This window comes from Microbacterium sp. 2RAF4, assembly GCF_052115285.1.
Lineage (GTDB): Bacteria > Actinomycetota > Actinomycetes > Actinomycetales > Microbacteriaceae > Microbacterium > Microbacterium oxydans.
Genome location: NZ_JBFRGI010000002.1, coordinates 1,568,725 through 1,682,488, shown reverse-complemented (window position 1 = coordinate 1,682,488; position 113,764 = coordinate 1,568,725). Strand labels below are relative to the sequence as shown.

107 protein-coding genes, 3 tRNA genes and 1 pseudogene (2 of these 111 running past the window's edge) are annotated in these 113,764 nt (G+C 67.5%); 56 read left to right on the top strand and 55 right to left on the bottom strand.

Annotated features, from left to right (window positions below):
- The 5 genes from AB4070_RS12570 to AB4070_RS12550 form a co-directional block, all read left to right on the top strand.
- Positions 1-517, top strand: partial view of a TetR/AcrR family transcriptional regulator gene (locus tag AB4070_RS12570; protein WP_441980375.1) — the 3' portion only. Its footprint begins 134 nt before the window's first position; the window shows 517 of its 651 coding nt (coding positions 135-651); its start codon lies beyond the left edge, outside the window; the stop codon is at positions 515-517.
- A complete protein-coding gene (locus AB4070_RS12565; protein ID WP_441980374.1) occupies positions 514-1,224 on the top strand; it encodes a hypothetical protein in 711 nt (236 codons plus the stop codon). The genes AB4070_RS12570 and AB4070_RS12565 overlap by 4 nt, the downstream gene beginning before the upstream one ends.
- Positions 1,221-3,056, top strand: coding sequence for a YhgE/Pip family protein (locus AB4070_RS12560; protein ID WP_441980373.1), 1,836 nt, complete (start codon positions 1,221-1,223; stop codon positions 3,054-3,056). The genes AB4070_RS12565 and AB4070_RS12560 overlap by 4 nt, the downstream gene beginning before the upstream one ends.
- Positions 3,057-3,210: 154 nt before the next feature.
- Positions 3,211-5,874 (top strand): penicillin acylase family protein, encoded by a 2,664-nt coding sequence (locus AB4070_RS12555; RefSeq protein ID WP_441980569.1) that lies wholly within the window; start codon positions 3,211-3,213, stop codon positions 5,872-5,874.
- 56 nt (positions 5,875-5,930) lie between these two features.
- Positions 5,931-6,692 (top strand): alpha/beta fold hydrolase, encoded by a 762-nt coding sequence (locus AB4070_RS12550; protein WP_441980372.1) that lies wholly within the window; start codon positions 5,931-5,933, stop codon positions 6,690-6,692.
- Positions 6,693-6,863: 171 nt separating this feature from the next.
- Here AB4070_RS12550 and AB4070_RS12545 read toward each other — a convergent pair whose 3' ends face one another.
- The 7 genes from AB4070_RS12545 to AB4070_RS12515 all read right to left on the bottom strand — a co-directional run bounded on the left by AB4070_RS12545 (position 6,864) and on the right by AB4070_RS12515 (position 14,325).
- The gene (locus AB4070_RS12545; protein ID WP_441980371.1) at positions 6,864-7,154 is read right to left on the bottom strand and encodes a hypothetical protein; all 291 of its coding nucleotides are present in this window, start codon (positions 7,152-7,154) and stop codon (positions 6,864-6,866) included.
- Between the two features lie 816 nt (positions 7,155-7,970).
- Positions 7,971-8,360 carry a monovalent cation/H(+) antiporter subunit G gene (mnhG, locus tag AB4070_RS12540; protein ID WP_046748040.1) on the bottom strand — a complete coding sequence of 130 codons (390 nt, stop codon included), beginning with the start codon at positions 8,358-8,360 and terminating at the stop codon, positions 7,971-7,973.
- Positions 8,357-8,626 carry a monovalent cation/H+ antiporter complex subunit F gene (locus AB4070_RS12535; protein WP_021200077.1) on the bottom strand — a complete coding sequence of 90 codons (270 nt, stop codon included), beginning with the start codon at positions 8,624-8,626 and terminating at the stop codon, positions 8,357-8,359. Before AB4070_RS12535 ends, mnhG begins: the two co-directional genes overlap by 4 nt.
- Positions 8,623-9,213 carry a Na+/H+ antiporter subunit E gene (locus tag AB4070_RS12530; RefSeq protein ID WP_441980370.1) on the bottom strand — a complete coding sequence of 197 codons (591 nt, stop codon included), beginning with the start codon at positions 9,211-9,213 and terminating at the stop codon, positions 8,623-8,625. Before AB4070_RS12530 ends, AB4070_RS12535 begins: the two co-directional genes overlap by 4 nt.
- Entirely contained in the window at positions 9,213-10,763 is a 1,551-nt protein-coding gene (locus AB4070_RS12525; protein ID WP_045262651.1) for a Na+/H+ antiporter subunit D, read from the bottom strand. The genes AB4070_RS12530 and AB4070_RS12525 overlap by 1 nt, the downstream gene beginning before the upstream one ends.
- Positions 10,760-11,356: a Na(+)/H(+) antiporter subunit C gene (locus tag AB4070_RS12520; protein WP_441980369.1), complete on the bottom strand. Its 597-nt coding sequence runs from the start codon at positions 11,354-11,356 to the stop codon at positions 10,760-10,762. Before AB4070_RS12520 ends, AB4070_RS12525 begins: the two co-directional genes overlap by 4 nt.
- Complete coding sequence (locus tag AB4070_RS12515; protein ID WP_441980368.1) at positions 11,356-14,325, bottom strand: Na+/H+ antiporter subunit A; 2,970 nt, start codon at positions 14,323-14,325, stop codon at positions 11,356-11,358. Before AB4070_RS12515 ends, AB4070_RS12520 begins: the two co-directional genes overlap by 1 nt.
- Before the next feature lie 120 nt (positions 14,326-14,445).
- Between AB4070_RS12515 and AB4070_RS12510 the strand changes: the two genes are divergently transcribed.
- Positions 14,446-15,945 (top strand): hypothetical protein, encoded by a 1,500-nt coding sequence (locus tag AB4070_RS12510; protein ID WP_441980367.1) that lies wholly within the window; start codon positions 14,446-14,448, stop codon positions 15,943-15,945.
- Positions 15,946-15,964: 19 nt separating this feature from the next.
- Here the strand turns inward: AB4070_RS12510 and AB4070_RS12505 are convergent, their stop codons facing one another.
- Positions 15,965-17,026 carry a LacI family DNA-binding transcriptional regulator gene (locus AB4070_RS12505; protein WP_441980366.1) on the bottom strand — a complete coding sequence of 354 codons (1,062 nt, stop codon included), beginning with the start codon at positions 17,024-17,026 and terminating at the stop codon, positions 15,965-15,967.
- Between the two features lie 60 nt (positions 17,027-17,086).
- Here AB4070_RS12505 and AB4070_RS12500 point away from each other — a divergent pair, with 60 nt between their 5' ends.
- The gene (locus AB4070_RS12500) at positions 17,087-18,325 is read left to right on the top strand and encodes an MFS transporter (protein WP_441980365.1); all 1,239 of its coding nucleotides are present in this window, start codon (positions 17,087-17,089) and stop codon (positions 18,323-18,325) included.
- A gap of 3 nt (positions 18,326-18,328) precedes the next feature.
- On the opposite strand, the gene AB4070_RS12495 is transcribed toward AB4070_RS12500, so the two are convergent.
- Both AB4070_RS12495 and AB4070_RS12490 read right to left on the bottom strand, forming a co-directional pair.
- Positions 18,329-18,976: a response regulator transcription factor gene (locus AB4070_RS12495; RefSeq protein ID WP_441980364.1), complete on the bottom strand. Its 648-nt coding sequence runs from the start codon at positions 18,974-18,976 to the stop codon at positions 18,329-18,331.
- Positions 18,973-20,169 carry a sensor histidine kinase gene (locus AB4070_RS12490; RefSeq protein WP_441980363.1) on the bottom strand — a complete coding sequence of 399 codons (1,197 nt, stop codon included), beginning with the start codon at positions 20,167-20,169 and terminating at the stop codon, positions 18,973-18,975. The genes AB4070_RS12495 and AB4070_RS12490 overlap by 4 nt, the downstream gene beginning before the upstream one ends.
- 116 nt (positions 20,170-20,285) lie before the next feature.
- On the opposite strand from AB4070_RS12490, the gene AB4070_RS12485 reads away from it, so the two are divergent.
- A complete protein-coding gene (locus tag AB4070_RS12485; protein WP_441980362.1) occupies positions 20,286-21,164 on the top strand; it encodes a GAP family protein in 879 nt (292 codons plus the stop codon).
- 56 nt (positions 21,165-21,220) lie between these two features.
- Positions 21,221-21,916: an endonuclease NucS gene (nucS, locus tag AB4070_RS12480; RefSeq protein WP_045262658.1), complete on the top strand. Its 696-nt coding sequence runs from the start codon at positions 21,221-21,223 to the stop codon at positions 21,914-21,916.
- A 10-nt stretch (positions 21,917-21,926) separates the two neighbouring features.
- Here the strand turns inward: nucS and AB4070_RS12475 are convergent, their stop codons facing one another.
- On the bottom strand, positions 21,927-22,295 hold the full coding sequence (locus AB4070_RS12475; RefSeq protein WP_441980361.1) for a response regulator: 369 nt from the start codon (positions 22,293-22,295) through the stop codon (positions 21,927-21,929).
- A 143-nt stretch (positions 22,296-22,438) separates the two neighbouring features.
- Here AB4070_RS12475 and AB4070_RS12470 point away from each other — a divergent pair, with 143 nt between their 5' ends.
- Complete coding sequence (locus AB4070_RS12470) at positions 22,439-23,104, top strand: HAD hydrolase-like protein (protein WP_282848667.1); 666 nt, start codon at positions 22,439-22,441, stop codon at positions 23,102-23,104.
- 125 nt (positions 23,105-23,229) lie between these two features.
- Here the strand turns inward: AB4070_RS12470 and AB4070_RS12465 are convergent, their stop codons facing one another.
- Positions 23,230-23,436, bottom strand: a complete 207-nt coding sequence (locus AB4070_RS12465) for a cold-shock protein (protein WP_017203899.1) — start codon at positions 23,434-23,436, stop codon at positions 23,230-23,232.
- Between the two features lie 645 nt (positions 23,437-24,081).
- Here AB4070_RS12465 and AB4070_RS12460 point away from each other — a divergent pair.
- Together AB4070_RS12460 and AB4070_RS12455 are read left to right on the top strand one after the other, a co-directional pair.
- Entirely contained in the window at positions 24,082-24,906 is an 825-nt protein-coding gene (locus AB4070_RS12460; protein WP_441980360.1) for a shikimate 5-dehydrogenase, read from the top strand.
- A gap of 25 nt (positions 24,907-24,931) precedes the next feature.
- Positions 24,932-25,639, top strand: a complete 708-nt coding sequence (locus tag AB4070_RS12455) for an aspartate/glutamate racemase family protein (RefSeq protein WP_441980359.1) — start codon at positions 24,932-24,934, stop codon at positions 25,637-25,639.
- A 6-nt stretch (positions 25,640-25,645) separates the two neighbouring features.
- On the opposite strand, the gene AB4070_RS12450 is transcribed toward AB4070_RS12455, so the two are convergent.
- Positions 25,646-26,083: an SRPBCC family protein gene (locus AB4070_RS12450; RefSeq protein WP_441980358.1), complete on the bottom strand. Its 438-nt coding sequence runs from the start codon at positions 26,081-26,083 to the stop codon at positions 25,646-25,648.
- Positions 26,084-26,243: 160 nt separating this feature from the next.
- On the opposite strand from AB4070_RS12450, the gene AB4070_RS12445 reads away from it, so the two are divergent.
- Positions 26,244-27,572 carry a cytochrome P450 gene (locus tag AB4070_RS12445; protein ID WP_441980357.1) on the top strand — a complete coding sequence of 443 codons (1,329 nt, stop codon included), beginning with the start codon at positions 26,244-26,246 and terminating at the stop codon, positions 27,570-27,572.
- Positions 27,573-27,676: 104 nt separating this feature from the next.
- A complete protein-coding gene (locus AB4070_RS12440) occupies positions 27,677-28,861 on the top strand; it encodes a zinc-dependent alcohol dehydrogenase (RefSeq protein ID WP_441980356.1) in 1,185 nt (394 codons plus the stop codon).
- A 69-nt stretch (positions 28,862-28,930) separates the two neighbouring features.
- Here the strand turns inward: AB4070_RS12440 and AB4070_RS12435 are convergent, their stop codons facing one another.
- A complete protein-coding gene (locus AB4070_RS12435; RefSeq protein ID WP_441980355.1) occupies positions 28,931-29,233 on the bottom strand; it encodes a hypothetical protein in 303 nt (100 codons plus the stop codon).
- On the bottom strand, positions 29,230-29,400 hold the full coding sequence (locus tag AB4070_RS12430) for a hypothetical protein (protein ID WP_441980354.1): 171 nt from the start codon (positions 29,398-29,400) through the stop codon (positions 29,230-29,232). Before AB4070_RS12430 ends, AB4070_RS12435 begins: the two co-directional genes overlap by 4 nt.
- Positions 29,401-29,875: 475 nt before the next feature.
- Between AB4070_RS12430 and AB4070_RS12425 the strand changes: the two genes are divergently transcribed.
- Positions 29,876-31,090, top strand: a complete 1,215-nt coding sequence (locus AB4070_RS12425; RefSeq protein WP_441980353.1) for a calcium:proton antiporter — start codon at positions 29,876-29,878, stop codon at positions 31,088-31,090.
- Positions 31,091-31,111: 21 nt separating this feature from the next.
- Here the strand turns inward: AB4070_RS12425 and AB4070_RS12420 are convergent, their stop codons facing one another.
- A complete protein-coding gene (locus AB4070_RS12420) occupies positions 31,112-32,956 on the bottom strand; it encodes an MOSC domain-containing protein (RefSeq protein ID WP_441980352.1) in 1,845 nt (614 codons plus the stop codon).
- 202 nt (positions 32,957-33,158) lie between these two features.
- Here AB4070_RS12420 and gap point away from each other — a divergent pair, with 202 nt between their 5' ends.
- On the top strand, positions 33,159-34,190 hold the full coding sequence (gene gap / locus AB4070_RS12415; protein ID WP_441980351.1) for a type I glyceraldehyde-3-phosphate dehydrogenase: 1,032 nt from the start codon (positions 33,159-33,161) through the stop codon (positions 34,188-34,190).
- A gap of 131 nt (positions 34,191-34,321) precedes the next feature.
- On the top strand, positions 34,322-34,504 hold the full coding sequence (locus tag AB4070_RS12410; protein WP_441980350.1) for a hypothetical protein: 183 nt from the start codon (positions 34,322-34,324) through the stop codon (positions 34,502-34,504).
- A 10-nt stretch (positions 34,505-34,514) separates the two neighbouring features.
- Here the strand turns inward: AB4070_RS12410 and AB4070_RS12405 are convergent, their stop codons facing one another.
- A complete protein-coding gene (locus AB4070_RS12405) occupies positions 34,515-40,493 on the bottom strand; it encodes a DUF5979 domain-containing protein (protein WP_441980349.1) in 5,979 nt (1,992 codons plus the stop codon).
- A 236-nt stretch (positions 40,494-40,729) separates the two neighbouring features.
- Between AB4070_RS12405 and AB4070_RS12400 the strand changes: the two genes are divergently transcribed.
- From AB4070_RS12400 to AB4070_RS12385, 4 genes are all read left to right on the top strand, one after another.
- Positions 40,730-41,227, top strand: coding sequence for a MarR family winged helix-turn-helix transcriptional regulator (locus tag AB4070_RS12400; RefSeq protein ID WP_441980348.1), 498 nt, complete (start codon positions 40,730-40,732; stop codon positions 41,225-41,227).
- Complete coding sequence (locus AB4070_RS12395) at positions 41,224-42,027, top strand: SDR family oxidoreductase (protein ID WP_441980347.1); 804 nt, start codon at positions 41,224-41,226, stop codon at positions 42,025-42,027. Before AB4070_RS12400 ends, AB4070_RS12395 begins: the two co-directional genes overlap by 4 nt.
- A 303-nt stretch (positions 42,028-42,330) precedes the next feature.
- Positions 42,331-42,597 (top strand): hypothetical protein, encoded by a 267-nt coding sequence (locus AB4070_RS12390; RefSeq protein WP_441980346.1) that lies wholly within the window; start codon positions 42,331-42,333, stop codon positions 42,595-42,597.
- On the top strand, positions 42,594-42,896 hold the full coding sequence (locus AB4070_RS12385) for a hypothetical protein (protein WP_441980345.1): 303 nt from the start codon (positions 42,594-42,596) through the stop codon (positions 42,894-42,896). The genes AB4070_RS12390 and AB4070_RS12385 overlap by 4 nt, the downstream gene beginning before the upstream one ends.
- 17 nt (positions 42,897-42,913) lie before the next feature.
- Here AB4070_RS12385 and AB4070_RS12380 read toward each other — a convergent pair whose 3' ends face one another.
- A complete protein-coding gene (locus AB4070_RS12380; protein WP_441980344.1) occupies positions 42,914-43,552 on the bottom strand; it encodes a hypothetical protein in 639 nt (212 codons plus the stop codon).
- Between the two features lie 145 nt (positions 43,553-43,697).
- Here AB4070_RS12380 and AB4070_RS12375 point away from each other — a divergent pair, with 145 nt between their 5' ends.
- Positions 43,698-44,666 (top strand): GNAT family N-acetyltransferase, encoded by a 969-nt coding sequence (locus AB4070_RS12375; RefSeq protein WP_441980343.1) that lies wholly within the window; start codon positions 43,698-43,700, stop codon positions 44,664-44,666.
- Between the two features lie 431 nt (positions 44,667-45,097).
- Here the strand turns inward: AB4070_RS12375 and uriT are convergent, their stop codons facing one another.
- Positions 45,098-46,513 (bottom strand): uridine transporter UriT, encoded by a 1,416-nt coding sequence (gene uriT, locus AB4070_RS12370; RefSeq protein WP_441980342.1) that lies wholly within the window; start codon positions 46,511-46,513, stop codon positions 45,098-45,100.
- A gap of 102 nt (positions 46,514-46,615) precedes the next feature.
- Here uriT and AB4070_RS12365 point away from each other — a divergent pair, with 102 nt between their 5' ends.
- On the top strand, positions 46,616-47,671 hold the full coding sequence (locus AB4070_RS12365; RefSeq protein WP_441980341.1) for a LacI family DNA-binding transcriptional regulator: 1,056 nt from the start codon (positions 46,616-46,618) through the stop codon (positions 47,669-47,671).
- A 3-nt stretch (positions 47,672-47,674) separates the two neighbouring features.
- Here the strand turns inward: AB4070_RS12365 and AB4070_RS12360 are convergent, their stop codons facing one another.
- Positions 47,675-48,607, bottom strand: coding sequence for a nucleoside hydrolase (locus tag AB4070_RS12360; RefSeq protein ID WP_441980340.1), 933 nt, complete (start codon positions 48,605-48,607; stop codon positions 47,675-47,677).
- 113 nt (positions 48,608-48,720) lie between these two features.
- Here AB4070_RS12360 and AB4070_RS12355 point away from each other — a divergent pair, with 113 nt between their 5' ends.
- Positions 48,721-49,569 carry a ribokinase gene (locus AB4070_RS12355; RefSeq protein ID WP_441980339.1) on the top strand — a complete coding sequence of 283 codons (849 nt, stop codon included), beginning with the start codon at positions 48,721-48,723 and terminating at the stop codon, positions 49,567-49,569.
- A 136-nt stretch (positions 49,570-49,705) separates the two neighbouring features.
- Here the strand turns inward: AB4070_RS12355 and AB4070_RS12350 are convergent.
- Positions 49,706-49,788: transfer RNA gene (locus tag AB4070_RS12350), tRNA-Leu, on the bottom strand.
- Between the two features lie 145 nt (positions 49,789-49,933).
- Here AB4070_RS12350 and AB4070_RS12345 point away from each other — a divergent pair.
- The 7 genes from AB4070_RS12345 to pknB are packed head-to-tail and all read left to right on the top strand — an operon-like array spanning position 49,934 to position 58,791.
- A complete protein-coding gene (locus AB4070_RS12345) occupies positions 49,934-50,659 on the top strand; it encodes an FhaA domain-containing protein (RefSeq protein WP_441980338.1) in 726 nt (241 codons plus the stop codon).
- Positions 50,656-51,174, top strand: coding sequence for an FHA domain-containing protein FhaB/FipA (locus tag AB4070_RS12340; protein ID WP_046747993.1), 519 nt, complete (start codon positions 50,656-50,658; stop codon positions 51,172-51,174). Before AB4070_RS12345 ends, AB4070_RS12340 begins: the two co-directional genes overlap by 4 nt.
- A gap of 7 nt (positions 51,175-51,181) precedes the next feature.
- Positions 51,182-52,483, top strand: coding sequence for a PP2C family protein-serine/threonine phosphatase (locus AB4070_RS12335; protein ID WP_441980337.1), 1,302 nt, complete (start codon positions 51,182-51,184; stop codon positions 52,481-52,483).
- On the top strand, positions 52,480-53,865 hold the full coding sequence (locus tag AB4070_RS12330; protein ID WP_282847745.1) for an FtsW/RodA/SpoVE family cell cycle protein: 1,386 nt from the start codon (positions 52,480-52,482) through the stop codon (positions 53,863-53,865). The genes AB4070_RS12335 and AB4070_RS12330 overlap by 4 nt, the downstream gene beginning before the upstream one ends.
- 1 nt (position 53,866) lies before the next feature.
- A complete protein-coding gene (locus AB4070_RS12325; RefSeq protein ID WP_441980336.1) occupies positions 53,867-55,321 on the top strand; it encodes a peptidoglycan D,D-transpeptidase FtsI family protein in 1,455 nt (484 codons plus the stop codon).
- On the top strand, positions 55,318-57,057 hold the full coding sequence (locus AB4070_RS12320) for a protein kinase domain-containing protein (RefSeq protein ID WP_441980335.1): 1,740 nt from the start codon (positions 55,318-55,320) through the stop codon (positions 57,055-57,057). The genes AB4070_RS12325 and AB4070_RS12320 overlap by 4 nt, the downstream gene beginning before the upstream one ends.
- Before the next feature lie 45 nt (positions 57,058-57,102).
- The gene (gene pknB, locus AB4070_RS12315; protein ID WP_441980334.1) at positions 57,103-58,791 is read left to right on the top strand and encodes a Stk1 family PASTA domain-containing Ser/Thr kinase; all 1,689 of its coding nucleotides are present in this window, start codon (positions 57,103-57,105) and stop codon (positions 58,789-58,791) included.
- 30 nt (positions 58,792-58,821) lie between these two features.
- Here pknB and AB4070_RS12310 read toward each other — a convergent pair whose 3' ends face one another.
- From AB4070_RS12310 to AB4070_RS12300, 3 genes are read right to left on the bottom strand one after another with little or no spacing between them, the layout of a single operon-like run.
- The gene (locus AB4070_RS12310) at positions 58,822-59,454 is read right to left on the bottom strand and encodes an anthranilate synthase component II (RefSeq protein ID WP_441980333.1); all 633 of its coding nucleotides are present in this window, start codon (positions 59,452-59,454) and stop codon (positions 58,822-58,824) included.
- A complete protein-coding gene (locus AB4070_RS12305) occupies positions 59,451-59,606 on the bottom strand; it encodes a hypothetical protein (protein ID WP_441980332.1) in 156 nt (51 codons plus the stop codon). The genes AB4070_RS12310 and AB4070_RS12305 overlap by 4 nt, the downstream gene beginning before the upstream one ends.
- Before the next feature lie 28 nt (positions 59,607-59,634).
- On the bottom strand, positions 59,635-60,429 hold the full coding sequence (locus AB4070_RS12300; protein WP_441980331.1) for a class E sortase: 795 nt from the start codon (positions 60,427-60,429) through the stop codon (positions 59,635-59,637).
- Between the two features lie 103 nt (positions 60,430-60,532).
- On the opposite strand from AB4070_RS12300, the gene AB4070_RS12295 reads away from it, so the two are divergent.
- Positions 60,533-60,772, top strand: coding sequence for a cell division protein CrgA (locus AB4070_RS12295; RefSeq protein ID WP_045263578.1), 240 nt, complete (start codon positions 60,533-60,535; stop codon positions 60,770-60,772).
- A 283-nt stretch (positions 60,773-61,055) separates the two neighbouring features.
- Here AB4070_RS12295 and AB4070_RS12290 read toward each other — a convergent pair whose 3' ends face one another.
- A complete protein-coding gene (locus AB4070_RS12290) occupies positions 61,056-61,946 on the bottom strand; it encodes a rhomboid family intramembrane serine protease (protein ID WP_441980330.1) in 891 nt (296 codons plus the stop codon).
- A 21-nt stretch (positions 61,947-61,967) separates the two neighbouring features.
- On the bottom strand, positions 61,968-62,525 hold the full coding sequence (locus AB4070_RS12285; protein WP_441980329.1) for a peptidylprolyl isomerase: 558 nt from the start codon (positions 62,523-62,525) through the stop codon (positions 61,968-61,970).
- Between the two features lie 147 nt (positions 62,526-62,672).
- On the opposite strand from AB4070_RS12285, the gene AB4070_RS12280 reads away from it, so the two are divergent.
- Together AB4070_RS12280 and AB4070_RS12275 are read left to right on the top strand one after the other, a co-directional pair.
- Positions 62,673-63,179: a hypothetical protein gene (locus AB4070_RS12280; protein ID WP_046747982.1), complete on the top strand. Its 507-nt coding sequence runs from the start codon at positions 62,673-62,675 to the stop codon at positions 63,177-63,179.
- Between the two features lie 56 nt (positions 63,180-63,235).
- The gene (locus AB4070_RS12275) at positions 63,236-63,691 is read left to right on the top strand and encodes an aminoacyl-tRNA deacylase (RefSeq protein WP_441980568.1); all 456 of its coding nucleotides are present in this window, start codon (positions 63,236-63,238) and stop codon (positions 63,689-63,691) included.
- Between the two features lie 22 nt (positions 63,692-63,713).
- Here the strand turns inward: AB4070_RS12275 and AB4070_RS12270 are convergent, their stop codons facing one another.
- Positions 63,714-64,136, bottom strand: a complete 423-nt coding sequence (locus tag AB4070_RS12270) for an NUDIX hydrolase (protein ID WP_441980328.1) — start codon at positions 64,134-64,136, stop codon at positions 63,714-63,716.
- A gap of 159 nt (positions 64,137-64,295) precedes the next feature.
- Here AB4070_RS12270 and AB4070_RS12265 point away from each other — a divergent pair, with 159 nt between their 5' ends.
- From AB4070_RS12265 to AB4070_RS12250, 4 genes are all read left to right on the top strand, one after another.
- On the top strand, positions 64,296-64,742 hold the full coding sequence (locus AB4070_RS12265) for a hypothetical protein (RefSeq protein ID WP_441980327.1): 447 nt from the start codon (positions 64,296-64,298) through the stop codon (positions 64,740-64,742).
- Between the two features lie 45 nt (positions 64,743-64,787).
- The gene (locus tag AB4070_RS12260; protein WP_441980326.1) at positions 64,788-65,912 is read left to right on the top strand and encodes a M24 family metallopeptidase; all 1,125 of its coding nucleotides are present in this window, start codon (positions 64,788-64,790) and stop codon (positions 65,910-65,912) included.
- A gap of 103 nt (positions 65,913-66,015) precedes the next feature.
- Positions 66,016-66,300: an HNH endonuclease gene (locus AB4070_RS12255; protein ID WP_307723489.1), complete on the top strand. Its 285-nt coding sequence runs from the start codon at positions 66,016-66,018 to the stop codon at positions 66,298-66,300.
- A gap of 31 nt (positions 66,301-66,331) precedes the next feature.
- Positions 66,332-66,778: a GNAT family N-acetyltransferase gene (locus AB4070_RS12250; protein ID WP_441980325.1), complete on the top strand. Its 447-nt coding sequence runs from the start codon at positions 66,332-66,334 to the stop codon at positions 66,776-66,778.
- 55 nt (positions 66,779-66,833) lie between these two features.
- Here AB4070_RS12250 and AB4070_RS12245 read toward each other — a convergent pair.
- From AB4070_RS12245 to AB4070_RS12225, 5 genes are all read right to left on the bottom strand, one after another.
- Positions 66,834-66,906: transfer RNA gene (locus tag AB4070_RS12245), tRNA-Ala, on the bottom strand.
- A 25-nt stretch (positions 66,907-66,931) separates the two neighbouring features.
- Positions 66,932-67,005: transfer RNA gene (locus AB4070_RS12240), tRNA-Ile, on the bottom strand.
- Positions 67,006-67,089: 84 nt separating this feature from the next.
- Positions 67,090-68,007: a hypothetical protein gene (locus tag AB4070_RS12235; RefSeq protein ID WP_441980324.1), complete on the bottom strand. Its 918-nt coding sequence runs from the start codon at positions 68,005-68,007 to the stop codon at positions 67,090-67,092.
- On the bottom strand, positions 68,004-68,693 hold the full coding sequence (locus AB4070_RS12230; RefSeq protein ID WP_441980323.1) for a LuxR C-terminal-related transcriptional regulator: 690 nt from the start codon (positions 68,691-68,693) through the stop codon (positions 68,004-68,006). Before AB4070_RS12230 ends, AB4070_RS12235 begins: the two co-directional genes overlap by 4 nt.
- Entirely contained in the window at positions 68,681-69,949 is a 1,269-nt protein-coding gene (locus AB4070_RS12225; protein ID WP_441980322.1) for a histidine kinase, read from the bottom strand. Before AB4070_RS12225 ends, AB4070_RS12230 begins: the two co-directional genes overlap by 13 nt.
- Positions 69,950-70,076: 127 nt before the next feature.
- Between AB4070_RS12225 and AB4070_RS12220 the strand changes: the two genes are divergently transcribed.
- The gene (locus AB4070_RS12220) at positions 70,077-70,787 is read left to right on the top strand and encodes a VIT1/CCC1 transporter family protein (protein WP_441980321.1); all 711 of its coding nucleotides are present in this window, start codon (positions 70,077-70,079) and stop codon (positions 70,785-70,787) included.
- Between the two features lie 70 nt (positions 70,788-70,857).
- Here the strand turns inward: AB4070_RS12220 and AB4070_RS12215 are convergent, their stop codons facing one another.
- The 7 genes from AB4070_RS12215 to dnaA all read right to left on the bottom strand — a co-directional run bounded on the left by AB4070_RS12215 (position 70,858) and on the right by dnaA (position 80,896).
- Positions 70,858-71,262 carry a DUF3566 domain-containing protein gene (locus AB4070_RS12215; protein WP_017829919.1) on the bottom strand — a complete coding sequence of 135 codons (405 nt, stop codon included), beginning with the start codon at positions 71,260-71,262 and terminating at the stop codon, positions 70,858-70,860.
- A complete protein-coding gene (gene gyrA, locus AB4070_RS12210; protein ID WP_441980320.1) occupies positions 71,259-73,814 on the bottom strand; it encodes a DNA gyrase subunit A in 2,556 nt (851 codons plus the stop codon). The genes AB4070_RS12215 and gyrA overlap by 4 nt, the downstream gene beginning before the upstream one ends.
- Before the next feature lie 43 nt (positions 73,815-73,857).
- On the bottom strand, positions 73,858-75,948 hold the full coding sequence (gene gyrB / locus AB4070_RS12205; RefSeq protein WP_082108635.1) for a DNA topoisomerase (ATP-hydrolyzing) subunit B: 2,091 nt from the start codon (positions 75,946-75,948) through the stop codon (positions 73,858-73,860).
- A 118-nt stretch (positions 75,949-76,066) separates the two neighbouring features.
- On the bottom strand, positions 76,067-76,585 hold the full coding sequence (locus AB4070_RS12200) for a DUF721 domain-containing protein (protein WP_378876457.1): 519 nt from the start codon (positions 76,583-76,585) through the stop codon (positions 76,067-76,069).
- On the bottom strand, positions 76,578-77,768 hold the full coding sequence (recF, locus tag AB4070_RS12195; RefSeq protein WP_441980319.1) for a DNA replication/repair protein RecF: 1,191 nt from the start codon (positions 77,766-77,768) through the stop codon (positions 76,578-76,580). The genes AB4070_RS12200 and recF overlap by 8 nt, the downstream gene beginning before the upstream one ends.
- Before the next feature lie 95 nt (positions 77,769-77,863).
- The gene (gene dnaN / locus AB4070_RS12190) at positions 77,864-79,006 is read right to left on the bottom strand and encodes a DNA polymerase III subunit beta (RefSeq protein ID WP_046747969.1); all 1,143 of its coding nucleotides are present in this window, start codon (positions 79,004-79,006) and stop codon (positions 77,864-77,866) included.
- A gap of 495 nt (positions 79,007-79,501) precedes the next feature.
- Positions 79,502-80,896, bottom strand: coding sequence for a chromosomal replication initiator protein DnaA (gene dnaA, locus AB4070_RS12185; RefSeq protein WP_046747968.1), 1,395 nt, complete (start codon positions 80,894-80,896; stop codon positions 79,502-79,504).
- A 316-nt stretch (positions 80,897-81,212) separates the two neighbouring features.
- On the opposite strand from dnaA, the gene rpmH reads away from it, so the two are divergent.
- The 11 genes and pseudogenes from rpmH (at position 81,213) to AB4070_RS12130 (ending at position 90,139) form a co-directional block, all read left to right on the top strand.
- Complete coding sequence (rpmH, locus tag AB4070_RS12180) at positions 81,213-81,350, top strand: 50S ribosomal protein L34 (protein WP_013584598.1); 138 nt, start codon at positions 81,213-81,215, stop codon at positions 81,348-81,350.
- 6 nt (positions 81,351-81,356) lie between these two features.
- Complete coding sequence (gene rnpA / locus AB4070_RS12175) at positions 81,357-81,713, top strand: ribonuclease P protein component (protein WP_082108634.1); 357 nt, start codon at positions 81,357-81,359, stop codon at positions 81,711-81,713.
- Positions 81,710-82,060: a membrane protein insertion efficiency factor YidD gene (gene yidD / locus AB4070_RS12170; protein ID WP_046747966.1), complete on the top strand. Its 351-nt coding sequence runs from the start codon at positions 81,710-81,712 to the stop codon at positions 82,058-82,060. Before rnpA ends, yidD begins: the two co-directional genes overlap by 4 nt.
- A gap of 3 nt (positions 82,061-82,063) precedes the next feature.
- Entirely contained in the window at positions 82,064-83,134 is a 1,071-nt protein-coding gene (yidC, locus tag AB4070_RS12165) for a membrane protein insertase YidC (RefSeq protein WP_058630955.1), read from the top strand.
- Complete coding sequence (locus AB4070_RS12160; protein WP_441980318.1) at positions 83,131-83,622, top strand: Jag family protein; 492 nt, start codon at positions 83,131-83,133, stop codon at positions 83,620-83,622. The genes yidC and AB4070_RS12160 overlap by 4 nt, the downstream gene beginning before the upstream one ends.
- Positions 83,540-84,282: pseudogene (gene rsmG / locus AB4070_RS12155) on the top strand (16S rRNA (guanine(527)-N(7))-methyltransferase RsmG). The gene AB4070_RS12160 and the pseudogene rsmG overlap by 83 nt, the downstream one beginning before the upstream one ends.
- 1,624 nt (positions 84,283-85,906) lie before the next feature.
- Positions 85,907-86,782 carry a ParA family protein gene (locus AB4070_RS12150; protein WP_441980317.1) on the top strand — a complete coding sequence of 292 codons (876 nt, stop codon included), beginning with the start codon at positions 85,907-85,909 and terminating at the stop codon, positions 86,780-86,782.
- Positions 86,782-87,753, top strand: a complete 972-nt coding sequence (locus tag AB4070_RS12145; RefSeq protein WP_441980316.1) for a ParB/RepB/Spo0J family partition protein — start codon at positions 86,782-86,784, stop codon at positions 87,751-87,753. Before AB4070_RS12150 ends, AB4070_RS12145 begins: the two co-directional genes overlap by 1 nt.
- A gap of 60 nt (positions 87,754-87,813) precedes the next feature.
- The gene (locus tag AB4070_RS12140) at positions 87,814-89,262 is read left to right on the top strand and encodes a sugar porter family MFS transporter (RefSeq protein WP_441980315.1); all 1,449 of its coding nucleotides are present in this window, start codon (positions 87,814-87,816) and stop codon (positions 89,260-89,262) included.
- 9 nt (positions 89,263-89,271) lie between these two features.
- On the top strand, positions 89,272-89,607 hold the full coding sequence (locus tag AB4070_RS12135; RefSeq protein WP_046747959.1) for a hypothetical protein: 336 nt from the start codon (positions 89,272-89,274) through the stop codon (positions 89,605-89,607).
- Position 89,608: 1 nt separating this feature from the next.
- Positions 89,609-90,139 carry a GrpB family protein gene (locus AB4070_RS12130; protein WP_441980314.1) on the top strand — a complete coding sequence of 177 codons (531 nt, stop codon included), beginning with the start codon at positions 89,609-89,611 and terminating at the stop codon, positions 90,137-90,139.
- A gap of 86 nt (positions 90,140-90,225) precedes the next feature.
- Here the strand turns inward: AB4070_RS12130 and trxA are convergent, their stop codons facing one another.
- From trxA to AB4070_RS12110, 4 genes are all read right to left on the bottom strand, one after another.
- Positions 90,226-90,549, bottom strand: a complete 324-nt coding sequence (trxA, locus tag AB4070_RS12125) for a thioredoxin (RefSeq protein ID WP_021201395.1) — start codon at positions 90,547-90,549, stop codon at positions 90,226-90,228.
- A 65-nt stretch (positions 90,550-90,614) separates the two neighbouring features.
- Positions 90,615-91,595, bottom strand: coding sequence for a thioredoxin-disulfide reductase (gene trxB / locus AB4070_RS12120; protein ID WP_046747958.1), 981 nt, complete (start codon positions 91,593-91,595; stop codon positions 90,615-90,617).
- A gap of 119 nt (positions 91,596-91,714) precedes the next feature.
- Positions 91,715-93,331 (bottom strand): murein biosynthesis integral membrane protein MurJ, encoded by a 1,617-nt coding sequence (gene murJ, locus AB4070_RS12115; protein WP_441980313.1) that lies wholly within the window; start codon positions 93,329-93,331, stop codon positions 91,715-91,717.
- Positions 93,324-95,546, bottom strand: coding sequence for a DUF6049 family protein (locus tag AB4070_RS12110; RefSeq protein WP_441980312.1), 2,223 nt, complete (start codon positions 95,544-95,546; stop codon positions 93,324-93,326). Before AB4070_RS12110 ends, murJ begins: the two co-directional genes overlap by 8 nt.
- A 97-nt stretch (positions 95,547-95,643) precedes the next feature.
- Here AB4070_RS12110 and AB4070_RS12105 point away from each other — a divergent pair, with 97 nt between their 5' ends.
- The 5 genes from AB4070_RS12105 (at position 95,644) to AB4070_RS12085 (ending at position 101,484) form a co-directional block, all read left to right on the top strand.
- Complete coding sequence (locus AB4070_RS12105; protein ID WP_441980311.1) at positions 95,644-97,155, top strand: class I SAM-dependent methyltransferase; 1,512 nt, start codon at positions 95,644-95,646, stop codon at positions 97,153-97,155.
- A gap of 28 nt (positions 97,156-97,183) precedes the next feature.
- The gene (locus AB4070_RS12100) at positions 97,184-98,239 is read left to right on the top strand and encodes an LLM class flavin-dependent oxidoreductase (RefSeq protein ID WP_441980310.1); all 1,056 of its coding nucleotides are present in this window, start codon (positions 97,184-97,186) and stop codon (positions 98,237-98,239) included.
- A gap of 139 nt (positions 98,240-98,378) precedes the next feature.
- Positions 98,379-99,029 carry a dihydrofolate reductase family protein gene (locus AB4070_RS12095; protein ID WP_441980309.1) on the top strand — a complete coding sequence of 217 codons (651 nt, stop codon included), beginning with the start codon at positions 98,379-98,381 and terminating at the stop codon, positions 99,027-99,029.
- 35 nt (positions 99,030-99,064) lie between these two features.
- Positions 99,065-99,487, top strand: coding sequence for a GNAT family acetyltransferase (locus AB4070_RS12090; protein ID WP_441980308.1), 423 nt, complete (start codon positions 99,065-99,067; stop codon positions 99,485-99,487).
- 50 nt (positions 99,488-99,537) lie between these two features.
- Positions 99,538-101,484 carry an MSCRAMM family protein gene (locus tag AB4070_RS12085; protein WP_441980307.1) on the top strand — a complete coding sequence of 649 codons (1,947 nt, stop codon included), beginning with the start codon at positions 99,538-99,540 and terminating at the stop codon, positions 101,482-101,484.
- A 389-nt stretch (positions 101,485-101,873) separates the two neighbouring features.
- Here AB4070_RS12085 and AB4070_RS12080 read toward each other — a convergent pair whose 3' ends face one another.
- Positions 101,874-102,338 (bottom strand): hypothetical protein, encoded by a 465-nt coding sequence (locus AB4070_RS12080; protein WP_441980306.1) that lies wholly within the window; start codon positions 102,336-102,338, stop codon positions 101,874-101,876.
- 5 nt (positions 102,339-102,343) lie between these two features.
- Positions 102,344-102,754 carry a hypothetical protein gene (locus AB4070_RS12075; RefSeq protein WP_441980305.1) on the bottom strand — a complete coding sequence of 137 codons (411 nt, stop codon included), beginning with the start codon at positions 102,752-102,754 and terminating at the stop codon, positions 102,344-102,346.
- A 396-nt stretch (positions 102,755-103,150) separates the two neighbouring features.
- On the opposite strand from AB4070_RS12075, the gene AB4070_RS12070 reads away from it, so the two are divergent.
- Positions 103,151-103,285: a hypothetical protein gene (locus AB4070_RS12070; protein WP_441980304.1), complete on the top strand. Its 135-nt coding sequence runs from the start codon at positions 103,151-103,153 to the stop codon at positions 103,283-103,285.
- Positions 103,286-103,305: 20 nt separating this feature from the next.
- Here AB4070_RS12070 and AB4070_RS12065 read toward each other — a convergent pair whose 3' ends face one another.
- From AB4070_RS12065 to AB4070_RS12020, 10 genes are all read right to left on the bottom strand, one after another.
- Positions 103,306-105,072, bottom strand: coding sequence for an alkaline phosphatase family protein (locus tag AB4070_RS12065; protein ID WP_441980303.1), 1,767 nt, complete (start codon positions 105,070-105,072; stop codon positions 103,306-103,308).
- A gap of 41 nt (positions 105,073-105,113) precedes the next feature.
- Positions 105,114-106,157, bottom strand: coding sequence for an ABC transporter ATP-binding protein (locus tag AB4070_RS12060; protein ID WP_441980302.1), 1,044 nt, complete (start codon positions 106,155-106,157; stop codon positions 105,114-105,116).
- Complete coding sequence (locus AB4070_RS12055; RefSeq protein ID WP_282847710.1) at positions 106,157-106,957, bottom strand: ABC transporter permease; 801 nt, start codon at positions 106,955-106,957, stop codon at positions 106,157-106,159. The genes AB4070_RS12060 and AB4070_RS12055 overlap by 1 nt, the downstream gene beginning before the upstream one ends.
- Before the next feature lie 2 nt (positions 106,958-106,959).
- Positions 106,960-107,787 carry an ABC transporter permease gene (locus AB4070_RS12050; protein WP_046748493.1) on the bottom strand — a complete coding sequence of 276 codons (828 nt, stop codon included), beginning with the start codon at positions 107,785-107,787 and terminating at the stop codon, positions 106,960-106,962.
- On the bottom strand, positions 107,784-108,866 hold the full coding sequence (locus AB4070_RS12045; RefSeq protein ID WP_441980301.1) for an extracellular solute-binding protein: 1,083 nt from the start codon (positions 108,864-108,866) through the stop codon (positions 107,784-107,786). Before AB4070_RS12045 ends, AB4070_RS12050 begins: the two co-directional genes overlap by 4 nt.
- Before the next feature lie 42 nt (positions 108,867-108,908).
- Positions 108,909-109,379 carry a DUF3830 family protein gene (locus AB4070_RS12040; protein WP_017829890.1) on the bottom strand — a complete coding sequence of 157 codons (471 nt, stop codon included), beginning with the start codon at positions 109,377-109,379 and terminating at the stop codon, positions 108,909-108,911.
- Entirely contained in the window at positions 109,376-110,134 is a 759-nt protein-coding gene (locus tag AB4070_RS12035) for a gamma-glutamyl-gamma-aminobutyrate hydrolase family protein (RefSeq protein WP_441980300.1), read from the bottom strand. Before AB4070_RS12035 ends, AB4070_RS12040 begins: the two co-directional genes overlap by 4 nt.
- On the bottom strand, positions 110,131-111,621 hold the full coding sequence (locus AB4070_RS12030; protein WP_441980299.1) for an aldehyde dehydrogenase family protein: 1,491 nt from the start codon (positions 111,619-111,621) through the stop codon (positions 110,131-110,133). The genes AB4070_RS12035 and AB4070_RS12030 overlap by 4 nt, the downstream gene beginning before the upstream one ends.
- A 115-nt stretch (positions 111,622-111,736) precedes the next feature.
- Positions 111,737-112,762, bottom strand: a complete 1,026-nt coding sequence (locus tag AB4070_RS12025) for an Lrp/AsnC family transcriptional regulator (RefSeq protein WP_441980298.1) — start codon at positions 112,760-112,762, stop codon at positions 111,737-111,739.
- A 246-nt stretch (positions 112,763-113,008) separates the two neighbouring features.
- Positions 113,009-113,764, bottom strand: the 3' end of a protein-coding gene (locus tag AB4070_RS12020; RefSeq protein ID WP_441980297.1) for a fibronectin type III domain-containing protein. It continues 1,827 nt past the right edge of the window; the window shows 756 of its 2,583 coding nt (coding positions 1,828-2,583); the start codon falls outside the window, past its right edge — the gene reads right to left on this strand; the stop codon is at positions 113,009-113,011.

The following is a 113,764-nucleotide window of genomic DNA, read 5'->3' as shown; positions in this document are numbered from 1 at the left end:
CACCCTCTACGGACACTTCGAGGACCGTGACGCCCTCATCCGAGAGCTCATCTCCAGCGGCACTCAGCGGTTCAACGCCATCGCCACCTCGATCGACGACACCGACGCCCGTCTCGCCCTCGCCCGTCTCGCCGCTCTGCTCTGGCACGAGGCCGCGCACGTGCAGGTGGCAGCGGCGCTCGCTCTCGATGAGGCACACGTCGAGCACACGGCGGCCGCGCTGGCCCCGTTGCGCCGCACGGTGTCGGCACTCGTGCGGCGCGGACAGGACGACGGCAGCTTCCGCACGGATCTCGCCGCCCCCACGCTCGCGCGGCTCATCGAGGAGATGGCCCGCACCGTGATCTCGCGCACGGACGCGACCAGCACGGGCGCCGCCGACGTCGCCGTGCGGACGGTGTTGAGCATCGCCGGTCTCTCCTGGCGCGAAGCCGACGAGCTGCTCGCCTCGCACCCCGACATCGCCGCGGCCGCTGCTCCCACCGACTCCCCCCTCGATCCGGAGGGCCGCGCATGAAGATCTCCCTGCGCGATGTGAGCAAGGGCCGCAACGGCCAGGCGCTGCCCACCATGTCGCTCGAGTTCCACACCGGAGCGGTGCGTTTCGCGATCGCCGAGACCGAACAGCGACCGACCGTGCTCGGCTTGATCGCGAGCGGCCGCATGCGTCCGGAATCCGGGCGCGTGAGCATCGACGACGCGGTCGACGCGAAGTCTCTGCGTCGACGCGTGGCGCTGGTCGACGCTCCGGATGTCAGCGACCCTCATCCCGACGTCGCCCTGGTCGGCGTCGTCGAGGAGGAGCTCATGTTCGCGGGCCTCGGCGCCACTCCGCTCCACGCGCGACGCTGGCTCGCTCGTCTGGGGTACACCGAGCTCGCCGCTGCGCCCATCGGCACGATCGATCCGGCGGCACGCGTGCGCATCCTGTGCGAGCTTGCCGTGCTCCGCTCCGGCGTCGAGGGCATCGTGCTCGTGTCGCCCGACCGTCACGGCGGCAGCCCCGATGGATGGTGGCGCATCGCGACGGAGTTCGCCGACCGCGGCTACGCGATGCTCGTGATCGTCGGCGGATCCGCCGCCGTGGCCCTGGAGCGGATGCACGAGTTCGACGCGATCAACGCCTCCGGACCGGTCGAGCCTCTCGTGTCGGACGAACCGGTGGACGAGGCCGTCGCCGACATCGCGGACACCCCTGCACGCGAGAACGGAGGCACGCGATGAAGGTTCCCGCCATGATCGCCGCCGAGCTCCGACGACTGACAGCGAGCAGGATGGGCATCATCGCCCTGGTCGCGCTGATCTGCGTGCCGATCCTGTACGGCGGTCTGTACCTCTGGGCGAACCAGGACCCGTACGCCAAGTTCCCCGAGGTTCCCGTCGCCCTCGTGGTGGACGACGAGGGCGCGCCCGCACCCACGACCGGCACGGAGCCCGCGACGGGCGAGACCGTCAACTACGGCGAAGACGTGGCGGAGAACCTGATCAAGGGCAACGCGTTCGACTGGCAGCTGATGTCTGCCGACGAAGCCTCGGACGCACTGCGCCACGGCACGGTCGACTTCACGGTGACGATTCCGAGCGACTTCTCCTCGGCCCTCACTTCGGCGGCGGGGACCGAACCGCACCAGGCGCGCATCGATCTCGAGACCAACGACGCGAACAACTACCTCGCGTCGTCGATGGGCACGCAGGCGGTCGAGAAGATCCGCAGCTCGGTGGCCGAGATGGTGGGCAGCCAGGCCGCAGAGCGCCTGCTCACGGGCCTGAGCGACGTGCGCGACAAACTCATCACGGCGACGGACGGCGCCACCAGGCTCGCCGATGGCGCCGGCACGGCGGCCACCGGGAGCACGACTCTGGCGGAGGGCACCGCGAAGCTGGCCGACGGCACGGCGCAGCTCGCGACCGGGGCACGGAGCCTTGCGAGCGGAGCCCAGCAGGTGAGCGCGGGCAACCGACAGCTCGCCGACGTCGCCGACCGCGCGGGGTCAGCGGTGCAACAGGCCGCGAACGCCTTGCCGCAGGTGCGCTCCGACATCGCGAACGCGCTCGCGCAGCAGGGCCTCACCTCCGAAGAGATCGATCAGGTGCTCGCCCGGCTCGATCCGCTGGGCGCGCGTCTACAGGAGGGGAACACGCAGGTGCAGGCCGCGGTCGGCAAGGTCGACCAGCTCGCGGCCGGCGCCGCGTCCCTCGCCACAGGTGCGAACGAGCTCGCCTCCGGTGCCGGCACGGTCGCCACCGGCGCCTCCGCCGCGAACGACGGCGCGACGCAGCTACGCGACGGACTGGCTACGCTCGCCTCCGGCACGGCCGAACTGCGCGACGGGCTCGCCCAGGGCGTGGACGCCATCCCCGCCTCGACACCCGATCTGCGCTCCCGTCAGGCCGACACGATCGCCGATCCCGTGAAGGTGTCCAGCGACAAGGTCGCCTCCGCGGAGGACTACGGCGCCGGTCTCGCTCCCTTCTTCGCCGCACTGTCGGCCTGGATCGGCATCTACGCGCTGTTCCTGATCGTCAAGCCGATCTCACGGCGGGCCATCACGGCCCTCCATTCCCCCGTCCGCATCACGCTCGCCGGCTGGCTGACCCCTGCGATGCTCGGCGCGGTGCAGATGCTCGGGCTCATGGGCATCCTCGCCATCACGCTCGGGTTCACCTTCGACCACCCGCTCGGAACCCTCGGGGTGATGATCTTCGCGTCAGCCACCTTCACGGCGATCATCCTCGCGTTGAACGTGTGGCTCGGCTCGGTCGGACAGTTCCTCGGGCTGGTGCTCATGGTGCTGCAACTCGTCACGGCCGGTGGGACCTTCCCCTGGCAGACGCTGCCGGCACCCCTCGCCGCCCTTCATCATGTGCTGCCGCTGGGATATGTGGTCGATGCGATGCGCCAGCTGATGTACGGCGGCGACTACGCGCGGGCCGGGTGGGATCTGGCAGTGCTCGGAGTCTGGCTCGTCGGCGCGCTGCTGCTCGCGATGATCGGGGTGACCCGGATGACGCACCGCCGCACGCTGCGCGACCTGCAGCCGAGCCTGATCGGCTGAGCCGTGCGGTGCTCGTCACAGGCGGGTGCTCGCCGCGGAACACCTCGCGGCGAGCGCCGAGGTGGATATGATGCGAAGGCGCGACCCTGACACGCGCACTGGGGCTCGGTGGGACTGAGTTCCACCTGTCTACCCGAAAGAGTTCTCGACGATGATGACCGATTCGCAGGAGTCCGCCGCACCCTCACGCCCCTCGCTGGGTGTCCGCATCGGACGCGTCGCGTTCCTCGTGGTGGCCGCGATCGTCGTGGTGGCCGTGGCTGCGGCGTTCTTCGTGACCTGGACGATCCAGCGCTCCTTCCCGCAGACGGACGGATCCATCGAGCTCGACGGCCTCCAGGCCGAGGTCACCGTGCAGCGCGACGACCGCGGCATCCCGACGATCACCGCCGACTCCACGGACGACCTGTTCTACGCCCAGGGCTTCGTGCACGCGCAGGACCGCTTCTTCGAGATGGACTTCCGCCGCCACGTGACGTCCGGACGGGTCGCCGAGATGTTCGGGGAGTCGCAGGCGGGAACCGATGCCTTCCTCCGCACGCTCGGCTGGCGCAAGGTCGCCGAGGCCGAGGTCGAGGCCATGGACGACACCACCCGGGGCTACTACGAGGCCTACGCGGAGGGGGTCAACGCCTACCTTGCCTCGCGCTCGGGTGCCGACCTCTCGCTCGAGTACGCCGTGATCGGACTGCAGAACCCCGACTACGCTCCCGAGCCCTGGGAGCCCGCCGATTCGGTGGCCTGGCTCAAGGCCATGGCCTGGGATCTCCGCGGCAACATCGAGAACGAGACCGAGCGATCGCTCCTCGCCGCCGAGCTGAGCACCGCTGCCGACGGCGCCGCCCCGGGGGCCGCGACCACCTCCGACATGCTGGCGAAGCTCTACCCCGACTACCCGTTCGATGAGAACCCCGTGATCGTCCCGAAGATCTCGACCGTTCCGGCGCTCGGCACGGGAGCGGAACCGGCAGCCTTCACCCCCGGCGAGACCGAGGGCGAGGTCCAGCAGGCGTCCACCACCATCGACTGGGAGGAGACCTCCAACGTCATCGAGGCCGCGAGCGTGCTGGTCGGCGACGTGGGCGAGGGCATCGGCTCGAACTCGTGGGTCGTCTCGGGAAACCTCACCGAGACGGGGATGCCGCTGCTCGCGAACGACCCGCACCTCGGAGCCTCCCTCCCCTCGGTCTGGTACCAGGTGCAGCTGAAGTGCTCGACCGTGGACGAGGAGTGCCCGTTCGATGTGGGCGGCTTCTCGTTCTCCGGGCTGCCCGGCATCGTGATCGGCCACAACCAGAAGGTCGCGTGGGGGTTCACGAACCTCACCACCGACGTCACCGACCTCTACGTCGAGCGGGTCGAGGGCGACCAGTACTGGCGAGACGGAGCCCTGGTGCCGCTGGAGGAGAGCACCGAGACGATCAAGGTCGCCGGCGGCGACGACATCGATCTGACCATCCGCTCCACTGTGCACGGCCCGATCATCTCCGGACTCACGGACGACTTCACTGAGGTCGCCGATGACCCCGAACCCGCGCTCGGCACCGAGGCCTCCGCGCCGACCGCTCCCGCCCCCGGGTCGGAGGACGCCGAGTACGCCGTGAGCCTGCGGTGGACCGCGCTCGATCCAGGGACGGCTGCGACGGCGATCTTCGCGCTCTCCACCGCGCAGGACTTCGACGACTTCCGATACGCTGCCTCGCTCTTCGACGTGCCGGCGCAGAACCTCATCTATGCCGACACTGAAGGCAACATCGGCTATCAGGCCCCCGGACGCCTTCCCATCCGCGGTGCCGGAGACGGATGGATGCCCCAGCCGGGATGGGACAGCAGCTACGACTGGACGGGTTTCATCCCGTTCGAGGAGCTGCCGGTGTCGTACAACCCGAACTCGGGGTACATCGTCACCGCGAACAACGCGATCGTGACGGACGACTACGCCTACTTCCTCTCCCGCGACTGGGACTACGGCTACCGGGCGGCGCGGATCGCCCACCTCATCGAGCGGCGGGCAGCCGTCGCCCCGCTGACCGCCGATGACATGCGCGACATCCAGATGGACAACGAGATGTGGATCGGCACGCAGCTGGCGACCGCCATGGCCGAGGTCGACGTCTCCGGGGCGGGCCCGTCCGATGCCGTTGACCTCTTGGAAGCCTGGGACGGTCAGAACAGCGCATCGTCGGCGGCCGCCGCCTATGCGAACGTGCTCTGGTCGAACCTGGTGCAGAACATCTTCGCCGAGCGCGAGCAGCCTCTCCCGATCGATGGTCAGGGGCGCCTGTTCACGGTCGTCTCCGCCATGCTGACCGATCCATCCGACCCGCTCTGGACCAACGAGCAGATCGACGTCGACGGGATGGAGCAGATGCTCGCGCTGTCGGCGGAGGAAGCCTACGACGAGCTCGCAGCCCTGCAGGGGACCACGATCTCGCGATGGAACTGGGGTGACCTGCACGCGATCACACTCACCAGCGACACGCTCGGCTCGTCGGGGATCGCCCCGATCGAAGCGCTGTTCAATCGTGGGCCGTTCCCCGCGAGCGGAGGAGCGTCCGTCGTGAACGCGACCGGATGGGAGCTCGGCGTCTCGTATGCGACGACGACGGTGCCGTCGATGCGGATGGTGGTCGATCTCTCCGACTTCGACGCCTCGACCTGGAACCACCTCACCGGCTCCTCCGGACACGCGTTCCACGAGCACTACACCGATCAGACCGCCGACTGGGCGGCAGGTGCCCAGAAGCCCTGGGCGTACTCGACGAAGGCGGTGAAGGCCGCAGCCGTCGACACCCTGGTGCTCCGCCCGGCCGACTGAACGCGACGGTCGGGGCATCCGAGCACTGCCCCAGGATGCTCGGCTAGCGTGGATGGGTGCCAACCAGCTACCTCGCCCCCAAGGGCACCCCCGTCACGCTCCTGGAGTTCGAGCACGGAGGTGCGACCCTCATCGCCGAGACGTTCGGCGATGGGCCGCACACGTACCTGCTCCTGCACGGTATCGGCATGGGCCGCAGCGTCTACCTCGACATCGTGCAGCGTCTCGATGGACGGGTCATCGCGGTCGATCTGCCGGGCTTCGGGGAGGCGCCAGAGCCCACGCGCACCCTGACGATGGAGCGGCACGCCGACCTGATCGCGGCCTACCTCCAGCACGTCGACTCGGGCCCCGTCGTCGTGATCGGTCACTCGATGGGCAGCCAGATCGCTGCCGAGCTCGCCGCACGCCATCCGTCCCTCGTCGAAGGAGTGGTACTCGCCGGTCCCACCGTGAACAAGGCGGCACGGAACATCGGAGCTCAGGCCCGCTACCTGCTGACCGACCTCATCGGCGAACGACCCCTGGTCATCTGGCGTGGAGCCCGCGAGTACCTCCGTGGCGGACCCCACCTCTTCCGCAAGATGCGCGCCACGATCGTGCACGAGCCGGAGGACGCCTTCGTGCGCATCGAGTGCCCGGTGCTGGTGCTGCGCGGAGAGAGCGACCCGCTGGCACCGATGAGCTGGTGCCGCGAGATCATCGACGCCATCCCCGGAGCCGACCTCGAGGTCATCCCCGACCACGGTCACGGCACCCTCATCAGCGACTCCGAGCCCGCGGCACGCCTGATCCACGAGTTCGCCGCCCGCATCTGACGCCAGCGGGCCCTCCGTCGACCTGACCGCCCGTCGCCCCCTACGGCGTCGTGAGGACCGCGTCGTGAGGACCGCGTCGTGAACAACTCCGCAAGTACTCCGCGCGAAAGCTCTCCTGCCCCTGTTTCGGCAGAGTTCTCACCCGATCTTGAGGAGTTGATCACACCTCCGTCAACGAAACCGCGGCCCCAGCGCATGGATGACCGCGGCGACGGTCTGACGAACGGTCGAATCCGCACGGAGAATGTCAGCCGCCAGAGGACGAATCGTGACGAAACCCTGGACCACGGCGGCCATGTCCCGACGCCGATCGTCGACCTGCTTCGCCCATCCTTCGTGGAACTCCCTGCTGTCGCACTCGATGATGAGCCAGCCTTCCACCAGGAAGTCCACGCGCCCGACGCCCTCGATGAACACCTGGGTCTCGAAAGCGACGCCGAGTGCGCGCAAGATGAGTCTCATGAACGTCTCCGGCCCGGATGCCGCCGATGGATCGGACAGTGCCAGGAGCGGACGGAACCGCGCTGGGAGTCCGTCGAAGATTGCTGTCACCTCGTTCCTTGTCATCAGTCCGTGGTGCAGCACGCTGTCGAGCGTGGCGACGGCCGCTCGCGGGGTCTGACAGCGGACCGCCTGCGACACCGCATCAGCCAGCGGCACGAGATGCTCGGGACACGGTCCACGAGTCCACGACCGCCAGTGGAGCGTCGTCCTCTTCGATCGAGGAGCCCGGATCCGCGACGACCCGGGGGGTACATGCACGTGCAATCGATCGTGGACATGGACGAACACTCCGACGAGTGCCAGAAGCGAGACGCACGACAGACGCCCGCCGATCCGGACGGCTTCGGCAATGTCTGGGTCAACCGGGTCCGCGGCGTATCGGTCCCGTCGCAACCGTCGTAGCCGCCCATCGTCGACGGACCGGGCGATCTCTCGCCAAGACATCCCCGAGGCGACGAGGTCAGCGCGCGAGAAGACGGTCTCGACGAACAGCTCCGCGGCGCGGTCGCGCACGTTCGTGGATTTCATCCGAGACAGTCTGCGGTGTCGACCGCGACGCATACGCCCTGATCAGGGAACGGTGGGCGTTTCTGCGTCAGCCACCGATGGGGAGGAACAGTCGTGACTCGGTGCGAGTCACGACAGACGTGAACAACTCCTCAACAGTGGCACCGGATCCACGCCTGAACGGCAGGATCGTGCACATGCGCGCCAGAATTGCGGAGTTGTTCACCGCCGGCGGGGCCAGCCGGCGAGGTCAGCCTGCCGGCAACGTCAGCCGGCGGCGGGAGGGGTCTGCTTCGACTCGGCGAGTTCGTCGACGACGAGACCGCGCTGCTCGATCGTGCCGTTGCGGTAGGCCTGCCGTCCGACCATGTGCGCCGAGAGCGGGGCGGTCGCGAACTGCATCAGCACCACCGGAGCGACCAGCACGAATCCGAGCAGGATGCCGCCGATCGAGCGCTGCGACAGCGCGATGGCGATGCAGATGAGGAGCAGACCGAGAACCTGCGGCTTGGTCGCCGCGTGCAGTCGCGAAGGCACATCGCGGAAGTGCAGCAGCCCGACCGCCGCCGACAGGCACAGCACGGCGCCGAGCAGGATGAGCACGAGCACCGCCACGTCGATGACGGCGTCGGGGATCATGAGACCGAACACGTTCATGGTGTCGTGTTGTCCCTTCTCGCGACGAAGCGGGCGACGGCGATCGACCCGAACACCCCGATGGCCGCGATGATCAGGAGCACCGGGATGTTCCGGGTGTGACCGTTGATCGCCATCTCGGCACCGATCACGCACATCACCTCGGTGAGGAGCACGTCGGAGGCCACTGCCCTGTCGAGGATCGACGGCCCGCGCACGATCCGGATCAGGGCGAGCACGGCGGCGATGCCGAACACCACCATGATCAGCAGCAGGAGGATGTTCATCGGGCACCGCCCTTCGTCAGTCCGAGGCCGGCACGCTCGTCGGCCTTGAGGGCACGATACTGAGCGGGGTCTCCGAGCGCACGCACGACCCGCTGCTCCCAGCGCAGCACGCCCTCACGCTGCTTCTCCACGTCGTCGAGGTTCCGGACGCCGATCACGTGCAGGTACAGGATCCGACGGTCCCGGTCGGTCTCCACGACCAGCGATCCGGGGATCAGCGACGACACGACGGCGACGTGCGTCATCACGAGGTCGTCCGCGTAGCGCAGCGGCACCGCGATGATGGCCGTGCCCGGCTGACGACGGAAGTCGAAGACCTGCACCGTGACCGAGAGCGCGCCGCTCAGCACGGCGAACAGGAACTGCACCACGAAGAGAGCCGCGTACCAGAGGTTGATCCGGCCGGAGAGCGCGACGGTCGGCAGGCGGAAGACGCGGGTGACGAAGATCGCGACCACGAGTCCGCTGAGGAACGACAGCACGGTGAACTGCGCCCACAGCAGCATCCACAGCACGACCAGCCACGCGAGGAACGGCAGCTGCACGCGGATGTCGCGCCAGAGGTGACGCCGGGTGTCACGCGCCATCAGCCCACCTCGTCTTCCAGCTGCACGAGGCTGACGGGCTGCAGCAGCCCGGCGCCGATGCGGTCGCAGAGGGCGTACAGGGGGCCGGCGAACACCGTCAGAGCGAGGGTGACGGCGACCATGCCTCCGGTCGCGAGGGTCATGATCTTGGGGATGCGGCGACGCTCCTGCTGCTCGTCTGCCGCGGGGGCGTTGCCCAGGTAGGAGATGCGGCCCTCGGTCTCGGTGGAGTCCTCCTCCTCGCGCCAGAAGGCGAGGTTCCAGGCGCGCATCAGCGCGTACAGCGTCAGCAGCGAGGTGATGATGCCACCGAAGATCAGCACGATCATGATCGGAGTTCCGACGGATGCCGCAGCTTCGAACAGCGCGAACTTGCCGATGAACCCCGAGAAGGGTGGCAGGCCGCCGAGGTTGATCGCGGGAACGAAATACAGCACAGCGATGACGGGGGCGACCTTCAGCAGTCCCTTGACCCGCAGGATCGACGTGCTTCCCGCTCGGCGTTCCACGAGCCCGACAGCCAGGAACAGCGTGGTCTGCACGACGATATGGTGCACGATGTAGTACACCGTGGCGCCGATGGCAGCGGGTGTCGCTATCGCGAGACCGAAGATCATGTAGCCCACGTGGCTGACCAGCGTGAACGACAGGATTCGTTTCAGCTCCGCCTGCGCCACCGCGCCGAGCACTCCGACGATCATGGTCGCGAGCGCGATGATCAGCAGCAGGGTGTCGATGCTGTTCGACGCGAAGAGCTGCGTCTCCGTGCGGATGAGCGCATACACGCCGACCTTCGTCAGCAAGCCGGCGAACACCGCGGTGACCGGGGCCGGCGCGGTCGGGTACGAGTCGGGCAGCCAGAACGACACCGGGAAGATGGCGGCCTTGATGCCGAAGGCCACGACGAGCATCAGGTGCAGCACCAGCTGCGTCTCCTGGGGGAGCTCCGACATCCGCTCGGCGATCTGGGCCATGTTGACCGTGCCGAGCGCGCCGTAGATCATGGCGATCGAGGCCAGGAACAGGATCGACGAGACCAGCGAGACGACGATGTAGACCGCGCCGGTGCGGATACGGGACTCGGTGCTGCCGAGCGTGATCAGCACGTAGGAGGCGACGAGCAGGATCTCGAATCCGACGTACAGGTTGAACAGGTCGCCGGCGATGAACGCGTTGAAGATACCGGCCGCGAGGATCAGGTACGACGGGTTGAAGATCGAGATCGGGGTCTCGTCGGTGCCGTCCGCTGCACCTTGACCGATGGAGAACAACAGCACCGCGAGCAGCACGATGCTGGAGATGAGCACCAGGAGCGCGGCGAGCCGGTCGACGTAGAGCACGATGCCGAACGGCACGGGCCACCCGCCGACCGACACCGCGAGCGGAGCACCCGAATCGACGACGACCAGGAGCACGGCGGCGATGATCGAGACGGCGGCGAGGGTCGCGACGGTGACGACGACCTGGAGGCGCGCATTCCTGCCGAACACGAGGGTGACGGCGGCGCCGAGCAGTGGCAGTGCGACGAGGAGGGGGACGAGGGCGGTCATGGCCTGCCCTCCTCGTTCTCGTCGTGGTCATCGGGTTCGTCGGGGCGCGGTTCTCGGCCCTCGTCCGCGACGGAGGGTTCGCTCCCCCACCCGGTCGGAGCGTCGTACGGCGCATCGTCGTGGATGGAGGGGTGATCCCGCATGTGCAGCACCGTGATCGGCGCGGTCTGCACACCGACGAAGTCCGTGGTCGCCTCGTCATCGTCGGTCTCGGACTCGTCATCCATGAGGTCTTCATCGGCATCCGTGCGCTCGCGCAGCGCGATGTCGGCCTCGTCGTCCTCGACCGTGTCGGCCTGTCCGAGCTGCCAGGAGCGATAGATCAGGGCGAGGAGGAAGGCCGAGACCGCGAACGTGATCACGATGGCCGTGAGGGTGAGCGCCTGAGGGAGGGGGTCGCTCATCTCGCCCTCCGTGCCGAAGAACGGGGCGTTGCCCGGCACGCCCATCACGATCAGGAGCAGCAGGTTCGTGGCGTTGCCCAGCAGCAGGAAGCCGATCAGCACGCGGGTCAGGCTGCGCTCCAGCATCGCGTACACACCGCACGCGAAGAGGATGGCCATGATGACGATCAGGGTGAGGGAGACGTCCATCAGCTGCTCCTCCCGCCCCGCGAGAGGAATCCTTCAGGACCGGGCGTGGTGCGCAGGGCGGCCTGACGGTCGACCTCGGCCCCGAGGCTGCGGAGCACGTCGAGCACGAGTCCGATCACGACGAGGTAGACGCCCACGTCGAAGATCGTCGACGTGACGAACTCCATGTGTCCGATGAGCGGGATCTCCCACTCCCAGAACGTGCTGGTCAGGGGTGCGAGGCCGAAGAAGAGCGGTACGACGGCGGTGCCCACGGCGAGGATGAGGCCGGTGCCGAGGAGGCGTCCGGCATCGGTGGGGGCGGCGGCTCCCAGCTCCCAGCGACCGCCGGCGATGTAGCGCATCACCAGCGCCATGCCCGCGACGAGACCGCCGGCGAACCCGCCACCCGGCAGGTTGTGCCCGGAGAACAGCAGGAAGATCGACACCACGATGATCGTGTGGAACAGGATGCGGACGATCACCTCGAGCAGGATCGACCTATTCTCGGGCTTCATCTTCTGGCCGCCTACGAGCCATGCTCGTGGGCTGCTCTCGTTCTCGGACGTCTGGAACCGGATGCCCTCGGTCGTCTCGACGAGGGGGCGGCTGCGCGCGGCCTTGCGCGTGGCTCGCGGCAGGTTCTTGGTGGCGGCCAGCAGGTCGGCCCGGTGGGTGACGAACACGAGGGAGGCGACTCCGGTCGCGGCGAGCACGAGCACCGAGAGCTCGCCCATCGTGTCCCAGCCGCGCAGGTCGACGAGCGCCACGTTGACGACGTTCTTGCCGTGGCCGATCTCGTACGCGAGCTTCGGGAACGCCTCAGAGATCGGGTCGGCGACGCGGGACTGGGTCGCGACGACCGCGACGAAGGCCATGGTCACGCCGACGCCGATGGCCAGCAGCGCGCGCGGGATGCGCCCGACCGAGGCGTTGTGCTCGCCCATGCGCGCGGGGAGACGACGCAGCACGAGGGCGAAGGTGACCATCGTGACCGTCTCGACCAGGATCTGCGTGAGCGCGAGGTCGGGGGCGCCGCTCGTCGCGAAGAGCACGACCATTCCGAGGCCCGTGACCGAGACCAGCACCACGCCGGTGTACCGCTTGCGCGCACGGACAGCGAAGATGCCGGCGATCGCCATGATCGGCGCGACGGCGATCTGCGCCGGGGTGTGCCAGAGGGACAGGTTGTACCGATCGATGTCGCTCGCGATCAGCGCCGTGACCTCGGCGGCGACGAACACCACGAAGATGGTGCCGACGTACACGGGCAGCGAGCCGCGCTGGGTGAGGGTCGTGCTGAGAACCGAGAGGCGGTCGACGCCGCGCATGACGAAGTAGTACACGTCGGCCGCGGTGAAGCGCAGGATGCGGGCCTTGCGGTCCCAGGCGGTCCTGCGGGTGAGCAGGAACAGCCCGATGCCCAACAGGATCGACAGGATCGAGATGCCCAGCGCCGGTTCGAAGCCGTGCCAGAGCGCCAGGTGGCCAGGGCCCTCGACGGCCTCACCGGCGTGATCGAGGCCCGGGGTCGCCGTGAGGGCGTATCCCTGCAGCGCGGTGTCCAGGGCGGGAGCACCGATGCCCGTGGCGAGCGTGACCCCCGCGAGGATGATCGGCGCTGACAGGAAACCCACCGGCGGATCGGGCCATGCGGTGTCGGGCAGCTGCTGGCCCTGGTCGTCGCGCTTCTTCCAGAACGCACCCCAGAGGAAGCGCACGCCATATGCCGCAGTCAGCATGGAACCGAGGACGATCCCGATCAGGGCGACGAGACCCCACGGTGAGCCGCCCTGCGCGTCGTCGAGGAGCGCGGTGAGCGTCGATTCCTTGGCGACGAAGCCGATGGTCGGGGCGATCCCCGCCATGGAGGCGACGGAGATGAATGCCGCTGTGGCCATGACGGGGGCCTGCCGGCCGACGCCGGAGAGCTCGTTGATGTCACGGGTCGACAGTTGGCGGTCGATCACACCGACGATGAGGAACAGCGCCGACTTGAAGAGGGCGTGGCCGATGACCAGGGCGAGACCGGCGAGGGCGGTCGCCTGCGTGCCGTAGCCGACGACGATCGCGAAGAAGCCGAGCTGACTCACGGTGCCGAAGGCGAGGATGCGCTTGAGGTCGGTCTCCCGAAGCGCCTGGATTCCGCCGAGCAGCATCGTGACGAGGCCGAGCGTGATGACGATCGGCCGCCATGTCGTGCTGAACGCGAAGATCGGGGCGAAGCGGGCGATCAGGTAGATGCCGGCTTTCACCATCGCGGCCGCGTGCAGGTACGCGCTCACCGGTGTGGGCGCCGCCATGGCACCCGGAAGCCAGAAGTGGAAGGGGAACAGCGCCGACTTGCTGATGGCCCCGATCAGGAGCATCACGATCGCGGCGTCGATGAGCGGCCCGCTGGGCGCGAGCTCGAGGATCTCGCGGATGCTCGAGGTACCCGTGTCGACGACGAGCAGCACGACGCCGACGAACATCACGAGACCGCCGAGTGTCGTCACGAGTAGCGCCTGCAGTGCTGCACGACGGCTGGCAGCGCGCCGACGGTAATGGCCGATGAGGAGGTAGGAGAGGATGCTCGTGACTTCCCAGAACATGACGAGCATCACGAGGTCGTCGGTGAGGACGAGTCCGTACATAGCCCCTGCGAAGCCGAGCAGGACACCGGCGAACTGCCCGACCCCCGCGGAGTCCTCGTAGAAGTACCAGCGGCAGTAGAGGAGCACGAGAGCGCCGACGCCGGTGACGATCAGCGTGAGCACCCAGCCGAGCACGTCCATGTTCATGGAGAGGTTGAGCCCGAGCTGCGGGATCCACTCGACGGATTCGAACGGGACGGGACCGTCGAGCACCTGCGGCGTCATGACGAGCGCCTGCACGAAGGCGGCGGCCGGAACGAGGGCGGCGATGGCGAAGGCCTGAGCTCCGAGCCAGCGCACCAGAACGGGCATCAGCAGCGACCCGAGGAGGAACACAGCGAGGAGCATCAGCATATACGCGGCTCCCTCAGGGCTCGTCGGCCATTTCGGCGCAGGCGGGCGGGTGTCAGACCAGTTTACCGGCGCGAGAGGTTCCTGCGGTCCACAGTTGCACGATCGTGCGAGAGTTGGCCCATGCGGCGGGTCTGGGTGCGAGAGCTCGCGGGCTGGTCGGGAGCACTGGTCGTGGCGGTGATCACCGTCGCTCAGGTGGCTTCATCCGCCCGCGCGGAGCTGCTGTTCCGCGACGGAGATTCCCTGGTCGTGGGGATGTTCGCGCAGTCGCTGCTCTCCGGCGGACCTCTTGACTGGGCGATGTCGAGCGTGCTGTTCCTGCCCGAGTCCGCGGTGTTCACCGCGTTGGACGCCGCGCTCCGGCTCGATGTGAACGGACTGCTCACGGTGAATGCCGTGGTCAACATGCTGGCCCTCTACGGTGCACTCCGCGTTGCCGTGGGGCGTCGGCGGGACGGGACAGCCCCCGTCGCATGCGCGCTGCTAGGGCTGGGCACCTTCGCGATCCTCGCCATGACCGATCTCTCGGGGTCCCGAGACGCCCTGGAGCTGGCCTCGCTGCTGCTGACGACCACGTATTACGCCGCCTCCGTGGTCGCCGTCGTCCTTGCTGTGGGACTGGTCCGTCGTGTTCTGGACCGCGGCGCGGGCGGTATCGGCGCACTGATCGCACTCGGGGCGACTGCCACCGTATCGACGCTCTCCAATCCCCTCTTCGCCGCCTGGGCCACTGTTCCGCTCTCGCTGCTCCTCCTCGTGATGCTGCTTCGCGCGGCACCACGCATCCGCACTGCGACGATCCTCGTCGTGCTGGTCATCGGGACCGCCCTGGGTTTCCTCGGACGCATTCCGTTTCGAGCATGGATCTCCAACACCGGAGCCGGCTACATCCAGCCCGAACTCTGGAGGGAGTCTGCGGGCTACTACGGGGGCCTTCTCCTCGACCGCCTTGCGACACCCGCGGGGATCTTCGGCGTCGTGATCGTCGTGGCCCTGGTCGGCTGGGCGATCGTGAACACGGTGCGCGTCGAAGACACCGGCTCCCGCTTCGTCGCCACGGTCGCATGGGCGATGCCCGCTCTCGTCCTGGTCGGGGCCATCGCGCTCGGCACCCACGCCGCCCGTTACCTGCAGCCGCTCGCGTTCGCACCCGTGCTCGTGATCGTGGCCGCTCCTCATATCCCGCGGATGCCCGAGCGGGTGCCCCGCGCCCTCACGGCCACCGCCGCCGCGCTCCTGCTCGTCGGCGGAGTGCTGAGCGTGCCTCGGCTCGTCGCAGCGAGCACGACGCCCGACCCCGATCTCACCTGCGTGACCGACTGGGTCGATGCGTCGGATCGCATCGGCGCCGGACAGTTCTGGACCGTGCGCCTGCCGAAGCTGCATGCCGACGACCCCCGCCAGCTCGTGCAGGTCGATCATGAGCTCAACGCGTACGCGTGGTTGGTGAACCGCGAGGACTTCGATGTCGATGGAGTCTCGTTCCTCGTCGAGGACTCCCAGACCGTCGCGTGGCAGCTCTCCACACCGGCGATCCCCGACGATGTCGTCGAGTGCGGGCGGTACCGCATCCTCGACTTCGGTAACCGCGTTCTGCCGCTCGGCCCGCAGCACAGCTGAGCACGCGGCGAGGCTGCCGCTAGCGCGGAACAGGGCCCGTCGTCGTGCCGGCTCGGAACACGCAGGTGAGGTGCTGCGTCGTCCCTGGTTCTCCGCGCAGCATGCGGGCGACCTGCTCCCCCGCGGCGCGTCCCTTCTCCACCGCGGGCTGCACGCTGGTCGTGAGCGTGAGATCGCCGAGTCCGTCGACCTCGATGCCGTCGAAGCCCGCGACGGACAGATCTTCGGGTACGCGGAGACCGAGCTCCTCGGCTGCGCGGATGACGCCGACCGCGAGCAGATCGCTCTGCGCGAGCACGGCCGTCGGTCGCGCGGCAGGGTCGGTCAGGAGCATGCGGCCGACCAGCACGCCCTCATCGATGAAGCTGCCGGACGCCGAGATCGCCGGCGCGTCAGGGAACACCCGGCGCATCCCCTCGAGGCGATGCACGGAGACATCGACGGTCGCTTTCTCGACACGTTCGGGCGTGACCAGCGCACGCTCGCGCTCGCTGTCGAGCGAGAGGGTGACCAGCGCCACGTCCCGGTGCCCGAGGTCGTAGACATGCTGGGCGACGTCGGCAGAGGCTGCGACGTTGTCGAGGGTGATGCGCGGGATGCCCTCTCCGGCGTCGCCTTCGATGACGACCACGGGCAGTCCCCGGCCGACGACCACTTCGAGCGAGGTCTTCGTGCGCCCGGAACAGCCGATGAGCACGAAGGCGTCGACGGGGGCGTTGGTGATGGCTGCACCCTCCTCCCCCGGCTCGTCACGCATGAGGAGGATGCCGGCGCTCAGGTCGGCGAGCCCGTCGGTGAGGCCGTCCATCATGGCGGTCGTCACGGGGTCGAGGAATGCTGCACGCAGATGCCCTTCGAGCACCACGGCCACGATGCCGCTGCGCCCGCGTCGCAGCGAGGCCGCACGAGGGTCCGGCCCCGCATAGCCGAGATCGGCTGCGGCGGCGAGGACGCGTTCCCTCGTCGCGGCGGCCACGTTCGCCTTGCCGCTGAAGACGACGGATGCGGTGGAGGTCGCCACGCCCGCCTCACGTGCGACGTCGGCGATCGTGGGCCGACGCGGCGTCTCCTGGCTGCTCATACTTCGAGGATAGCTCCCCGCGCTTCCCTACGGTCGAATCGATTCGATAAGCTGTCCGGCATGGAAACAGCCCTCTCTCGTTCGCAGTTCGTGCGCTGGCGCGCGGCGATCTTCGCCATCTTCCTCGCGAGCGGCCTCTCGATCGCGACCTGGGCGTCGCGCGTGCCCGGGATCAAGGAGGCGCTGGGACTCGACAACGCGCAGGTCGGGCTGATCCTGCTCGGCATGGGCATCTCGTCCATCCTCGGTATCTCGACGGGTCCCGCGGTGATGGCACGTCTCGGCGCCCGGCGCGGGATGCTCCTCACGATGCTGACGTTCGCGCTCGGCATCGTATTGGTCGGCCTGGGCGCGAACGTGTTCGGTTCCGTCCCCGTCGTCATCGTGGGCATGGTGCTGTTCGGCTTCGGCAACGGGTCGGTCGACGTGATGATGAACGTCGAGGCGACCGCGATCGAACAGCAGATGGGCAGGACGATCCTGCCGGTCTTCCACGCCTTCTTCAGCTTCGGCACCGTCATCGGTGCGGGAATCGGCGCTCTCGCCGCGCAGCTCGCCCTCGACGTCGCGACCCATGCCGCGATCATGGGTGCCCTGATCGCCGTGATCGCGATCGTCTGCTTCTTCCAGGTCCCGGTGCGCGAGGCCGCCCTCGATCCTGCGGCGCATGAGAAGCCCGCGTTCCGCGTCCGCATGCACACCGCGCTGGAAGCGTGGCGCGAGCCGCGCACCTACCTGATCGGCGTGGTCATGCTCGGCATGTCCTTCGCCGAGGGCGGCGCCAACGACTGGATCGCCCTGGGCACCGAGCAGGGTCACGGGTTCGCCGAGGGCACCGGAGCCGTATCCCTGGCCGTGTTCTCGGTCGGCATGACCGTCGTGCGCCTGTTCGGCGGTCCCCTCGTGGATCGCTTCGGCCGCGTCCTGGTCCTGCGCATCCTCGCTGTCACTGCCGCGTCGGGCATCCTGCTGTTCATCCTCGCCCCCACCTTCCCGCTCGTGCTGGTCGGAGCCGCGCTGTGGGGAATCGGCGCATCGCTCGGCTTCCCGCTGGGCATGTCGGCGGCGGCAGACGACCCGGCCAAGGCCGCGGCCAGGGTGAGCGCGGCCGCCACGATCGGCTACATCGCCTTCCTCGGCGGCCCGCCGGTGCTCGGAATCATCAGCGAGCACATCGGTCTGCTCAACACGCTGTTCATCCTGGTCGCGCTGGTCGTGATGTCCGGGTTGTTCTCGGGTGCTGCACGTCCGCTCCGCGACGACGAGAAGAGCTCGGTCACGACGGTCGCACAGCGATGAGCGTCAGTCGTCGCGGCCGCGCACGAGCGCGGCCGCGTGCGACCGACTGCGTGCGCCGAGCTTGGTGAGCACGTTCGAGACGTGCGTCTTGACCGTGGGGACCGAGATGCGCAGTCGCGCGGCGAGCTGGGCGTTCGACCACCCCTGCAGGATCCCGTCGAGCACATCCTGCTCCCTGGCCGTCAGCTCGACCATCCCCTCGCGGCGCCTGACCGGTGCCGGCATGGCGGCGCTCTCGGCGACGGCGGCGAGCGCTCGGCGCGTCACCCGCGGATCGAGCGCACCTTCGCCGGCCGCGATCGCCCGCACCGCCCCGCCGAGCGTGGGAGCGTCCACCGTCTTGAGGAGGAAGCCGACGGCGCCTGCGCGGATCGCCCCGAACACCAGGTCGTCCTCGTCGAAGCTCGTGAGGACCAGCACGTCGCTCAAGTGGCGCTCGACGATCTCCGCCGTCGCCGATATCCCGTCGCGTCCCGGCATCCGCAGATCCATCAGGACCACGTCGGGACGCAGCGCCGCGGCGTTGCGGACGGCGACATCGCCGTCCGCCGCTTCCCCGACCACCGTGATCCCCTGCGCCTCGAGCATGATGCGCAGCCCCGCCCTGATCGCGCCGTGGTCGTCCGCCAGCAGCACCGTCGGCTCGCTCATGCCGCTGCCTCCGTCGGGATGCGACCTTCCACCGACCATCCGCCGGCGACCGGCCCGGCAGTGAAGGCGCCCCCCAGCGCGGCGACCCGTTCCCTGAGCATCTGCAACCCCCAGCCCTCATCCGCGGACGTGGACGCCCTGCTCGGCGAACCGCCCCTGGAACGTACCTCGACCCGCACTTCGGGACCGCTTCTGCGGATGATGACATCGACCTCGGCGCCGCTGGCGTGACGGATGCAGTTGTTCAGCGCCTCCCGCACGATGCGGATGACGGCCTGCTCGAGCGCGGAACCGACATCGTCCACGTGATCGGCGACGAGTCGCACCGTGAGTCCCGCGCGTTCCGCCTCCTGCACGATCCCCTCGAGGTCCCCCCACCGCGGCGAGGACGCGGGGCTCCCCTCACCGCGCCGGAGCACGGAGATCATCGATCGCAGCGCCGCATGGGCATCGAGACCCGCATCGCGCACGGCCTGCAGGGCCTCGCGGTCCTGCGGATGATCGGGCGGGGTCGACAGGGCGGCCTCCGCGCGGATCGCCATCGCCATCACATGACCGGCCACCACGTCGTGCAGTTCCCTCGCCATGGTCTCGCGCTCCCGTTGCACCGCCTCCACTCGGTCCCGCTCGGCGACCGCGGCGGCGTGCTCCGCTCGCTGACGGTGCAGCTCCGCGAGCTCGTGCGCTTGGGAGACCGCCACGGCCCACCAGTAGTCGGTGCCGAAGATCGCTCCGAACTGCACTCCGATGAGGAACGCGACCGGGAACGACACATCGGTGAGCAGCCAGGCGCAGAGGAAGAGGGTGACGGTCGCCGCCCCCAGCAGCACCAACAGCATCCTTCGCCCGCGGGAATCCGCCAGGAAAGCGGCCGTCCACAGCACATCCAGGAGCACCACGAGGGTCCCGAGGCCGCCCACGGTGAGCAGGTCCGCGACGAACAGCAGGGAGACCAGCACGAGCACGGTCACGGGCATGCGCCGTTTGAAGAGGGCGAGCGCACAGGCGGGAAGAGCGAGCACAAGCGCCCACCACGGGGACGGGGGCTCCTGCAGGAGCGAGAACGGCCCCCAGATACCCCGGAATCCGAAGGCCGCCATCACCACGGCGAAGATCGCCATACCCAGCGGGTCCGCCCACCAACGGTGCCGACGGTACCAGGCGCCGAATCCGCCTTCGACCTGCTCGTGCATGCCCTCATGCAACCACGCCGGCCGCCGCCGCGCATCCGACGAAGGGATGAGTGGTTCTGCGAGGACGGTACTTTCGCCCGATCCGGTATCTGCGGAGCGTCCGTGAACGTGGAGGCATGGAACTCTTCGGCGGACTGCCGCTCCCCCTGTCGCTCGCGCTCCTGGCGCTGATCGACGGGCTGAGCGTCGGCACACTCCTCATCCCGGTCTTCCTCCTGCTGCATCCGGGGCGGGTGCGCGCTGGACGGATCCTGCTGTATCTGGGGACCATCGCCGCGTTCTATCTGGTCGTCGGCCTCCTGTTCCTGTGGGGTCTGGTGAACCTCGTCGACGTCGCGTCCGACTTCCTCGCGTCGCCCGCGGGACTGATCGTCCGACTCCTCGTCGGAGCAGCACTCCTCATCACAGCGTTCGTGATGCCGACCGGTGGCAAGAATGACGAGAGCGCGCCGGCGCCCGCACCGCAGACGGCATCCGCACCTCCCATCCCGTTTCGGGGAGGGACGCCGAGCGCGCAGGATGCGAACGGCTCGCGGATGGCTCCACCGGATGCCGCATCCGCGATCGCGACCGATCCTGCTCCTCGTCCCGGACGCATCACGCGGTGGCGGGAGCGACTCCTCGACCCGCGCACCCGTGGCACCGCCGTGATGGCCGTCGCCATCGCCGCCGGGCTCGTCGAGATCGCCACCATGCTGCCCTACATCGTCGCGATGACCATGCTCGCGGAAGCCGGGATCGACACGCCGCTGCGGGTGCTCTCGCTCGCGGGATACTGTGCGCTGATGATCCTCCCCGCGGTCGTGCTTCTCGTGCTGCGGATGGTGGCCGCTCCGCTCGTGCAACGGCCGCTCGAACGCTTCGCCGCCTGGATGGAACGCACCGGGGCGGAGAACACCGCCTGGATCATCGGCATCATCGGGTTCCTCATCGCCCGCTCCGCCGCCACCGAACTCGGCCTCTTCGAGGCGATCGGTTCGTTCCTCGACCGGTGACCGGCACGCCCTCCGTGTGCGACCACGCAGCGCTCCCGACGAAGTAGGCTCGACGGGTGCGTCTCGTCATCGCCCGCTGCTCGGTCGACTACACCGGTCGGCTCAATGCCCATCTTCCGCTCGCCACGCGTCTGCTCGTGCACAAGGGCGATGGGAGTCTGCTCGTGCACTCCGACGGCGGCAGCTACAAGCCGCTGAACTGGATGAGTCCCCCGTGTTCTCTCTCGAACGAGACTCCGGGCGAGGAAGAGGCGAGCGCCGGCGTCGTCGAGGTCTGGCGGGTCACCCACAAGAAGACCGGTGACGCGTTGCGTGTGCAGATCTACGAGATCATCCACGACACCTCGCACGAGTTGGGGATCGATCCCGGGCTGCAGAAGGACGGCGTGGAGGCGGACCTTCAGCGACTTCTCGCGGAGCAGGTCGAGCGCATCTCCGAGGGTGCGACCCTCGTGCGCCGCGAGTACCCGACGGCGATCGGACCGGTCGACCTGCTGGTACGCGATGCCGACGGTGCGGCGATCGCTGTCGAGATCAAGCGCCGCGGCGACATCGACGGCGTGGAGCAGCTGACCCGCTACCTCGAGCTGCTCGGCCGCGATCCGCACCTCTCCCCCGTGCAGGGTGTCTTCGCCGCCCAGGAGATCAAGCCTCAGGCGCGAGTGCTCGCGGAAGATCGGGGCATCCGCTGTCTGGTGCTCGACTACGACGACATGAAGGGCATCGAGTCGGGCATCCCCCGCCTGTTCTGAGCAGACGGCCTCAACGGACGGGGATGAGCCGCGGCGTCGGCCCCTCCAGACGCGCGATCGCGATCTTCACGTCGAAGATCTCCTGCTCGATGCGATCGAATCGCGCGTCGACACCCGCGAACCGTGCGTCGAACTTCGCGTCCTGCGCGTCGAACCGCGCGTCGACACCCGCGAACCGTGCGTCGAACTTCGCGTCCTGTGCGTCGAACCGCGCGTCGAACCGCGCGTCCTGCGCCGCGAACCGGGCATCGAGCCGGGCGTCCTGCGCCGCGAACCGCGCATCCATCCGGTTGATCGTCCAGCCGAATCCGCCGATGATCGCCACCAGCAGCGTCGCGGCCGTGGCCAACATCGTGATGATCTCCACCGACACGTACATACCCCCATTCTCACTCGCACATCCGCCGTTGTCACGACCTTATATGGGGACATAGAGTGCTCACATGAGACGTGAGTAAGTCCTGTTCGTGCACACCTGTGCAGGAAAGGCGACCCTCCTCTTCCGGGCCATAGGGTGGAGGGGTGCCTCACTCCCCTTACTCCTGCGTGCTGTGGGACGTCGACGGCACCATCGTCGACGCGTCCGTCGGCATCCTTCGCCGGCTCGACATCGCGCTCACGCACTTCGGCCACCCCGCGCCCACGCGCGAGCAGCTGGTGCACTGGATCGGTCCGCCCATGTTCCAGTCGTTCCAGGACCAGGCGGGAATGACCCCGGAGCAGTCCGCCGAGGCGGTGGCCTTCTATCGCACGCTCGGAAAGGCCGACGGCTACACGACCGATGTCGCGACCTACCCTGGCATCGTCGAGCTCATCAACGAGCTGCACGCCGCCGGGGTGCCGCAGGCGACCGCCAGCTCGAAGCCCGAGAACCAGGTCGATGCCCTCGTCGATCACTTCGGACTGCGCCCCGCGTTCCTGACGACGGTCGGCGCGACACCGGACGAGTCGACCCTCGCCTCGAAGACCGACATCGTCGCCGAGGCGCTTCGTCGGCTGCGCGCGCTCGGCGCCGATACATCGCGGCCGGTACTTGTCGGCGACCGCCATCATGACGTGGAAGGTGGCAACGCCAACGACGTCCCCGTCATCTTCGTCGAGTGGGGCTTCAGTGACAGGCACGAAGGCGATGACGCAGCGTTCCGAGCTGCTTCGGTCGCAGAATTGCGCGCGCTGCTGCTGAGCTGATCCTGCGTCCTACCGCTGACGGGGACCGGCCGAAGCAGCGGTCACGGCCCCAGAAAGCACAGAACTCCCCGCCGGATGACGCATCGGGGACGCGATCCGGTGGGGAGTTCGGTGTCTCGCCCGTCTTAGACGGGGCGGATGTTCTCTGCCTGCAGGCCCTTCGGACCCTGCGCCACATCGAACTCGACTCGCTGGTTCTCTTCGAGAGACCGGTAGCCGGATGACTGGATGGCGGAGTAGTGCGCGAAGACGTCAGCGCCTCCGTCGTCAGGGGAGATGAAGCCGAAGCCCTTCTCCGAGTTGAACCACTTGACCGTGCCCTGGGTGCTCATGTACTGCCTGTTCTGCTGATGAAGAAGCCGACGCAGGGATGCCCCGACATCGCTAACGCTAGTGGAGGAGGCCCCGAGCGGAATAGCCGCTGCAAGAAGGTAATCCAAATGTTGCACGAGCGGCATCCGCCCGTCATGAGTCGCATCGCGACCCGCACGGCGCCTGGGGCGCCCGGAAAATGGTGTGGCCCTCACCGCGGGGGGAGCGATGAGGGCCGAAGACGACCGGAGGGTGCGTCAGGAACAGCTTAGCTCCTTTTCGACGCTCTTGTCCCCCTTTTGGGGGACAAATCTGAACTTCGGTGCGACACTGGACGATAGCGGCCCCCTCGAGTAGCCCATTGGGGACTGAACTACTCGAGAGGGCCCAATCGCATGCACGGATCGTCTGCCCCTGGGGAGGGCCGCCGTCTCCTGGGGAGAGACGGAGACGATCAATCCCCGTGTGCATGCACCTTCACCATAGGGGAGGATGCGCGATGTCGCCACGGACTGTCGTCCACGCGATATCGGAGAAGGTCGGGGTACTGATCCCGCAGGGATCGCAGGTTTCGGGCGGAGACGGGACGCACAGCACGGAGGCACCTCCGTCGTCCTCTCTCCCCCGAATCCGCGGGCGCCGTCGCTCGCGAGTAGCCTGATGCGGTGACTCTGCTCAACAAGGACATGACGCTGTGCATCTCGCTCTCCGCACGGCCCAGCAACAACGGCACGCGCTTCCACAACCGCCTCTATGAGGCGCTCGGGCTCAACTGGATCTACAAGGCGTTCGCCCCCACCGATCTCGCCCAGGCCATCGCGGGCGTCCGCGGGCTCGGGATCCGCGGCTGCGCCGTCTCTATGCCCTACAAGGAAGACGTCATCGCCCTGGTCGACCGGATGGATCCCTCGGCGAGCGCGATCGACTCGGTCAACACCATCGTCAACGACGACGGTGTGCTCACCGCCCACAACACCGACTACTCGGCGATCGCGCAGCTCATCGAACGCGAGCACCTGGATCCTGCGAGCTCGGTGCTGTTGCGTGGGTCGGGCGGCATGGCCAAGGCGACCGCGGCAGCATTCCGGGACGCCGGCTTCTCGCGCGTGACCATCGTCGCCAGGAACGAGGAGAGGGGACGTGCGCTGGCGGACCTGTACGGGTTCGACTGGTCGCCGGAGATCGGCGAGGCCACGGCGGACGTGCTGGTCAACGTGACCCCGATCGGTATGGCCGGTGGCGCGGAGGAGCACGTGCTCGCGTTCTCCGAGGCGACGATCGCCACCGCGTCCGTGGTCTTCGATGTGGTCGCGCTTCCCGCCGAGACTCCGCTGATCGCCGCGGCTCGCGCGGCGGGGAAGACCCTGATCACAGGAGCAGAGGTCGCGACGCTGCAGGCGCTGGAGCAGTTCGTGCTCTACACCGGCATCCGACCGTCCGCCGAGCAGGTGCGCGATGCCGAGGAGTTCATGCGCGCAGGGAACGCCTGACGGCGAAGAGGGGAGTGGTGCGTCGATGAAGACGATCGGTGTCCTGGGCGGGATGAGCTGGGAGTCGTCGCTGGAGTGGTACCGGCTGGCGAACGAAAGGGTGCGCGCGCAGCGCGGTGGCCATCACTCGGCACGCATCCTCCTGGACTCGCTCGACTTCGCGGAGATCGAGGCGATGCAGGCGCGCGGCGACTGGGAGGCCGCCGCTGATCTGCTCGCGTCGCGCGCCGCGGCGCTGGAGGGTGCCGGTGCGGAGCTTCTCGTGCTCGCGACCAACACGATGCACCTGGTCGCCGACCGCATCCGCGCGGCAGTCGGGATCCCGTTCCTGCACATCGCCGATCCCGCAGGCGAGGCGATCACCGCTGCGGGTCTGCAGACCGTCGGGCTTCTCGGCACGGCGTTCACGATGGAGCAGCCGTTCTACGCGGAACGGCTCGCGCTGCACGGAGTCCGCACACTCATCCCCGGCGTGGAGGATCGCGCCCTGGTGCACGCCGTCATCTACGACGAGCTCGTGCACGGTGTCATCCGCGACGAGTCCCGTCGACGCTACACGGAGGTGATCGAGAGCCTGGTGGCCGACGGCGCAGAGGGGATCATCCTCGGCTGCACCGAGATCGAGCTGCTCATCTCGTCCGGCGACGCACCGGTGCCCGTGTTCCCGACGACGGCGCTGCACGTGGATGCCGCGGTCGCGCTTGCCCTCGCCGGAGAGTCCGCGCCCGACTGAGCGGACTCAGTCGGCGTGCCCCTCCGCGAGGTAGGACAGGCGGTGGAGCGTCTCGGCATTGCGCCAACGCAGGATCGGGGCGGTCAGGAACTGCGGGATCAGCGCCGCGGGCCCTGCGACGGGCTCCTCATCGATACGCACCTGACATCCGGTGGGGGTCGTGCGTGCCCGCAGCGTGACCGTCGCCTCGCCCATGGGCCAGCCGCGCGCCCTGAGCACGATCCGCCGCGGCGGATCCCACTCGCGCACCTCGGTCGTGTCGTCGAGCAGCGCCGGCCAGACCCCGACGGAGTGATGCAACTGCGCACCCACCGCCGGCCACGTCCCGTCGACATCGCGCATGCGGGAAGCGCCGACCACCCACGCGGGGTACAGCCAGCCGTTCGCGAGAACGCGGAACACGTCATCCGTCGTGCACCCCAGGTCACGGGTGTTCGTCGCCATGTCTCCTCCTTGCAGCGCCGTCTGCTCCTGCGGGATCATTCTGCGCGGGATCCGGGCGCCAGGGGAGCCGCTTGACATCGCGGATCCGACGGAGATAGCACACTCCGATCCGGAGCGCTCCCCCCTGGAGTCATCACGCGCCGCCTGGCACGGTCGGAGCATGTTCCAGAGACTGAGCTCACGCGTGGTGCAGGCCGTCACTGCGGTCGTCCACGACGATTCGCCCTCGCTCCTCACCCGGGGCTACGACTTCGGCGCACGCATCTGGCGGCGTGCGGAGCCCGGTGCACGGTCGGCTCCGATGCGACTGCTCGGAGACGACGCGGTGTTCGTGCGGGGAGTCGAGGGCATCGACCTGTTCTATGACGAGGCGCGCATCGCCCGCCACGGCGCCATGCCGAAGCTCGTCCAGGAGACGCTGTTCGGGCACGGATCCGTGCACAGCCTCGACGGGGCGGCGCACCGACACCGCAAAGCGACGTTCGTCGAGGTGGCCTACGAGGATGCGCAGGTCGCGCGCCTGACGCCCTGGCTGGAGCGCGAGTGGAGAGCTGAGGAGGAGGCCTGGCTCGATGGCGGCACGCGCAGTGCGTACGACGCGGCCGTCGGGGCATTCGGTCGCGCGATCATGGGCTGGGCCGGGCTCCCGGGTACCCCGGCAGCGAAGACCCGGTGGGCGGCACGGCTTGCGCAGATCGTCGACGGCTTCGGCGTGCCCTACTCGCCCGAGTACGTGGCCGCTTTCGTGAACAGGATGTGGTCAGACCGGCACGCGGCACGCCTCGTCGCTGCCGTCCGCGCCGGCTCGCTGCGGGCCGACGAGGGCACGGCCCTGGCCGAGTGGGCTGCCCATCGCGATCAGGACGGCTCGTTGCTTCCTGCCCGACTCGCCGGCATCGAGCTGCAGAACAGTATCCGCCCGATGATCGCCGCGGCGCGTTTCGTGGCCTTCGCGGCCAAGGAACTGCACGACAGGCCCGAATGGCGCGAGCGGATCGCCGCCGAGACCGTCGAACGGAATGCGCTGGTGAACGGGCCGCTGGCTGTGATGTTCGCGCAGGAGGTGCGGCGCACCGCGCTGTTCGTGCCCATGCTGCCCGGGCGCGCGATCGTCGACATCGAGATCGGCGATGTGCGGGTGCCGGCCGGCGGGCGCGTGGTGCTGGACATCCTCGGCACCGACACCGACGAACGATCGTGGGCCCACCCGCATCGTTTCGCACCCGAGCGCTTCACCGACGTCGAAGATCACGAGTCGATCCGCACCTTCATCCCGCAGGGTGGGTCAGACGTCCCCACAGGGCACCGCTGCCCCGGCGAGAAGCTCGTGATCGCCGGGCTCTCGGCGGCGATCGCCGTGCTGAGCGATCCGCGTCTCGACATCCTCGACACCGGACTCGAGGTGAATCGGCGACGACTGCCGACCAGACCCGCATCGGGTGGTGCGGTGCGCAAGAGCGGATCGACCCGCGGCTGTCCGTTCCACTGAGACGCGCGTCCGCACGTCGATCGGCAACTGTCAACCCGGTGGCCGGTCCTTGCGGGAACGAGGAGCGTGGAGCGGACGACGAAGACCGATGATCGGAGGACATCATGAAGGCATTGACCTGGCAGGGCAAGCGCACGGTGACGGTGGAGGAGGTTCCCGATCCGGTCATCCAGCAGCCGGAGGATGCGATCATCCGGGTCACGTCCTCGGCGATCTGCGGTTCCGACCTGCATCTGTACGAGCTGCTCGGTCCGTTCCTCGATCGCGGCGACATCCTCGGCCACGAGCCGATGGGAGTGGTCGTCGAGGTGGGTGCGGACGTGAAGACCCTCGCCGTGGGAGACCGCGTCGTCATCCCGTTCAACATCGCATGCGGAGAGTGCTACCTGTGCCGACGCGGCTTCCAGTCGCAGTGCGAGACCACCCAGGTGCGCGAGTACGGCAGCGGAGCCGCCCTCTTCGGGTACACGAAGCTGTACGGGCAGGTCCCCGGCGGACAGGCGGAGTACCTGCGGGTGCCCCTCGCCGACTACAACCACATCCCCATCGCGAGCGACCTGCCCGATGAGCGTTACCTGTTCCTCAGCGACATCCTTCCCACCGCGTGGCAGGGAGTGGAGTATGCACAGGTGCCGGACGACGGAACCCTCGTGGTGATGGGGCTCGGCCCGGTCGGGCAGTTCGTCTCCCGCATCGGACGGCACCGTGGGCACCGGGTGCTCGCCGTCGATCCGGTGCCGGAGCGCCGGGCCATGGCGGAGCGCCACGGCATCGAGACGTTCGACCTCACCGACACGATCGTGGATGAGCTGCGGGACCTGACCGACGGTCGCGGTGCCGATTCGGTGGTGGACGCCGTGGGACTCGAGGCGCACGGCAACGCGGGCGTGGAGTTCGTGCAGAAGGCGGTGGGCGTACTCCCGGACCCGGCCGCGCGACAGCTGCTCGACAAGGCGGGTGTCGATCGTCTGGCCGCCGTCTACGCCTCCATCGACACCGTCCGCCGCGGAGGGACCGTATCGCTGAGCGGGGTGTACGCGGGCGACGCCGACATCATGCCGATGAAGACACTGTTCGACAAGCAGATCACCCTGCGTATGGGGCAGTGCAACGTGAAGAACTGGGTCGATGAGCTGCTGCCCCTGGTCGAGGACATCGCCGACCCGCTCGGCGTGATGGACCTCACCACGCACAGTGCGCCCCTCGACGACGCACCTGAGCTTTACCGCACCTTCCAGAAGAAGGAAGACGGTTGCATCAAGGTGGTGCTGCGCCCATCGACGGTGTGACGCGAGCCTGACAGGCGCGATTGTCAGACGAGGCAGTCAGGCGAGGCAGTCAGGCGAAGGACGGAGACCTCAGGCGCGGCGGCCGGGGTCTCCGTCTTCGCGAGTCGCCTCATCGACATCGGGCCGACGGGTGCCGATACCCGGGTCGTCGTTGTGCGTCGACTCGTCAGGCACCGACGAGCGGGATCCGGGCTCGACCCCGACCGCCGACGCGGCACCGGAGTCGGCACCCGCTCCTCCAGCCGGCACGTCTCCCGAGTGCGCTGGCCGGTCGCCCCCTCGCTCGGCGAGGTGCTCGGCGATCCGGGATTCGGCGTCGCCCTCGACCGGTGAGTCCGCTGCCTCCGGACGCGGTCCCTCGCCCCCACTCATTCGGTGCCGTCCCTGAGGTCGGCGGGAGCGTCACCGCTGTGGCCCGCGCCCTCGTCTTCCGGAGCGAGGTCGCCCTGGCCCTCTTCGCCCAGCTCCGCCTCGATAGGGTCTTCGCCCTGTGTCTCCGGCTGCTCGCCTTCGGTGGGATACACGTCGGGATTCGACATCCTGCACTCCTCTCGTCGGGAGGACCAGAGTGGAACGGAATCCGCCGGGATGCAGGACCGTTGACACCCGAGCGACGGCGGGGTAACCCGGCTCTACAGGCATAGAGGCTCGATGGCGTCTGGGTCGGTGGGCGCATCGCGCAGAACTCGGCGATGCGCCCACCGGGTCGAGTCCGCTCAGCCCTTCGCGCCCTTGCGGGGCTTGATGAACTCGGCCGGCGCATTCTTCTCGCGCTTCGCGGCTCGCTTCTCCTTGAGTGTGAGCTGCGGTGCCTTCTTGGTCTTTCCGGACATGGTGTCTCGCTTCCCCTTCAGTGGCTGGCGTAACCTCCGACCATAGTGAGAACCCGGGGGAAGTCAAATTTCCTCTTGACCGGGAAATTTTTGATAGACTGAACGCCTGAGAACAACCACGGAGGACGACCTCCGACTGTGGGACTCGACGGGGACGACCCCACCTCGAAGGAGTCCGGCGATGTCACGCACGGAACTGAAGACGTTGATCGGCCCGACGGACATCGTCCGTGTCGTCCTGGGATGGGGAGCCTTCGCCGCCCTCCTTCTCCTCCACCCGGTGCTGGCGCCTCCCGTGGCCACCCCGGTGCTCATCATCGCGCTCGCTGTCATCATCGCGGTGATCCTCGTCTGCGCGTTCGGCGTCGTGAAGCAGGCGGAAGCACTCGCGCATCGACTGGGCGACCCGTACGGCTCGCTGGTCCTGACGCTCTCGATCGTGATGATCGAGGTGATCCTGATCTCGGCCGTCATGCTCGGACCAGGTGAGCACGCGACCATCGCCCGCGACTCGGTCATGGCCGTCGCGATGATCATCCTGAACCTCGTGATCGGACTCGCCCTCCTCGTCGGCGGACTCCGCCACCGCGGCATGGCCCACAACCGCACCGGCACCTCCGCGTACCTGTCCATGCTGGTCGTTCTCGTCGCGTTCGCCTTCGGCCTCCCCGCCCTGATCGGCACGGACGGGTCCTACACGGTGGCGCAGGAGATCCCGATCATCGTGCTCACCCTCGCGCTCTACGCGTTCTTCCTCTATCGGCAGATGGGCGCGCAGGCAGGCGACTTCACCGAGGTCGACCCACGCCTGCTGCAGAGTCCGCAACGCCAGGAGCAGACCGAGCAACGCCAGGAGCAGACCGAGCAACGCCAGGAGCAGACCGAGCAACGCCAGGAGACGACAGAGAAGCATGGCGGGATCCGTGAGGTTCTCGCCGAGCATCGCACGGAGATCCTCGTCCGGCTGGCACTGCTGGTGGTCACCGTCATCCCGATCGTGCTCCTGTCCCACGACATGGCGGCGCTGCTCGACGATGGGCTGGGCCGTCTCGGCGCTCCGGTCGCCCTCGCCGGCGTGCTCATCGCAGGCATCGTGTTCCTTCCCGAGTCGATCACCGCGGTGCGCGCCGCTCTCGGCGGAGAAGCTCAGCGCGTCAACAACCTCTGCCACGGCGCACTCGTCTCGACCGTCGGACTCACGATCCCCGCCGTGCTGATCATCGGCATGTTCACCGGCCAGACGGTCGTGCTCGCGGAATCGCCGGCGAACCTCCTGATGCTCGGCGTCACACTGCTGCTGTCGGTGACGACCTTCGCCGCGAAACGCGTGACGGCGATGCACGGCGCCGCACACCTGGTGACCTTCGCGGTCTACCTCGTGGTGCTCTTGAGCTGAGCCGGCCGGACGCCTCCGGATTCACGTTCCGGCAGGTGCGCCGTCCAGATGCAGAGGGGTCAGTGGTGCAGCGCTGCAGACGGCGATGCGCCCTGGCCCCGGCTCGCACAACGGCTCGTTGAGATACTCGAACTCGCCGTGGGTCACGGTACGCACGCAAGTACCGCACACTCCGACGCGGCATTCGCTCGGCCAATCGAGACCCGCACTCTCGGCGGCGGTCAACAGGCTTCCCGCCGCAGGCTCCCACACGAACGAGCCCGCAGCGGAATCGATGCGCAGTGGAACGTCGGCGCGAGGCACGCGCGGCGGCCCCCACTCCGAACTCGCCGGAGAGGAGAAGAGGTCGACGTGGATGCGCTCGGGAGCGAACCCCGACTGCACGAGCAGGGCGCGCATGTCGGCAGCGAACGTCGGCGGACCGCATACCGAGGCATCCGCATGGTCGAGATCCAGGTCGGCCACGATGGACGCCAAGGCCTTGGCGTCGATCAGCCCCTCGCTGGCCGTGAAACCGTCGCAGCTCTCCGGCACCGGCGTGTCGGTGACATGGAGCTGTGCCGTCGCGTCTGCGAGCTCGGCGACCGCCCTGCATGCCTCCGCCCACAACGGCAGGGACGTCGAACTGCGCGCACTGTGCACGACCCGTATGCGACCTGCTCCGCGTCGCGCGACACGCGAGCGCAGCAGAGCCATGCTGGGAGTGATACCGATTCCTCCGCTGACCAACAGGAGATCTCTCGATGCATCGTCGCCCCCGACGCCGTGGGGCCCCGAGACGAGTATCGTCTCGCCGACCTCACGGGCATCGTGCAGCATCGTCGACACCCGCCCGTCCCGCTTCACGCTGATGCGGAACCGCCCCGGTGCGGTTCCGGAGATCGTGTACGACCGCCAGTTGGGAGTCGGTGCGTCCGGAAGGTGCACCCGCACGTGGGTTCCCGGAGGTGCGGTCGTGAGCAGGCCGAGGGGGTCCGAGAGCCAGAGGCTGACGACGTCATCGGACTCGTGCTCCCTGGCCAGCACCCGGGCAGCGCGCGGCCACCCGGGCTTGCCCTCCAGAGGTGCGACGGCCCCGGGCTCCTCGCGGAGCGCGTCACCCGCACGGACGGTGCCTCCGCCGATGACCCGTGCATAGACGCCGCAGAATGCGTAACCGTAGCGGCTGGCCAGCAGCGCGGGCACATTGAGGTCGGACACCCCTTCGACCGGGCGGATAGTGGTGGCGCGACAGCGGTCGGTCGGCTGGAAGACTTCGAGCTCGACCTCCCCGACGCGGATGCGAGCTCCCACGAGCTCGAACTCCTCGAACGGGGCCAGCCCTGTGAGGTAGAGGTTGGCTCGGAAGCGGCGACGATCGACGGGAACACCGGTCTCCCTCTCCAGCTCCTCGAGGGTCGCGAGGTTGATGATCGACAGATGCGCGTCCTCCCAATCCCAGAGCCCCTCGGAGGCGGCCTCGACCAGGCGGGGCTCGCCATGATCCGCCCCGAGGGTTCGACGCAGGAGGTCGTCGATGGCAGCCGAATCGAACGCCCCGACCTCGCCGGAGAGCGAGGACCTTCGCCCTCCTCGCGCCATACCCTCCGATGTCTCGACGACCAGGGTGGGGGAGTCGGAGCCGTCCTCGACGAGGCCGAGTGAGATGCGGGCGAGGTGCTCGTGGCGGGCGAGGTGGAAGAAGTGCTCGCGAGAGAGCCATCCCGTGGCGCTCGGAGTCGAGTCGCGGCGGGCTATCGCGAATGCCCGGTCCCCGCGCAGGCCCCGACCGGGATCGAGACGAACGGGGTCGGGAGCCGGCACGCCGGAGAGTCCCTTCACCGGATAGCGCACGATGCTGTCGACGAAACCTCGGCTCCTGGCCATGAACGTCCCCTCCCATTGCTCTTCTGATCGATCATCATCATCGGCTCTCGGATCCTCCCGGCCCCTCGGTATTCCGGCATGGGATCTCGCAGCCGTCTCCGCTGTCGGGTGCACGGATCCGTGCCGACTTCTTCCGGCCGTGATATTTTTGGCATAGGCCAAAAGTCGCACCACGCCGGAACCCGGCACAGGAGGGAGCATCATGACCACGAAGATCGCCATCAACGGCTTCGGTCGCATCGGACGGAACTACTTTCGAGCCCTGCTCGCGAAGCGATCGGATGTCGAGGTGGTCGCCGTCAACGACCTCACCGACACGCGCACGCTTGCGCACCTGCTCAAGTACGACGCGGCGAACGGCACCCTGGCCGGACCCGTGAAGCATGATGAGACGCACCTGTTCGTCAACGGACAGGCGATCCGTGTGTTCTCGGAGCGCGATCCGCTCCACCTGCCCTGGGCCGAGCTCGGCGTCGACATCGTGATCGAGTCCACCGGGCTCTTCACGAAGGCCGAGCTCGCCGCGAAACACGTGAAGGCAGGAGCCCGGAAGGTGATCATCTCGGCCCCGGCCACCGGTGACGACGGAACCTTCGTGCTGGGCGTGAACGAGCACACCTACGATCCCGAACGCCACCACATCATCTCGAACGCCTCCTGCACGACGAACTGCCTCGCCCCTGTGGCCAAGGTGTTCCACGAAGCGTTCGGGATCGAGGCCGGACTGATGACGACCGTGCACGCGTACACCGCCGACCAGAATCTGCAGGACGGCCCGCACTCCGACCTGCGGCGCGCGCGGGCGGCTGGCGTCAACATCGTGCCGACCAGCACCGGGGCGGCCAAGGCGATCGGCCGCGTGATCCCGGAGTTGGAGGGCAAGCTCGACGGCTTCGCGCTGCGGGTGCCGGTGCTCACGGGATCCATCACCGACCTCACGGTCACCGCCTCCCGGCCCGTGACGGTGGATGAGGTGAAGGCCGCCTACCGCGCCGCCGCCGAAGGTCCGCTCAAGGGGATCCTCCGTTACACCGAGGAGGAGATCGTCTCCGCCGACATCGTCGCCGACCCGCACTCGTCGATCCTCGATGCCGGACTGATCCGGGTCATCGGCGATCAGGTGAAGGTCTCGGCCTGGTACGACAACGAGTGGGGCTACTCGAACCGTCTGGCAGACCTCACCGAGTACGTCGCCGAGCGGTTGCCGCTACGCGAGGACGACGCGCGTGTCTGAGTCGACCATCGACACCGCGGTGTTCACCCTCGACGTATCGGAATGGGTGAACAGCGCTCCGGTCAGCCCGGAATCACTCCGTGGACGGGTCGTGGTGGTCGCAGCGCTACGGCCTCAGAGGAACACCGTCGATGATGATCGTCGACAGGGAGGGGCGTGTGCGGCAGATCGCGTTCGGGGCCGTGGACGAGCTGGCGCTCGGGGCGTATCTGGGGCGACTCCTCGCCGAACCGACTCCCCACTCCGCCCCGTCGATCCCCGGCGGGTCGGAACGGAACGGGGAGTCCTGCGACATCGACGGTTCGTGCACCTGACGCCCAGGGCCTAGCTCACGGCACCTCGTCGACGGCGGATCAGGACCGCTCCCGCGAGGAGCAGCAGCGCCCCGATACCGGCCAGCAGCGACGCGGAGGCTCCGTCCGCCCCTGTCGTCGGGAGCCCGCCGCCACCGTCCGGTAGCGGCCCGGGGGGCACGACCGGGTCGGGGGGCAGGATCGGGTACACATTGGTGATGGATGCCGTCTGGGTTGTCGGCGGCTCCGCGCCCGCCACCGAGGGTGTCGTGATCGTCACGGTCTGACCGTCTCCGACTCGGGACTGCTCGCCGTGGGCTCCGACGTCTCCGGTCTCCGAGACCACACAGGTCGAGCCCAGTGGCAGAGCGTCGAGCCGCCCCTTCAGCTGGCTCTGGTCCGAGACGGTGACGATCCCGTCGGCGGGGAGTGCCAAGGGGATTCCCGCGACCGAGCATTCGAGTCGGAAGTCGAACGTGGTGGGCGCCCGCCCGGTGTCGCCGACCACGACCTTCTGCACCGCGAGATCACCGTCCTGCAGCAGGACCCCGGCCTGCACAGGGGCCACCGAGTACTCCCGGCCCCCGGCGTCGGTCCCCACGGCACCCATCTGGTTCCACGCGATGCCGCCCGCATCGGGAACGGCGATCGGGGCGAGGTCGGGGTACGTGGCGGACTCCGGCACGTTCTGCGTCTCGTAGTGCAGAGCCAGCACGTCGCCGGGGCCGAACGAACCGGAGGCGGTACCCGTGAAGTCGATCGTGACGCGGATGCCGGTGACGTCCTCCCACGCTCCGCCGTAGGAGTCGGCCGGAGTCCATGTGGCCGTGGTGTCGCAGAGCAGGTCGTCGAACCACGCAGAAGTGGGTCCGGTACCCACGCACGGGGAAGCGGAGGTGGTGACGTCGAGAGTGAACACCGCACCGGTGGGCAGCACATTCGCGGTGAGCGAGTCGGGAAGGAGCACCGGCGCGTAGGTGCTGTTGCGCGCTGTGCCGGTGGCGAGCAGCCGGTCCCCGATCCTCGGCAGCGGATCCACGATCGACACGGTCGGGAACCCGACGGTGCCCCCGTTCACGACGGACAGCCGCCAGTCGTCGGTCGCACCCACGGCCGTGTACGCGGCGCAGGGTGTGCGCGTGTACCCATCGGGGTCGAGCGGGCAGGCGGCGTCCGGATTGTTCAGATTGACCTGGCCATCGACCAGATCGCCGTCGATCTCTCCCTTGACGTACTTGTATGCGGCGAGCGCGCCACCGGGCGACGGTTGCACGTAGTTCGTCGTCCCGCACTGATCGGCGGCGAGATCCGGAATCGTGCCCTCGCCGTTGCCGGAGGCATTGGTGCAGGAGTCGAGGTCCTCAGCGGTGGTCACGACGAAGGTGTTGGTCGTGAACTGATCGAGAGCGAGACCGGGAGCCAGCACGAGGTTGACCGTGATCGTGAAGACCTCGCCGGGAGACATGCGGTCACCCCCCTCGGGCCAGGTGAAGGTCACGTTCTTGCCCGTGTCGTCGATCAGGGCCGACACATCGGTGGAGAGCGTTCCTCCCGCAGAGGTCTGATAGGTGGGCGGTGAGAAGTCCCAGTCGAGGTATTGCGGAAGCTGGTCGGTGAGCTGGTCGATCGTGACGAAGCCCGTTCCCGTGTTGGTGAACTGCAGCGTCCAGGGCAGGCTCGCGCCGATGGACACCACGTGACTCGTTCCCGGCTGCGACTTCACGACGTCGAGCTGGTGGGTTCCCGGGTCGATGGCGAGCTCGGCATCGCCTTGGTCTTCTGCCGCGGGGTAGAGGCCGTCGAGTCTCGCGCTCTCCGCGGTCGCCGTGTTCGGGACGGTGGCGGGCAGCACCAGGGGCGACCCGTCTCGCTGCGTGGTGAGCACCACGACGTCGAAGGAGAGCTGAGCAGTCCAGTCGTCCGGCGGCGCGTTGCGGGAGAACACGTCGCCCGCGGCGTTCCGGAACACAGCCCTCACCCCGACCACCGTCGCCGGATCGACTCCGGCGGGCAAAGCGGCCGTCGCAGCGAAGACGCCCTCCGCCCAGGTCGTCCCGACGAGGGCGTCGATGCGCACCTGATCGGCGCCGGCGGGGAGGACCACGCTCAGTGCCGGATCGGGGGCGAGGCGCACGGTGTTCCAGAAGTCGGCGTCCGCATCGGTGATCGTGACCTGCTGCGTGGCGGCCGTCGAGACGCCGTCCGTCGCATCGAGCGCCACGGTGACCGGGTTCGCCAACTCGGTCTCGAGGATCGAGTCCGGTGTGATGGTCTTCGCGAGAGTCACATCGAGGAGCGCACCGATCAACTCGACCGTGTCCCTGGCCGTGTCATTGGGCCTGGACGCCGAACCGGACGGGGTGAGCACCGGATCGTAGGACTGGGCGATCACGTCGTTGGCGACGGTGCCCGGCTCCACCAGCTGGCCGGCATCCGAGCGCTCGTACTGTCGCACGCGCGTTTCGATCTGCACACCGAGATCCTCCCCGGCACGGATGCTTCCACCGTCGGTCTCGGGGTCGATACCGTGGAAGACGACGCTGACACCGACCACGGTCGCGAGGTCGGCTTCAGCGAGCGCCGCCGCTGCCGTGACGGACATCGTGCGCGTGCTCAGGGTGCCGTCGGCGGCGCGGTCCCACAGCGTGACGGTGGATGTCGCGGGGTCGACCTGATCGGCAGGGTAGCTGAACGCGAGCGACAGGACGTCGAGCCGCTCGTAGGGGTTCGACCCCGCGTCGTAGTCGGCGCCGTCGAAGGGGTCATCCGCCCAGGCATCGGCTGCGCTCACACACTGGTCCGCCGCTCCGGGTGCGCACGGGATCGGATCGGTCACGCGCACGTACGAGGCGCGGGCCGTGCTGTCGTTCCTTGCCGCGATGTCGAACGTCACGGTCGGATAGTTCGCGGGGTCCACGTCAGCCGACTCCGGGATCGTCACGGTCGCCGGCGTGACGGTCTTGTCGACGGAGACGAGCGGCGGCTGATCGATCAGCGTGATGTTGTCGCGCTCCGTATCGCTGCCGTTCCCTGCCGCCGAGGTCCAGTCCCCGCGCAGCGTGTTCCAGACGACTCCCGGGTCGGCGTCGTTGAAGGTCTGGTCGGCGCTCACCCAGCGGTCGGCGGTTGCACTCTCATCGCGCACGACGTTGCGCAGCTCCCACGTGAGGAATGTCGGTCGGTACTGTCCGACGGCCGAGGTGGCGAGCCCGGAGCCGGGTTCCGGCCGCGTCGGGTCGGTGCTGGCAGCGCGGGCGGCGTCATCCGGACGGTAGACGAGCCGCACGCCGGTGGTTCCCGCGGTCTGCTCCGGGGTGAGGGTGTAGCCGATGAACCCGTCCGCTCCCATCCACGAACCGCCGGGCGAAGCGATGGGCGTCCACGAGCCGTCGACGAACAGCCAGACCTCGGTGATGTCGTCCCAGGCCAGCAGCGGATCGTCGGCGAGTGTGACGGGGTCGATGCTCAGGAGATCGAACGCCTGGAAGACAGTCGTCGCCGCACCGGCGGGATCGGCATCGGGTGCGGTCGCAGGGTCCGTCAGATTGAGGACGTCGATCCCCGGGGTCCCCGTCCGCCACTCGTTGCGCGTGGACACGATGGCGCCGGACTGCGCATCGACGAAGTCGACGTCGGTGGTCTTGTCGCCGGTCTCGACCCAGCGCTTCTCGGCGTCGACGCCCGAGCCTTCGCCGGTCGCCGGCGTCTGGACGCCGATCGTGTCCTGATCGGTGACCACGTCGCTGTCGATGCCGTCGGGGAGACCGTCGACCTCACCGTGGCTCTGCGCCGTGGCCTCGTTCTCGTACACGGTGGGTCGCTGCGCCGACTGCTCGTCCTCGGGATCGTCACGCGGGTCGGTGGGGCCCGATCCGTCGCGCAGGTCCGTCCGCGCCTCGAAGACGAGGTGCGGCTCGACGCTGAACCCCTGGGCGAAGCCGTCCGGGTTGTCGAACGTGAAGCGGATGCCGGTGACGTCTGCGGGCGTGTCCGGAGGTGTGAGGGCGGCTGCGAACTCTGCGCGGCTCATCTGGAACGTCTGCGCGGTCGCTCCCGTGCTCACCGTGGCGAGCGTGACCCAGGTGCCGTCCGCGCGCTGGTACTCGGCGGTCGCCGTGGTGTTCGGCGGGACCTGGGTCGGGGCGATGCCCACGAGGTCGAAGGCGTTCCAGAAGTCGTCGACCTGGTCTTCGCGCCAGGTGTCCTCGACGACGATCTGCGTCGGATCGACCTGCGCCACACCGGTAGCGGTCGTGGCGGTCAGACTCGCGACGACGCTGTTCCCCGGCTCGACCGCACCGCTCGGGCTGATCCGCTTGTCGAGCGCGACATCGATCTGCGGGAAGTAGACCGCGATGTCGGCGGAGGCGGAGTCATCCGCCGTTCCCACGTCGTTCGTGGCCGTGACGTCGATCGTGTTCGTGCGCTGATGGGTGGGCGCCTCGGTGCTCACCAACGAGAGGGAGGGGTCGATCGCGACGTCGATCGTGGCAGCCGTGTTCGCGGGGATCTCCCCGGTGAACTCGATGACGAACCCGGTGACGGTCCCCGACGGCGGGGCCGGAGACGCGGAGTCGGCGAACGGCACAGGGGCCTGGGCGACTCCGTCGATGTACCAGGTGATGGTTCCCGCTGTCGCGCCCGCGGGGTAGTCGATGCCGGACGGGAATCCGCCGAACACCATGTCCGCGTCGAAGAAGCCCAGATCCGAGATGGTGAGGCTGTCCACGGGACCGTTCGAGGTGTTGGTCGCCGTGAGCTCGGCGGTCGCCTCGCCCCCTGCCGCGAGCTCGGCGGGGGTGATCGTCTTGCCCGCGAGCACCCCGATCGTCAGCGGTCCGATCTCGTAGGGCGCGGTGGCGTCGTCGCTCGCCGTCGCTCCGCCCGGGGCGTTGACGGTCGAGGTGATGCTATTGGTGACGGAGTCGCCGGTCGCGAGCGTGCTGCCGTCGTTGCGATCCGTGGCGCGTTGACCGACGGAGAACGCCGTGGACGCGGTCGCATCGGAGCCGATCGTGCCGCCCGAGTACGTCAGCCGGATGCCCCCGACGTCTGCCGGGTCGACACCGGTGGGAAGAGCCGGAGTGGCCCCTGGCGTGCCCGCCTGCCAGCTCCATGTGCCGGATCCCTCGTCGTAGACATAGGCGTCGACCTGCACGGCTGTCGCTGCCGGAGGCAGGGTCGTCGCCCCGAATCCCTGGAAGTCGACGATGCGGAACGGGTTGTCGGACGCCAGCGTCGTCGCGCCGTCGACTGCCGTCGTCGGCTCCTGGATGACGAGCGTCTCCGCGCCGATGTTCGACTGGTTCTGCGCGCCGATCGTGATCTCCGACGTCTCGCCCGGATCGAACTGCTGGGACGCGGGCGTCCAGCTCTTGCTCGCCTCGACCCCGATGACGGTGTCGACCGTGACGACCGCATCTGCGGAGTCCGTGATCGTCGCCGGCAGGTCGCCGGGACCGTTGTCCCAGTCGGCCGATGCCGTGTTCGTGACGGTGTCGCCGTTGTACTGCCAGTCCGCGGGGAGATCGAGCGGTGCCCGGAGCACCACGCTGAGTTTGAGGGTCCCGCCCGCTTCCAGCCCGATGCCGCCATCGACCGGCTGCTGGAAGACCACGCGGACGGTGCAGTCGTCGCTGACCTCGACGGGGACGCCGTTCTCCTCGACGCACCCCGTGGTGGTCGCCGTGAGCGGCAGGTCAGAGGGCGTATAGGAGGATCCGACGAACTGGAACCCCGCGAACTCCGCCGGGAGCGTGTCGGTGAGCACGACGTTGAGACAGTCGACGTCGTCGCAGACCAGGTCGACCGTGTAGGTGAACTCATCTCCAGGGCCGAGGGTGTCCTGCGTATCCAGCCCGTCGACGCGCTTGTCGATGCGGAGCGAGGACTCGGCCGCCTGGGCTGCGAGGGGAACGACGAGGCCCGCGCCGACCAGGGCGAAGACCGCGACGAGGGAGAGGAGGAACTTCCGCAGTCGACCCTCGATGGGCTGTGACGTCGTCGACATGGTGCTCGTTTCGTGGGGAAGCCACAAGGGCAACGAAGGAGTGCAGGCCGCCGACAGGTCGATGCATCAGTGATGAGGCCGGGTCGGAGACCACGTGTTCATGTTCTGGCGAGTATAGGAGCGCGAGTCGGTACCGCTCTAGGGGACTCCTTCGTTCCTCATCCTGCCGGGGTGAGGAGCCAAGGACCGCGGGAACAAATAGTTGCCGCACGCAACTGAGCTGTTATCATGAGGTCATGGCTGTCCACGACGAGCTCGATGACATCCGTGACGCGCTGGTCCGAGTGGTCGCGGAGTGGACGCAGAGCGAGCTGCAGGTGCGGATCGCCGAGAGCGTCGACGACTCCCTCGACGCCCTCGAGGTGCGGGCCCTGTATCTGGTCGGCATGAGCGGAGGCTCCCTCGGATTCGGCCGCCTGGCCGATCGCGCAGCACTGTCGCGTCCCACCACCTCGAAGCTGGTCTCGCGCATGTCCGCTCGAGGACTCTTCGACCGGATCCGATCAGGACGCACGGTCGATGTACGACTGACGGATGCCGGCCAGGTGGCGTATGCGCGCCTCGTCGACGCCGGGCGGCAGATGGTCGGCGGAGCTCTCGCAGGGTGGTCCGTGCAGGAGATCACCCAGTTCCAGGCTCACCTCAGCCGATTCGTCGCCGCCCTCCCCGGGGCGACGCTCGCGACCATATCCCGGTCGTCCGATCCCGTCTCATCACCCCTGGAGGAAGAATGACCCGCACTTATGTCATCACCGGCGCCGCATCCGGTATCGGCGCCGCCACTGCCGAACTGCTGCGCACGCAGGGACACTCCGTCATCGGCGTCGATCTGGCCGGGGTGGAGGTCACGGGCGACCTGTCGACGCCCGCAGGCCGCCTCGCCGCCGCGGACGCGGTGATCGCGGCTGCCGACGGAGGCATCGACGCGGTCATCGCATGCGCCGGGATCTCGGCGCCCATCGCCAAGACCATGGCCATCAACTACTTCGGCGTGACCGAGTTCCTGACCGCCCTGCTGCCGAGCCTGAGCCTGGCGGACCAGCCTCGTGCCGCGGTGGTCTCCTCGATGGCGTCGTTGCAGCCCGTCTCGGCTGATCTCGTCGATGCAGCACTGAGCGGCGACGAGAACCGCGCGCTCGAGATCGGGGACCAGCTCGCCGCCACGGCGGAGGGCGGGTTCCTGAACTACTCCTCGAGCAAGCGCGCACTGTCGCGGTGGGTCCGCCGCGCGTCCGTCTCGGAGGAATGGGCCGGCGCCGGCATCCCCCTGAACGCCGTCGCACCGGGAACCGTCATCACGGCGATGACCGCCGGATTGCTCGCGAGCCCTGAGGGACTGGCGCAGGTCGACGCCGCCGTGCCGATGCCGCTGAACTACCACCAGCCCGCATCCTCGATCGCCGAGCTGCTCGTGTGGCTGACGAGCCCAGCCAACACCCATATGGCGGGCCAGACCATCTACTGCGACGGCGGAGCCGATGCCGTGCTGCGCGGCGACGACATCTGGTCCTGGAACGACGCACCGCGCCACTGATCCCTGCCAGACGAGAAGGCCCGGTCCCGTTCACGGATCGGGCCTTCTCGTCGTATCCATCACGCAGTGTCCCCCGCTTATTTTGAATGACTAAAAATAACGTGATACTGTCGGAGGGAACCGCACGGCCAGATCGTCCTTCCCTTCATCGACATCCGACAGCTCTTCGGGAAGGCACCTGGCCGCAGGACGAGCATGCCGTCCATCGGGGGCGCATCGTCCCAGGATGGCTTCGGCGTGCCCGCGCACAGGACCGAGCGCGCCCGCATCCGACGGCGCCCGGCGAGACGAGAGGAAGCACTGATGAAGGAGACCCGAGACGGCTGGAAGCCGAACCCGGTGTTCAGCTCGATGCCGCATTCGATGGGTCGAGGCTCCCGCGAAGACATCGTCTGGGAGGCTCTCGACCGGGTGAACGGCAAGCCGGCCCCCACGATGGGAACGATGCAGGCCGCGATGGGGAACGAGGCCCAGATCCGCATCGTCCATGACACGATCCGCGCCTATCTCGACGCGCACGGCCTCAACGACACCAGCGAGCTCGGTGTCCACGCCGGAGACGTCGCATGAGGGGGAGGGTCGGCAAGGCCGACCTGACGATGCGCATCCGTCCGACCGAGCTGTGCCGCACTCCGCCCCAGACACTGGACGGCGATCAGTTCATCGCCCAACTCGGCTCCGTCGGCCTCGGCAGCACGTCCTATGTGATCGGACGTCGTGACCCGCACGCCCCGGATTGGATCGTGCTCGACTACGCCACCGGAGCACACGAACGGGTGTGGAGGCAGACGGGTGAGCACACGGATGGTGTGCTCACCTACGTACTGGTCGACGACGACTCGTCGAAGGGATACGTCTCGGCTGCCTGACGATCGCTGCCTGAGGGTCATCCGCCGAAGACGACCACCGCTCCGGGCCGAGCACGCGCGGCCCGGAGCGCCACGGCGCCCAGAGCTCCGGTGGCGAGGATGCGCGTCAGGATCAGCACGTTGGAGACCATGATCATCGCGTTCTGGTCGGATACGCCACCCGACATGACGGCGACCTCCATCAGCGACCCCAGCACCACCGCGGCGAGCGCGATCGCCGGGATGGATCTCCAGGGCATCACCAGCGTGCTGCGCAGGACTCCGGCGACGATCGTCCCCGACAGCACCAGCTCCACGAGGGCGTTCACGTAGATCGGCACGGCGGAGCTGAAGTCGAACGCCGCTGTCAGCAGCAGCGGACCGATGGGCAGCCAGCCCGCGAGAAGAAAGAGGGAGACGACCGCAGCCCTCGGCAATCGCGGGGTGTCGTCACGGCGCGCAGCTCCGATCCCGGCGGCGACGAGCGCGAGGCTGAAGGCGAGGGTGGCCGCTGTCGACATCCCGACGAGAGCTTCGACATCGAGGGACCCGGGAAGACTGCGGAAGGCCGCCAGCAGAGCCGAGCCGATGAACAGCACTCCGGATGCCAGCCACCAGGGCGACCACCGCGCTGACGCGCCCTCGACCGCGATCACGGGGGAGTCAGGTCCACTCATCGCTCACCACTTCATCCTCGGGGACAGGTCCTGCACCCAGCCTCTCAGATGCCCCGGGAGCCCACGAGTCGAGCGATCGGCACAACCGCGTGGCACCCTGGATGAGGCACCGTCCGACCCCGAGCCGAGAGCGTCACGACCTTCGATGGATATCCGCATCACGCATGTCGACCCGCAGAACACCGCGCTGTTGAACCACTGGAACAGTGTGCTCCGCGACGGGTACGCGGCCGGACGCCGGAAGGTGTGGTCTCGCAGCGATGAGGCGACTCGGCGGCAGTTCCAGAACCCGCATCCGACCCGCATCTCGGTGCTGCTGCGTGCGGAGATGGACGGAGTGCCGGTGGGCGCCGCAGAGGCCCACGTGCACCCGGGAGATCCGGCCGATGTCGAGATCGCCGTTCTCGATCGCTTCCGTCGCCGTGGTGTCGCCCGCGCCCTGCTCCGCGCTGTCCGCGACGCGCTGCGCGGCACCGCCACACTCGTGCGCACCGAGACGTACTCCGAAGCGGGGGTCTCGTTCGCGCGGTCGGAGGGGCTGCGGGTCGGTATGCGCGAGAGCCGGCAGGTGGTCGACCTGCCTCTGCCCGCGGGGACCCTCGAAAGCCTGCCCGCGGCGCACCCGGACATCGAGGTGGTCTCGTGGGTCGGCGCGTGTCCGGACGAGCTGCTCGCCGACTGGGCACGGCTTCGCACGCACATGTCGGACGACGTGCCGATGGGCGAGCTCACCCGAACGGCAGCAGCTGCCGACGTCGCAGCGGTTCGCCCGAACGAGCAGCGCATGTCGGAGCAGGGGTATGCGCTCGTGCGCAGCGTCGCCCGCTTCGAGGGGAACACCGTCGGCTACACGGAGATCCTGCTCTCCCGGCCCGACCCGGCGATCGTACTGCAGGACGACACCTTCGTCGAGGAGCGGGTGCGAGGTCGCGGCATCGGCCGGGCGCTGAAGGTGGCCAATCTGCGACTGCTCATGACCCTCCCGGAGAGCTCGGCGTCACGGTTCCTGCAGACCTACACGGCGCCGACGAATGCACCGATGCTCGCCCTCAACCGATCGGTCGGCTTCACCGAGGTCGACGTCCTCACGGTTCTCGAGGGCCCCCTGGACTGACGACTCGCTCCACGTCCCGGGTCGGTTCTCCGCGTGGTCCCGGTGCCCTCGGTCAGGAGACGTGGCGTCGTCGAGGTCGGCGTCAGTTTCGGTGCCGGTGTCCGTGTCGGTGTCCGTGTGGGCGGCGAGGGATCCCGTGCTCGTGGAGGACGTCGCAGAGGGGGCGAGTGAAGCACAGGCGGCGAGCTCGAGTGCCGAGGTGCTGAGTCCGACGGCGGCGAGCGCGAGAGCGAAGCGAGGACTGGGGGTGCGTGAGGTCACGGGATGCCTTCCCTGAGGACGGGAACTTCCATCTTCGCGCCGACGACGGCGTGCGGCATCCGCCGAAGGTAGGGACGATGTCGTCCTGCAGACGGATGTTTCACGACCCACCCCTCGGAGCGACCTCGGACCCCCGCCCGGATACGGCAGGGGTCCGAGCGCTGCGTGACCTACCGGCGCAACTCAGCGCTCACCGGCTTCGGGATGAACATCGAGAACACGAGCGCGCCGACGAGGACGACGGCCCCGGTGATGAGCGCCGCGACATACCCGCCCGCCGGGACCTCTGTCGAGGCGAACGAGGTCTGCGCCGCGTAGATGACGACGAAGCTCAGCCCGGCACCGAGGTTGATGGCGCCGGTGTTCAGGCCGGGGAGCGAACCAGGGCGATCCTTCGGCGAGAGCACGACACCCAGACCGTTGAGCATGATGTTGCCGATTCCGGCGTAGGTGATGCCGACCGCGATCGAGAGGAGGAGCAGCACGAATCGCGATGAGGTCTCCACGTTGGCGACCATGAGCCCGAGGACCAGCACGGTTCCGCCCAGACCGATGCGCAGCATCGTGCGGTATCCGACCGTGGCTGCGAGCCGACCGCTGAGCGGACCCATCAGGAGCCCTGCGAGGGCGTAGGGCATCAGGATCCACAGCGACACCTCCTCCGCACTCATGGACAGGTTCATCGCGGTGTCCTGCGCGAGTGCGGGCACCACGCCGTTCATGATCGCGAAGATTCCCGACAGGGTCAGGAGAGAGGTGGCGCTCAGCGCCCAGGTCGCCCGCTGCTTCAGCTGGGGGATCGACACGAGCGGATCCGCGATCCGTCCCTCGAGCTTCCAGAAGGCGGCGAAGGAGGCGACCGCGACGATGCCGAGGACGACGACGAGCAGCAGGTCCGCGCCGGCGAGCTTGCCGAGCTCGTTGAGCGCGACGAGCATCGATCCCACCGAGACGACCAGAAGCAGCGACCCCCACCAGTCCATGCGCGGGCGGTCGTCGGCCATCGTCTCCGGGGCGAGGAGGCGCACGGTCAGGGCGGCGACGATCGCCACACCCGCCATGGTCCAGAAGATCGACGCGAAGCCGTGGTTCGTCGCCAGATATCCGCCGAGCAGAGCGTCGCCTCCGGCGATCCCTCCGTTGACGGCGGTGACGACACCGAGGAGGGTGCCGTACGCCTTCGGATCCTTCACCGCGGCCCGCAGCATGATCAGGCAGAGCGGAACCACCGGTCCCGACACGCCCTGTATCAGCCGGCCGACGAACAGCATCGGGACGTTCGTGGCCAGCGCCGCTACGACGCACCCCACGGCCATCACCACGAGCATGCCGACGAGGACCCGTCGACGTCCGATCAGATCACCCAGCCGGGGGAGGAACAGGGTGAACAGCGCGGCGGCTGTGAAGAACACCGTCTGGGTCGCGGCGATCTCGGTGGAGGTGGCATCGAGTTCTCGCTCCATCGTCACCAGCGCGGGGCTCAGCATGCTGGCGTTGAGCTGGAACGCGAGGCAGGCGGCGAGGAGGGCGATCATCAGCGCCACCACGTTCGTCCGGGTGCGAACAGCTTCTGTGTGGTTGGTCATTGCTCACTTCTTCGTGTCTGGTGGGGTGTGTGGGTCGTCGGGGGCTGATCGGGGGGGGCTGATCGCGTGCGTAATCCTTTACGCACGCCCTATCTTTGACTGATGGTGTCGACGGCGGCACCGATGGGGGGTCGAGTCGTGGTCAAGAAGGCGTCGGTCACGCTGCACGAGGTGGCAGCAGCCGCCGGAGTGTCCATCGCGACCGTCTCGCGGGCCCTGAACGGGAAGGACCGCGTCTCCGGTCGCACCGCCGAGCATGTCGCCGAAGTCGCCGAACGGCTCGGCTATCGCGTCAACCTGATCGGTCGCGGACTGCGGGCGGGCAGCGGTGCCACGATCGGCGTCGTGGTCCCGGTGATCAGCAACCCCTTCTACGGTGAGCTCATCCACCGCCTCGAAGACCATCTGCAGCGCCGCGGTTTCGATCTCGTCATCGCCGACTCGCACGGCGAGGTCGACCGCGAACGCGACCGCCTCCGCATGCTGGTCGAACGCCGCGTCGAGGGGATCTTCGTCGTGCCGTCCGACGCCGAGCTCTCGTACGACGCCGTCGCGGACACCGCCCGCAGGGTGCCACTGGTTCAGCTCGACCGCCGCGTGATCGACCTGTCCGCCGACTTCGTGGGAGTGGACAACGACGCCGGCATCGACCTCGCCGTCGACCACGTCACCTCCCGCGGAGCGCGTCGGGTCGTGCTCGTCTCGGGCAACGATGTCACCTCGGTGGGACGTGAGCGACGAGCCGCGTTCGAGGCCACGGTGCGCGCCCGGTCCCTGTCCCACGAGGACAACATCTTCGGCGAGTACCTGCTCGCCTTCGGAGAGCGGGCCGCGGAAGAGCTGCTCGCCCGCGGACCCCTTCCCGACGCGATCATCGCCGGAGACGACCTCGTCGCGGCCGGCGCCATCGCGGCGTTGAAGCGCGCGGGCAGGAGCGTTCCCTCCGATGTGCAGGTGACGGGCTTCGACGGGACGATGCTCGCCGACGTCTGCGAACCACGATTGACGACCGTCGTGCAGCCGTTCGACGAGCTCGCCCAGGAGGCGACCGAGGCCCTGGTGCGACGGATGGAAGACCCCGAGGCTCCGTACGTGCTCCGTCGCCTCGCGCCGAGTCTGCGCGTGGCCGAGTCGACGACGCCCGCCGCTACGCACTGATCCTCATGCCAGCGCGCCGACGGCGTCGGTGACCAGGTTCCAGAACTTCGACACGTCGAGGGTGATCGCGACGTCGGCGTTCGGCTCCTTGCCGAGCATGTCGTGGAGGTCGACGCAGGTCGCTCCGGCGGTGAACTCGCCCGTGGTCTCGATGTCCACGTGGCAGCGCTGCACGGAGGCGACGGCGCGGTCGATCGCGATGGCCACGGTGATGGGGTCGTGCAGAGGGCCCTCGGGCATGCCCTCCGCCTTCTCGTAGGTGCCGCAGAAGAACCGGAGCAGCTCGACGCCGAAGGCCGCGGTCTCATTGCCGACGGCCCCGATGCGCTGGATGACTTCTTCGGTGATGAGGGCCTGGTGGGAGATGTTGAGTCCGACCATCGTCAGCGGCAGTCCGGAGGCGAACACGACTGCTGCAGCCTCGGGGTCAGCCCACGCGTTGAACTCCGGGTATGCGCCCACGTTGCCGCGCCCGGTCGAGCCGCCCATCCAGATGATCTCCTTGATCTGCGACGTGACCTCGGGGTGCTGTTGCAGCAGGAGGGCGATGTTGGTCAGCGGCCCGGTCGGGATCAGCGTGATCGGCTCCGAGGCAGCGGCGAGCGTGTCGGCAAGGAAGTCGACCGCGTGACGGGCGTCGAGCGGCACTGTGGGTTCGGGGAGCACCGGACCGCCCAGCGCGTTCTCGCCGTGGATCCACGCCCCCGGGGTGAGTTCACGCGTGAGGGGCTTGTCGGCACCGGCGGCGACCGGCACGTCCGTGACCCCGGCGACCGTGAGGGCGATACGCGCGTTACGGGTCGTGTGCTCCAGATAGCCGTTGCCGCCGACGGTCGTCACACCGCGCAGGTCGATGGCGTCGTTTCCGGCTGCGAGCCAGATCGCGAAGACGTCGTCGTGGCCCGGATCGCAGTCGAGAAGGACGGGAGTGGTCATGGTGCTCCTTTGCAGATGTTCGTGCGTAAACGTTTACACTTTCTTGCAGGAACGTCAAGTCGGTTGCACCGGCGTCGTTGCCTGCCCCATCCCGCGATCCGAAAGCCGCCGCCATGATCACCCCTGTCTCTCCCTCGCTCGTCGTCGTCGGCAGCGCGAACGTCGACGTCACCGCATTCGTCGATCGCCTCCCCACCGCAGGCGAGACCGTCGCCGGCGGAAGGCTGTCCCGCGACCTGGGCGGGAAGGGGGCGAACCAGGCCGTCGCCGCCGCGAAGCTCGGCGGGAAAGTCCGCATGGTCGGCGCCGTCGGGGACGACGCAGACGGGACGTGGACCCGAGACGAGATGGGTCGGGCCGGAGTGGACACCACCGACCTCCGCGCCGTCGATGCCCCAACCGGCACGGCGCTGATCGTCGTGGATTCCGACGCCGAGAATCAGATCGCAGTGTGTCCCGGAGCGAACGATCGGGTGAGTCTCGACGGCGTGACCTTCCGAGACGACGAGGCGGTGCTCATGCAACTGGAGATCGCGCTCAGCATCGTCGAACAGGTCGCCGCGAGGGCGCCCGGCTTCATCGCCGTCAACGCCGCTCCCGCCCAGCCGCTACCCGAAGCGCTGCTGAACCGCGTCGACCTGTTCATCGTGAACGAGACCGAACGCGAGCTGATGCCCGAGCTCGCCAGGGCCGAACTCGTCGCGGTCACCTACGGCGCGGCCGGCGCCGCCCTGTATCGCCGCGGCGAGGAGATCGCCAGGGCTGACGGTATCCCCGCCGAGGCCGTGAACACGGTCGGTGCGGGGGATGCGTTCTGCGCGGCCCTCGTTCTCGCGCTGCGCGCCGGACACGCGCCGGTCGACGCCCTCGAAGCCGCGTGCGCCGTGGGGTCTGCGGCCGTGTCGCACCTCTCGTCGCAGCCGCCGTTCGAGCACCTGAGCCGGTACCTTCCGGGGCGGTAACGGGAGGCTCCGGGTCACGAATCGGGCTGTCGTACTCACGCACTGAAGCGAAGCTGACCAGGGAGAGGAGGTCCCGTCGTGGAGCCGAAAAGAAGAAGGCCCGGATTCCTGGAAGGAACCGGGCCTTTCTCAACTGTGCGCGAGGGGGGACTTGAACCCCCACGTCCTTACGGACACTGGCACCTGAAGCCAGCGCGTCTACCATTCCGCCACTCGCGCGAGTCGTCTCGTTCCGAAGAACTCAACTTCCCAAAGATATCATGCGTTTTCGGGCTCGTTGCACACTCGACGGGGGTCTTCGGCGGCGTTCCCCCAGGACACCTGGCTACGATGTCCCTACCAGCCGGCATGCCAGAGGAGCCCAGTGGGACTACTTGACAGCTTTGAGAAAGGTCTCGAGCGCGCAGTGAACAGCGCGTTCGCCAAGACCTTCCGCAGCGGCATCCAGCCCGTGGAGATCGCTTCGGCGCTGCGGCGTGAAGCCGACACGAAGGCCGCTGTCGTGAGCCGCGACCGCATCATCGCACCCAACAGCTACGTCGTTCGCCTCAGCGACGACGATGCGGAGCGGATGCGCGGGCTCGGTGGCGCTCTCACCGATGAGCTGCATGCCCTTCTCACCAAGCACGCCACGTCGCAGGGGTACAGCTTCGCCGGCCCGCTCTCGATCACCCTCGAGGCCGACGAGAAGGTCGCCACCGGCACGGTGCGTGTCAGCTCCGGCACGGTCGAGGGCCGCGTCAGCTGGCAGGCCGTGGTCGACGTCGACGGACGCCGCCACTCGATCTCGCGCGCACGCACGGTGATCGGACGCGGTTCGGATGCCGACATCACGATCGCCGACGCCGGTTCGAGCCGAAAGCACATCGAGATCCTGTGGGACGGCGAGCGCGCCATGATGCGCGACCTGGGATCCACCAACGGCACGAAGGTGAACGGTCAGAAGCTCCGCGAAGCCGCGCTTCCCACCGACACCACGATCACGATCGGACGCACCGACCTGGTGTTCCGCATCGTCCCCGTGGCCGCCTCCTCGCGTCCGACGTCCCGAGGCGACGACGCCACCCGAGCGTTCGGAGCCCTCGGGTGAGTGAACTGATCCTCCTTCTGCTCCGCATCGGGTTCCTTCTCCTGATGTGGTTCTTCGTGTTCGGGGTGGTGTACTCGCTCCGGGCCGACCTGTTCGGCGTGCGCGTGCGCAAGCTGCCCGCCGAGGCGACCGCCGGAGCCCCCGCACAGGCGGCGGCACCCGCGGCACCCGTCGCGAAGCCGGCTTCCGCCCGACCGTCCACGGGTCCGGCGACGGTCGCGACCGCCAAGCGGCTCGTGATCACCTCTGGCCCGAAGGCGGGCCTGGAGCTGCCGCTCAGCGCCGACTCCCTCACGATCGGCCGCTCCAGCGAGTCCGCTCTCGTGATCCGCGACGACTACACGTCCAGCCACCACGCCCGCCTGATGCTGCGCGGCGACGCCTGGGCGATCCAGGACCTCGACTCCACCAACGGCACCTTCGTCGCAGGCCAGCGCGTCTCCGGCTCGCCGGTCGCCCTCTCGCTCGGCACCCCCATCAAGGTGGGCGCCACGACCTTCGAGCTGCGAGCCTGACGCCGGCATGGTCTTCGAGGGCTCGAGCGTCGCGATCTCCCACACCGGGAAGGTCCGCTCCAACAACCAGGATTCCGGCTACTCCGGAGCGAACCTCTTCGTCGTCGCCGACGGCATGGGCGGTCACGCCGGCGGTGACGTCGCCTCCAGCATCGCGATCCAGCGCCTCGAGCCCCTCGATCAGGCGTATGCGACGACGGAAGACGCGCAGGCCTCGCTGCAGGCGGCGGCGACCACGGCCGCGGGCGACCTCATCCGTGCCGCGAAAGACCGTCCAGAGCTGGCAGGTCTCGGCACCACGCTCAGCGCGATCATCATGGTCGACGAGTACGCCGTCATCGGTCACATCGGCGACTCGCGCATCTACCTCTATCGCGACGATGCCCTGACGCAGATCACCGCCGACCACACCTTCGTGCAGCGCCTCGTCGACTCGGGCCGCATCACCCCGGAGGAGGCGCGCTACCACCCGCGCCGATCCGTGCTGATGCGCGTGCTCAGCGACATGGACTCCGACCCCGAGCTCGACATGTTCGTCATGCACACACAGCCCGGCGACCGGTGGCTGCTGTGCTCCGACGGACTCTCCGGCGTGGTCGACGAGCCTCACATCCTCAAGGCCATGCAGCTCGGTCTCGCACCCGGTCGCACGGCCGACATCCTGCTCAAGCAGGCACTCGACGGCGGCGCGCCCGACAACGTCACGATGGTCCTGGTCGACGTCGGTGGGCAGCACCCGATCCATTCGGGAACCCCCACCATCGTCGGCTCGGCGTCGAACCCCGACGGCGTGTACGTGCCTCCGGTCCGAGCTCCGCGCGGCAACTGGCTGCACCCGGTGCGACAGGCCGCGAACGAACCCAGCCACTTCGAGCCGGCGCCCGAGTACCTCGAGGAGCTCATCGAAGAGGACCGTCGTCGCGCCAAGCGCCGCCGCCTCGGGTGGATCGCCGGCGCTCTGGTGGTGATCGTGATGCTCGGCGTCGCGGCCTTCGCCGCCTACAGCTGGACCCAGACCCGGTACTTCATCGGCGCCGATGAGGACAGCGTCGTGATCTTCCAGGGCGTGCAGCAGAACATCGGTCCGATCACGCTGTCCACGCCGATTCAGGACACCGACATCCTCCTCGCGAACCTGCCGCCGTATCAGCGGGCATCGGTCGAGCGCACCATCACCGCGCGCTCGCTGTCCGATGCGATGGCGATCGTCGACCGGCTCAAGGCTGGTGCCGACGCGAACATGATCGAGACCCCGCTGCCCACTCCGATGCCGACCCCTGTCGACACCCCGGCCGGGGGTGACGGATGAGCACCGACGTCGCCGCCGACACCAGCGTCATCAAGGCCCTCAAGCGCATCCGCATGCCGCAGAGCCAGCGCAACCGCGAGTTCTGGCTGCTGCTCTTCGCGTGTGCGATCAGCGGTGCCGCCCTCACGCTCGTGCAGCTGGGCGCGCTCGGGGTGATCGACCCGATGATCCTGGCGATCGGCGGTGGCCTCGCCGCCCTCGCGTTCGCGCTGCACATCGTGTTGCGCTTCGTGGCGTCGGACGCCGATCCGTTCGTCGTTCCGATCGCGACCCTGCTCACCGGACTCGGCATCGCGATGATCTACCGCATCGACATCGCCTTCAAGAACACCGGCTGGAACGCCTACTCGACCAAGCAGCTCGCGTGGACCGCGATCTCGCTCGCCGGTGCGATCGTGGTCGTCATCCTGCTGCGCAACTACCGGATCCTCTTCCGCTATACCTACATCTTCGGCCTCGCCGGAATCCTGCTCCTGCTGCTGCCCTTCGTCCCCGGATTGCGCATCCCCGACGCGAACGCGGCGGTGTGGGTGTCGCTCGGCGGGGCTTTCGCGTTCCAGCCGGGTGAGCTCGCCAAGATCTGCCTGGCCATCTTCTTCGCCGGATACCTCGTGCGCACCCGCGAGAGCCTGACCTCGGTCGGCAAGCGAGTGCTGGGCATCACCTGGCCGCGGATGCGTGAGCTCGGACCGGTGCTGGTGGTCTGGCTGATCTCGCTCGGGATCATCGTCTTCCAGCGCGACCTCGGAACCGGAACCCTGATCTTCGGGATGTTCGTCGCGATGCTCTACGTCGCGACGGGGAAGACCAGCTGGGTGCTCATCGGCCTGACCCTCGTGGTCGCCGGCGTCGCGCTCGCGACGCAGATCCTCAGCTACGTGCAGGGTCGCTTCATCAACTGGCTCTTCCTCTTCGACGCGAACCAGGTCGACCCCGACGGTGCCGGGTACCAGCCCATGCAAGGGCTCTTCGGCCTCGCCCGCGGCGGCCTGATGGGCACGGGCTGGGGACAGGGACGCCCCGAGGTCACCCCGCTCGCCCACAGCGACTACATCATCACCAGCCTCGGCGAAGAACTCGGGCTGATCGGACTGTTCGCGATCCTGTGCCTCTACATGGTGTTCGTCAGCCGTGGCATGCGCATCGGCCTCGCCGGTCAGGACGACTTCGGCAAGCTGCTCGCCACCGGACTCTCGTTCACGATCGCCCTGCAGGTGTTCATCATGGTCGGCGGTGTCACGCGCCTCATCCCGCTGACCGGTCTGACCACCCCGTTCCTCGCGGCGGGTGGATCCTCCCTCGTGGCCAACTGGCTCATCGTGGCTCTGCTGCTGCGCATCTCCGACGGTGTGCGGCGCCAACCCCGGGTGGTGATCGGCTGACATGACCAAGGAACTCCGTCGCCTCAGCATCATCATGCTGTTCATGTTCATCGCACTGTTCGCCGCGACCAGTTGGATCCAGGTCGTCGAAGCGGATGCACTGGCCCAGAACAGCAACAACAAGCGCACCCGACTCGACAGCTATGAGATCCAGCGCGGTTCGATCATCGTCGACGGCGTCGCGATCGCGAGCTCGGTGCCGAGTGACGACCGCTACCAGTTCCAGCGCACCTACGCTGATGCCCCCATCTGGGAGCCGGTGACGGGATACTTCAACCCGGCTCTGGGCTCGAGCACTGGCATCGAGAAAGCCATGAACGCCGAGCTCTCCGGCACGGGGTCGAATGCCTTCCTCGGCGAGGTCGAGCGCATCCTCTCGGGTCAGCCGCAGCGCGGTTACAGCGTCGAGCTCTCGCTGAACACCGCGGCGCAGCGAGCGGCCTACGACGCCCTCGACGGCCTCAAGGGCGCGGTCGTGGCGATGGATCCGAAGACCGGACGAATCCTGGCCATGGTCTCCACGCCCGGGTTCGACACCAACCTGATGGCCACGCACGATGCCGACGCCGCGAACGCCACCTACGACCAGCTCGTCGCCGACGCGAACAAGCCGCTGTCCAACCGCGCCATCGCCGGTGACCTGAATCCTCCCGGTTCGACGTTCAAGGTCGTGGTCGCCGCTGCGGCCTACGCGAGCGGCAAGTGGACCCCGGAGTCGACGCTGCCCAACCCGGTCGCGTACACCCTTCCCGGGTCGTCCAACCGCGTCTCCAACGCCTGGGGCGGCACCTGCGGCCCCGGGGAGACGGTCACGATCGCCGAGGCGATCCGCCTCAGCTGCAACATCCCCATGGCCGAGCTCGCGGTCGAACTCGGTGACGACACGATCCGCGAGATGGCCGACAAGCTCGGGTTCAACCGATCGTTCGACACGCCGCTCACGTCGACACCCTCCAGCTACCCGCGGGCGCTCGATGACGCACAGACCGCTCTGACCGGCTTCGGCCAGGGAAAGGTCACCGCCACTCCGCTGCAGATGGCCATGGTCTCCGCCGGACTCGCGAACGACGGCGTCGTGATGAATCCCCGGATGGTCGACGCCGTCATCGGCAACGACCTCTCGGTCATCAAGGCGTTCCAGGACAGCGAGTTCGGACGTGCGATGGAGGCCGATGTGGCGAACGACGTGACCGCCGCGATGGTCGCGAGCGTCGCAACGGGAGCGGCCCAGGGTGCAAGAATAGACGGGATCGACGTGGCCGGTAAGACGGGCACCGCAGAGAACGGAAACAGGCCGCATACGTTGTGGTTCACCGGCTTCGCGCCGGCGAACGACCCCGCGGTCGCAGTAGCGGTCGTCGTCGAAGACGGCGGCGGACAGGGACAATCAGGAAGCGGCGACACCATCGCCGCTCCGATTGCGAAGAAGGTCATAGAGGCGGTGCTGGGCAGATGAGGCCGACGCAGGGTGTGTCGTTCGGTGGTCGTTACGAGCTGCAGTCGCGTATCGCGATCGGTGGCATGGGCGAGGTGTGGGAAGCGACGGATCACGTCATCGGACGTACCGTCGCCATCAAGATCCTCAAGGACGAGTACATGGGGGACCCCGGGTTCCTCGAGCGCTTCCGCGCCGAGGCTCGGCACGCCGCACTCGTCAACCATGAGGGCATCGCCAGTGTCTTCGACTACGGCGAGGAGAACGGCAGCGCCTACCTCGTCATGGAGCTCGTGCCCGGCGAGGCTCTCTCGACCGTGCTCGAGCGCGATGGAGCACTCAGCGCCGACAAGACCCTCGACATCGTCGCCCAGACCGCGTCCGCTCTGCAGGCCGCTCACGCCGCAGGTCTCGTGCACCGCGACATCAAGCCGGGAAACCTGCTGATCACGCCCGACGGTCGCGTGAAGATCACCGATTTCGGCATCGCCCGCATCGCCGATCAGGTGCCGCTCACCGCGACCGGACAGGTCATGGGAACGGTGCAGTATCTTTCTCCCGAGCAGGCGTCCGGTCACCCGGCCTCCCCCGCGACCGACACCTACTCGCTCGGCATCGTCGCGTACGAATGCCTGGCGGGTAAGCGTCCGTTCACGGGTGAGTCGCAGGTGGCCATCGCCATGGCGCAGATCAACGAGCAGCCCCCGCCGCTGCCCCCGACCGTGCCGATCCCCGTCCAGAACCTCGTCATGGCGATGATCGCCAAGAAGCCCGCTGATCGTCCCTCGTCTTCGGCGACGGTCGCGCGCGCGGCTCAGGCTCTTCGCCGTGGCGACCTCAACTCCGCGGCCATCGCCGTGCCCGCGATCGCGACCGGCGGCGTCGCCGGCGGGGACGACGCGACACGGATCCTGACGGCATCGGGAGACGACGGCACCACGCGGATCCTTCCCACCACGGCTCAGCTTCCCACCGAGGCTGCGGCCGAGGAGGAGAAGGAGAAGAAGAAGCGCAGCCCCTGGACCTGGCCGCTGATCGCTCTGATCGCGCTGCTGGTGATCGTTCTCGGCGGCACGTTGTGGGCGATGCTGGCGAACCAGGGCGGCGATGCCGATCCCACCGGTTCGCCGAGCAACACGCCGACGCAGACCCAGACGCAGACGACGCCGCCGCCGACCACTCCCACTCCGGAAGTGACACGGGTCGACGTGACAGCCCTGAACCTCAACGGCATGGACTGCGGCGCCGCCACCTCCACTCTCAAGGAGGCGGGCTTCAACAGCGAGATCACCTGCGTCGACGGCGATCCTGCGCCGACCGATGCGGAGGTCGGCAAGGTCTACCGCGTCGCGCCGACCGGCAACGTCGAGACGACGCAGGCCATGACTCTCACCGTCTACGCGGCTCGTGCGGGCATCCCGACGCCGACCGACGCGCCGACGATCACCGGAAACCCGGTCGCGGGTTCGACCGTGACCATCTCCTGGGGCACCGGATTCACGTGCCCGAGCGGAACGACGCTCTCCGGCTACGTCGTGTCGGTGCAGAACGGCAGCTTCGTCTCCGGCGGGCCGAACTTCCAGCCGACGCAGCGCAACACGCAGGTGAAGATCGCCGACGCCGAGGGGCAGCAGCTCATCGTCACGTATCAGGGCATGTGCTCCGGTGGCGATCAGCGCACGTCCGCCGCATCGCCCCCGCTCTCGGTGACGATCACGGCGGCCCCCGGCGAGGGGGACACCGACACCGACGGGTAACCTGTAGTTCAGTTCAGCAAGCGTAGTTTTCCAGGGGGGTCATCCGTGTCCACAGAGCCACGAATCGTCGCGGGCCGGTACCGCGTCGACGAGCTCATCGGGCATGGCGGTATGGCGAAGGTGTACCGCGGGTACGATCTGACGCTCGGTCGAGATGTCGCGATCAAGATCCTCGACGCCGATCTGGCACGGGACACCACCTTCCGCAACCGATTCCGGCTCGAGGCCCAGGCCGCATCGCGGATGTCGCACCCTTCGATCGTCCGCGTGTTCGATGCCGGCGACCCCTCGACGAGCGAGAACGGTTCCGACGAGCCGCCCTACATCGTGATGGAGCTCGTCAAGGGCACCCTCCTCAAGGACATCATCGCGGCGGGACCGGTGCCGGCGGCAGACGCCGTGCGCTATGTCGACGGCATCCTCGAGGCGCTCGACTACTCGCACCGCGCGGGCGTCGTGCACCGTGACATCAAGCCGGGCAACGTGATGGTGACCGACAAGGGTCAGGTCAAGGTGATGGACTTCGGCATCGCCCGGGCCGTCTCCGACTCGTCCTCCACGGTGGCCGAGACGACCCAGATCATCGGCACCGCCGCCTACTTCTCGCCGGAACAGGCGAAGGGCGAACCCGTCGATGCGCGGGCCGACCTCTACTCCACGGGTGTCGTGCTGTACGAGCTGCTCACCGGCCGCCAGCCGTTCCGTGGCGAGTCGCCGGTGGCTGTCGCATACCAGCACGTCAGCGAGACACCGGTCCCTCCGACCGAGGTCAATGAGGACGCTCCTCGGACTCTCGACCCGATCGTGCTGCGCGCACTCGCGAAGGACCCGTACCAGCGGTATCCGGACGCCGCGCACTTCCGCGCCGCCCTGGATTCCGCCATGACCGGCAATGCCCCGACGCGCAAGGAACTCGGAGCACTGACCAGCGAGCTGTACGGCGCGAGCCCGCGGCAGGCGCAGGAGACCGCGCGGTCGCTGCGGCAGCTGAGCGCGGACACCACCATGACCAGGACCCAGTCCGGACCACCGGTCGCCTGGATCTGGGCCGGAGTGGCGCTGCTCGCGGTGCTGCTGGCCTCGGTGCTGTTCTGGGTCGTCACGATCAGCATGCGCCCTCCCGAGGTGTCGAGCACGTCGCGAACGATCCCGAACCTCGTGAACGTGTCGTCAGAGCGCGCGCAGGACGACCTCGCGAACCTCGACCTCTCGTCGAAGATCGTGATCGAGACGAGCTCCGAGGTCTCCGAGGGCAACGTGATCCGCACCGACCCCGAGGCGGGGGTGTCGGTCGAGGAGGGCTCCACGGTCACGCTGTACGTCTCCAAGGGCGAGGAGACGGTCGTGATGCCGAAGATCGAGGGCATGGCACTCGACGACGCCACGAACGCGCTGAAGGCGGCCGGGCTCCAACTCGGAACGGTCATCCAACGCAACGACAAGGCGTTGGCCGCGAACACGGTCATCTCCGCCAGTGAGAAGGCCGATGCCGAACTCGATCCGGGAACCGTCGTCAACCTGGTGGTGGCCAGCGGCACGGTGACGCTCACCGACCTCGCCGGCTGGACCGTCGACGCCGCCACGGCCAACCTCACCGATCTCGGCCTGGTGGCCGTGCCGACGGAGACGGCGGAGTGCCCGGCCACGGAGCCGCCGACCGTGCACTCCATGTCGGTCGCTCCGGGTGATGTCCCGGTCGGCTCGTCCGTCCAGATCTTCTTCTGCACGGGTTGACGCGCGGTGCCGGCGAGCCGGACCGTACCTTCAGCGTGACAGGGGGTGCAGCGTCTCGGCGCGCCCGACCGCTCCGTCGTCGCCGCACAGTTCCAGCCAGTTCGCCAGCAGTCGGTAGCCGCCCTCGGTGAGCACGCTCTCCGGATGGAACTGCACGCCCCACACCGGCAGGTCGCGGTGGGCCAGCGCCATGACCGTCCCCTCCTCTGTCCAGGCCGTCACCATGACCTCGGGCGGCAGGTCGGAGGCCGCGAGCGCGAGTGAGTGATACCGCCCTGCAGCGAACGGCGAGGGGATTCCTGCGAACAGGGGAGAAGCGTCGTGCGTGACCGACGAGACCATCCCGTGCATGAGTTCGGGTGCTGCGGTGACGGGAGTCCCGAAGGCCTCTCCGATCGCCTGGTGTCCGAGACACACACCGAGCGTCGGCATCCGCAGCCGCGTGGCGACGCGCACGGCGTCGATCGACGCTCCAGCATCGGCAGGTGCACCTGGGCCCGGAGAGAGCATCACCGCGTCGTACTCCGGCACCAGCTTCTCGAGCCGGGCGGCATCCGTGGCGTCCGATTCGATCACGGCGGTCTCTGCGCCGAGCTCCTGCAGGTATCCGACCAGGGTGTGCACGAAGCTGTCGTGGTTGTCGACCACGAGCACTCGCGTCATTCGACGTCGACCTCGCCGGGCGCGATGATCGGGCTCACCCAGGGGAACACGTACCAGAACAGTCCGTAGAGCACGGCGACGATGACGATAACGAGGATGAGCACCCGCAGCCACCACGGGCCGGGCAGCAGGCGCCAGAGGGCGGCGTACATCAGGCTTCTCCCTTTCGGACGTCCATGATCACACCGAGGGTGCGGCCGGCGGAGGCGGCGGATCGGTCAGAGCGGACGGCGGACCCTCGGCGCGCGGCTGGAAGCTCTCGAACACCCCGTAGGCGACGATGCGCTCGGCCAGGGAGTACAGCGGAGAGCAGGCCGTGAGCGTGATGTACTGCTCCCCGGTCTGCTGCTCCGGCATCTGCGGCACGTCGGCGAGCACATCGGTCTGGCTGGGCTTCACGTACTCGAGCGTGCGGAAACGGTAGGTGTACCAGCCGTCGGGGGTCTCCACGACGATCGCGTCGTTCAACTGCAGCTTGTCGAGCTGGTTGAAGGGCTTTCCCCACGTCGTCCGGTGCCCGGCCAGCGAGAAGTTGCCGATCTCGCCCGGCATCTTCGAGTTGGTGTAGATCCCGATCCCCTGCTGGTCGAGCGTGCGGGCACGGCTCGTCCCGCCGAAGATCCCGAAGTTGTAGTCCGCGCCGAAACGCGGGATGTGCATCTGTCCGAACCACTGCGCATCGGCCGGGGCCGCGGGCACGGGGGGCACGTATGCCGTGGTTCCGTCGTCTTCCTCGACGACGGGCGGGAGCGCCGGAGGCTCGGCCTGTGCCAGCGCCTGAGACACGGCTGCACCCTCATCGTTCTTCTGGGCGCTGATGATGATGTCGCCGATCCACATCTGCCATGCGACGAAGAGCAGGACGATCACGCCGGCGGTGAGGAGCAGCTCTCCGAGCACGCTCGCGAACGTCGCGCGCGAGCGCGGCCGCTGTCGCCGCGGACGCCGCCCCCCAGGCACGACGGATGCAGTCATGCGGTGATCATATCCGGGAACGCTGAGCGCGTGCCGTGGCCTCTCCGTCTGCGGAGGCATCCTGGCCTCGGCGGAGGACAGGTCTCATGGGTACAATGACGGAATGGCACGTGACCGCAAGACTGAAGAACCCGCCGTCGAGCGCGCCGAAGGCGACGCCGCTCCCAACGCCGTGTGGTTCAAGCCGGTGATGATCGGCTTCATGCTCCTGGGGCTCGTGTGGATCCTTGTCTTCTACATCTCCGGCATGCAGTACCCGATCCCGGGTCTCTCGAACTGGAACCTGGCGATCGGTCTCGGCATCGCGCTGATCGGCTTCCTGATGACCACTCGCTGGCGCTGACGCCTCCACCCTCTTCAAGAAAGGCCCCCTCGCATCGCGAGGGGGCCTTTCTCATACCTGGAGCGAAGCGGACTCACGTGAGGGCGTGCGTGGATATCCGGAGCCGAGCATCGGGAGGGGCCCGCGAAGCGGGAGGGAACCCGCTCTGCGAGCGAAGGAGATCCACGCGCGCCCGCCCACAAGTCCAGCCAGAGCGAAAGTTATCCACAGGTCCATCCACAGCCTGGGGAGAATTACACCGGTGTTATTCACAGGGGTTAACAACCCTGTTAACAACTGGGGATCAGGACAAAAGGATGAGCGGTGGCACGAAGGCGACGACGACGATCAACAGGACGACCACCGCGGACAGCAGAACGATCTGCAGGGTCCGCTGGTCGCGGCGCTTCGTCTTGACCAGAATCAGGGCGACCAGGGCGCCGACGATGGCGCCGCCCAGGTGCGCTTGCCAGGAGATTCCCCCGGCGAAGAAGCCGAAGGCGAAGTTGATGCCGAGGATGACGAGGATCCCCGTCACATTTGCGCCGATGTGGCGTCCGATGATCAGCAGGGACGCCAAGAGTCCGAAGATGGCCCCGGATGCTCCGACGGTCAACGAGCCCGGCGCCAGGATCGCGACCATCACGGAACCGCCGAGCCCGCTGATGAGATACAGCGCGAGGTAGCGGACACGGCCGAGCATGGGCTCGAGGCTCTGCCCCAGCATCCACAGCGCGAGCATGTTCAGCGCGAGGTGGACGAACCCTCCGTGGACGAAGAGCGCCGTCAGCAGACGCCAGGGCTCGAAGGGCAGGCCGAAGAGATTCGGGTACAGATATGGCGCGTAGAAGCCCAGCGCTTGTGCGATCGGGTCATTGAGCCCCGGGATCAGCTGAACCAGGCCGATGAACGACGTGACGGCGAGCAGCGCGTACGTGACGACCGGCTTGCCGCTGCGGGCCATCGCCATGGTCGCGCCGTTGCCGCCCCAGCGCCGGGCCGCCTTCTTCTGGGCGGGGGTGCGGTTCTTCTTATCCGCGTTCATGCACTCGGGACAGATGACGCCGACCGCCGCCTGCGTCTGGCACTCGGGGCAGATGGTGCGCATGCACCGCTGGCAGAGCACGAAGCTCTGCCGATCCGGATGCCGGTAGCAGAAGTTGTCGCGATTGCTCGTGAACTCTGGCGTGGTCATCCGGATCGGCCGCAGCTGTCGTCAGGCCGCGACGATGTCGATCGACTGCAGCACGACGGGCTCGACCGGACGGTCGCCAGGGCCGGTCTGCACGGCACCGATCGCGTCGACGACTGCGCGGGAAGCGTCATCGGCGACCTCGCCGAAGATCGTGTGCTTGCCCTGCAGCCACGGGGTGGGGTCCGTCGTGATGAAGAACTGCGAACCGTTGGTGCCCTCGGGCTTGCCGGTGATGGCGTTGCGACGCAGACCGGCGTTGGCCATCGCGAGGATGTACGGCTTGTTGAAGTCGAGCTCCATGTTGATCTCGTCATCGAAGTTGTAGCCGGGGCCGCCGACGCCCTGTCCGAGAGGATCGCCGCCCTGGATCATGAAGTTCGGGATGATGCGGTGGAAGATGACCTCCTTGTAGAGGGGTCCGTCGCCGGGCTTGCCGGTGGCGGGGTCGGTCCACTCCTGGGTGCCGTCGGCGAGCCCGACGAAGTTCTTGACCGTCTTCGGTGCGTGATCGCCGAAGAGGTTGATGACGATGTCACCGTGGTTGGTGTGCAGGGTTGCGACATGAGAAGCGTGAGCCATGCCTTCATTCTCGCAGAGCTTCCGGTGAGTTGGCCGAGGCCTGTACCCCTGATCAGGTGAAGAAGCAAGGGTCGGGCGATTCCCTCCCGGCTTCCAGCCTGTCGTGGCAAGATGGGGAACCCGTACTCCAATGGACAGGAGAGCATCGTGAGCCTCAGCCGCAAGCGGAAGAAGGAACTGCGTCGTCTTCAGAAGGAAGCGAACCAGCTCTGGGAGAACCAGCAGGTGCTCGTCGGTCACGCCGCCGATGTCGCCCGGGAGGCCGGACGTCAGCTCGGCAGCCTCAATCGTGAGCAGGTCGTCCCGGTCATCCAGGACACGTACAACCGTCGCGTCGCCCCGGTCGTCGACCGCGGCGTCAAGATCGGCAAGCACGTCGTCGACGACAAGGTCGTCCCGATCGTGGGCGGAGTCGTCGGTTCCGCCCTCACCGCGTGGGATGTCGCCAACGCGAAGCGCCACGGTGTGGCCGTCCCGGCACCCCGCGGTGCCTTCGGGAAGAAGCAGAAGTCGGGCCCGGGCCTCGGCTCCGTCATCGCTATCGTCCTCGGCGCGGCCGCGGCCGTCGGCGTTCTCTACGCCGCCTGGCAGGCACTGCGCGCCGACGACGAGCTCTGGGTCGCGGACGACCCGCTCGCCGCACCCGACGCGTGACCCCGTCCGATATCGCCTCCGTCGCCCCGGGTGACGGAGGCGATCGGCATGCGCGGGTGCGAGAAGCGGCCGCAGCCCGCGGTCTCGAGATCGACATCCGTGAGCGTCCGGCGGCAGGCAGCCTGTTCGAGGCAGCCGAGCTCCTCGGCATCCCGCCGTCGGGCATCGTCAAGACACTCGTCGTGAAGCGCTCGGACGACACGTTCCTGTTCGCGCTGATACCGGGTGGACGCTCGATCTCGTGGCCGAAGCTCCGCGCACTGGTCGGAGTGAACAAGCTTCGACTTCCGGAAGCAGAATTGGCTCTCGCGGCGACAGGCTACGAGCGCGGCACCATCGTGCCGATCGGCAGCACCACCGACTGGCCGATCTACGCCGACGAGTCCATCGTCGGTCAGCGCATCGCCATGGGTGCGGGGGCCCACGGATACAGTCTGTTCGTCGACGCGGACGACCTGATCGCCGCCTACGGGGCGACCGTCGCAGACATCTCCGTTCCCGAAGAACGCTGACCCCGGCCGCGAATCGGTCGGTTCAGAGGATCCCGGCCATCCGCATGGCGATGTCGACGAGCCGCACCCGCTGCAGCCCGGCGACCGCCTTCACCGGGAACCACTCGGCCATGTCGGTCGAACCGCCGGTCTCGAAGCGCAGCTTGCCTCCGGTGACCTCGGCCCGGTAGACGATGCGCAGCGTGTGCAGCGGTTCTGCCGCCTTCTGCACCCGACGACCCGCGGGAATCACACGGGAATGGATGCCGAGGAGCTCGCCGACCTTGACCGTGTAGCCGGTCTCCTCGCGGAGCTCTCGACGTACGGCGTCTTCCGGAGACTCACCGGGCTCGAGCCCACCTCCGGGCATCGTCCACGCGACGCGACGCCCCTCCGTCCAGCGCGCCAGCAGCAGCCGTCCGTCGTCATCGGTGACGACCGCGTACGCCGCGACACGCAGGTCCATGGATCACACACTATCCGTCAGCGAAGGCGGTCGATGACCGTGCGTCACGCTCCGGAAAACCGCCGGTCCGCCCCCATCGATCAGGAATCGAGAAGCGCTCGGTCCTCCGGCCTCCGTAATGTGATCTCCACAACGGAGAGCACCCGGAGAGGACTGACCATGGTCGAGAACGAGAAGAACTTCAGCGCCGAAGAACGCGAGGCCATACAGGCTGCCGCGAAGGAAGCGCGCACGCGCCGCTCCAGAGCGAAGAAGTCCCCGGAGGAGCTCCGTGCCGCGGGGGAGGCCGACATCAAGGAGGCGATCGAGAAGCTCACACCCGAAGATCAAGCCCTGGCGAAGAAGCTGCATGACCTGGTCTCCGAGGTCGCCCCCGACCTGGTCCCCCGCACCTACTACGGGATGCCGGCATGGGGTCGCGACGGCAAGGTGCTCTGCTTCTTCCAGCCGGCCAGCAAGTTCAAGGTCCGCTACGGGACGTTCGGGTTCGAACCGATCTCGAACCTCGACGACGGAACCGTGTGGCCGACCGCCTATGCCGTGACCGACCTCACGAAGGCCGACCTCGACTTCCTGGCCGACCGCATCCGACAGGCGATCAGCTGACGACACCCTGGTGCCCCGAGGCCGCTCGGGCAGTACCGTTGAGCCGTGAGCACACTGCCCTTCCCCGCCTCCGTGTACGCCGCCCGCCTCGCCGACGCCGCGACGCTCGCGGCTGACGCGGGAATCGATGCCGTCATCGTGGGCCCCGGACCCGACCTGCAGTACCTGCTGGGCGTGGAGGGCGACACCATCGAGCGGCTCACCGCACTCGTCATCGGTCCAGGACTCACGCCCACGGTGGTGGTGCCGCGGATGGAACTCGCCAAGCTGCGAACCACCGCCGCCGGTGAGATCGGCATCCGCGTCGCGGACTGGGTGGACGGAGAGGATCCCTACGCGCTGGTCGGCGAGGCAGCGGGCGCGGTGGCACGCGTCGGTGTGTCCGACGCCCTCCCCGCCCTGCACGTCATCCCCATCGGTGAGCGCCTGGGTGTGCGCCTCGAGCTCGCCACACCGGTGCTGCGCGAAGGCCGCATGATCAAGGATGCCGAGGAGATCAGAGAGCTGCGCCGGGCCGGAGACGCCATCGACGCGGTGCACCGGCGCGTGCCTGAGTGGCTTCGTGCCGGACGCACCGAACGGGAAGTGGCTGCCGACATCGCCGAGGCCATCGTCGCCGAAGGGCACCGCACGGTGGAGTTCGTGATCGTCGGATCGGGCCCGAACGGTGCGGACCCTCACCACGAGGTCTCGGACCGCGTGATCGAAGAGGGCGACGTGGTCGTGGTCGACATCGGCGGGGCTGTCCCGAGCGGCTACAACTCCGACAGCACCAGGACATACGTGGTCGGAACCCCCGACCCCGCCGCCGCGGAGCGCATCGGAGTGCTGGTGCGCGCGCAGCAGGCTGCGGTCGACGCCGTGCGCCCCGGAGCCACCGCCGCCGAAGTAGATGCCGCAGCGCGAACCGTTCTCGACGAGGCGGGCCTGGGCGAGGCGTTCCTGCACCGCACCGGCCACGGCATCGGAGTCTCGGTGCACGAAGAGCCGTACATCGCCCCGGGCAACGACCTGGTGCTCCGCGAGGGTATGGCCTTCAGCATCGAGCCTGGTATCTACTTCGCCGGCGAATGGGGTGCCCGCATCGAGGACATCGTCGTCGTGACGGCCGAGGGCGGCCAGAGACTGAACGTCGCACCGCACGGGCTGACTTCGGTCGGCTCCGACTGAGACGCACCCGGATATGCAGCGCCGTCGCAAGGTATCGTCCGCCAATGCGTCGCCGGCGACCCGCGCGCGCTACGCCCGCCGTCGACAGAATCGGCTCGCGCGCGTGGACAACGACCTCACCGATGAGCAGTGGTACGCCCTGATGGACGCCTGGGGTGGGTGTGCGTACTGCGGGGGAGACGGTGCCGCTCTGCAGCGCGACTGCATCCAGCCCGTGTCCCGCGGCGGCCGTTACACGCTCGAGAACGTGGTCCCGGCGTGCGCCTCCTGCAATGCGAGCAAGCACAATGACGAGGTCACCGGCTGGCTGCGCCGCAAGAAGCTCGACGAACGGACGTTCCTCGTGCGGCACGCCACGATCCTCCGGGGGCTTCGACCCGCCGAATGAAGCCGGTGCGCGCACTCGCTACTCTCGACTCATGACGACGATCGCTGCGATCACTGCCGAGGACCGCCCCGAATGGGAGGTGCTCTGGAAGGGATACCTGTCCTTCTATGAGACCGACCTCGATGACGCGACCACGGCGGCGACCTTCAGAAGACTCGTCGACCGTGGGTCAGGGATCCGCGGTGCGATCGCCCGCGATGACAACGGCGTCGCGGTCGGCATCGTCCACTGGCTGACGCACGCCGGCACCTGGACGGTCACGGACTACTGCTATCTGGAAGATCTCTTCGTCGCCCCGAACGTGCGTGGCGGCGGCGTCGGCCGGGCTCTGATCGCTCATGTGCGCGCATGGGCGGAGCGGCATGGGTCGTCCAAGCTCTACTGGCTCACGGCGGAGTCGAACACCACGGCGCGGGGCCTCTACGATCGTGTCGCGTCGCGGTCGGGCATGATCCACTATGAGATCGATCTCGACTGAGACGGCGAACGGAAGAAAGAAGCCCCCGGCACCTGCCAGGGGCTTCTTCATCCTGTGGAGCCTAGGAGATTCGAACTCCTGACATCCTGCTTGCAAAGCAGGCGCTCTACCAACTGAGCTAAGGCCCCGTGAGGGATTTCTTGAGTTAAGGAGTGGGGCTACCAGGACTTGAACCTGGGACCTCTTCATTATCAGTGAAGCGCTCTAACCGCCTGAGCTATAGCCCCGTCAACCTCCAAGACTTTACCGGAGAAAGACGGAAAATCCGAATCGAGGGGGAGCACCCGGGAGTGTCTCCCCCTCGATCGTGTTCAGCGACCCGGTCGGATGGTCGCGGTGCCGGCCGAGAGAGAGACGTCGATCGTCCTCCGCGAGCTCGACGCCTCATCCACTTCGGCGTTCAGCGTGCCCGCGCTGATCTCCTGGGAGATCGCGTACTCGACGTCGGGAACGGTCAGATCGAGGGTGCCGGCACTCACGTCGATGGACGTCACTGTCGGAGGCGTCCCGGTCAGCTCCACGGTGAGATCGCCTGCGGAGACGCCGAGATCGGCCTGGGTGACGCCGTCGAGAAGGATGTTGGCGCGGCCGGCGCTCATCTGCACATCGAGCTCGCGTGCGGCTCCTTCGATGTCGAGAGCACCCGCGTTCACACCGACATCGAGGATCCCGAAGTCCCCGGCCACATCGAGGCTGCCCGCATCGATGTTCAGGTCGGCATCGAGTCCCGCGTCGCGAAGGCTCTCCGGGAGCGTGAGCACGGCGATCTCCTCCTCACCGAACCAGCCGCCGATCCACCATCCGAAGACCCCCTGCGGGCTCCGCACGACCAGCTCATCGCCGTCGCGTTCGAATCTCCACGGGGTACCGCGTCCGTTCGTGATGGCGAGTGTGGCCTCGTCGACATCGCCGAACTCGACCCGCATGCTGCTGGCGTCGGCGGAGAGGTCGATGCTCTCCAGCCCTGTGACGCTCACGCTCTGCACGGAGTCGGCACGGTTCGAAGCGGCGATGGTGCCGACGGCGGCCGCGGCTGCTGTTCCGCCGGCACCGAGAAGCGCGAGCCCTCCGACCACTGCCGTCACGACCATGACCGCGGTCGCACCGGACGAGCGGCCGGCGGGAGGAGGGGTCGGAGCCGCGTGCGGAGCGTCGGACTGCGGAACCGAGGCGGGTGGCGGGGTGAGCGGGGTGTGTCCGCCCTGGGCCCCGTTGTTGTCGGTGGTCATCGTGCCCCTCCTGTCTGGCCGGTCGGCGGCGTCGTGCCACCGGTGTTCTCGATGTGGGCGAGAGCGGCGAGCACACGGCGGTTGCCCGACTCGTCCTGTTCGAAGCCCAGCTTCTGGAAGATGGAGGTGATGTGCTTCTCGACGCTGGCCTCGGAGAGGAACAGCAGACCGGCGATCGCCTGGTTCGACTTGCCCTCGGCGATCAGGGCGAGCACGGTGCGCTCGCGCTCGGTGAGCCGCAGCATCCGATCGTCACGATTGCGTCGTGTCAGCAGTTGGGCGACGACCTCGGGATCGAGCACGGTGGCTCCTTCGGATATCCGCTGCACGGAAGCGAGGAACTCCGAGACGTCGGCGACCCGATCCTTCAGCAGGTAGCCGAGAGGGCCGCCCTGCGCCGCGATCAGATCGGAGGCGTACCGCTCTTCGACGTACTGGGAGAGCACGAGGATCGCGAGCGAGGGGTGAGTGGACCGCAGACCGAGCGCGGCCCGGATCCCCTCGTCTGTGAAGGTCGGAGGAAGACGTACATCCAGGATGCACAGATCGGGTGCCTCCGTGGCGACGGCCTGATCGAGACCCTCGATGTCGGGAAGAGCAGCGACCACCTGGTGACCGGCGTCTTCGAGCAGACGAACCAGACCCTCGCGCAGCAGGACCGAGTCCTCGCAGATCAGGATGCGCACGGGACGCTCACCTCCAGGCTGGTCGGTCCGCCCTGCGGACTGTCGAGGCGGAAGGTTCCGCCGGCGGCGAGGATGCGGTTCGCGATCCCGTCGAGTCCACCGCCCGGCTGCACCTGCGCGCCTCCGATGCCGTTGTCCTCGACCCGCGCCCACAGCGTGTTGCCGTCGCGCAGTCGCACCACAACACGGGCTTCGCTCGCTCGCGAGTGCTTCGCCGCGTTGGTGAGGGACTCGGCGATCGAGAAGTACACGGCGGCCTCGGCCTCGCGACTGCACCGACCGTCCATCCGCACGTCGAGGTGCACGGGGATGTGGGAGCGTCCGGCGAGTGCCGACAGTGCGGCGTCGAGGCCCCGGTCGTCGAGCACAGAGGCGTGGATGCCGCGTGCGAGCTGACGGAGCTCGGTGATGGCCGCCTTGGTCGAGGTGTGAGCCTCGTTGATGAGTTCCTTCGCCGCACCGGGATCGCTGTCGATCTTCTGCTGAGCGAGCCCGAGCGTCATCCCCACGGAGACGAGACGGGGCTGGACGCCGTCGTGCAGGTCACGCTCGATACGAGTGCGCTCGACATCGGCGGCGCGCACGGCCCCCTCGCGCTGGGCCGTCGAGGTGCGCACACGCTCGGTGAGCTCGGTCTCCCTGCTGCGGATGACGATCGCGAGCGAGAGGGTGCGATGCAGCAGCGCGAGGCCGATGATCCCGACGACGCAGGCTGCGATGCCCAGGATTCCGATGAGCGGGGCCCACTCGGCGGGAATGCCCCCGCCGCCGAACGGTCCCATCACGGAGTCGACGCCGGTGAGCGGTGCGAACGAGATGACGATCGACCAGATCAGACCCCAGAACAGCCGGAGCACGACCCAGCCGAGCACGGCGGAGATGGCGAAGTTGGCGACAGCGCGCCACATGCGTCCGTCGATCGCCTGACGGCCCAATGCGCGCAGCCATCCGACGAAGCCGGGGCGGTCGCGTGGCTGCAGCCGCAGGGGGCCGACCGGTGTCCGATACAGCGAGCCGACCCGAGCGATCTCGAACCAGCCGAGACCGTAGAGGGCATAGACCAAGCCGACGAGCAGGACCAGACCGATACCGGCGACGAAGAGGAGTCCGAGTCCGGTACCGAGAAGGCCTCCGAGCGTGCCGAAGATGGCACCGCCGAGGACGCCGACGCCTGCCAGATGCAGGATCGTGAGGAAGATGCGCAACGGCGGCTTCACCGCCGTTGCGGGGGCCGGGGTCGCAGTCTGAGTGGTCATGGTTCCAAGGTACGGCGGTGGGGGGAGACCACGACAGCGAGCCAACCGGACACTCCGATTCGGGTTTTCCGTAAGAATCCCCGTGGTCGTCGCGGTCCGACCACGACGGTTCTGCTTCACTGGGGGCATGAGTACGCATGAAGGGGAACCGCACGGCACCGGTCTCGGTCAGCGGCTGAACTGGCTGCGCGCGGGAGTGCTCGGTGCGAACGACGGCATCGTCTCGGTCGCCTCACTCGTCGTCGGGGTGGCCGGCGCCACGACCGACAACGCCGCACTTCTCACTGCGGGAATCGCCGGCCTCGTCGGAGGAGCGATCTCGATGGCCCTCGGCGAGTACGTGTCGGTGAGCAGTCAGCGTGACAGTGAGAGGGCGCTGATCGCGAAGGAGCGCGAAGAACTCCGTACCATGCCGGCCGCGGAGCTCGACGAACTCACCCAGCTCTATCGCGACCGCGGGCTCTCGCCGGAGACAGCGCGTCAGGTGGCAGAGGAACTCACCGCTCACGATGCCCTCTCCGCCCATCTGGAAGTGGAACTGGGCATCGATCAGGATGACCTCGTGAACCCGTGGCATGCTGCGCTCTCCTCCGCGGTGGCGTTCACTCTAGGAGCGCTGCTGCCGTTGCTGGCCATCCTCCTTCCCCCTCCGGAATGGCGCGTGCCCGTGACCTTCGTCGCAGTGCTCCTCGCTCTCGCCGTGACGGGAACCCTGTCGGCGAGGATCGGCGGCTCCGCACCGATGCGCGCATCCATACGGCTGGTCGGCGGCGGCGGACTCGCACTGGCGGCGACCTGGCTCATCGGCACCCTCCTCGGGACGACCGGCGTGGTCTAGCGATCCCGCGCCGAGGAACGACGAAGGGCGGGTGCCGCAGCACCCGCCCTTCGTAAATCCGTACCGAGGATCAGTTCGACATGAAGCCGACGAGCAGTCCGCCGGTCACCTTCACCGCGAGGTTGTAGATTCCGGCGACCACGGCGCCGAGCACCGTGAAGACAATCAGGTTCAGGATCGCCACCACGGCGGCGAAAGCCATCACCTGCGGCAGCCCGACGACCTCGGACAGCACGAACGTGTTGTCGGTGATGCCGAGCAGGAAGCTCTCCGCCGTCGTCATGATCCCCGTCGCCTGGAACACCAGGAAGATGAGGAAGAACGAGACCATCGTGACGACAGCGAGAGCCACAGCCCCGAGGAACGAGAGCTTCACGGCCGACCAGAAGTCCACGTAGACCAGTCGGAGGCGTACCTGCTTTCCGCTGGTCTTGCGGGTCGACTTCTTCGCCAGCTTGTCGGCCACTGTGCTCATGCGTCTGTATCCTCAGGGGTCTGGGTCGTCTCGGGGGCCTGGGTCTCTGCGTCCTCCGCATCGGCCTCGTCTTCGGCGAGGCCGCGCTCACCGTTACGGGCGATGGCGAGGATGCGGTCGGCCTCCGTCGTGCGGGCGAACACCACTCCCATGGTGTCTCGACCCTTGGCGGGGACCTCGGCCACGGCAGAGCGTACCACCTTGCCGCTGGACAGAACCACCAAGACCTCGTCGTCCTCGGAGACGATCAGACCACCCGCGAGAGTGCCCCGATCGTCGTTGAGTTTGGCGACCTTGATACCCGTTCCGCCGCGACCCTGCACCCGGTACTCCTCCACCGCGGTGCGCTTCGCGTAACCGCCGTCGGTGACGATGAAGACGAACTTCCCCGGTGCGGCGACAGATGCCGAGAGCAGGCAGTCCTCGTCGATCTTGAACTTCATGCCGCGGACACCGGCCGTCGCCCGGCCCATCGGGCGCAGCGCTTCATCTGTCGCCTCGAAGCGCACCGACATGCCTCGACGGCTGATGAGGAGGATGTCGTCCTCGGCGTTCACGAGCAGCGCGCTGACGAGCTCGTCCTCCTCGTTCAGACGGATCGCGATGACACCGCCCTGACGGTTGGTGTCGTAGTTGTCGAGACGGGTCTTCTTGACCAGTCCGTCACGCGTCGCGAGCACCAGATAGTCCGCCACCTGGTAGTCGCGGATGTCGAGCACCTGGGCGATGTTCTCGTCGGGCTGCAGGGCGAGCAGGTTCGCGACGTGCATGCCCTTCGCGTCGCGACCGGCCTCCGGAACCTCGTAGGTCTTCGCGCGATAGACGCGACCCTTGTCGGTGAAGAACAGCAGCCAGTGGTGCGTGGTCGTCACGAAGAAGTGCTCGACGATGTCGTTCGCCCGCAGCTGGGCGCCCTTGACGCCCTTGCCGCCGCGGTGCTGCGAACGGTAGTTGTCGCTGCGCGTGCGCTTGATGTAGCCCTCGCGCGTGACGGTGACCACCATCTCCTCTTCGGCGATGAGGTCTTCCATCGAGACGTCGCCGTCGAAACCGTGCAGGATGTGGGTGCGCCGCTCGTCGCCGAAACGCTCGACGATGCCGGTCAGCTCTTCCCGGATGATCGTCCGCTGACGACCCTCGTCGGCCAGGATCGCCTTGTAGTCGGTGATCTGCGCCTCGAGCTCGTTGGCCTGATCGATGATCTTCTGACGCTCGAGGGCAGCGAGCCGGCGCAGCTGCATCTGCAGGATCGCATCGGCCTGGATCTCATCGATGTCGAGGAGCTTCTGCAGGCCCTCGTTGGCGTCGGCCGTGGTCTGCGAACGACGGATCAGGGCGATGACCTCATCGAGCGCATCGAGCGCCTTCAGGTACCCGCGCAGGATGTGCATGCGCTTCTCGGCCTCGCGCAGGCGGAACTCCGTGCGTCGCACGATCACGTCGATCTGGTGGGAGATCCAGTTCGAGATGAACCCGTCGATCGCGAGCGTACGGGGGACGCCGTCGACGATCGCGAGCATGTTCGCGCCGAAGTTCTCCTGCAGCTGCGTGTGCTTGTACAGGTTGTTCAGCACGACCTTGGCGACCGCGTCCCGCTTGAGCACCACGACCAGGCGCTGACCCGTGCGGTCCGACGACTCGTCACGGATGTCGGCGATCCCGGTGATCTTGCCGTCACGGGCGAGGTCCCCGATCTTCACCGCCACGTTGTCCGGGTTGACCTGGTACGGCAGCTCGGTGATGACGAGGCAGGTACGACCCTGGATCTCCTCCACGTTGACGACCGCGCGCATGGTGATCGAGCCGCGGCCGGTGCGGTACGCCTCGTGGATGCCCTTGGTGCCGAGGATCTGCGCGCCGGTCGGGAAGTCCGGGCCCGGGATGCGCTGGATCAGGCCTTCGAGCAGTTCCTCGCGCGAGATGCCGGGGTTGTCGAGGGCCCAGAGCGCTGCGTCGGACACCTCGCGCAGGTTGTGCGGTGGGATGTTCGTGGCCATCCCGACCGCGATGCCGACCGAGCCGTTGACGAGCAGGTTCGGGAAGCGGGCAGGCAGGACCGTCGGCTCCTGCGTCTGGCCGTCGTAGTTGTCGGTGAAGTCGACGGTTTCTTCTTCGATGTCCCGCACCATCTCGAGCGCGAGCGGAGCCATCTTGGTCTCGGTGTATCGCGGAGCCGCAGCACCCATGTTGCCGGGGGAGCCGAAGTTACCCTGCCCGAGGGCCAGCGGATACCGCAGCGACCACGGCTGCACCAGTCGCACGAGAGCGTCGTAGATCGCCGAGTCGCCGTGCGGGTGATACTGGCCCATGACCTCGCCGACCACACGAGCGCACTTGGAGAACGACTTGTCGGGACGGAATCCACCGTCGTACATGCCGTAGATGACACGGCGGTGCACCGGCTTGAGGCCATCGCGCACGTCGGGGAGCGCACGCCCCACGATGACGGCCATGGCGTAGTCGAGGTAGCTTCGCTGCATCTCCGACTGCAGGTCTACCTGATCGATCTTGCCGTGGTCGTGTTCCGGCTCGGTGCGTTCTTCGTCAGTCATCAATCAATCTCTCTGTCACACATCTGGTCTGAGCCCGCGGGCATCAGATGTCGAGGAAGCGGACGTCCTTGGCGTTGCGCTGGATGAAGCTGCGTCGGGACTCGACGTCTTCGCCCATCAGCACACTGAAGATCTCGTCGGCCGCGGCCGCGTCTTCGATGGTGATCTGCTGCAGGGTGCGCGTGGTGTGATCCATCGTCGTCTCCCACAGCTCCTTCGGGTTCATCTCACCGAGACCCTTATAGCGCTGGATGCCGGCATCCTTCGGGATGCGCTTCCCGTTCTCGATGCCGTGCTTCAGCAGCGCGTCGCGCTCGGCATCGCTGAACACGTACTCGTGAGCCGAGTTCGACCACTTGAGCCGGTAGAGCGGCGGCATGGCGAGGTACACGAAGCCGGCCTCGATGAGTCCGCGCATGTAGCGGAAGAGGAGTGTCAGTAGCAGCGTGGTGATGTGCTGGCCGTCGACGTCGGCATCGGCCATCAGCACGATCTTGTGATAGCGCGCCTTCTCGATGTCGAATTCCTCGCCGATGCCCGTGCCGAAGGCCTGGATCATCGCCTGGACTTCCTTGTTGCCGAGCGCCTTGTCGAGACGTGCGCGCTCCACGTTGAGGATCTTTCCTCGGAGGGCCAGGATCGCCTGGGTGTGCGGGTCACGACCCTGCACGGCGGAACCACCGGCCGAGTCACCCTCGACGAGGAAGATCTCGCTGATCGACGGATCCTTGCTGGTGCAGTCCTTGAGCTTGTCCGGCATGGCCGCCGATTCGAAGACGCTCTTGCGACGGGCCGTCTCACGGGCCTTCCGCGCGGCGAGACGAGCCGTGGCCGCGTCGATCGCCTTGCGGATGATGTTCTTCGCCTGGTTCGGGTTGCGCTCCAGCCAGTCGCCGAGCTGGTCGCCGACCACCTTCTGCACGAACGCCTTCGCCTCGGTGTTCCCGAGCTTCGTCTTGGTCTGCCCCTCGAACTGCGGCTCGCCGAGCTTGATGGAGATGACCGCGGTCAGTCCCTCGCGCACGTCGTCACCGGAGAGGTTGTCGTCCTTCTCCTTGAGGAGGTTGTTCGCTCGCGCGTACTTGTTGACCAGGGTCGTCAGTGCCGCACGGAAGCCTTCCTCGTGCGTTCCGCCCTCGTGGGTGTTGATGGTGTTGGCGTAGGTGAAGACGTTCTCGGTGTACGAGGTCGTCCACTGCATCGCGACCTCAAGCGAGATCTTGCGCTCGGTGTCCTCCGACTCGAAGGCGATGATCTCGTCGTTGACCACTTCGGCGTGGCGCACCTTGTTGAGGTACTCCACGTAGTCGACCAGACCGCGCTCGTAGAAGAACACGTCACCCGGCTGCTTGGTGACGGTCGCGCCGTCCTCTTCGACCTCGTAGGCCGACGACTCGCGCTCGTCCCGCAGCTCGATGCGCAGCCCCTTGTTGAGGAACGCCATCTGCTGGAACCGCGTGCGGAGGGTGTCGTAATCGAACTCGGTCGTCTCCTGGAAGATCTCCGCGTCGGGCCAGAACGTGATGCTCGTCCCGGTCTCGTCGGTAGCCTCGCCCTTCTCGAGCTTCTGCTGGGGGACACCGCCGTCGGCGAAGCTGTGCCGCCAGACGAATCCCTTCTGCTTGACCTCCACGTCGAACCGCGTCGAAAGGGCGTTCACGACGGAGGAGCCGACACCGTGCAGACCACCGGAGACGGCATAGGCGCCGCCGCCGAACTTTCCGCCGGCGTGCAGGATCGTGAGCACGACCTCGACCGTCGACTTGTTCGGGTCCGACGAGTGCGGGTCGACCGGGATTCCTCGGCCGTTGTCGACGACACGGACGCCGCCGTCGGCGAGCATCGTCACCAGGATCGTGTCGGCATAGCCGGCCAGCGCCTCATCGACCGAGTTGTCGACGATCTCGTAGACCAGGTGGTGCAGGCCTCGGGGACCGGTCGAGCCGATGTACATACCGGGGCGCTTGCGCACAGCCTCGAGGCCTTCGAGGATCTGGATCGAATCCGCACCGTACTCTCCGGGCTGCTTCGCCTTGGGTGCGGGCTGTGGAGTCTGGGTCCCTGAGCCAGTCGAAGGGGCGGGGGTTCCCCCGGTGTTCGATTCCGTCTCGTCAGCAGGGGATTCAGGCGTCATCAGAGGGCATTCTCCACATCGATATCACGAACTCCCATTCTAGCGGAGTTTCGTGGAGAAATGCCGCTCAACGGCCGTGTGTGGGCCTCTGAGCGTTTCGACCCCCTCGGATGGTGCCCTACCCGTAGGTATCGCGCGGGCCCCGTCCTGGAACGGCTCTGGGGCCCCATTTCCAGGAGGGGACGTCCGGTCCGATGAACCGGAGGTTCTCCACGCCCGCATCCGGATACCGTCGTCCGATCTCCGTGAGGATCGTCGCCCGCATGAACTGCAGGTTCTTCGCCCACGCCGTCGAATCGCACTTGACGGTGAGCAGACCGCGCTCCAGTGACACCGGCTCCGAGTGCTTCGCGGTGTCGGCACCCGCGAGGTCGGCCCACTGCCGCACGAGGTCCTCCCGCGCCAGGGTGATCTGCCATCCCGAGTCCCGGCTCAGCTTGTCGAGCACGGCGCCGAGCGCACCCGGATCGCGCCCCGGCGTGAACGGAGCGTTGTCGTCGTCGGTGGTGATGCGCCGCTTGCGCTTCCAGCTCTTCGAACTCGGCTGCAGGCCGCGCAGTCGCAGGTACGTGCCGACCGTCTCCGGGACGTCAGCTGGCGGGGTGGAGACCGGGGGAGTCGATGCCGCGTCAGTCATCCGTCCCCCTTTCGTCGCTGATCGTTCCGGCGCTGATCCGCACCACATGCGCGTGCAGCACCTCGGGGATATCCTCCTCCACCGCTGCCGTCACCACCACCTGTTCGTATCCGGCCGTCAGGGCGGCGAGGCGCTGTCGACGATCGGCATCGAGTTCCGCGAAGACGTCGTCGAGGATGAGGACGGGATCTCCGGCCGGGGACTCGCTGCGCAGCAGCTCCGCCGAGGCGAGCCGCAGCGCGAGTGCCACGGACCAGGACTCGCCGTGCGACGCATAGCCCTTCACCGGGAGATCGCGGACACGCAGCACGAGGTCATCGCGATGCGGACCGGTGAGGGTGAGTCCGCGGTCGAGTTCGTTCGACCGTTTCGCGGCGAGCGAGGCGCGGAACAACTCGGCGATGTGCCCAGGATCTCCGAGGCGGTCGACCGATGATCCGGACTGTTGTCCGTCCGCGGCGTCTTCGCCCTCTTCCGGATCTCCCCCGCCGACCGAGAGGGCCCATTCCAGCTGTGGGCGGTGGTCGGCGCCGGCGATCGCCTCGTACGCATCGGCGACCGGCTGCTGCAGATCCACGGCCAGGCGCTGTCGTGCGGTGATGATCTCCGAACCGAGGGAGACGAGCTTGTCGTCCCAGACATCGAGAGTGCTCAGCGCCTCGCCGCGGATTCCCCTGGCCCGTGCCGACTTCAGGAGCGCGTTCCTTTGCTTGAGAACACGGTCGTAGTCGGCGAGGACGGCGGCGAGTCTCGGTGTGCGCTGGATGAGGAGCTGATCGGTGAACCGACGACGAGCCGAGGGATCGCCTCGCACGATCTGCAGGTCCTCCGGCGCGAACAGGACGACGTGCGCATACCGGGGGAGCTCATTCGGCTTCGACGGCGACCCGTTGATGCGCGCCTTGTTCGATCCCTGCCGGTTCACCTGCACCTCGGCGAGGACACGGCGCTCCCCGTGGGAGAGGCGAGCCCTGATGACGGCGAACTCCTGCCCGTCGCGGACCATCGGTGCGTCTGAGGAGACACGATGCGACCCCAGAGTCGCCAGGAACACGACCGCTTCGGCGAGGTTCGTCTTGCCCTGACCGTTTCTGCCCACGAGGACGTTCGGGCCGCGGTGGAGAGCGAGCTCTGCGGTCGCGTAATTGCGGAAATCGACCAGACTCAGGTGCTCCACAATCACGGAGTCAGCCTACCTTCGGTGTCCGACACCTGATTCAGTGTCGGTGAATCTCGGGAGTTGGGAGGCGTGACGCTCCCTGCTCGCGCCGAGCGGGATCAGCGCAGGAGGAGGTTGGGCTGCAGCAGGTACTTGAACGAGTCGAGGCCGGCCTGATCGACAGAGGTCTGACTCGTGATGAGGACCGGGCTGAGCTTGTTGGCGTTGTCGCTCGACGTGAAGGTCACGCGTACGAACTCGCTCTTCACGGCGCCGAGAGCTTCGATGAGGTACTGCGGATTCAGTCCGAGCGTGACCTCGTCACCGCCGGAGAGGATCGCATCGACCGACTCGGAAGCGCGCGCGTGGTCTCCGCCGGAGGCATCCATGGTGACGCTGTCGTTCGAGAACGTGAAACGCAGAGGAGCGGCGCGATCGAGGACCAGCGATACGCGGCGGACCGCTTCGACGAGGTCGGCCGTGTTCACGACCGCGTAATGGTCCGTCTGCTCGGGGAACAGACGACGGACCGGCGGGAAGTTGCCCTTGATCAGGAGCGAAGTGACGGTCTTGTTCCCTGCGGTGAACGCGATGATCTCGCGGTCGCCGGCTCCGGAGAATGCGACCTGGATCGTTCCGGCGTGCCCGAAGGTCTTCCCGACCTCCAGCAGCGTGCGCGCGGGAACCAGGGCGGTGGCCTCGACCGCTTCGCCGTCCCACGGCACGTCTCGGAGCGAGACACGGTATCGGTCGGTGGCGACAAGGCTCAGGGTCTGACCCGATACCTCGAGCTGCACACCCGTGAGGACCGGTGTCACATCGTCGCGTGAAGCCGCGAACCCGACCTGCGCGATGGCGGTGCCGAAGTCGTCGGCGGGAACGACGCCCGACGAGCCGGTGACCTCCGGGATGGACGGGTATTCCTCGACAGGCATGGCTGCGAGGGTGAACCGCGCGGAGCCGCAGGTCACGGCGATGCCGCCGTCTTCCTCGACCGCGATCTCGATCGGGGCGTTCGGGAGGCGGCTGGCGATGTCCGAGAGAAGTCGACCGTGGACCAGGATCGTGCCCGGTGTCTCCACCGTGGCCTCGATGGTGGTGCGAGCGGAGGCCTCGTAGTCGAATGCTGAGAGCGTGAGGCCGGAGCCGTCCGCCTCGATCAGCACTCCGGCGAGGATCGGCTGAGGGTTGCGCTGCGGCAGGAGCTTGACGACGAACGAGACAGCCTCGCTGAAGACATCGCGGTTGACCTGAAACCTCACGGGTGCTCCCTTGTCGTCGAACTGTGACGCGTTGTCGTCGGCCCTGCCGGTGCAGGGCTTCCCATGCTAGCCCCACAGTCCGGCGTATCCCTACGCCGAGCTTCCTGTCATTCGACGGTCGGCTCTCCACACCGTCTGGTGATCGGATCGCGCCCTGAATGACTTAACTCCTTAACGGTGTTAACAGCTGTGGATACTGTGGATAAGTCGGTGGATAGCAAGAGCGAGTAGGGAACTACACAGTTGTCAGTTGTGGAAACCCTGAGGAATCCGCGGGTTACCGGGGGTGAGGTGCTCGAAGCCCCTCCCGTAGTTATCCACAGGTTTGGGTGATCGACCCACATTCGTCCCGATCGAATCCACGGTCATCCACAAGTTATCCACATGTGCATAGAGGCATCAATCGAGAGATCAGAACCCCTGTCCGGGTGACAAAAAAGGGGAGGTCCGCACCTGATCGGGTGTGGACCTCCCCTTTTTCGGAGACGCGGCGTGTCAGCGGCGTCCGAGCTGGGTCGTGATCTCGGTGACCTGGTTGTAGATGGAGCGACGCTCCTTCATGAGCTCGCTGATCTTCTTGTACGCGTACATGACCGTCGTGTGGTCGCGGTTGCCGAACAGCTGACCGATCTTGGGGAGGGACAGGTTCGTCCGTTCCCGGCACAGGTACATGGCGATCTGCCGAGCGGTGGCGATCTGCTGCGATCGACTGGAGCCGTACAGGTCGTCGACCGTGAGCTTGAAGTACTGCGCGGTCGCCGTGATGATGTCGGTCGGCGAGATGATGTTGTCCTCTGCCGTGTCGATGATGTCGCGCAGCACGGTCTGGGCGAGGGCGATATCGAGAGGCGATCGATTGAGGCTCGCGAACGCGGAGACGCGGATCAGTGCCCCCTCCAGCTCGCGGATGTTCGAGGACACCACGGTGGCGATGTATTCGAGCACCTCGTCGGGGATGTGCAGAGACTCGCTCTGGGCCTTCTTGCGGAGGATGGCGATGCGGGTCTCGAGGTCGGGCGCCTGGACATCGGTGATGAGACCCCACTCGAAGCGGCTGCGCATCCTGTCCTCGAAGCCGGTCAGGAGCTTGGGAGCGACGTCGCTGGTGATGACCACCTGCTTGTTGTGGTCATGCAGGGTGTTGAACGTGTGGAAGAAGGCTTCCTGGGTCTCGGCCCGCCCCTGCAGGAACTGGATGTCGTCGATGAGGAGGATGTCGACTTCCCGGTAGCGCGCCTGGAAGGCAGCACCCCGGTTGTTGGCGATGGAGTTGATGAAGTCGTTCGTGAACTCCTCGCTGGAGACGTATCTGACCTTCACCCCCGCGTAGAGGGACTGCGCGTAGTCGCCGATGGCGTGGAGGAGGTGGGTCTTGCCCAGTCCGGAGTCGCCGTAGATGAAGAGGGGGTTGTACGCCTTGGCAGGTGCTTCGGCGACCGCGACGGCGGCCGCGTGGGCGAAGCGGTTCGATTGGCCGATCACGAAGTTGTCGAAGGTGTACTTCGGGTTGAGGCGCGACTCGTGGCGCATCGGGGTGGGCGCCGGTTCCATCGGGGATTCGCTGCGCGTCTGCTCCTGACGACCGAAGTCGCCGACGGCGATCGGCGCGGTCTGCTGCTCGGCGAGCTCGTGGTTGACCACGACTCGGTAGGAGGTGACCTCCTCGCCGATGTGGGAGAGGGCCTCCATGATCGGGAGACGGAGACGTTTGTTGATCTGCGCGGCCGTGAGATCGTTCGGGACCTCGAGATAGAGCGTGGCCGACATCACTCCGGCAGGGACAGCCAGACTGAGGAAGCCCTGCAGTTGAGGTGTCACCCTGTCGTCGTCGACCAGAAGCTCCTGCACCGTGGTCCAGATGGGGACGTCGGGCTGGGCAGGTGAGGACATGACGCTCCGGACGGGTGATCGAGGCGGGGTCTACGTGCCGTGTCCCCTGTGGATAACTTAGGATGCCACGGTAGTCATCCCGGCTGTGAACGGCAACCTGCCCTTGGAATCACGCGGGCGTGTTGCGTCGACGCGAGGTCGGGAGGTTGTGGATAATGGCTGTGCACCCGGTTCCGCGCGACGGCTCCGTGAGAGCCCAGATTTGCTCTGTGCGCCGGTAAGACGTACCCTTACTTGGTTGACTTATGCCATTTTTGGCAGTACCCCATGTCTCCGGTCGAAGTGAACCCGGTGGCAGCATTCCCGGAGTGATTCCATGAGCAAGCGCACCTTCCAGCCCAACAACCGTCGTCGCGCCAAGAAGCACGGCTTCCGCGCCCGCATGCGTACGCGTGCCGGCCGTGGCATCCTCGCCGCCCGCCGCGCGAAGGGCCGCACCGAGCTCTCTGCGTAGTCCGCTGTGCTCGCCCGCCCGTATCGGCTGACTCGCGGGAGCGACTATCGTCTGGTCGTTCGTCGCGGATCCCGTTGTGGCGGGGCGCGTGTCATCACCTCGGTGCTGACCACGGGCGAGAACAGAGCCGCGAGGTTCGGATTCATCATCAGCAAACAGGTGGGCACCGCAGTGGTGCGCAACTCCGTGCGCCGTCGGCTCAAGGCCGTGTGCGCGGAGGCGCTTCCACGGGTCCCTGAGGGCACGGATGTCGTCATCCGTGCCCTTCCTGCTTCTGCGACCGCCTCTTACGCGGAGCTCCGAGCCGATGTCGATCGGTGCCTCCGCCGCCTGGAGCCGGCGGCTTCCGCGGTGTCGGCATGACCGCCCTTCCGGCGTCGTCCGTCGGCACCGCACATCTGCATGCGCAGGACCTGGTGCGGAGCATTCCGGTGATCCCGCGGAATCTCGTACTCGGGTTCCTCACCGCTTACCGCAAGGTCATCTCGCCGATGTATGGAGATGTCTGTGCGTACTACCCCAGCTGTTCCGCCTACGCTGTAGGTGCGGTGCAGCAGCACGGCGCAGTGAAGGGGGCGGCGCTCTCTGCATGGCGCATCCTCCGCTGCAACCCCTGGACCACCGGCGGCGTCGATGACGTCCGTCCGCACGAACACTTCCGTTACGACCTGACCGCACACGGTTTCGTCGTCCCTTCCCGAAAGGACTGATCGGTGGGTCTTGACCTTCTGCTCGCCAGCGCGACTCCCAGCCCTCAACCGGCGGGGGGTGGCTTCGATCTGATCGGCACCATCCTGTGGCCGCTCAAGTGGGTGGTCGAGCTCATCCTCGTCGCCTGGCACTGGCTGCTCACCGCTGTCGGTCTGCCCGCGGCCTCCGGCATCACCTGGGTGTTGTCGATCGTCGGACTCGTGATCGTCGTCCGTGCTGCTCTCATTCCGCTGTTCGTCAAGCAGATCAAGAGTCAGCGCAAGATGATGGAAATCGCTCCTGAGCTGCGAAAAGTTCAGGAGAAGTACCGCGGCAAGAAGGATCAGCTCTCTCGTGAGGCCATGAGCCGCGAGACCATGGCGCTGTACAAGAAGCACGGCACGACACCGATGTCGAGCTGTCTGCCGCTTCTGGTGCAGATGCCGATCTTCTTCTCGCTCTACAGCGTGCTGAGCGATGTCAGCAAGCACGCTCGAGACAACATCGGTGGTGTCGGTCTCCTCAGCCCGGAGCTGACGAAGGAGTTCTACGACGCGAAGCTGTTCGGTGTGGCGTCGCTGCACGAGACGCTGGGTAACGCGATCGATGCGCAGAACACGACGGCGATCATCATCCTGGTCACGCTCGTGGTGCTCATGATCGGGTCGCAGTTCTTCACCCAGTTGCAGATCATCTCGAAGAACCTGTCGCCCGAGGCCAAGACCGGCCAGGCGTACCAGATGCAGAAGATCATGCTCTACGTGCTGCCGCTGGGCTTCATCTTCTCGGGTGTCTTCTTCCCGCTCGGCGTCGTCGTGTACTGGTTCATCTCGAACCTCTGGACCATGGGACAGCAGTTCCTCGTCATCCGCGAGATGCCCACTCCCGGTTCCGAAGCCGCCAAGGCTCGCGAGGAGCGTCTCGCACGCAAGGGCAAGGCGATCGATTCCTCTGGCAAGGTCGTCCCGATGGCCGCCTATGAGGCGGAGCAGCAGCGTCTGCTCGAAGAGGCCGAGAAGGCGAAGGCCGAAGCACCGAAGCGTCAGCAGCCGGTCGGCAAGAAGCGTGCGAAGAAGAAGGGGAGCGGTTCATGAGCGAGACCATGACCGACAGCACCGAGCCGACGGTGGCTCAGCTCGAGAACGAGGGAGACGTCGCGGCGGACTACCTCGAGGAACTTCTCGATATCGCGGACATCGACGGTGATCTGAACCTCGATGTGCGGCAGGGACGGGCATACGTCTCTGTCGAGGCTGAGGGCGACGCGCTTGCGTTGCTCTCCGCTCCGGAGACCGTCCAGGCACTCCAGGAACTGACCCGTCTCGCCGTCCAGAGCAAGACCGGTTCCTTCTCGCGACTGATCCTCGACATCGCAGGTTCGCGCGACACGCGTCGTCGTCAGCTGGAGACCCTGGTCGATGCCGCGGCCGCCAAACTCGACGAGGGTTCTTCCCAGGCATCTCTTCCCTCGATGTCGAGCTATGAGCGCAAGCTCGTCCATGACATTGCCGCCGACCGGGGCCTGGTCTCCGAGTCCTACGGCGAGGGCGCTGACCGTCACACGGTCCTCCGTCGACGCTGACGTTTCACGTGAAACATCGTTCGAACGGGGACGCTCATGAGTGATCTGGAGCAGGAACCCTCCTCCGCTGCCGTTCTCTTCGGGGATCGCATCGACGTGGCCCGTGCTTTCACGGCGGCTCTTTCGCGCGAGGGGGAGGAACGCGGCCTCATCGGCCCCCTCGAGCTCCCGCGCCTGTGGACGAGACACATCCTCAACAGCGCGATCGCTGCTCCGCTGTTTCACGGTTCGGTGGCGGATATCGGTTCGGGGGCCGGCCTGCCGGGACTGGTGCTCGCAATCGCCCGTCCTGATGTGCAGTGGACGCTGATCGAGCCGATGGAGCGACGGGTCACCTGGCTCAATGAACAGGTGGAAGCGCTGGATCTGTCGAACGTGGCTGTGCTGCGAGCTCGCGCGGAGGACGTACGTCCTCCGGAGGGCTTCGATATGGTCACTGCTCGTGCGGTGAGTGCGCTCCGGACGTTGATTCCGCTGACCGCACCGCTGGTTCGTGACGGTGGCGAGCTCACACTGCTCAAAGGCATGAACGCCGCGAACGAGATCGATGCGGCGCAGAAGCAGATCAAGAAGTTCCGGCTCTCGGACGTCCGAGTCGAGGTGCTGGGTGAGGGAGTCATCCCCGAGACGACTCGGGTGGTTCGCGCTCGCGTCCGTTAGACAGGTCTTTGTCGAAGTGGGGTGTTTCACGTGAAACACCCCCTTCGTGTTCATGGGAAGGGTCTCATCGCTCGGACAGCGCCGTCTCCATGCATTGATGGCCGTAATGCGATCGCTCCGCGCATGACCAGCCAGGGCGATCACGACCTCGACGAGACTGATGGCCTGTCTGAAGGCGGAGTTTCACGCCGCACGCAGCGCGATGTTCGGCGGGGGGAGGCCCTATCGACGCAGCTCTCCGGATGGGTCACCTCGAGAACGCGATCGGCATCATGTCGATCGGAGAGTTGTGCATAGCTGGGGAGAAGCTCGGAGTCGTTGAGCACTACGTCTTGTGAGCACCACAAGCCAGGCGTCCTCGTGCGCTCGTCGTGAGGGGTGCTGCGCTCGTTCGCGTAGGCGATGTTTCACGTGAAACATGGACACTACTGGGGAGTTCCGGGCGCGTGGCGATCTGGGAGCAGAGGAGCCGACTAGGGGTATCTGGCGTAGAGCCCTGCGACATCGGTGGCGCGACATTCTTGGCACACCACCCGTGGCACGAAGCCCTGGCATGGATCCAGGGGCTACCCCTGCATGATGGGATGGTCCACCGTGAGAGATCGGCGGCCGGAAATCACCCGGCCTAGGTTCAGGTGACGTTCGACATCGGGAGGCGCCGGCTTCATGTTTCGCCTCTCGACCGAGTTTCACGTGAAACATGCAGACCGGACTGCTGATGAAGCTGCTCGGTCGAAGAGGGTGGGCGGAGTCATCCTCCGTGTAATAGAGGACAGATCTGTCGTGCTCTGGAAGCGCCTGAGAATAGACGGAGTGTCGCAGGCATCCGGGGGATAGAGGCTCCTGGCGGCTGCTCGACGGATGACATGCACCGGCTTTCTGGCGTTGCCTGGCGACGGTGTTTCACGTGAAACATGCAGACCGGACCGCCTACGACAGCTCCTTGGTCGAGGGGAGTTGGCTGAGTCATCCTCTGGGCCGTAGAGAACAGTTCTGTCGTGCGCCTGAAGCTGCGGAGAATGGACGGAGTGTCGCAGGTATCCGGGGGATAGATGCTCCTGGTGGCTGCTCGGCGGATGGCCTGCGCCGGCTGCGTGGACGCAGGGAGCTCTGAGACCACACCCGTGGCGCCGCGCAGGCGGGTTCTTCTTCACCGTGGCCGGCCAGAGGCGTGAGGACCGCTCCCGTCCGAATCAGGGGGTGGTGGCACCGAAAGACGACCGACGTGGGCCTTGCCGAGCGCAGCGACATTCGTCTGTCGGCCGGTGCACCGTGCGGCGGCCCCGGCACACTCCGCATGCGGCGGGACTCCTGCAGGTGAGGTGCGCCATACCCGCCTGCACCGGGAGGGCCAGCCCGGCACGCCAGTGGTCGTGATCCTGGCCGCAGTACGCACTGTTTCACGTGAAACACGCGCGAAGCGATGCGGGCAGCGGAACGGAAGAAGCCGGTACCGCGGAGACTGGCCGCGGGAAAGACGACCCCGACGTGGTTCGCTCGAGGTGCGAGAGTGCTCTCGTCATCGAACGTCTCTGCTTGCGATTAGAGTGGAACGCGGCCCCGAAAGGAGTGGATGTTTCACGTGAAACCATCCGAGAAGACATCCTCGAGCGAATCGTTCGGGATGGACACGCCGCTTGCGCGGGAACTCGCTGACCTCTCCGCCCGCAGGCGCGCACTCGAAGGGGTTGCCGTGGAGTTCACCGGGGAAACCCGCGTTCTCACGGTGTCGAACCAAAAGGGTGGAGTGGGAAAGACCACCACCGCCGTGAACATCGCTTCGGCACTGGCAGGGATGGGCGGGAAGGTGCTGGTCATCGACCTCGACCCGCAGGGCAACGCATCCACAGCCCTGGGAGTACCCCACAGTGCTGAGGTCTCCAGTGTCTACGACGTACTGATCGACGAGCTTCCGCTGGCAGAGATCGTGCAGCAGAGCCCGGAGGATCCGAACCTCTTCTGCGCACCGAGCACGATCCATCTCGCGGGGGCGGAGATCGAGCTGGTCGCGCAGGTGGCTCGAGAGCATCGCCTTCGTCGCGCGCTCGACGTGTACCTCGAAGAGCACCCGATGGACTTCGTCATCATCGACTGCCCACCCTCCCTGGGCCTGCTCACGATCAATGCCTTCACCGCTGCGACAGAAGTATTCATCCCCATTCAGTGCGAGTACTACGCACTCGAGGGACTGAGCCAGCTGCTCGGCAGCATTCAGATGATCCAGAAGCACCTGAATCCGGTGCTCCACCTCTCGACGATCCTGCTGACGATGTTCGACGGACGTACCCGTCTGGCGCAGCAGGTCGCGGAGGAAGTGCGGACGCACTTCCCCGAGCAGGTGCTGGAGACCGTGATCCCTCGATCCGTACGGGTATCCGAGGCCCCGAGTTTCGGCCAGACCGTGATCGCCTACGACGCCCAATCCGCCGGCGCGATCGCGTACCGTGAGGCCGCTGTTGAGATCGCGTCGCGCAGAGCGACGCAGAGCAAGGAGAAATGATGGCGAAGCGCACTGGACTGGGCCGCGGCATCGGTGCCCTCATTCCCACGGCGGATCAGTCGGAACGTCCCGTCGATGTCTTCTTCCCGGGCGCGAGCCTGCGACAGACGAGCACCGAGGCGGTTCCCGCGGCCGATGTCGAGGCGCCGGAACTCGAGAGTGTTCCCGGCATTCATCTGATCCAGGTCGACCCGAACAGCATCGTCGCGAATCCGCGTCAGCCTCGGACGCACTTCGACCCGGAAGATCTCGCAGAGCTGGTGCACAGCGTCCGCGAGTTCGGGGTGCTGCAGCCCGTCGTGGTTCGCAAGAACGCCGACGGCGAGTACGAGCTCATCATGGGGGAGCGCCGTACACGCGCTGCGCGCGAGGCCGGCCTCGACGTCATCCCCGCGATCGTCCGTGACACCGCAGACGAGGATCTCCTGCGTGACGCCCTGCTGGAGAACCTCCATCGTTCGGAGCTGAACCCACTCGAAGAGGCCTCTGCATACCAGCAGCTGCTCGATGACTTCGGAATCACCCAGGAGGAGCTGGCCACGCGCATCGGCCGTTCCCGCCCGCAGATCAGCAACACGATCCGACTGCTGAAGCTCCCCGTCCCCGTGCAGCAGCGGGTGGCCGCAGGAGTTCTCACCGCCGGGCACGCGCGTGCGATCCTGAGTCTCGACACCCCGGAGTCGATGCAGCGCCTTGCGGACAAGGTCGTGAATGAAGACCTCTCTGTGCGCGCGACGGAGGAGGCGGCGAAGGCACAGCCCCGTGCCGGGTCGTCGGCGAAGCCGACCCCGGGTGCGCGACGCGCGTATCTGGATGAGGTGGCCGGCAAACTCGGAGACCGTCTCAACACGCGCGTGAAGATCGCGCTCGGAGCGCGAAAAGGGCAGGTCACTATCGATTTCGCTTCCATCCAGGATCTCAATCGGATTCTCGAGGAACTCGGAGAAGGCGGTTACGGCTCGTCGAAGTGAGGTCCCGCCGGCGGCAGCGCTAGCCTAGACTCGCGTCATCGTGACGACGAGGGGGATGTCATGTCGAGAACAGCCGGTCCAGCAGCCATCAAGCGCCGTGTGATCGCGGTCAGCATCGCCGCCGCGTTGGGTGGATTCCTCTTCGGATTCGACACGGCTGTGATCAACGGGGCGGTCGACGCGCTCGCGGGCGACGTCTCCGGATTCGACCTCGGTACTGCGCTCAAGGGTTTCGCCGTGTCGTCGGCCCTCATCGGCTGTGCGGTGGGCGCGTGGTTCGCCGGCCCCGTCTCCAACAAGTACGGACGCATCCCCGTGATGGTGGTCGCGGCCACGATGTTCTTCATCTCCGCGATCGGGTCCGGTCTCGCCTTCAGCGTCGTCGACCTCATCATCTGGCGGGTGATCGGGGGACTGGGTGTCGGTGCCGCCTCCGTGATCGCGCCGGCGTACATCGCCGAGGTGTCACCCGCAGCGATCAGAGGGCGCCTCGGCTCGCTGCAGCAGCTGGCGATCGTCACCGGTATCTTCGCCGCGCTGCTCTCCGATGCGCTGCTCGCGGGCATCGCCGGCGCGGCGGACCAGCCGCTGTGGGGGCTCACCGCCTGGCGCTGGATGTTCATGGTCGCCGCGATCCCTGCGCTGGTCTACGGCCTCGTCTCGCTGCGACTCCCGGAATCTCCGCGTTATCTGGTGCGCAAGGGCGAGCTGAAACGGGCGGCCGATGTGCTGGAGACCGTCACCGGCACCGTCGATGTCCAGGGCAAGATCGAGGAGATCACCGGGACGATCGACACGGAGCGCTCGGAATCGTTGCGTGATCTGCGTGGTAACCGCCTGGGGCTGAAGCCCATCGTCTGGATCGGCATCCTGCTGTCCGTGTTCCAGCAGTTCGTCGGCATCAATGTCATCTTCTACTACTCGACGACGCTCTGGCAGTCGGTGGGCTTCGATGAGTCGAGTGCTCTCCTGACCTCTGTCATCACCTCGGTCACGAACATCGTGGTCACGATCGTGGCAATCCTGCTTGTCGACAAGATCGGTCGCCGGATCATGCTGCTGGTGGGTTCGGTCGGCATGACCGTGACACTCGGCCTCATGGCAGTGGCTTTCTCGTTCGGCACGCTGGATGCGCAGGGGACGGCGACGCTCCCCGATCCGTGGGCCACGATCGCCCTGATCTGCGCGAACGGATTCGTTGTGTTCTTCGGTGCGAGCTGGGGGCCGCTGGTCTGGGTTCTGCTCGGCGAGATCTTCCCGAACTCCATCAGGGCCGGAGCCCTCGCGGTGGCCGCAGCGGCACAGTGGCTCGCGAACTTCTTCATCTCCACGACCTTCCCGGCCTTCGCCGAGATCGGCCTCACGTTCGCCTACGGGTTCTACGCGTTCTTCGCGCTCCTGTCGTTCTTCTTCGTGTTCTTCAAGGTGCCGGAGACCAAGGGCAGGGAGCTCGAAGACATGACGGAGAACATGAAGGTGGAGCGCCGGAGACGTCCGCAGCGGACGTAGGCTGGAAGCATGACCGAGTCCGTACAGCGCCGCGCCAGCCTGGAAGTGCTGCGCGCCGAAGCATCGGACGAACTCGCGGTCCTCATCCAGGAGCGGCTTCTCGGGGGAGAGGATCCGTGGGAGTTCATGGAGGAGCTCCCGAGCGTCGACGAACTCGTCGTCTACCTGCTGCGCGCAGACAACATCAATGCGAACGACGGTGTGCGCCCCAATGCGGCGAGGCACTACCGGGTGCTGCGGCAGATCGCCCTGGAGTACCCGGAGCTGACCTCGGCGGTCTGGGGCCTCCTGGACGAGAAGCAGCGCCACCGCCGCTGGGATCCGACCGTCGCCGACGCTTCCTGACGTGGAGGTCGCGCTCTTCCCGCATGACCCGACGTGGTCGGAGACCTTCACACGTGTCGCGGCGGAACTGCGCAGGCACGGGAATCCGGACTGGCTCGTCGAACACATCGGATCCACGGCGATCCCCGGGATGAGTGCGAAGCCGATCATCGACGTCGCGGTGCGCATTGCCGACGACGAGGATCTCGACCTCCATCGACCGGGGCTCGAGGCCGCAGGATGGGCGGTCGGGAGCAGTGTGCGAAGCCATCGGGTGATGATCATCGAGGAGAATGGTGTGCGGACGCAGATCGCCCACTTCTTCGAAGCGGCCGATTGGGATCAGGTGAACCAGCGCATCCTTCGCGACTGGCTGTTGCAGAACCCGGAGGATGCCCAGCTCTACGAGCGGGCGAAGCACGCTGCGGTTGACGCTTCGCGCAGGGGAGAAGAGTCGTACAACGCGGGGAAGACCGCGGTGGTTCAGCTCCTCGTCGACCGTGCACGTGCTGCTCGCGGACTGCCGTCGGTCTCCGTGTACGACAAAGACTGAACCGAGCGGTCCGCGGGCCGGCTGGAGCACAGATACGAGAAAGGGCCGCACCTCCCCGGGAGGTGCGGCCCTTCGTCTCGGGGGACTCAGCCGATGAACGCGGCCAGGTCTTTCTCCAGCGCGAACTTGGGCTTCGCACCGATGATGGTCGTCTTGACCTCACCGCCGTGGAAGACCTTCATCGCCGGGATCGACGTGATCTGGTACTTCATGGCCAGCTCAGGGTTCTCGTCGACGTTGAGCTTGAGGATGGTGATCTTGTCGGGGTTGTCCGCCTGGATCTCGTCCAGGACCGGCGCCACCATACGACACGGACCACACCACTCGGCCCAGAAGTCCACCAGCACGGGACCGTCGGCCTGCAGAACGTCCTGCTCCCAGGTCGCCTGGCTCGTAGCCTTTGCACTCATCAGAGTTCTCCTTGATTCGAGGTTCGCCTGCTACAACAGCGGGCGAGGGAAAAGTGTTCCCGCCCCTACGCGGTGGCGGTGAGGATCTCCGCGGCCTCGGCGGCCGGAACCTCCACGGAAGGGTCTTCGAGGTCCGCCAGGAAGTGCTCTGCGTCGAGAGCAGCGACCGTGCCGGAGCCAGCCGCCGTGATGGCCTGACGGTAGGTGGGGTCGATGACGTCACCGGCAGCGAAGACTCCCGGAACCGACGTCTTCGACGAGCGGCCGTCGACCCAGATGGTGCCCTCCGGCGTCAGCTCGAGCTTGTCATGCACGAGGTGCGTGCGCGGGTCGTTGCCGATCGCGATGAAGAGCCCGTCGAGCGGGAGGTCGCTGAGCGTGCCGTCGACCGTGGAGCGCAACTGCACGCCGGTCACGGAGTCGCCTCCGAGGACCTCGGCGACCTCGCTGTTCCACACGAACTCGATCTTCTCGTTCGCGAATGCCCGCTCCTGCATGATCTTCGAGGCCCGCAGGGTGTCCTTGCGGTGGATCACGTAGACCTTGTCTGCGAAGCGGGTGAGGAACGTGGCCTCTTCCATGGCGGAGTCGCCACCGCCGACCACCGCGATCGTCTTCTCGCGGAAGAAGAATCCGTCGCACGTGGCGCACCAGGAGACTCCGTAGCCGGAGAGTCGCTCTTCGCCGGCGATGTCGAGCTTGCGGTACGCCGAGCCGGTCGCGTAGATGAGGGACTGCGTCTCGTGCTCCGCACCGCTGCCGAGGATGACCTTCTTGACGGGCCCCTCGAGCTGGAGTTCGGTGACATCGTCGTAGACGACCTCGGTGCCGAACTTCTCCGCCTGCTCCTGGAACTTGGCCATGAGCTCAGGTCCCTGGATCCCTTCGGGGAAGCCGGGGTAGTTCTCGACCTCGGTGGTGTTCATCAGCTCTCCGCCGACCTCGACGGAGCTCGCGATGAGCAGCGGCTTGAGGTTCGCCCTGGCCGCATAGATGGCAGCCGTGAATCCGGCGGGGCCGGAGCCGATGATGATGACCTGACGCATGTGATCTCCGTCTTAGAAACTGCAGTCGAATGACCTTCGAATGCTTCAACCCATGGTAACCGCGAGGCATTCCCTGCACAGTGTGCGTCGTAGGCCGCGGAGCGGGCTGCGTGCGTGGATCAGCGCCCGGGGAGGAATCGGCGGACGAGAGCAGTGCCGGCCTTGAGCTCGGGGGCGCGCATCACGGCGAGGATCGCGACGTAGACGACCACCACGACGAGGCCGATGATCGCGGTGCCCACGGCGCCCTGGATCTTGTCGACCATCATCCATCCTGTGGTGCCACCGAGCAGGACGAAGGCTCCCCAGCCGGCCAGCCCCGCCGGGACGCCGGCGATCGCGAACCGGCCGACGGCCGACATCCAGGAACGCACCTGCAGGCCGCCGATCTTTCGATGCAGCAACCAGGTGGCGAGTATCGTCTGCAGGATGCTCGCGATCGACTGTCCGAGCGCGACCGCCGCGGCGAGGGAGGTCAGAGGGATGATCCCCGCCTCTCGCATACCGAGGGCGATGAGAGCGGTGACGACGATGAGGGCGCACTGGATGATCGTGAACCAGAACGGGGTGCGAGTGTCGTCGTAAGCGTAGAACGTTCGCTGCACGATGAAGAGGATCGTGAGGGGGATGAGTCCGACGAGGTAGGCGATGAGCACCAGTGCGGCCGCCTGAGCGTCGTCGGCGGAGTCTGTGAACACACGCGACGCGGGGATGGCCGCGGCCGCGACGGCTGCGACGGCTGCGACGATGAAGAACAACAGGGTTCGAATGCTCCGTGCGATGTCGGCCCGGACCTCATCGTCGCGTCCGGCGGCGGCGTGACCGCTGATCTGGGTGAAGTACGGAGTCCCGATCGAGAGCACGATCACCGAGTACGGCAGCATGAAGATCAGCCAGGCGTTCGCTGTCACCGTGGCGGAGGCACCGAGACCGGCCACCTCACTGACGATGTAGCCCTGAAGAACCCCCGCGGAAAGGCTCGCGAAGGCCATGAGGAACGTCCAGCCCGCCAGGCGACCGACGTTGCCGAGCCCCACTCCACGCCAGTGGAAGTCGGGTTTCAGCGCGAGGCCGGTGCGACGCCAGAAGACCAGGAGGACGACAGCCTGGAGCGCGATACCGAGCGTGGCAGTCGCACCGAGCAGGGTGATCATCTCCGGTGTCCAGTCGGAAGCCTTCGTGGACACGGGGCCGAACAGTGCTCCGAGCGCGAGGAAACCTGCGATGGACACGATGTTGTTGACGACAGGAGCCCAGGTGAACGGACCGAAGATCTTTCGTGCGTTGAGTGCCTCGCCCAACATCGCGTAGAGGCCATAGAGGAGGATCTGCGGCAGGCACCAGTATGCGAGTGCCGTGGCGAGGGCGAGAGTGGACTCGTTCGCCTTGCCGGCGACCAGATGCACCAGCCACGGAGCCGCCACCGTCGCGATTCCCGTCACCACGACCAGAACGACCGTGCCCAGGGTGAACAACTTGGAGATGAAGGCGTTGCCGCCGTCGGCGTCCGCCGTCGCCTTGACGATCTGCGGGACGATCACGGCCGTGAGGATCCCCACGGAGATCAGAGAGAACACGCTGTTCGGCAGCTGGTTCGCGTAGGTGAAGGCGTCGGCCGCTTCGGATGCGACAGATCCGAGCACACCGACGAGGACGATGCTGCGCAGGAGCCCGGTGACGCGCGAGACGAGGGTCCCAGCGCCGATGATGGCGCTCGCCCGGCCGAGGCTACTCATTCGTATCCGGGGTCGAGGACGTGTCGTGGGCCGACGACGTGCCATCGCTCGGTGTCCCCTCCGGTCGGGTTCTCACGGCGTCCTCTTCCAATGACTCGATCTCTGCTTCCACAGCCGCCTCCTCGGCGGCCTCGCGGCGCTTGCGGCGGACGGTGCGGATCACGCCGACCACGATGAGGAGTGCGGCGAGGCCCCCGAAGACGATGAGGCCGATGGTCTCCCACTCCGCTCGCACAGCCACCCTGATCTTCTGCTGATCCTGGATCTGCACGCCGGTGGGGCTGTAGAGGCTGAGGCGCAGGTCGACCTCGCCGCTGCCGACCCGTGCGGATACCGGGACCTTGACGCGCTTGGTGGAGTTCGCCTCGACGACCGTCTCGGTCATCGGCTTCACCTCGAGGCGAGGGTCGGTGGGGGAGACGAACAACTGCACCGTCACCGGCCACGGCAGGTCGTTGCGCACGGCGATCGGCAGATCGGCGTTGGCGGTGAGCAGTTGAATGGTGCTGGAGGGGGGGATGCTCACGGCAGCGAGCGTCTCGGAGGTGCGCTTCTGGTGCTCCTCGACCTTCTTCGCGAAGGCCTTCGCCGACGATCCGACGGACAGCGTGCGGAGGATCCTGATGCGTTCAGGGCTCAGCAGCACCTGCGGGTCGGCGAGGATCGACGAGAAGGCGGTGAGCGTTCCCTCGTCGGCCAGGAGGGTCGTCACCGCTGCCGCGCGCGCGGGATCGGCTTCCGATGTGAGGGAGGCCGATGCGGGCGGAGTGGCGCGCAGTGCCGAGAATTCGAATCCGATCGAATCGGCCGTCGAGATCGCGTCGCGCAGCGCGTCCGCATTGCGGTTCTCGTCGCGGTCGAGCCCGATCAGCAGCGGGGCACCCGCGACGCGGCTCTCAGCCAGTGTCAGGAGCGCGGCGGCTTCGGCCAGGAGCCGCTGACGCTCGACGGAGTCGGCCTCTGCGGCGACCTGGGAGAGGGTCTCCGACAGGCCGCTGTCAGTGACCAGGAGGTCGTGCCCGCCGACGGTGGCGTGCGCAGCGCTCTGTCCGCCCAGCGCTGCGGAGGAGACGACGGTGCTCGTCCCCTCACCCAGGTATCGCGCGAAGGTGTCGAGATCCTCTTCCCTCAGCTCGTCGTCCGGCCACAGGATCTGAGGAAGCGCGCCATCGATCGCCGTGAGCTCCGCGTCATCGGGCAACTGAGGAGTGCCGGTCGGGCTGGGTGTCGGGCCCGGTGTCGCGGTCGAGTCCGCCGCCGGCGACGACGTGGCAGGCGTCTGTGGAAAGTCGGTGGGGTTCGGGAACGGAGCCAGTGTCGTCGGCTGCAGCAATGCGGGGAGACCCGCTTGTGCTTGCGCCGTCGCATCCGCATCGCCGAACTGCAGTGCGAACCGGGTGTTCGGCAGAGCTTCGAGTCGGTCGAGCCAGTCCCGCGCGGTCTCGGGAGCCGCGGAACCGAGAGCGCGGATCGCGGCGGGAACGGCGGGATCGATGGCGAGCACCGCGGTGGTGCCGGCCACGCCGTCGAGTTGAGCGGTCAGAGCCCCTTCGGGCCCGGTGAGAGTGCTGAGTTCCTCCGAGCTCAACAGCACGCCGTTCTCGGGGGTCGCCGTGAGCGGGACCAGCACGCCGACCTGAGCGGTCTGGGAATCGGCGACGACGAGCACGCTGGTCGCGGTGGCGTCGACCGTCGCCGAACGATCCTCAGGCGTGTTCACCGTCTTGGCACCCTTGAGCTCCGCCCGCAGCGGGTAGACACCGGGGGCGAGGGCACCGAGAGTCTCGGCGGGGACGAAGACCGTGGTCATGCCGGAGGTACCGGCATCGAGCGCGGCCGTCGTGTCGGAGCCGATCGTGTCGAAGTCGCCCGGTGCCTCGCCCTCATCGAGCCAGTTGGTGACCGAGGCTTCGTCCGTCAGAGGAGTCCTGCTGAGCTCCACCTGCACCTGACCGCTCGACAGCTTCGATTCCGTCTCGTTCTGCACCGTGAGCATCGCCGTGGTCGAGGAACCGGGGGCGACGAGGCCGCGCAGACCCGCGGAGACGTGGAAGCCCACGTTCGTTTCCTCGTCGGAAGCGGACCCGCCGGCGGCGACGGCCGTGCTCGGTGCGGCGACCGCGCACGCGCCCAGCACGATGGCGAGAACGGCGGTCCTGCCGGCGAGCCGTCGCAGGCGCGCACGGAGGCCGTGTTCGGGGGTGATGGCGGTCATGAGGGTCTTCCTCGAACGCCCGGAACGGGGCTGCTCGTGAGTACTGACCTCCTGATTCTAGGAGGCACAGGGAAGGAGAACCCTGAAGACGCGTAGAGTGACGGCCGTGTCCGACACCCCCGCACCTCACCCAGACCCCCTTCGCACCTCCGCGCTGGCCGCTGATCTCGATGCCGCCGACTTCCGGTCCGCACCCCTGCGTCGCCTGTGGGGAGAGGAGGCAGACGACGCCCTCGCCCGGGGGATGCGCGAACCGATCCTGCGGGCCATCGCCGAGGATGCCGGAGTCCTGGCCACCCTCGGCCGCCTGCTGGTCCTCGGTATGAGTCAGCCGCGGGCGGCGGTCGCCGCCGCTCTGCCGAATCTCGGGGTGGACGGACTCCAGGCGCTCGGACTCGCCACCGCGGATGCCGAGACGGTGACGCCGACGGCCCTGTTGCGTCCGCAGTCGTTCGTGGACGCCGAGGGTGTCGGCGAGTGGTGGATCGCCAGCGACCTCGACGAGGTCGCCCTCGACGGACCTCTCCCCGCCGATCATGTGCTCGGCGTCGGCGGAGCCTCGCGCACCCTCGCCGAGACGATCGTGCCCATCCAGGTCGATCGAGCTCTCGACCTCGGCACCGGGTGCGGGATCCAGGCGCTCCTCGTCGCCCGTCGTGCCGGCACTGTGGTCGCGACCGACATCTCGGCCAGAGCCCTGGCGTTCGCCGAGCTCAACGCGCGGGTCAACGGGGTGACCAACATCGAGTTCCGTCACGGCAGCATGTTCGATCCCGTCGCGGGCGAAGCGTTCGATCTGATCGTCTCCAATCCGCCGTTCGTCATCACACCGCGGGTGGAGGGCGTCCCCGCGTACGAATACCGCGACGGCGGACTGGTGGGCGATGCTCTCGTCGAACAGTTCGTCCGGAGCGCCCCGGCGCATCTGACGCGGAACGGAATCGCGCAGCTGCTCGGCAACTGGGAGTCGCGGGCAGGGGTCACGGGGCTTGCCCGTCTGGAGGCGTGGGTGCCGAGCGAGCTCGACCTCTGGGTCATCGAAAGGGAGGAGCTGTCGCCGTTGGGGTATGCGGAGCTGTGGATCCGCGACGGGGGCACCACCCCGCGCGACCCGGCATTCACTTCATTGCTGACCGCCTGGCTCGATGATTTCGCCGCCCGCGGCGTGACCTCGATCGGCTTCGGCTACGTGCTGATGCGTCGAGGTCTGTCGTCCCCTCCGCTCCGCCGCACGGAGCGGATCTCCCAGCAGGTGTCGAACGTCGGTGCCGCGCTCGGAACCGGGCTTGCCGCGCATGACGCTCTCGCCGAGGGGATCCCCGCGACTCTGCTCACGGCGCCCGATGTCACCGAGGCCCGCCACCTGCTGCCGGGCAACGACGACCCCAGCGTCATCGAACTGCGACAGGGTGGCGGTTTCGCCCGCACCGTGAACGTGGACCCTGCGCTCGCCGGGTTCGTCGGGGCCTGCGACGGCGACCTCACCGTGATGCAGATCGTCTCGGCCCTGGCCGACCTGTTCGAGGTCCCCCTCGCAGACCTGTGGGCTGAGCTCGAGCCCCGCATCAGATCGCTCGTGCTGGACGGCATCCTCGTACCGGGGGAATAGCTGCGGGATACATGCGTTGGAATAGATCATGAAGGCTTTCGGATTCCTCTCCTTCGGGCACTATGCAGATGTGCCCGGCTCAGCGACCCGCACCGCGGGCGACATGCTGAAGCAGACCATCGAGATCGCCGAGGGCGCTGACGAGATCGGTGTGAACGGCGCATACGTGCGCGTGCACCACTGGGCCCGTCAGGCCGCCTCCCCGATGCCCCTGCTGAGCGCCATGGCCGCGCGCACGAAGCGCATCGAGGTCGGCACCGGCGTGATCGACATGCGGTACGAGAACCCGTTCCAGTTCGCCGAGGAGGCCGCCGCCCTCGACCTGATCTCCGACGGCCGCATCGCCCTCGGCGTGAGCCGCGGTTCACCCGAGACGGCTCTGCGCGGCTACGAGACCTTCGGGTACGTCGACGAGGAGGACACCGAGCGGGGCAGCGTGATCGCTCGGGAGAAGTTCGACCTGTTCCTCCGCGCGATCGACGGCGAAGGCATCGCTCCGGGAGACCCCCGCATGGTGGGCGCCGGCCGCTACCTCGCGATCGAGCCGCAGTCCCCGACGCTGCGCGATCACATCTGGTGGGGATCAGGCTCACGCCCGACCGCGATCGAGACCGGCCGCAAGGGACTCAACATGATGAGCTCGACCCTGGTGACCGAGGCCACAGGGCAGCCATTCCACGAGTTGCAGCGCGAGCAGATCGACCTCTTCCGCTCGGCCTACAAGAAGGCCGGTCACACCGGCACACCGCGCGTCTCCGTCAGCCGCAGCGTGTTCCCCCTGGTGTCCGACATGGACCGGGCCTACTTCGGACTGCGCAGCGAGGAGAACGCCGACCAGATCGGCATCATCGACGGATTCCGTTCCACGTTCGGCAAGACCTACGCGGCAGAGCCGGACGTGCTGATCGAGCAGCTCCGACAGGATGAGGCGGTGATGGCGGCCGACACGCTGATGCTGACCATCCCGAACCAGCTCGGACCCGAGTACAACCTGCACGTGCTGGAGTCGTTCGCGAAGCATGTGGCTCCGGCGCTCGGGTGGAAGCCGAACACGGAGGGTCCCGTCCAGGGCGATCCGGTCTGAGCGGGATCACCGCTCTCGGCACGAGTGGCTTGACACGAGTTGCTTGACACGAGTTGCTTGACAAGGAGCGTTGGAGCACTGACGCTGGGGAGGCTGCGCCGATCGACGCAGCCTCCCTTCATGCCTTCGGAGGCAGACCATGACCCGTGTTCGCGTCGATCTCAACATCTCGCTCGACGGCTTCGCCACGACGACCGATCAGACCCCGGAGAACCCCTTCGGTGAGGACTGGGGCCGGCTGACGGCGGCGTACACGGCCACGCGCACGTTCCACGAGCGGGTCTTCCTCGACACCAGTGGGGCGGGAACGACAGGCGTCGACGAGAAGTACGCCGCGCACTACTTCGAGAACATCGGCGCCGAGATCATGGGCGCCGGGATGTTCGGGCTCCACGCCAACCCGGACGACCCGGACTGGCGCGGCTGGTGGGGCGATGAGCCGCCGTTCCACGCCCCGGTGTTCGTGCTGACCCACACACCGCGGCCTTCGATCGAGTTCGCCAACGGCACGAGCTTCCACTTCCTCTCGGCTTCTCCCGAGGAGGCGCTGCAGAAAGCGGTCGAGGCGGCCGCCGGCGCGGACGTGCGGATCGGTGGAGGACCCACGACCGTGCGTGAGTATCTGCGCGCGGGATTGGTCGATGACCTGCACGTCGGCATCACCCCGATCCTCATCGGCAGCGGGATCCGACTCTGGGACGACCTGCGCGGACTCGAGTCCGGCTACCGCGTCACCTCGGAGATCGCGGAGTCGGGCGTCACGCACATCACCTTCTCCCGCGAGGAATGACGCTCGCGGGAGGGCCGATCTGGGAGGCTGGACCAGTGCGCATCCGACCCTTCCGATCTGAAGACACCGATGCCGTCGTCGCCCTGTGGGAGGCGGCGGGGCTCACTCGACCGTGGAACGATCCTCGGAAGGACATCTCCCGGAAGCTGACGGTGCAGCCCGAGCTCTTCGTCGTGGCGGAGGACGAGACGGGGCGCATCCTCGGCTCGGTCATGGCGGGATACGACGGGCATCGAGGGTGGATGAACTACCTCGCCACGCAGCTCGACGCGCGCGGACTCGGAGTGGGCAGGGAGCTCGTGGCCCACGTGGAGGCCCGCCTGCGCGACCTGGGCTGCCCGAAGGTGAATCTGCAGGTGCGTGCCGGTAACGCGCAGGTGGTCGATTTCTACCGGCGGCTCGGCTACGAGATCGATGAGACGGTCGACCTGGGCAAGAGGCTCATCGCCGACGTGTGATCGCGGAGAACTCCCTTCTCGACGATCCGGTATACCAGTACGCTGACCGCATGCGTCTGCGTCGCAGAGGGATCATCGCCGGAGTCATCGGGCTCGTCGCCGTGCTCGTCGGCGCCATCCCCGCTGCTGCCGCCACCACATCATGGGCCACTTGGCAACCGCTCGCGGGCACGGGAGGTGCCTTCACGACAACAGTCCAGGTGGCACCCAACCCTGCACTCACCGCCACCATGACCAGCGACTCGCGCGCAGGCCAGGTCGGCGTGATCACCGGTGCATCGACGTGGCTGGCCGAAGGGACCCCCATCGGAGCCGTGTACGGATCCAGCAGGGATCAGCCGTACCTGAACCTGCGGCCCAAGGCCGACAACGCCACGAGCCCGTCGACGACGACCTATTCGTTCGCCGCGCCGACCCCGACGTCGGGCTGGGCCTTCGCGTTGGGGGATATCGACTCCGACAGCGTGCGCATCCACGCCGTCGCTTCTGACGGGCACGTGCTCACAGCGGCGGAGATCGGCCTCAGGGACCTCTTCAACTACTGCGCTCCTGGGGTCGTGGGAAAGCCCGCGTGCACCGGCGCGGCCGACGACGTGCCGACATGGGATGCCGCGACCCTCACTCTCACCGGGAATGCGGCAGCTGCCGACACCAGCGGATCCGCGGCATGGTTCGAGCCGTCGACTCCGATCCGCTCCCTTAGCTTCATCTTCACCCGGCGATCCGGTCTTCCGGTCTACCAGACGTGGTTCGTCTCTGCCGCGAATGACGTCCGAGGATCGGTCGCCGACGTGGCCACCGGGGCGCTGGGCGGTGTCGCTCTCGCACTCACCGACGGCAACGGCTCGATCGTGGGCAGGACGACCACCACGCCGGACGGCGCCTACTCGTTCCCCGGGTTCATCGCCACGGACGGCTACCGGGTGAGTGTGACGGCACCGCAGGGCAAGATCGCGGTCGGTGAGACGACGACGTCGGTGAACCTCAGCAGCGGCAATGCGGAAGATGTCGACTTCACGGTGCGCGACGTCGTGCCGTCCCCGGTCACCGGGCGCGTGGTGGACACGGAGGGAAACCCCATCGCCGGTGTCGTCGTGACGATCGACGCACAGACCAGGACCACCGACGCCGACGGGAGGTACCTGTTCGACATGGTCCTCGATGGGCCGCAGGAGGCGACCATCGCCGTTCCGGCCGGGTACGCCATCGACACGGCGCCGCCGGGCTTCGTGGTCCCGGCGGACAACGAGGATCTGATCACACTCACCGACTTCGTCATCAAGGCGAACCCGAGCCTGAGCGGGGTCGTCCGATGGAACGGCGGCGGTGTGCCAGGCGTCACAGTCACGGCCGTGCAGCAAGGGGGCAGCACCCTCACCACGGTGACCGGCGCGGATGGAGGCTACGCGTTCCCCCGCCTTCCGGCCGGCAACTACACGGTCACGATGACGACGCCCGATGGCTACGTCGCGACATCTCCGCTCAGCCGCACAGCACCGGTCGCGGAAATGGACGTCACAGGCGTGGACTTCGACCTCGCCCGGCTGGGGGCGCTCGACGGCACGGTGCGCACCGACGGCGGTGAACCCGTCGGAGGTGTGGTGATCGATGTCTCCGGTCCCGTCTCGGCACAGCTCACGACGGGTGCCGACGGCACCTACGGTCTCGGCAGCCTCCCTCCGGGCAACTACGAGCTGATCGTGCGCGCGCCCGACGGCACCACGATCGTCGGGGCGGGAACCCGCAGCGTCATGATCTCCGATGTCGGCGAGTCCGTCGAAGGGCAGGACTTCACCCTCGCGGCGGCCGTCGTCCCACCGGCACCGTCGCCGTCACCCGAGCCGTCGACCGGGAGCGCGAACAGCAACGACAGTGGTCGCCTTCCGGCGACCGGCCTCGGTGCCGAGACGTTCGCCTGGGCGGCGGGTGGTGCCGCGGTGATCCTGCTCGGGGCGACTCTTCTGGTCGTCGCCCGCCGTCGCTCCGGCCGGAAGTAACGCGGCGCCCGCTTTCGTGGTCAGCTGCCCTTGGGCGGTCCGAACAGTTCTTCGCCGTGCTCGTGGAGGAGCTTGTAGGCGTCGGCGAAGGTCTCCGGTTCCGGCTCACCCTGAAGACGGAGGCGTCGGCATGACTCAGACCGGACAGAAACGGTCCCGGCCGCACCACTGGAAGAGGGGCGGGCGCCGGGCACGTCGACGCCGATGGTGGCAGAGGGAGGTGGCCCTCCGGCCTCGCGGGCATAGTCTGCGCCCCTGATATCAAGAGAGTGGATCGTTTGGAGCAACGATCCACGTGGCGTGACCGACTCCACCCCCTCGCGCCTGCGGCATCTCACATCACCCCTCGCGGTCGCATCCAGATCACGGTGACGAGTCCGGTCGGGGCGCTAGGTGGTTGTGGTGCGGAGGTCGGCTTGCACGTCGAATGCCGGCATGAACGCCTCTTCGATCTTTTTACCGCGGAGATCCCCGCGGATCCATCGGCGAATGACTTGCGCGGCTGCTTCGACGCCAGCGGAGACCAGCTGCGGATGGGCGTCCGTGCTCAGGATGAAGCTCGTCACCCGCTCAAGCGAGGATGCGTCATGACGGTTGGCGAGCATCAACAGCTTCTCGTTCGCCACAACCGCGGAGGCGCGGTGAGCGATCATGGCGTCGAGGTTTCGGGCGGCGCGGGCGTGGACAAATGCCACTAGCGCCTCGAGCAGCTCGCCGGCCTGATCGCGTCGGCTGCGCTGCAGTTCATCTCGTCGTCGAGCGCGAATGGTGAAAACCGGTACTGCGGAAGTCGCGATGGCGCCGATGGCCGCACCACCCAGCCCGATGAGCGCACCGGTTAGCGTCGGATCCATGCCGGTCAGCGCGCAGCCGCGCCGCGCTGGTGGCCGATGATGCCCTGCAGATAGGCGACACGGTTGAACACGTCCGCACGCTGCGCGGCATTCCATACCGGCACATTCTCCGTATACGACTGCCCTTCGGGGCCCCAGATCGTCACATTCACGTACCCGGTGACTCGTACTTCCCTGGCCAGGAGGAACAGCAGGCTCAGGAGAAAGAACCAGATGAACAATACGACCATCACGATCGCCCACCCCGGCGTGTGCGTGGTGGTCGCGGTCTGATCCTGGGTAGTGACGTTAATCGACGCGGCCCTCCATGATCCGGCCGGCGTCACCACCCACTCTTGCGTGGCATGAACATTGCCGATGGAAACCAGATACGGCTGCAAAGGAGCGGTTCCCCCGGTGTGCGGTTGCATAGTCATGAATGAACCGTAGCGGCAACGCTCCGCCTTGAACCGCCCCGCTGGGGAAGCCGTGCGCCCACCCCAACGAATGAAGTAGAGCCGGCTCGTGGGCAGTGTGTTGATGGATGCGCTTCACGCGGCCAGGCGGATACAGCACGAGCGCTACTCCTCCTGCCCGTTGCCGACGATTCCGGCGCTCACAGGCGCACCGTCGGACCCCCGTCATGGTCACCCCACGCAAGGTTCACAATCTCGATGACGACGGCGACAATCAGACCGTTGATCAGGGCCAGAAGTGGTTCGAAGATGCTCATACTTCAACACCCCTGCGGCACGTACCCGGGGACCATTCAGTTTCTGCGTGGTGGGCGAGGGTAATCCACTCGCCACCCCCGGAACCCACCGACTCCACCCATGCCGACAGAGACACCTCCGGTGGTCTCCTGCGATACGTGCACGGCGACCGGCCTCGGTGCAGGTGGTGCCGCGGTGATCCTGCTCGGGGCGACTCTTCTGGTCGTCGCCCGCCGTCGCTCCGGCCGGAAGTAACGCGGCGCCCGCTTTCGTGGTCAGCTGCCCTTGGGCGGTCCGAACAGCTCTTCGCCGTGCTCATGCAGCAGCTTGTAGGCGTCGGCGAAGGTCTCCGGTTCCGGCTCGCCCGGCTTCCCGTAGCGCGCGAGGAGCAGGCCGAGCAGTCCACGTGCGGGCGGAGTGAGCGGCTTCAGCTGATCCTTCTCACCGGGCTGCGGTGCCGCGTCCTCCGGGTTCGGAGGCGTGTAGGCGGGCGTGGTCACCGGCCAGTCGGACGGGTGCCGGGGTTTGTCGAGGTTGACGACATTCAGGAGCGTGTTGGCGGACGCGTCCCGGTCGTTGAGCGGCTTGAGTCCGTGCAGGCGCGAGAGGGTGGCGGTCACCGAGCCGTGATGCATCTCGTCGTGGATGATGCTGCCGCGCTTCGTGTAGGCCGATACGGCGATGGCCGGGACACGGCAGCCCAGCCGATCGAACGTGAAGCCCATCTCGCCCGGCCCCGTGTCGGGGGTGGGCTTCGTCACCGCGGGCGGCGGCACGTGGTCGTAGCAGCCGCCGTGTTCGTCGAACGTGATCAGCAGGAGCGTGTTGACGGCGTTCGACCCCTTCGGGGAGGCACTCGTGCGCACCGCCTCGTAGATGTCGTGGATCAGCCGGTCGCCGGCCCGCACGTCCGAGATCGCGCTGTCGAACACGGGTTCGCCGTCGACCTCGCTCTCACGGGGCGATCCGAACGGCGGATGGAAGTCGTTGTGGTCGTAGACCATCCGCGGTTCGATGAAGGCGTAGGCGGGGAGGGTGCCCGCCTTCGCCTCGGCGTAGAAGTCCTCCATCGTGCCGAAGTGTTCGGTGCGCCAGTACTTCTCCAGCACCGCCGCATGCAGCATGCCGGTGAAGGAGACGAGCTGGAGCTTGTCGATGTAGATCTTCCAGCTCACCTTCTCGTCCTCGAGCCGGTTGAACACGGTGGGCGCGGCCGGCGCATCGAGCCACTTCCGGTAGCCGCCGCCGGCCTGATTCGTCACGAAGCCGTGAGACGTGGAGGCGTGGAAGAACGAGCGGTTGCAGAACGTCTGCGATGGCACTCCGGCGTACCAGTGGTCGAACACCGCGAACTCCGCGGCGAGCGTCGACAGGACGGGCAGCATCTCGGGCGAGAACGAGCCCATGATGTGCGCCGCCTCTTCGGGCTTCGGATCGACGCCCTTGCGCAGTCTCCGGAAGTTGATGATGTAGTCCTCGAGGAACCCCGACATCGTCGCCTTCTCGCCGTGCGTGGGGGCGTTGAAGGGGGCGGTCATCTCGTCGACGAAGAGGTCGGCGTTGGTCTTCGGGTCGACCGTGCCGAAGATCTGGGTGTTGACGTGCGGGTACTCCTCGCCCGGATCCGGGTCGGGGAGGCTCATGATCCGGTCGGTGTCACCGGTGTACACGTGTGCATCGACGACCGTGCCGTCGGACGAGGTGTTGCTGTACGAGCCGAAGTCGAGCCCCTCGAACGTCTCACCCTGCGGCAGGGTCTGCTTCGAGTAGAGGTAGCCGAGCAGGTTGTCGAACGAGCGGTTCTCGCCCATCACGACCACGAGATGGTCGAACCCCGGCTCGCTGCGCGGAGTGAGTGCGGCGAACGGGTCGGCATCGGCCGCGAATCCATCACGTGCATTGCCCGCGACCGACGCCCCGATGGCCGCACCGCCCACGCCGCCGACGACCGCGCCCGCGAGAGCAGCTCCACCGACTTTGAAGAATCCCCGGCGGGAGGCATCGCGGGGAGCATCGGGGGAGGAGGACTCATCTTCGGTCATGCCGTGATCCTACGACCGTGTGACGACGGCCGTCGGGAGGACTAGGCGGCGGCGATCCAGAGCACGGCGCCGTCGCGCCAGCCCAGGCCGGCGGTGCCCTCAGGGATCGGTTCCTCGTGCCGAGGGCGGACGACGCGCATCCGCGTACCCGCGAGCTCCACGATGTACACGATGTCGGCTCCGCGGTAGACGTGCGCGACGACCTCGACGCTCACCGGGGCATCCGCACCTACGACGGGGGAGAGGCGCAGGTCCTCCTGGCGGAGCACCACCTCTCCCGCTCCATCAGGACCGGCGCCTGTCATCGGCACCTGGATCGTGGTGCCGTCGAGGGTGGCCACCGCTCCGGAACGGGTAGCCGGAAGCAGGTTCGCCGCGCCGATGAAGTCGGCGGCGAAGGGGGTGCGGGGAGCGCCGTAGAGCTCGGCGGGTGCGCCCTCCTGCTCGATGACACCGGCGTTCATGAGCACGATGCGGTCGGAGAGGCTCATCGCCTCCTCCTGGTCATGCGTGACGAACACCGTCGTGAGCCCGAGCGTGCGGTGCAGCTCCTTCAGCTCGACCTGCATGTCCTCACGAAGGCGCGCGTCGAGGTTGGACAGCGGCTCGTCCAGAAGCAGCACGCGCGGCTCGAAGGCGATGGCACGGGCCAGGGCGACGCGCTGCTGCTGTCCGCCCGAGAGCTGCGCAGGCATCCGATCGGCGAGGTGGCCCATCTGCACGCGCTCCAGCGCCCGCACGGCGAGTTCCTTCTGCTCGGCCTTCGACTTCTCGCCGGACATCCGCAGACCGAAGCGCACGTTCTCGGCGACGCTCATGTGCGGGAAAAGCGCATAGCTCTGGAACATCATGCCGAGGTGCCGCTTCTCGGGCGGGAGCTTGGTCACATCCTGCCCCGCGATCTCGATCGTGCCGCTGGTCGGCGACTCGAGGCCGGCGATGCAACGCAGCAGCGTCGTCTTCCCGCAGCCGGAGGGGCCGAGCAGAGACACGAACTCTCCGGACTGCATGGAGAGATCGATGCCCTTGAGCACGGAGGTCCCCTTGAAGTCCTTGGTGAGTGAGGTGATGGTGAGTGTTGTCATCAGACGAACAACCTTCCCAGGCCGATGATGCGTTCGAGCACGATCATGAGGACGACGGTGAGCAGGACCATCAGGGTCGAGACGGCCGCCACGGTGGGCGACGTGCTGAACTCCAGCTGGCCGTAGATGGCGATGGGAAGCGTCTCCAGCTGCGGGGTGCGCAGGAAGAGGGCGATGACCGCATCGTCGAACGAGATGTTGAAGGCGAAGAACGCGCCGGCCGCGATGCCGGGGCGCGCGATGGGCAGCACCACGAGCCGGTAGCGGTTCCAGGTGCTGGCGCCGAGGGTGCGCGCCGCCTCCTCCGTGAAGTGGTCGGCACGCGTCATCACCCCGGTCACGGTGCGCATGACGTAGGGGATGGCGATCACCACATGGATCGCGATCAGCACCCCCACGTTCGGCGCCCCGATCGTGAGGGACGAGATGGACAGCGCTCCGATCGCGAGGATGATCGTGGGGATCGTCAGCGGCGACATCAGCAGCGCCTGGATGGCGGCACCGCCGGGGACCTTGAAGCGCGTGAGCGCGAGCGCGGCAGCGGTGCCGATGGAGGCCGCGACGATCGCGACCGTCACGCCGACCAGCAGGCTCAACCGGAACGGTTCGAGGTAGGTGTCGGAGGTGAGCGCCTCGACGTACCAGTCGAGCGTGAAGCCCTGACCGGGGAACGTCAGGAAGCGGTTCTCTCCGATGGAGGCACCGGCGACCACCATGAGCGGCACGAGCATGTAGAGCGTCACGATGACGCCGAGGATGATGGCGAGGACCCTGCCGAGGATCGGAACGGAACGGACCATGGTCACACCTTCTGCTTCCCGAGTCGGGACGTGGCCGCGAGCACGAGCATGACCCCGGCGAACAGCAGCACGGCCTGCGCGGCCGCGAACGACCAGTCGAGGTTGGTGGTCGCATCGATGTAGATCGTCTGGGCGAACACCGGGATCTGCGCTCCGCCGATGAAGCGCGGGGTGATGAACGAGCTCACCGAGAGGACGAACACGAGCGAGGCACCGGCCACGATGCCGGGGATCGCGAGGGGGAGGACGACATGCCACAGCGTGCGCCAGAACCCGGCACCGAGGGTGCGTGCGGCCTCTTCGAGTTGCGGGCGGATACCCGAGATCACGCCGAGGATGCTGAGGACCGCGAACGGCAGGAGCACCTGGACCATCGCGATCACGACGCCGGTCTCGGTGCCGAGGAAGCCCTGTGTGCCGCCGACGAGGAACTCGGCACCGGGGATCTTCATCAGCAGACCGGACGGGCCCATCAGCACGACCCAGCCGAATGTGCGGACCACGACGCTCGTCATGAGGGGCAGGATGACGACGATCAGCAGGAACGAGCGCACCTTCGAGCCCGCTCTCGCCATGACGTAGGACAGCGGGATGGCGATGATCAGTGTGATCACCGTCTGGATCACCCCCAGGCGGAGCGAGCGCAGCGCCGCCTGGAGGTGATATTCACTCGTGAACAACCGGGTGAAGTTGTCGAGGGTGAACCCGCCTGCCGACGACTGCACGCTCATGAGGAGCATGCCGGCCACCGGGGTGACGAAGGCGAGCGCGAGCAGCACGATCGCCGGCAGGAGCAGGAGCCAGGGCTCCCTACGGGTTCGCACACTCATTTGGTGATCAGCGCATTCCACTCATCGGTCCAGGCCGGTCGCGAAGCCGCGACGTCGCCGGGAGCGTAGACGACGACCGTCTCGAGCTCGTCGCCCGTCAGCACGTTGTCAGCGGCTTCGTCGGAGAGCTCGGTCTTGGTGTTGACCGGCGAGTACCGCATGTTCTCCGCGAAGACGGCCTGCGCTTCGGGGCGCAGCTCGAAATCGATGAAGAGCTTCGCGAGGTCGGGGTTGTCCCGGCCCTCGACCACGTTCGCCGTGATGAGAGAGGCGGTGACGCCCTCTTCCGGGACGATGAACTCCACCGGAAGGCCCGCGTCCTGCAGCGTGCCGGCGTAGTCCATCGCGTACGGCGCGAGCCACGTGTCGCGCTGCGCGAACGCGGTCTGCAGATCGGGCGAGGTCGGGACGACGATCGCGTCACCGGACGACGCCAGCGCACCCAGGTCGGTGATCGCCTGCGAGGTGTCGTCGATGCCGCCGCCGAGCGCGTCCGCGACGCGGAGCATCGAGAGCACGCCGTACGTGTTCGAGAAGTCCGTGAGCGCGACGTGACCGGCATAGGCCTCGTCGAACAGGTCGAGCCACGAGGTGGGCGCAGGCGCATCCGCCTCGGTGTTGTAGACCAGTCCGATCGGAGCGAGCTGGATGACCGGGCCTTCACCGCGCTCGAGCCCGGCGGTCGCGAGGTCGATCAGGTCGCCGGTCTCGGAGAGGTCATCGGCGGCGATCGAGGCGATGAGCCCCTGCTCCGCAGCGGTGAACTCCTGCCCGCCGGAGAAGTGCACGACATCGATCTGCGGGCTCGCCTTCTGGGCGGTGACCTGCGCGAGAGCGTCGGCGCTGTACAGCGTGATCAGCTCGACCTTGGCGCCGGTCTCCTCCTCGAAGGGGTCGACGACGGCCTCGATGAAGGCCTTCTCCCAGTCGCCGCCGAACGACGTGACGACGATGGTCTCTCCGGCGAACTCCTTGTCGCCGCCTGACGCTGCGCTGTCATCACCGGTCGAGCATCCGGCGAGGACGAGGGCACCGGTCGCGACGAGCGCTCCGGTGGTGAGGATTCTTCGGGTATTCATGCACTGCTCCTTCGGGATGGGTCCAGCACTGAGGTGGACGTCTTAGACCAGGCGTCCGATGGTGAGCTGCTTCGCTCCGTCGATGCGGATGGCCGCGCTCTCCTTGGCGAACTCGGCGAGTCCTTCGGTGATGCCGCCCCAGATGTTGACGGGTGTCCATCCGAGCGGGCCGAGAGTACGGGCACCACGATCGTAGAAGACGCCGATCTCGTACCACTCGAACGGCAGGCCGCCCATCTGCATGGGACGCTGCCAGTACCACTGCAGGTCACCCGGCGCCGGTACGACCTGCTGGTTCTCGAAGGGCACCTTCTCGGGGTCGAAGTTCTGCGCCTCTTCGGGAAGGCCGACCATGACCTCGGGTCCGGCGTACATGGCGTGCATCGCCTGCATGGTGACCGGCTTCTCCAGTGCGCCCCACATGGCCTCGCACGTGCGAGGGGCGAGGTCCTCGAACAGGGTGGCGACGGCGCGGACGCCGTTCTCGTACTCGAGGAAGACCTGCTTGGTCATCGTGTTCCTTTCTCTGCCGCGGGGTGTTCCGCTGCTCTTTCACGGGCGGCCGAGACGAACGCCGCGAACAGCGGCATCTCCTCTGCGGCCTCATCGGGGGCGATCATCTTCTCGGGGTGCCACTGCACAGCCCAGAACGGCCAGTCACCGTCGGCCTCCACGGCTTCGACGATCCCGTCCGGTGCCCAGGCGACAGGGCGGAGGCCGGGGGCGGGGGCGTCGATCGACTGGTGGTGGATGGTGTTCACGGTCCGCTGGCTGGCACCGTAGAGCGAGGCGAGGCGACTGCCCTCGGCGAGGAGGATCGGATGCCGGGCCGCGAGCTGCTGGTCGGCGCCGCGCACCGTTTCGTGGTGCTCCGTGACCGGGATGTCGACGAGGAGTGTGCCCCCGAACGCGATGTTGCTCACCTGGAGCCCACGGCAGATCGCCAGGACGGGGATTCCCCGGCGCCGTGCACCGAGTGCGAGCGCGATCTCATAGCCGTCGCGGGAGGGGTCGTAGTTCTTCCCCTCCTGCGGCTCGGCACCGTAGCGGGAGGGGTGCACATCCTCGCCGCCGGAGAGCACGAGCCCGTCGAGACGATCGAGCACCTCGTCGACGCCCGCCGTGGGAGGCAGCAGCACGACCGCGCCGCCGGACGCCTCGACGGGCGCGGCGTACTCGGTGCCGAGGGTGTGCGCCGGGCGGCCGCTGCCCAGGTCGGTGTCGATGGAACGGCGCCAGGTGGTGATGCCGATGAGCGGGCGGGTCACGAGAGCTCGATCCAGGTGGTCTTCAGGTCGGTGAACTTCTCGAGGGCGTGCAGGCTCTTGTCGCGCCCGAAGCCCGATCCCTTGACGCCGCCGAAGGGGATCGTCATGTCGCCCTCCTCGAAGCAGTTGACCCAGACCACGCCGGCCCGGAGTCGCCGAGAGAGGGCGTGGACGGCATTCAGATCGGTGCTCCAGAGCGCGGCGGCGAGGCCGTACTCGGTGCCGTTGGCGATGGCGAGCGCGTCTTCCACGTCGTCGTAGGCGATGACCGAGAGCACGGGTCCGAAGACCTCGCGCCGGGCTACCTCGTGCGCGGGGGTGACGCCGAGCACGACGGGGGCGAAGTAGCTGCCGCCGTCGACGGCCTGGAATCGTTCGGCGGTTCCCGCGGCGAGCTCGGCGCCCTCGGCCTGGGCGCGCTCGACGAAGCCGGCGATGCCTGCGAGCTGCTTCTCGCTCACGATCGCCCCCATCGAGGTGGACACATCGAACGGGTCTGCGGGAAGGCTCGTGCGGGCGACCTCCGCGGCGATCTCCAGGGCGCGATCGCGCTGCGCGCGTGGGACGAGCAGCCGAGAGGAGGCCGTGCACATCTGGCCCTGGTTGTAGAAGCAGCCGTCCGCGGTGGCGCGGACAGCACGCTCCAGGTCGGCGTCCGGCAGCACCAGGCTCGCGGTCTTGCCGCCGAGTTCGGGCCAGACGCGCTTGCCGTTGGAAGCGGCCGAGTAGCCGAGGAGCATGCGGCCGACCTCGGGCGAGCCCGTGAAGGTGACGACGTCGACGTCGTGGTGCTCGCCGAGTGCGCGACCGGCGACCTGGCCGGTGCCCGGTGTGACGTTGAGCACGCCGGCGGGGATGCCGGCCTCGTGGGCGAGCTCGGCCAGACGGAGTGCGGAGAAGGTCGTGTGCTCCGCCGGCTTGAGCACCACGCTGTTGCCGACGGCGAGTGCCGGGGCGAGCTTCCAGGCGGTCATGGTCAGGGGGAAGTTCCACGGCACGACGGCGGCGACGACGCCGGCCGGTTCCCGGGTGACCAGCGCGAGGCTGTTCGGGGCGGTGACGGGCATCTCGTCGAGCACCTTGTCGGCCGCCTCGCCGTACCAGCGGAAGCAGTTGACGACGGCGCGGAGCTCGGTCTGCAGCGCCTCCCGTACGGGCTTGCCCATCTCGAGCGAGATCGTGAGAGCGAGCTCTTCGGCGTTGTCGTGGATCTTCTGTGCGAAGGCGATCAGCAGCTGGCCGCGCTCCCGGGGTGCGATGCGCGACCAGACGCCCGAGTCGAAGGCCACGCGGGCCGCGCGGACGGCGCGGTCGACGTCGGCAACCGATGCCGTGCTGATCGGCGGAAGGGCACGACCGTCGCGCGGGCTCACCGGGATGAGGGGTGCGGCCGAGCCGTCTTCCCATGCGCCGTCGATGAACATGCGCGTGCGCAGGGGCAGCGTCGCAACGCGATCCGCCCAGTCGTCTCCAGTAGCCGTGAACACGGTCGTCCTCTCCAGGGGTGATGGCCCTGGAGAGGATACTTGCTCTATTTCGCCACTAGGTCAAGCTGTTAAGAACGATCTCGCCATTTCGTTACATGTCAGTAACAGAATCAGACTACAACCGGATCGCGCCGGTCGGCATGTCATTGGCCAGCGCCTCGGGTGCCTCATCGACGATCAGCGATCCCCGCAGCACCGGGGTGATGACCACCAGCGACTCCACGACCTCGAGACCCTCGTGCCCTGCCACTGCCGGGCCCGTGAGGAAGTCGTAGAACTCATCGGCGTCCTTGACCAGCACGTTCGCGAGCAGCTGCGAAGTGCCCGTGGTGGCGGCGATGAACTTCACCTCGGGCGCGGCCGCCAGAGCCGTGCCGACCTTCTCGAGGCGCGCCATCGGCACCCGAAGCCACACGAGCGCCTCGAGGCCCAGACCGAACAGACTCGGCACGACCTCGGTGCGCGGATGCATGAGACCTCGACGACTCAAGGACTCCATGCGACGCCGGGTGGTGGTCACGTTCAGGCCCAGGGATCGGGCGAGCTGGGCCACCGGCATCCGCCCGTCCTTGAGCAGCAGTCGGATGAGGGCCTCCTCGTCTTCGCTCAGGGAGTCGGCGGGATCGACCTCGGAGCCGGAGGACTCGTCGAGCATGCGCGCCTGCTCCTCGGTGAGAACTCCTGCGCGCCAGTCGTGCCCCGACCGGAAGAACTTCAACACCGTCGTGACGTTGATCGAGTCGATGCCCTCGAGCTCGGGGAAGTCGGTGAACAGCAGCTCCCGGATCGAGGCGTCATCGTGGGGGAGGAGCATCCCGGCGATGTCGCTGCTGCCCTCGAGCACCGAGACCGATGACGCATCTGCCCGCCGTGCGAGGGTGCGCGCGACCTGCCACAGCGCATGGGGTTCTGTCGTGATGCGGAAGAGCACCGCGCGGGCATGCAGCACCCTGGCGGGGTCGACGTAGGTCGAGACGCGGACCAGTCCTCGATCGAGCAGCCGTTGCCCTCGACGGGCGACCGTGCGCTCGGGCAGATCGACCACGCGGGCGATCTCGCCCCACGACGCGCGGCCGTTCACCTGCAGAGCCGCGGCGACGATCCGATCGGTCTCGTCGGCCATCACATCGTTCGCGGGCACGTGCTCTCCTTCACCGGGGATGGGCTCGGTGGAAGGCTATCTCAGTCGGCGGTGCCGTCGCGTGGCGCGGAGGGGTGGGGAGGGGCGGGGAGGCAGGTGCGGAAACGGAGACGATCTGTGCGGCGCAGGGCGTGTCGTGGAGCGGCGCGCCGGGTGCAAGCCCATGGATCTGGGTTTTGGCCGGATCCGAGGAGCGCGAGAGGGGCGCCACCCGAGTTCGAGACCCGGGCGACGCCCCCTCTCCGACTACTCCGCCTCGGTCGTCTCCACCGTGGCGTGCCGGCGACGACGGCGCATCGCGAACAGGCCGAGGCCCGCCGCGAGGAGCACGACGGCAGCGGCGATGTACGGCAGGCTGTCGGCTCCCGTGGTGGCGAGGCCGCCGCCTGCGGAGCCTCCGTTACCTGTGGAGCCCCCGTTACCCGTGGAACCGCCGTTGCCCGGTGTCGTCGCTCCGCCACCGGACGCGGCCGTGACGCTGAGTGCCGCGGTGACCTCGGTGCCGTCGGGCAGGATCACGGCCAGCGTGTGCGCACCGGCCGGAGTGTTCGCCGGGATGGTAACCGTGCGCTGGAACGAGCCGTCCGCACCGGCGGTGGCCGTGCCCAGCTGTACCGGGTCGGAACGCAGCTCGAGGCGGAGCTGAGCGCCCTCTGCGAAGCCGCTGCCCGATACCGTGACCGTGTCGCCGGCCTGCACGGACGCCGCACCGAGCTCGACCTTCGCCGGAGCCTCGGGCTCGGGGGTGACCGGAGGTGTGACGCCGGCTTCGGTGACCCACTTCTCGCCCGCATCCGACTTGGTCACCGTGAACGTGTCGTAGACGGCGCCGACGGGGAGGTCCGTCGTGGCGTCCGGCTGCTTCTCGGCCAGGTACGACCGGTAGACCAGCTGGTTCTTCGAGACGTCGATCACCTGGTACGTCGTCACGCCCTGACCGCGCAGCACCTGAGTGGCGCCGTTGTTGGTCCAGACATTCTTCTCGGGCGTCTCCAGGTCGTA

Bases quoted from the DNA above. Each gene is read 5' to 3' on its own strand.
- AB4070_RS12565 (WP_441980374.1), top strand. From the start codon at position 514: ATGAAGATCTCCCTGCGCGATGTGAGCAAGGGCCGCAACGGCCAGGCG.
- AB4070_RS12560 (WP_441980373.1), top strand. From the start codon at position 1,221: ATGAAGGTTCCCGCCATGATCGCCGCCGAGCTCCGACGACTGACAGCG.
- AB4070_RS12555 (WP_441980569.1), top strand. From the start codon at position 3,211: ATGACCGATTCGCAGGAGTCCGCCGCACCCTCACGCCCCTCGCTGGGT.
- AB4070_RS12545 (WP_441980371.1), bottom strand. From the start codon at position 7,154: ATGAGACTCATCTTGCGCGCACTCGGCGTCGCTTTCGAGACCCAGGTG.
- mnhG (WP_046748040.1), bottom strand. From the start codon at position 8,360: ATGAACGTGTTCGGTCTCATGATCCCCGACGCCGTCATCGACGTGGCG.
- AB4070_RS12535 (WP_021200077.1), bottom strand. From the start codon at position 8,626: ATGAACATCCTCCTGCTGCTGATCATGGTGGTGTTCGGCATCGCCGCC.
- AB4070_RS12530 (WP_441980370.1), bottom strand. From the start codon at position 9,213: ATGGCGCGTGACACCCGGCGTCACCTCTGGCGCGACATCCGCGTGCAG.
- AB4070_RS12525 (WP_045262651.1), bottom strand. From the start codon at position 10,763: ATGACCGCCCTCGTCCCCCTCCTCGTCGCACTGCCACTGCTCGGCGCC.
- AB4070_RS12520 (WP_441980369.1), bottom strand. From the start codon at position 11,356: ATGGACGTCTCCCTCACCCTGATCGTCATCATGGCCATCCTCTTCGCG.
- AB4070_RS12515 (WP_441980368.1), bottom strand. From the start codon at position 14,325: ATGCTGATGCTCCTCGCTGTGTTCCTCCTCGGGTCGCTGCTGATGCCC.
- AB4070_RS12510 (WP_441980367.1), top strand. From the start codon at position 14,446: ATGCGGCGGGTCTGGGTGCGAGAGCTCGCGGGCTGGTCGGGAGCACTG.
- AB4070_RS12505 (WP_441980366.1), bottom strand. From the start codon at position 17,026: ATGAGCAGCCAGGAGACGCCGCGTCGGCCCACGATCGCCGACGTCGCA.
- AB4070_RS12500 (WP_441980365.1), top strand. From the start codon at position 17,087: ATGGAAACAGCCCTCTCTCGTTCGCAGTTCGTGCGCTGGCGCGCGGCG.
- AB4070_RS12495 (WP_441980364.1), bottom strand. From the start codon at position 18,976: ATGAGCGAGCCGACGGTGCTGCTGGCGGACGACCACGGCGCGATCAGG.
- AB4070_RS12490 (WP_441980363.1), bottom strand. From the start codon at position 20,169: ATGCACGAGCAGGTCGAAGGCGGATTCGGCGCCTGGTACCGTCGGCAC.
- AB4070_RS12485 (WP_441980362.1), top strand. From the start codon at position 20,286: ATGGAACTCTTCGGCGGACTGCCGCTCCCCCTGTCGCTCGCGCTCCTG.
- AB4070_RS12475 (WP_441980361.1), bottom strand. From the start codon at position 22,295: ATGTACGTGTCGGTGGAGATCATCACGATGTTGGCCACGGCCGCGACG.
- AB4070_RS12465 (WP_017203899.1), bottom strand. From the start codon at position 23,436: ATGAGCACCCAGGGCACGGTCAAGTGGTTCAACTCGGAGAAGGGCTTC.
- AB4070_RS12455 (WP_441980359.1), top strand. From the start codon at position 24,932: ATGAAGACGATCGGTGTCCTGGGCGGGATGAGCTGGGAGTCGTCGCTG.
- AB4070_RS12450 (WP_441980358.1), bottom strand. From the start codon at position 26,083: ATGGCGACGAACACCCGTGACCTGGGGTGCACGACGGATGACGTGTTC.
- AB4070_RS12445 (WP_441980357.1), top strand. From the start codon at position 26,244: ATGTTCCAGAGACTGAGCTCACGCGTGGTGCAGGCCGTCACTGCGGTC.
- AB4070_RS12440 (WP_441980356.1), top strand. From the start codon at position 27,677: ATGAAGGCATTGACCTGGCAGGGCAAGCGCACGGTGACGGTGGAGGAG.
- AB4070_RS12435 (WP_441980355.1), bottom strand. From the start codon at position 29,233: ATGAGTGGGGGCGAGGGACCGCGTCCGGAGGCAGCGGACTCACCGGTC.
- AB4070_RS12430 (WP_441980354.1), bottom strand. From the start codon at position 29,400: ATGTCGAATCCCGACGTGTATCCCACCGAAGGCGAGCAGCCGGAGACA.
- AB4070_RS12425 (WP_441980353.1), top strand. From the start codon at position 29,876: ATGTCACGCACGGAACTGAAGACGTTGATCGGCCCGACGGACATCGTC.
- AB4070_RS12420 (WP_441980352.1), bottom strand. From the start codon at position 32,956: ATGGCCAGGAGCCGAGGTTTCGTCGACAGCATCGTGCGCTATCCGGTG.
- gap (WP_441980351.1), top strand. From the start codon at position 33,159: ATGACCACGAAGATCGCCATCAACGGCTTCGGTCGCATCGGACGGAAC.
- AB4070_RS12410 (WP_441980350.1), top strand. From the start codon at position 34,322: ATGATGATCGTCGACAGGGAGGGGCGTGTGCGGCAGATCGCGTTCGGG.
- AB4070_RS12405 (WP_441980349.1), bottom strand. From the start codon at position 40,493: ATGTCGACGACGTCACAGCCCATCGAGGGTCGACTGCGGAAGTTCCTC.
- AB4070_RS12400 (WP_441980348.1), top strand. From the start codon at position 40,730: ATGGCTGTCCACGACGAGCTCGATGACATCCGTGACGCGCTGGTCCGA.
- AB4070_RS12395 (WP_441980347.1), top strand. From the start codon at position 41,224: ATGACCCGCACTTATGTCATCACCGGCGCCGCATCCGGTATCGGCGCC.
- AB4070_RS12390 (WP_441980346.1), top strand. From the start codon at position 42,331: ATGAAGGAGACCCGAGACGGCTGGAAGCCGAACCCGGTGTTCAGCTCG.
- AB4070_RS12385 (WP_441980345.1), top strand. From the start codon at position 42,594: ATGAGGGGGAGGGTCGGCAAGGCCGACCTGACGATGCGCATCCGTCCG.
- AB4070_RS12380 (WP_441980344.1), bottom strand. From the start codon at position 43,552: ATGAGTGGACCTGACTCCCCCGTGATCGCGGTCGAGGGCGCGTCAGCG.
- AB4070_RS12375 (WP_441980343.1), top strand. From the start codon at position 43,698: ATGGATATCCGCATCACGCATGTCGACCCGCAGAACACCGCGCTGTTG.
- uriT (WP_441980342.1), bottom strand. From the start codon at position 46,513: ATGACCAACCACACAGAAGCTGTTCGCACCCGGACGAACGTGGTGGCG.
- AB4070_RS12365 (WP_441980341.1), top strand. From the start codon at position 46,616: ATGGTGTCGACGGCGGCACCGATGGGGGGTCGAGTCGTGGTCAAGAAG.
- AB4070_RS12360 (WP_441980340.1), bottom strand. From the start codon at position 48,607: ATGACCACTCCCGTCCTTCTCGACTGCGATCCGGGCCACGACGACGTC.
- AB4070_RS12355 (WP_441980339.1), top strand. From the start codon at position 48,721: ATGATCACCCCTGTCTCTCCCTCGCTCGTCGTCGTCGGCAGCGCGAAC.
- AB4070_RS12335 (WP_441980337.1), top strand. From the start codon at position 51,182: ATGGTCTTCGAGGGCTCGAGCGTCGCGATCTCCCACACCGGGAAGGTC.
- AB4070_RS12330 (WP_282847745.1), top strand. From the start codon at position 52,480: ATGAGCACCGACGTCGCCGCCGACACCAGCGTCATCAAGGCCCTCAAG.
- AB4070_RS12325 (WP_441980336.1), top strand. From the start codon at position 53,867: ATGACCAAGGAACTCCGTCGCCTCAGCATCATCATGCTGTTCATGTTC.
- AB4070_RS12320 (WP_441980335.1), top strand. From the start codon at position 55,318: ATGAGGCCGACGCAGGGTGTGTCGTTCGGTGGTCGTTACGAGCTGCAG.
- AB4070_RS12310 (WP_441980333.1), bottom strand. From the start codon at position 59,454: ATGACGCGAGTGCTCGTGGTCGACAACCACGACAGCTTCGTGCACACC.
- AB4070_RS12305 (WP_441980332.1), bottom strand. From the start codon at position 59,606: ATGTACGCCGCCCTCTGGCGCCTGCTGCCCGGCCCGTGGTGGCTGCGG.
- AB4070_RS12300 (WP_441980331.1), bottom strand. From the start codon at position 60,429: ATGACTGCATCCGTCGTGCCTGGGGGGCGGCGTCCGCGGCGACAGCGG.
- AB4070_RS12295 (WP_045263578.1), top strand. From the start codon at position 60,533: ATGGCACGTGACCGCAAGACTGAAGAACCCGCCGTCGAGCGCGCCGAA.
- AB4070_RS12290 (WP_441980330.1), bottom strand. From the start codon at position 61,946: ATGACCACGCCAGAGTTCACGAGCAATCGCGACAACTTCTGCTACCGG.
- AB4070_RS12285 (WP_441980329.1), bottom strand. From the start codon at position 62,525: ATGGCTCACGCTTCTCATGTCGCAACCCTGCACACCAACCACGGTGAC.
- AB4070_RS12270 (WP_441980328.1), bottom strand. From the start codon at position 64,136: ATGGACCTGCGTGTCGCGGCGTACGCGGTCGTCACCGATGACGACGGA.
- AB4070_RS12265 (WP_441980327.1), top strand. From the start codon at position 64,296: ATGGTCGAGAACGAGAAGAACTTCAGCGCCGAAGAACGCGAGGCCATA.
- AB4070_RS12250 (WP_441980325.1), top strand. From the start codon at position 66,332: ATGACGACGATCGCTGCGATCACTGCCGAGGACCGCCCCGAATGGGAG.
- AB4070_RS12235 (WP_441980324.1), bottom strand. From the start codon at position 68,007: ATGACCACCGACAACAACGGGGCCCAGGGCGGACACACCCCGCTCACC.
- AB4070_RS12225 (WP_441980322.1), bottom strand. From the start codon at position 69,949: ATGACCACTCAGACTGCGACCCCGGCCCCCGCAACGGCGGTGAAGCCG.
- AB4070_RS12220 (WP_441980321.1), top strand. From the start codon at position 70,077: ATGAGTACGCATGAAGGGGAACCGCACGGCACCGGTCTCGGTCAGCGG.
- AB4070_RS12215 (WP_017829919.1), bottom strand. From the start codon at position 71,262: ATGAGCACAGTGGCCGACAAGCTGGCGAAGAAGTCGACCCGCAAGACC.
- gyrA (WP_441980320.1), bottom strand. From the start codon at position 73,814: ATGACTGACGAAGAACGCACCGAGCCGGAACACGACCACGGCAAGATC.
- gyrB (WP_082108635.1), bottom strand. From the start codon at position 75,948: ATGACGCCTGAATCCCCTGCTGACGAGACGGAATCGAACACCGGGGGA.
- AB4070_RS12200 (WP_378876457.1), bottom strand. From the start codon at position 76,585: ATGACTGACGCGGCATCGACTCCCCCGGTCTCCACCCCGCCAGCTGAC.
- dnaA (WP_046747968.1), bottom strand. From the start codon at position 80,896: ATGTCCTCACCTGCCCAGCCCGACGTCCCCATCTGGACCACGGTGCAG.
- rpmH (WP_013584598.1), top strand. From the start codon at position 81,213: ATGAGCAAGCGCACCTTCCAGCCCAACAACCGTCGTCGCGCCAAGAAG.
- yidD (WP_046747966.1), top strand. From the start codon at position 81,710: ATGACCGCCCTTCCGGCGTCGTCCGTCGGCACCGCACATCTGCATGCG.
- AB4070_RS12160 (WP_441980318.1), top strand. From the start codon at position 83,131: ATGAGCGAGACCATGACCGACAGCACCGAGCCGACGGTGGCTCAGCTC.
- AB4070_RS12150 (WP_441980317.1), top strand. From the start codon at position 85,907: ATGGACACGCCGCTTGCGCGGGAACTCGCTGACCTCTCCGCCCGCAGG.
- AB4070_RS12145 (WP_441980316.1), top strand. From the start codon at position 86,782: ATGGCGAAGCGCACTGGACTGGGCCGCGGCATCGGTGCCCTCATTCCC.
- AB4070_RS12140 (WP_441980315.1), top strand. From the start codon at position 87,814: ATGTCGAGAACAGCCGGTCCAGCAGCCATCAAGCGCCGTGTGATCGCG.
- AB4070_RS12135 (WP_046747959.1), top strand. From the start codon at position 89,272: ATGACCGAGTCCGTACAGCGCCGCGCCAGCCTGGAAGTGCTGCGCGCC.
- trxA (WP_021201395.1), bottom strand. From the start codon at position 90,549: ATGAGTGCAAAGGCTACGAGCCAGGCGACCTGGGAGCAGGACGTTCTG.
- trxB (WP_046747958.1), bottom strand. From the start codon at position 91,595: ATGCGTCAGGTCATCATCATCGGCTCCGGCCCCGCCGGATTCACGGCT.
- murJ (WP_441980313.1), bottom strand. From the start codon at position 93,331: ATGAGTAGCCTCGGCCGGGCGAGCGCCATCATCGGCGCTGGGACCCTC.
- AB4070_RS12110 (WP_441980312.1), bottom strand. From the start codon at position 95,546: ATGACCGCCATCACCCCCGAACACGGCCTCCGTGCGCGCCTGCGACGG.
- AB4070_RS12100 (WP_441980310.1), top strand. From the start codon at position 97,184: ATGAAGGCTTTCGGATTCCTCTCCTTCGGGCACTATGCAGATGTGCCC.
- AB4070_RS12095 (WP_441980309.1), top strand. From the start codon at position 98,379: ATGACCCGTGTTCGCGTCGATCTCAACATCTCGCTCGACGGCTTCGCC.
- AB4070_RS12085 (WP_441980307.1), top strand. From the start codon at position 99,538: ATGCGTCTGCGTCGCAGAGGGATCATCGCCGGAGTCATCGGGCTCGTC.
- AB4070_RS12080 (WP_441980306.1), bottom strand. From the start codon at position 102,338: ATGGATCCGACGCTAACCGGTGCGCTCATCGGGCTGGGTGGTGCGGCC.
- AB4070_RS12075 (WP_441980305.1), bottom strand. From the start codon at position 102,754: ATGACTATGCAACCGCACACCGGGGGAACCGCTCCTTTGCAGCCGTAT.
- AB4070_RS12070 (WP_441980304.1), top strand. From the start codon at position 103,151: ATGCCGACAGAGACACCTCCGGTGGTCTCCTGCGATACGTGCACGGCG.
- AB4070_RS12065 (WP_441980303.1), bottom strand. From the start codon at position 105,072: ATGACCGAAGATGAGTCCTCCTCCCCCGATGCTCCCCGCGATGCCTCC.
- AB4070_RS12060 (WP_441980302.1), bottom strand. From the start codon at position 106,157: ATGACAACACTCACCATCACCTCACTCACCAAGGACTTCAAGGGGACC.
- AB4070_RS12055 (WP_282847710.1), bottom strand. From the start codon at position 106,957: ATGGTCCGTTCCGTTCCGATCCTCGGCAGGGTCCTCGCCATCATCCTC.
- AB4070_RS12050 (WP_046748493.1), bottom strand. From the start codon at position 107,787: ATGAGTGTGCGAACCCGTAGGGAGCCCTGGCTCCTGCTCCTGCCGGCG.
- AB4070_RS12045 (WP_441980301.1), bottom strand. From the start codon at position 108,866: ATGAATACCCGAAGAATCCTCACCACCGGAGCGCTCGTCGCGACCGGT.
- AB4070_RS12040 (WP_017829890.1), bottom strand. From the start codon at position 109,379: ATGACCAAGCAGGTCTTCCTCGAGTACGAGAACGGCGTCCGCGCCGTC.